Source organism: Bacillus sp. SB49, from assembly GCF_000469135.2.
In the GTDB taxonomy this organism is placed as follows: Bacteria; Bacillota; Bacilli; order Bacillales; family Halobacillaceae; genus Halobacillus.
Genome location: NZ_CP048117.1, coordinates 3,029,509 through 3,141,645 on the forward strand (window position 1 = coordinate 3,029,509; position 112,137 = coordinate 3,141,645).

Genomic DNA, 112,137 nt, shown 5'->3' on the forward strand with positions numbered 1-112,137 from the left:
CCGCTGAAACGCGGGACCGCTTTTCACTTCCGTCACATCGCCGCAACCGATGATCCCCCACCGGACTACATCCTTTATGTACGCACGTTTTTTATCAGACATCTTTGTCACCTTCCTATACTGGAATCTACCCTCTACCAATTATTTCAAATCCGGAAGTTTTCTACAACTCTCTCCGCTTTTTTCACAAGATTTCAGGAATAATAGATACATATAGGAAAGAAGCGTGCCTGCCTTTCTTTAATCCAACCGCTTCTTCATCAAATCCGCAATGGCGAGCTCGTTTTCCCGGCCGGACTGTTCAAGCTTTCGTACGACCCGCTCCCGGCAATCTTTCGAATGATTCTGGCTCAGTTTGGCTTTTCCTTCGATTCTATCTATCAGGATTCGAAAAGGGACAATGCCTTTCCTCATACCTTTGACAAATGCCGGATCTAATTCATTTAAACCGTAGCCGCTACCCGGTGCTTCGTAGGTAGTGACTAAATCATGAAGCGAGGCGAGTATCTGCTTCTCATCTTCTACTATTTCAAGCCTTCCGTAGACGTGAACGGCAACGTAATTCCAGGTCGGAACCGCTCGATTCGTTTCGTACCAGTCGGAAGATATGTAACAGTGAGGCCCTTGGAATACAGCCATCACCTGCTTTCCCTCCGCCTCTTTCCACTGGTCGTTCGGGAGGGCGAAATGGCCGTACAGTGCTTCTTCTTCTCTATTAATCTGCAGTGGAAGATGAGTAGCACACACTTCCCTTTCCCCCATAGAAACGAGGAGGGCGAACCCGTTATTTTCGATGACCTCAAGAGCAGCGGACTGTTCCATCTGGAAATGCTTCGGTATGTACATCATGTCTCCTCCTTCAGCGTCTTTGCCATAAGATAATCCGTCTGCTCATCCTCTCCCATGTAAAAGGAATGCTCCCCGATTCTTCTAAAGCCCAGCCGCTCATAAAAGACGAGTGCCGGTTCGTTCTTTTCCCAGACTCCGAGCCACACCTCGGACTTGTCCCATCTGCCTGCCAGATCAAGCGCATAAGTAAGCAGGCGGCGGCCAAGCCCCTGTCTGTGAAACGCCTTCCTTATGTATATCCGCTCGATTTCAAGCGCATCCTCCCCCATCGGCTCACTCTGGGAATCTCCGATGTTCACTTTCAAGTAACCAGCGAGTACGCCATCCACGAACATACAATAAAAGAAGGAATCATCCTCTGCCAGTTCCGCTTCCATCCGCTCGATCGTGTACGCCTGAGCCAAATAATCGTTCATGTTCTTCTCCGTATTCTGTGCGGCGAAGGTGTCGTAGAATGTTTCCTTTCCGATAGAAAGCAGAGTGTGCGCCTGCTCTTGTCCGCAAGCTTTGATATGAATGTCCATCGCTTTCTCCTCCTTTAATAATTCCGTTTGTTCCCTTTCTTTACGAACTCCCAATCCTGTTCGATGTTCTGCCTCATCCGCTCGACCAAGTCAAAAGCAGCTGCCTTCTCCTCTTCGGTGAAGCCGCGGAAGGCAACGTGCTCCGAGTAGTCGTTTTCCCGTTTGATATGGGGATAGACAGCCTGCCCCTTCTTCGTCGGATACAGCCGTTTGATTTTTTTGTTTTCATCATCGGGCTTTTTCTCGATAAAGCCGTTCCCTTCGAGTTTCTTAATCGCACGCGCCGCAGTCGTGCGGTCGACTTTGATCATCTCCGCCACCTTTTCCTGGATGATCCCGGGGTGCTCCACGATGCGGACCAGATATAAATACTGCCCTTTCGTAAGGTCATACTCCTTGAATTCTATGTTGCTGATCGAGTCAAGTGCCCTTGCGATCATACCTATTTCTCTCAATATCGCTTTCATCATCTGCTCCTTTTCTTTCGTTGCAAATACAGCCTGTTTAAGATATGCTCAGTATAACGACTTAATGTTGCATTTGCAACAAAAAGGAGGATATACATGACCTACCTGCTGTATGTCACCGGGATCGTCATCCTGGCACTGGGTATTTCGCTTACCATCCTTTCCGGACTAGGCGCCTCCCCGTTCGACGCGCTGCTCGTCGGACTTTCCGAAAGCATCGGACTCACCGTCGGAAGCTGGGAAATCATCATCGCCTTCATTCTGATCGGATGCAACGCACTCCTCGTCAAGCAGCGGCCGGAGCTCTTCGGGCTTCTTACCGCAATGATTACCGGCATAAGCATCGATACTTGGCTGTTTCTACTGGATGACTTCCTGTTGCCCATTGCCTGGTACAGCCAGGCTACCTGCTTCCTGTTCGGTTTAACGGGGATCGGCTTAGGTACAGCTCTTTACCTGCAGTCGAATTTTGCAGCGATACCGATTGACCGGCTCACATTAATTTTGAAGGAATGGCTGCGTTCCAGCATTACACTTGCCCGGTCGTTCCTCTATCTCTTGTTCCTGATTCTCGCCTATCTTTTCAACGGTCCGATCGGAATCGGCACGCTGTTGACGGTCATTCTGGGAGGCGTCGTGCTTCACTACTTCATAAACCGGGTAGAGCGCATGACGCGTCGTCCAGCCGGCAGTTCCTGAGGAAAGAAGGCTTTAGACAGCTTCCCAAGGAGGAAGCAACCCCCCTCAGACGTCCGGTTTTGACGTTAGATATAGGAACGGAATGGTTGAGAAAAACTGGGTGAATGGCAGTTGGACATATAGCGGCTATTCAAATAAAGGGAAACAATAGCTGAGGGGAAAACTTTTTATGTTAAAGAAACTAACGATCAGTTATATAGCCATTTTCCTTCTAAAGATGGCCGGATGCTCCGTAGCTGAAAGCGAAAAGAACAATCAGGAAGCCTATTATAAACTTCAGCACGAAAAAAGGATGACCGGATACGCTCCCGATCATCCTTTTTTCTGTAGAAATTCCAGCACCTCTTCCTGAAGCAGCATCTGGAACTGCCCGCGGTCAAATCCTTCCGGGTCTTGGGAAGGCGGGAAATCGGGGTGCTTGATGACATCCGGAAACGGGCTCAAAAAAGAAAAATGCCCGGCTTGTTCGATGACTTGATGCTCGACCCGTTCTGGGTGCGGCACTCCCTGAAGCAGGATATCGGCATGGAACGAAGGCGTGATATCATCCTTTTCGCCTGTCATCACGAGAATCGGAACGTCCACACGATCAAGAGCACCGGCGGACCGGAACCAGCCTAAGGCAGGTGCGAGGAGAATCATTCTCCTGATCCTCCGCTCGACCTCTACTGCGATCGTTTCCGGATTCCCGTCGTCCGTCTCCCATGGCAGCGTGGCCGGGACGCCTCCCGCTGCGGCGACGGCGGTGTATCCACCCATCGAATGTCCAATGATGGATATGTCTCCGGCATCCACATACTCCCGGAGCTGATCGTCCGTAAGCAGCCGATCGATCGTCTGTGTGATATGCATAGGCCGGCTTATCAGATTTTCCCGTGTGTTCTCCAGCCGATTGTCGTCTTTATTATTAAAGGGGTGCACCGGCATCGCCACGAAAAAGCCGTGACGTGCGAGATAACGGCCAAGCGTCCGATATACGAGCGGGGTGCCTCCTGTCCCGTGAGAGAGGACGACTAGAGGAGAACTTCCCTTACGCGGATCGGCCCCTTTTGCAATAGACATCTGGTATGGGCCGAGGTGCTCTTCTTTTTCCTCTGTTTCTGTAGGATAGAAAAGGTAAAGGGGGTAAGAAACGCCCAGGTGGTCCTCCTCCACCTCTATCTTCTGAAAGCCCGCATTTGCTTGTGTCTTTTGTTCCAATTCCCATACCTCCATGTTTATACAGGCTGTTTGTTAATGACGATTGAAAGCTTATAGTTCGCCTGTTTATTTAAATCCACGAGAAACGCATCCAGTTCTTCATAGGACGGAAAGCGGCATTCGAGAATGTAGCATCCGTCTCCGCTGATTTTATAATGATTCGAAACATACTCCTTGTTTGCGTCAACGAACTCTAAATACGGCCGGTGATGAATGCTTTCGGTGATGATTGTAAGGAAGGCATGAATCGTCCAGCCCACCTTCTGCTGGTTGAGGGTAATCGTATAGCCTTCGATGATGCCCTGATCCTCCAGCTTGGCGACCCGGGAAGCGGCGGCCTGACCGGTCAAATGGACCTTATCTCCAAGCTCCTTCATCTTGATTCTGCTGTTCTTCGTCAATTCTTTGATGATCTGCCAGTCTGTTTGGTCGAGCATCCAGCTACCATCCTTTCATAAATCAAGTAAAAACAGAGAAAGACTTGATTCTGTCTATGTATCCCCTTTTTTCTTAAGTATAGAATAGACCTGAGCCTAAAATAAAGGAGATGTTCTCATGAATATACAACTGATCCGCAACGCCACCCTTCTTGTCACCTATGCAGGGAAGAAGGTCCTCATCGATCCGATGCTCGCAGAAAAAGGAGCTTATCCCCCGTTTCCAGATTCGCCGAGACAAGAGGAACAGAATCCATTGGTGGATCTGCCGTTACCCGTGGAGATGATCCTTCAAGATGTCGACGCAGTCCTCCTCACCCATCTGCACCTCGACCACTTCGATGACGCAGCGAAGGACGCTTTGCCGAAAGACATGAAACTGTTTGTCCAGAACGATGCGGATGCAGAAACTGTGAAAGAATCCGGATTCCGTCATGTGGAAGTCCTGACAGCCCATACCGAATGGCAGGGAATCGGACTCGCCAAAACAAAAGGAGAACACGGGAGAGGGGACATCCTGACGCTCACCGGGGAAGTCTGCGGTGTCGTTTTCCGCCACCCGTCAGAAGAAACCCTGTATGTCGCAGGAGACACGGTCTGGTATGAAGGTGTGCAGGAGGAAATCGACCGGCACGCACCGGGCATCATCGTCGTCAACGGCGGCGACAACCAGTTCAACCAAGGCGGTTCTCTCGTCATGTCAAAAGAAGATATTCTTGAGGTGCACCGCGCTGCACCACATGCCACGATCCTGTCTGTTCATATGGAAGCGGTCAACCATTGGATGTTGTCGAGGGAGGAGCTGGCGCATTTCGCAGAGGAACGCGGATTTCATTCCCACCTTCTTGTACCGAAAGACGGAGAAAAGTACGACTTTTAAAAAAGGGAAGCCGTGGCAGGCTTCCCTTTTTTCATATAGAAGAAATTACGTAATATTCGGGTCCGTCACAGCCTGGCCAATATTGGCAGGTGCGACCGGCGCTTCGTCACTTTCACTGTCTGATACCGAGATCGGAGAGATATACAAGGAATCTCCGAAATTAACCACTCCGCCACACAAACTTCCAATTTCGATGTTGCCATAAATGATGCACGGCATATTGTTTCCCACCTTTACCTCATGCTTCTATCATCTTATGGAGCTTATCCCATGTTTGTATAGTCGAGCCGCCCTTGTAGAAGCTACTTCAGGCTTTTCCTTTTTTGTAGAAACAAAAGGCTTCGGTCCACCGTTATTCCGTCCATTCCTTAATCCCGGATAAATCGCTGTAAATGGAATCCGGCTGGATGTCTAGTTCTTCTTCCGGAAGCTCGTTCCGGTTGATCCAGGCCGTCCGGAAACCGAAGCTCTTCGCCCCGAGGATGTCCCATGGGTTCGAGGACATGAACAACACTTCCTCCCTCGACACGCCGAGTCTTTCCAGCGCATGGTTGTAGGCAGCCGGAGTCGGCTTGTACTGCTTGATCTCATCGGCACTGATGACCGAATCGATATACGGCTGAATCCGGGACTGATCGACGAGTGGAGCGATCATATTCTCGGAACCATTCGAGAAGACGACGAGCTGTTTGTCGGATAGATCCTTCAAGACTTCTTCCACTTCCTCGAACAATGCAAGCTCAAGATAAGCTTCCATCAGACGGCTCTCATCCTCTTTAGACAGCGTGACGCCGTTCTCCTTACAGGCATACCTCAACGAATCGCGCGTAATTTCATCAAACGGCTTATAGCGTTCGAACAACTGACGCAGGAAAAAATACTCCAACTGCTTGCTCCGCCACGTTTGACTGATCGCATCCCCTTTATCCGGAAACAGGTCGTTGCACGCTTTCCGAACGGAATAGACATCGAATAACGTTCCATATGCATCAAATACAAGTGCTTTAATCATGTTTACATACCTCCGACTCTTCTAATTAAATCCTACTGTATCTCTCCCTTCTGTTCATTGCCACATTTAAGACAAGGCAAACATAAACCTTCTTGTTATGAGCTGCCGAAAAGAGTAAATCCGAAGCGATCTGCAGAATATATCTATTGACTCCACGCCGGATCTATCGTATATTTTCATTGTTATCAAAAATGATAATAATGGAGGAGGAACATTTCATGAGTAAATCAAAAGCCGATGCCATTCTGCACCCGGTGCGGATGAAGATCATCCAATACTTGTCGAGAGGTCCCGCCACAGGCTATGCCATCGTCCAGGCTCTGCCGGACATTCCGCAGGCAACGCTGTACCGGCACCTTCATGTATTAGATAAAGAAAACGTGGTCCACGTCATCGAAGAGAAGAAAATCCGCGGTGCCGTTGAAAAGACCTATTCCTTAAAAAAGGACGGAGCCCGGATCCATGCCGGCGACTTCGCACAGATGAGCGAAGAGGAACAGATACAATTGTTCACCACTCTCTACTTTCAGCTGCTGGATCAAACCGAAGCCTATATCAAGAGCAACCCCACGATAGAAAAAGACCCGTTCGGCTTCAATCGGCTGGACGTGCAATTGACCGACGAAGAATTCTCCGACATGCGAAGCGAACTGGCACAGATTTACGAGAAGTACCATCAAAAGAGCAAGGAGAACAACGGGAGAAAAATCCAGCTCTATCAAATCTTTCTCCCGGAACAGGAGGATACGGAATGAAAAGAATCTGGATAATCAGCTTTCTTTTGAGCATCCTTGGTGCAGCAGGGGGGTACTTCATCGCGATAGAAACCTTCACCACCTCCGCGCTTCCTATTCCAGACCGGGACGTGTTCACGGTTGTATTGACCGTACAGGCTGCCGTCCTGACACTTTTATTCAGCTGGATCGGCCTGATTTTACAGAAGCGTACCGATTTAACGTTAATCAAGAAGGAGAAAAAACAGAAGGGACTTCTTCTTTCGCTGTGGTTCGGTGTGTTGACCGGCTTCCTCATTCAAGCAGGGGATGCATGGGTTTTCCCGCAGATCATTCCCGGGCTTGCCGACCACTCCCCGACCCCTTCTTTTGCCGGGCTTGCCGTCGGAGTTTTGTATGGAGGGATCGTGGAAGAAGTGATGCTCCGACTTTTCGGTATGACACTGTTTATCTATCTGGTCGGGAAGATCCGCAAGCAGCGGTCCGTCCCCGACAGCTATTACTGGGCAGCGATCATCCTGACCAGCATCCTCTTCGCTGTCGCGCACCTGCCGGCCAACGCGGCCTTATTCGGGGAACTCAGCCTTCCAGTTGTTTTTCGAGCGCTTCTCCTGAACAGCATTGGCGGTCTGTTTTTCGGATATCTTTACTGGAAGTACGGCTTCTGGTTCAGTGTATGGTCACATATGACGGCCCATATCAGCATGCAGCTTATCTTTATACCTATATTTTTCTAATTGGAGGCAAGGCAGATGACAAAAGCACAGGAAGCAGTCATAGAGCGAGAAGGAACAAAGCTTTACGGGACCCTTACCCTGCCCGATCCGCACAGCAAGAAAGCGGTCCTCCTCATTCCCGGGTCCGGAAAAGTCGACAGGGACGGCAATGGCGGCTGGATGCAGGCGGATATCTATAAAGAATTAGCCGGCCGCTTACACGAAGCAGGACTGATCACGCTGCGCTACGACAAACGGGGAGTAGGAAAAAGCGAAGGCAGTTATGTGGCAGCAGGCTTATGGGACTTTATCGAAGATGCCGGGGACTGGCTGGAATTTTTGAAAGGCCGTTCCGAGGTGGAGGAAGTCACGGTGATCGGCCACAGCGAAGGGGCGATTATCGGACCGGCCGTCATGAGAGACAGAAGCGCAGACCGGTTCATCTTCCTGTGCGGGTCCTTTGATAAAGGAGAGGAGCTCCTTGATTATCAGAATCGGATGATCAGACAGGAAATCGCCGAGGCTTCCGGCATGAAGGGGTTCTTTTTCCGGATGCTTAAAGTGAACAAAAAAATTGAAAAGCAGACCCGTAAGTTCTATGAGAAAATCGAGGCGGATCCTTCTGATGTCATCCAATACAAAGGAACGAAAATCAACGCCAAATGGGTGAGGGAAATGAGAGCCTTCGACACAGCTGACTACCTTTCCTACGTGCCTGCCCGTTCCCTCGCCATAGAAGGGGAAAAAGACGTCCAGGTGAAGCAAGGATCCGCCCGTGCATTCGCTTCTCATACCGGCGCGGAAGTGAAGGTTTATCCAGACATGAACCATCTGCTCCGGAAACGATCCGGCGATCATACACTTCTGAACGTAAAGAAAGAATATAAAGAAAGTATCAGGAAGGACGAAATGCACCCGGACATGCTGCGGGATCTGGTCCAGTTTCTCCAATCCTAAATGCTGTAAGCCAAGCATACAGACAAAAAAGGAGGGTCATCAGAATGACCCTCCTTTTCCTTCAGCGACCCTCATCGGCGTTCTGCTTCCTCAACTCCGCAAGAATCTCCTTCAAATACTCGTTCCTCTCTCTGGATCGATGCAGCATAGCCGCAACGAAATAAATAGCGAATCCGAGGATACCCAGATAGAAGATTACATTTAAAAATCCAAAAACCATAAAGGATTCCATACCTGTCCTCCTTCTTTTTTGACAGTCTCCCAACTGTCGTCTATACTTCGATATCCACCTGTAGAAAAGGAGACGATTACCTATGTACGACCATTCTGATTTAGTGGAAGCGAAACGGCAGCTCGATTCCACGGTCCACAAGCTGAAAGAGACAGTAAAAACGTTGCAAGCGAAAGAAAATCCGGCCCGCTACAAGGCACAGATCACCTTAGCCAAAAGGCGTATCCATGCATTTGAATTGTCCCTATCCCTCATCGAAAGAGAAATTTCCACATTAGAAACGGATGGTTAAAAGCCACTTATACCTAATAATAGAAAGGAGTTTTCCGTAAAGGGCGGAGGGAAATGGACAGGCTCCGGCCGCCCCGTGGAAAGCGTCCCATTTCCCGGAGCCCGGTGCTCCCAAAAACTTCTTCCTCAACAAGCTAAAAAACCTCCTTTTAAAAGAGGCTTTTCTTTAATCCAACCGTTCCGGATGCTCCACATACCACTCCAATATGTAACCACAGCTCGAACAGTAATGTGAAAGGACCGGCGAAGATGTGCTCCGCGGATTTCCTTTCGGCAACATATGTACAGCGCCGGCTGCGGAATGAACGACGCCCTCTTTCACTTTCTGCCCGCCGCATTTCGGACAGGAGTCAGTCTTTATCATCGGAATCCCCTCTTTCCACCTTATGGTATCTATACGTACGCGGTGGATTTCGGTTTCAACAATGGCGTTATTTTCCCGGAAGGTAGATGGACTTTCCATTGTTTAAAGGATGAAACAAGCCAATGGTATCCCGATCAGGTTCTTCCTCGTACAGATCGTGAACGAGGGGATGATCATGATCCTCGCTGTCTATATAAACGACTCCATCCTCATCCGGCTCCACCATGACCTCGTAAAGCCCCTTCCCCGTCAGCTCCTTCAGAATTTCGGATTGGCGGTCTTCCTCTTCCTGCAGGCGCTCGATCTCTGCCCACTTTTCTTCTTCTGACATGTTTTCCCTATCCATGTCTACATCCCCTCCTCTTTTTTCTTCCTTTTTATCCCATGAACTATTTCCTAATCCTATCATTCTTCCTATGCAAAAAAAAGAACTTCTCTGTAGAAGACAGCTTACTTCCTGATAAATAATACCTGGCATTTACAAAGCATATTCCACCTAAGAGAAACAGTAGGACGATGGCCCAGCTGGCAATTGCCCCATAATCCCCGTGAAAAATGTACTCGTTCGTCAACGTGATGATAACCATCGCAGTCATCACAACAAACATGCCGATGACGTACTTCATCCATCATCCCTCCTTCCTCTATCTTTCATTCCAGCTTCCGTCAAGTACATCAAGATCGGATAAGCTGCGAGCACTAGTGCGAGCGACAACACGACCGGCACATGTTTATGTAAGAACGGACTGACCGCAATGACGACCAGAATATAGAGAAAACGGACGATATCCTTAACCTTTTTCGCTCTTGACATCTTCTCCTCCTTTCCGGACTACCTTCGTGACCAGATTACCACTGGCAGGAGAACGAGTGATAATAGTCCACCACCGATGGACAGCGCAGCATATCCGGCGTGTGCGACCACCATTCCTGATAGGGCCCCGCCGGAAGCACCTGCGAGCGCAACGAACACATCAAGCGTCCCCTGTGTTTTCGCACGTGTGAACGGCGTCGTCGAGTCGATGATCTGGGCGGTACCGCTGATCAGTCCGAAGTTCCAGCCTAATCCAAGCAGCGATAAAGCAACGATTAAGAGCACAACCGAATCATCCGGAGCGAGCGCTGCCACCAGTCCTGCGAGCAGCAGTGTCACACCCGAAGCGATGCTCATCGCGGTACGGCCGAATTTGTCGACGAGGACACCGGTCACAAGCGACGGGAGATACATCGCTCCAATATGGAAACCGATGACCATGCCGATCTCCCGGAGTCCATGACCGTGATGCCCCATGTGAACAGGAGTCATCGTCATGATGGCAACCATCACCATCTGGGTGAGCACCATAACCACTGCTCCGACCGCAAGTCCGCGCTTGTTAACCGCTGCAGCTACTGCTCCATCCCTTTTGCAAACTTCCTCCTGAACCGCCAGCTTCTTCGCCATCGTCAACGGATCCGGCCGCAGCATAACGAACAGAAACAGACCAGCCAAAAGGAAAGCCGCCCCCGATAAGAGAAACGGCCCGGCGAGTGCCGGGATACCGATAGACAGAGCCGCATTTCCCATGACACCGACAAGATTCGGCCCAGCCACCGCTCCGAACGTCGTCATCACCATCGTGATGCTGACCGCGGTCGCCCGCTGCTTCCGATCCGCTAAATCCGTACCTGCGTAGCGTGCTTGGAGGTTCGTTGCTGTTCCAGCTCCGTAGATGAATAAAGCCGCAAATAAAAGGAAGACGCTGTTGAAAATGGCAGCGAGCACCACCCCGGCTGAACCGAGGCCTCCTACAGCGAAACCTGCCGCAAGCCCTGTCCTTCGCCCGTACCGCTGGGATAACCTTCCGACCGCCCACGCGGCGACCGCCGACCCCAATGTAAAGAGCGCCGCCGGCAACCCTGCGTATGCATCGGTGCCGAGCATCTGCTGAGCAAGCAGAGCACCGACGGTAATTCCGGCTGCAAGGCCAGCGCCGCCGAGAATCTGCGATATACTGACGACCACCAATACTTTGCGGTACAACGTTTTCCGCTGTTCCTTTGACACGTGTTCAGAAGCTGTTTCTACTTTCTCCATTCCCATCCAGGCACCTTCTCACTCGTTATTCTTTTTTTCTATGTATAGGATCATTCTATGAATCTATCGTTTTAATGTCCTTCTCCCAGCCAACTTTCCTCTTTCATCATATGTTAGTTAAAAGAGACGTCCTTTGTCTCTTTCATTCTATCGGAAAGGAGGAATGCTTATGTATGCATCCGACGGGCTCCTCAAATCCTACAACCACAAAGAAACACCACCATCCCTGCTTATCCCGCTCCAGACGACAGGGGTAGAAACGGGCCTGCAGGTTCCAGTGAGCTTGGAGCGTCTATGCTTGAGCAATCAGATAGAACTGATCGCAACCGCGAATTGGCTGATCACATTGGGTGGAGCGGCTGTCCTTACTGCCTACCTCCCCATCACAGCGGAGCCGTTAACGACTCTGGAATCGACGGTAAACGTAATGGTCGAAGCCCCTGTCACGTTTAACGTGTACCGCGATGAAGAACTGATCTTCACGACTACGGATTTCCGGACGCTTATGTTCCGGGCAAGGGTTCCCGGCGCCGTCACCTCCACGACGGAAAGTATAAGTCTCTCTCAGATCGACCTCACTCCCGTGTCTACAAGCAACGGACTGCCGTCTGCTGCGACGACCACCTTCCAGTATATCGACACAAATACCACCGCCGTAAAACACGTCTATACGATCACCGCGCAGCTGGGCAGGTATTCACCTGTGCCGATGGTCAACTCTCTGCGAACGACAGATACCACAACTCCGCTGATTCCGGTAAACTTCACCATCACCAGCTTTCAACCGATTGCGCTCATATCCTACACAAACTTCTCAGGGAAAGTCATCAGGAAACAAGATCCCTGCCGGAAAAGGAACGGACAGAACGAAAGGCTGTAAAACAAGTATATAGCCCGTGACAGCCCAACAACTATAAATATCCTAAAAATCAAGCCCTGCACACACCGACATGCAGGGCTTGATTTCTCTTATTTCCGAAGTATCTTCTCCATCGCTTTTCCCTTTGCCAGCTCGTCGATCAGCTTATCCATATACCGGATTTCCCGCATCGTCGGTTCTTCGATCTCTTCCACCCGCACTCCGCAGATGACGCCTTTGATCATCGTTCGGTTCGGGTTCAGCGCTGGAGCCTCCGCGAAAAAGGTCTGGAAGTCTGTCTGATTTTCCAGGACACCCTCCATTTGTTCCTGGCTGTAACCGGTGATCCAGCGGATGATTTCATCCACTTCCTCTTTCGTCCGCCCTTTTCTTTCCGCCTTGGCAACGTAAGCCGGATAAACCTTCGCAAAGCTCATCGAATAAATTTTGTGCTCAGGCATAAGATTCCCTCCTTCCACTGTCTATAGTTCCTGTATATCCAGCGTAACATAAAACACCTACCGCTATACTCAAAAAAAAGCGGTCCTTCCCAAAGAGAAGAACCGCTCCTGCGCCATCCTTTATGCATTTCTGCTTTTGTACAAAAGAAAAATGAAGTAAGGGGCACCGATGGCTGCTGTAAATACACCGGCCGGCACTTCCAACGGAAGGAACAGCGTCTTTCCCGCGAAATCTGCGAGCATGACGAGAATTCCCCCGAGCAGTGCCGCAACCGGAAGCAGCGGAGCAAAGCCCGTACCGACAAGCCTCCGTGCCATATGAGGGGCCATTAAACCGACGAACCCGATGCCGCCGGCGAAGGCTACCCCGACAGCCGTGAGCCCGATGCTCAACAACAGCAGCAAGAGACGGCTCAACTTGACGTTGCTTCCGACTCCCGTCGCAATGCCGTCTCCTAAGTCCAGGATGTCGAGCTGCTTCGTGACCATTGCCGTCACCAGCAGCAGGACGACCGCAGCAGGAAGCAGGATCGTCACCTGGTCCCAGTTGGCGGCGCTCACAGAACCCGTGATCCAGACGTTCGCCTGAGTCGCCTGATAGATCGGTCCTTTGATCATGAACAGCGTCGTCAAGGACTTCATGAACATCGACACTCCGATACCGATCAACACCAGCCTTAAAGCCGAAGTCGTCTTTTTCCTTGCGAGGAAGTACACGCTGAAGCCTGTGATGACCGCGCCGATGAAGGCGGCAAGCGGCATCCAGTGAATACTTACCATCAAGGAATTGTTCTGATCCGAGAACAGCATCAGGAAGACAACGACAGCCACTGACGCTCCACCCGTTATCCCGATGATGTCCGGTGATGCGAGCGGATTACGTACGAGACTCTGAAGGATGCCTCCCGCTACAGCCAGACAAGCACCGACGAGGAAGGAAACGATGATCCTCGGTAAGCGGAACGACTGGATGATCAATTCATGGTAGGCGGTACCGTTTCCGATCAATGTTTGAAAAACGTCAATCGGATTGATCATCGTCTCACCGACCCCGGTACTGATCAGGAATACGATCGCTGCCGTCAGTAGCAGGATCAGGCTGATACGCAAGGCTTTTTTATCAATAAGAAAGGAAATACGCCCGTTCTTCGAGCGGATCGTTTTGTATCTATTCATGCGTCCTCCCTCCCTTTTCTCGCAATGTAAATGAAGAAAGGAATGCCGAGCATCGCGGTCATGACACCGACAGGCACCTCACTCGGCATGACGATGTACCTTGCTGCGATATCCGCGTTCAGCAGGAGAATCGCACCGAGAACGGCACTGTACGGAAGAATCCAGCGGTAATCGTTGCCGACCAGGTACTTCGTAATATGCGGCACGACGACGCCTACGAAAATGATCGGACCTGCGATGGCGACTGAACCCCCGGATAACAGCACGACCGTAGCAATGCCGAAGAACCGGACAAGCGGCGTTTTCAGCCCGAGACCGTTCGCTACGTCATCCCCCATGACAAGGATATTGATCTTCCCGGCAAGGAAAATGCACAGGACGAAACCAACCGTCATATAAGGAAGCACCGTGATCAAGGATTCCAGCTTCCTTCCCTGCACCGATCCGGACAACCAGAAAAGCACTTCATCAAAGGCTGCCTCATTCACGACCAGCAGTCCCTGCGTCATCGAAGAAAAGAACGCCGCCATCGCCGCTCCGGCCAGCGTCAGTTTGACCGGCGTCAGTCCTTCCCTCCCGGCAGAGCCGAGTATGTAGACGATCGCCGCCGTCACGCCTGCTCCGAGGAAAGCGATCCAGGTAAAGGCTTGGATATTATTGATGGAAAAGAAAGAAAAAGCGACGACGATAAAGAAGCCTGCTCCGGCATTGATCCCGAATACGCTTGGAGATGCGAGCGGATTGTTCGTCAGCGCCTGAAGCAGGACACCGGAAACGGCAAGCCCCGCCCCGACAACCGTCGCAATCAGCGCCCGAGGAAGTCGGACATCCTGAATGATGATATGTTCATTGGAATTATCGAAATCCAGGAACGCCTGATAGGCCGTGTTCCAGCCCGTGTCGGCATAACCGTACACAATGCTTGCCCCCATCGACGCAAGCATAAGCAGGACACTGCCGATAAATACAAGTGTTTTTGCTCTATTGGAATGGATCAAGAGAATCTCCCCTACACCAAAGTGTTAAAAAGCGGAAGCCGCAAGCGTTCGCCACTTCCATACAACCATTGAAATTGTATCAAACATTCTTATTATTGAAAATGATTTTCAATATCGCCATTGACAAACGTATCATCTTTTTTTACTATATAGCTTAGGTAAATGATAATGAATATCATTCTTAGGAGGAGACTTATGCGTACATATAAGAAGAGTTTATGGGTATTCTTATCCGTTCTTGCGCTGTTGTTCATTACCGCTTGCGGAAGCGACTCGGATAAAGAGGCAGAAGACACCAACAGTGGCGACGGCGGGGAATCGTACACGGTGAAGCACGCGATGGGAGAAACGGAAATCCCGGAGAAGCCGAAGAAAGTCGTCGTACTGACTAACGAAGGAACAGAAGCCGTCCTGGCACTCGGCGTCCAACCGACCGGAGCCGTCCAATCGTGGCTTGGCGATCCTTGGTATAAGCATATCGAAGCAGACATGGATGGTGTCGAGGTCGTCGGTCTGGAGCAGGAAGTGAACGTAGAGAAGATCGCGGAACTGCAGCCGGATCTGATCATCGGAAACAAACAGCGTCAGGAAGCCGTCTATGACAAACTTAGCGCTATTGCACCGACCGTATTCTCCGAGCAGCTGCGCGGAGACTGGAAGGAGAACTTCAAGCTTTACGCAGAGGCACTCGGCCTTGAAGACAAAGGCGAAGAAGTACTTGCTGACTATGACGCGCACGTCGAAGAAGTGAAGACAGCCCTTGGAGATAAGACAGATCAGGAAGTTTCCGTCGTACGCTTCATGGCCGGAACATCCCGGATCTACTACAAGGATTCCTTCTCCGGAGTCATCCTTGACGAGCTTGGCTTCAAACGTACCGAAGCACAGACAGAGATGTTCGACGAAAGCAACAAAATGGGTGAACTTGCCATCGAAGTAGGAAAAGAAGCCATTCCGAAAATGGATGGAGATATCCTCTTCTACTTCACTTACGCCCCTCAGGACGACCCGGAAGCATTGAGCACAGAAGAAGAATGGACAAGCGATCCATTATGGAAGAACCTCAATGTAGTCCAGGAAGGAAACGCTCATAAAGTGAGCGATGCCGTCTGGAACACTGCCGGAGGCGTCATTGCAGCCAACCAGATGCTCGATGAACTGCAGGAAATCATGACAGAAGAATAATAATCTCTAATAAAGGAAAGAACGAACGGCCGGGGAGCTTCCCCGGCCGTTTTTTTCATGGTTATAAGCTCATCCCGATCCATATAAGTAATGCCGAACAGACGACAGCCAAGATGACAAGACTTTTGGACCCGTCTGCCTTCGCCTTTGCACCGGGAAAATCACGGAGAATGACCGCGGCCCAGCCTCCGATCACTAATAGAATGATGACGATGTTCCTTCCCATCTCCCCCATCAAAACCCTCCATATTCGGATGTAATAGACTCCATCCAATTGAAGTACCCTTCCACTCTCCCTTCAAACTACTGTTCACCATTGAGCAATTCGGCTCATTTCTATCAACAAAGGCGATGGTACAAGCGGGTAGGAGGTTTTTTCATAGATTATTAAAGTAAGAGACGTCTCCTACATTCCAGTAATGGAGGAGGGAAAATCATGAACTTCTTACGAAACTTAGTTGCGGTACTGATCGCTGTCCTGTTTTTGCTGGGTCTTTTGGTCGCTGTTCTACTAGGATCCAGTGAGCAACGCCAGATCGTCATTAACTGCATTAATGAGATCCTGCGAACCATCAACTAATCATAAGGGGCTATGGATAAAACCACAGCCCCTTCATTATTAGAGAAAGGGGAAATACCTATGAGTAAATTCGATCAAATCGATAAGAACAATTCAAAAGAAACGAAGAAAGATTCGTCCCAAGAATTGAATCTGGATTCTTTGATGAATCTCGCATCCAAACTGACGAAAGAGGATGCTTTATTCAACAACCTGCTGAAAAACGATGCTGCAGACGACTTGGACCTGTCCGGCATTTTCGGTGACATCACCGGAGCTGCATCGGACACGTTTGAAGGGGTAAAGAAGGAATTGGCGGAAATTAAGACGGAATTGGTGAAGCTGAATACGAATATCGAGGCTCTATTGAAAAAGTCTTAAAGAAAAGAGGTTGATCCAGGGATCAGCCTCTTTTTCTCATGCTTATATAGGTGTTCAGTCCATTGTATATCTCATTTGTAAAGTGTGAATGCGGCAGCCGGCGTTTCTATCAATCGTTTTCCTCCGGTCTCTTCCCATCCCCCTGCTCGCTTTCCTCCACCTCTTCGTCTTCCAAATTTTCTTCCTGGAACTCATGGACGACCTGGCCGGTAATATGATCGAACGGCGTATAATAATTGTGGATGGTTTCTTTCTTTATCAATAATTTATAGGCAACTAAAATAAGCAGCGACACAAAGGCAAGCGAGAAAACTGCCACGATATAAACCATACATTCCTCTCCCTTCCTTCATGAATCCTGCTTCTTCGCCCATTCCACCTGCCTGTCCTGCAGGTCTTCGATGATCTCTAAAGCAAGCGACTGGACTTCCTGCAGCTTCTCCTGACTGATCCAACTGATTGTGTCCTCCTTCGAGTGGAGCAGGTCGGAAACACCGGTGCAGCTGAACGGGATACTCGGGACGCCGCGCGCGAAAAAGGTGTAATGATTGCTTTCATACCACGGGGTCCGCCATTGCACCGCAGGGTGGGAGTGCTTCCGACGCTTCAACGCTTTCTCCAATGCCTCTGACCCGGCCATAAGCGTCATCGTATTCGTGCCGAGGGACTGACCAATTCCGTCGAAATTCATGGCGACAATTGCATCCTTCAAACCTGCTTCGTGCTCCTTCACGTAGTGATCGTCTCCGAGGCCGAGGTATTCTTCTGAGCTGAAGGCGATGCATTCAAATCCTGTACGCCAGTCCGTCCGCCTGGCGATTTCCTCGACAAGCGCGAGGAGGAGGGCGACACCCGACCCATTATCAAAGGCACCGGCTGTATCGAATACGGTGTCATAGTGGGCGGCAAGAATGATTTTCTCCCGACCTGCTCCTTGCCTGCGACCTATCACATTGCACGTTTTCCCCTGTCTTCTCTCCGACTGGATCACGACCGTTGCGGTACCCTTGACGGAAAGAGCCGTCTCCGGCGTTACCGTGAGCGACGGAATCCGGAAGTCCCAATCGTTGACGATCGGAACACGCTGCCCTTTCTCCATACTTACGAAGAGGATGGCAGAAGGCTCTTTATCCTCAAGTAATTGAATCGTCCGGCGGTGATGTTCCGGGTTATAGATGGAGAAGCCCTTTGGAACGTAGTTTTCCTTGGAAAGCTCCCCGTAGAGAAAAGCGATTTTCCCGTGGAGTTCCGGAGATGCGTCCAGTTCATCCATCGTGCAGAAAGGAACGATCTCCCCGGTAACGGCACACGACTCGGAAAAGTTATTCCCCGTTGCTTCCAATCTCCTCCCGTCTACCTCTATGTAAGCATCCGTGAGCTGCCAGTCCGGCACTTCAAATGTCTGGACCTCTACCTCCAGGCCACAGCCTGCGAAGCATTCCTCTATATACTGCGCCGCTTCGTGGTTGGCTTCACTTCCGACCGGGCGGCACCCAATCTCTTCGGCTAATTTTTTCAGATGAACCATCGACCTCTGTTCCATCCCACTCCCCCTTTTAGGCTCCCTGCACCTTAAGTGTCGTCCCCATCTCCACTCGAAATGTCGTCATCGAAAAACTCTCTATCATAAGAATGAAAAGAGCTATGGTTCCTGACATCCGGGCTCGCTAAAACCTCCCCCTTCCTCTGCTTGTGCGTCCGTTTCCAACGGAGGATAGAATAGACGATTCCGCAGACTAAGGCTGTGTAAATAAGAAAGTCCGCCTCATAAAAAAGGTAGATACACACTCCAGTGGCTGCCAGAATTAATAACAATACTTCCAATCCTTTCATCATTTCCACCTCTCTTACTTGTGTACGTTCTCTCTTCCTCTTCGTTTCAAATCATTTCCAGAATACAAAAAAGGCGACACGTTCGCCGCCTCCCTGCTAATCCAATTTTTTGATGATACGGGCCGGATTTCCTCCGACCACGACATTGTCCGGTACATCTTTTACAACGACCGCACCTGAGGCGATCACGGCATCATCACCGATGGTCACGCCCGGATTGATGACTGCCCGCCCTCCGATCCAGACACGGTTCCCGATCGTCACCGGCTTTGTGAATTCAATTCCGGACGTCCGCTCCCCGGCATCGGTCGGGTGGGTATTGGTATAAATGTGAACGCCGGGCGCAAGCATGCACTGGTCGCCGATCGTCACTTTCCCGCCGTCCAGTATCGTGCAGTCGAAGTTGGCATAAAAGTCTTCCCCGACATGAATGTTATAGCCGTAATCACAGCGGAAGGTCGATTCCACGTAAAGCTGCTCTCCTGTCGAACCGAAAAGCTCCTTCAACACTTCGGCACGTGCCGCTTCGTCCTCTTCTTCTATATCATTCAGCCTGCGGACCAGCCGTCTCGACCGGCGCCTGCCTTCGAGTAATTCTCTATCGGCCGGATCATAAAACTCACCGGCGATCATCTTTTCTTTTTCAGATTTCATTCCCATAGCCCCTCTGCAGATGAAGTTCTTTTCTCTTTATCTATTCTGGAAGAGAGCAGGGATTCCTTCTCTATCTCCTATAAAAAATAGCCTCTGAGAATAGAGGCTAAAAATAAAAAAATGCTTATGTGGAGAGCGGACTCCGGTAAATGGGACGCTTTCCACAGGGCGGCCGGTGAGCCCGTAGGAGTCTGCCCATTTACCTCCGCCCTTCAAGGTAACTATCCCTTTTCATTTGGGTGTCTTTTTGCGAAGTTTTTCTTAAGTCCCATGTGAGAATTCAGTAAAAGTCGTCTTTATTAAGGTGTTGTCCTACTTCCGATCTTCCGGCGTAAGTAAACCTATAATGGTTACAACCAAACCAAACCCACCGATCCACAAACCGTAGCGAAGCCCGGGCTCGTTTTGGAACAAGACGCCGACTAACAGAATCGCGATTCCAGCTAACATGATCTTGATAGGAACGTTCAAAAGAAACACTCCTTTCTATTTCCTAAAACTATGTACATTTTTTCGAAAATCAGTTTATCATACCTCATAGAAATAGAAAAAATAAAAAAGGGCGACGGTTCGCCCTTTTCCCTACGAATGCATCTTTCGGATGACGGCCATTTCTTTCCCGAACCGATCTCCGTTGTCGACAAAACCCAGACTCTCGTAAAGCTTGTGAGCTCCGGTATTCTTCGGATGGTACCCGACAACGATCTTCCCGGCCCCCGGTAACTTCTCCATTTCGGTAATCATCAAGCTCGTTGCCGCTCTGCCGATTCCCCGCCCCTGGAACTTTTTATCGACCATAATACGGTACACCCAGTAACCGTCCAATTCCTCCGGCACCGAATTATACATGAGGAAACCGACGACCTCCTCTTCCAAACAAACAGCATAAGGTTTCAGCGTAGGTTCGAACTTGGATTGGGCAATCGATACGGCGTTCGGCTCCATGAACTCACGCTGCTCCTCCGCCACTTCCAAGGTACAGCACGCATACCAGTTTTCTTCGTTGCATTCCACAATCGTTACGTTTCCTGTAGTCATTTTCGTATCTCCTCAGCGAATAGTATTTCCTCCAACCCTTTCGTCATCTCCAAAGGCCCGGACTCCTTATTGGACGGCACCACCACTTTGACATCAAGCCCGGGATAGACAGATGCGCGGAAGCTGACGCCCGGGTCGTACCCCATCACGTGATATTTATAGATGTCGCTCCCTTTCTTATTCATCCAGATCCCGTAGCCGTAATGAATCTCTTCGTTCACCGCTCGATGAGGATGAAGGAGTTTGTTCGTCGTCTCTTCCTCCAGCAGCTCATAACGGAACAGTGCCTCCCACAGCTTGATCATATCAGCGGCCGTCGTGTAGGCACCTCCGTCCGATCCGCCCTGTTTCGGAAGGGCGTAAATATTGGTCCGCCAAGTCCCTGCTTCCTCCTCATCGATGTACCCGAGAGCCGTATTCCGGGGGAGTCTGTCCATCGAGAAGTAGCCCGAATTCATCATACCGCAAGGCTTGAAAATTTCCGTTTCGATGTATTCCGTGAAGGTGCGCCCTGTTTGCTGCTCCAGGATAAGACCAAGGACGATATAGCCCGCATTATTGTAACGGAACCGTTCGCCGGGCGGGAATTTCATCTGTTCCTCCTGAAAAAGCGGCAGGAAATCATGAAGCGATTCGATCCGGTACACCGGATAGTCCTTCCACAGTTCTTCGTAATCGCTCTTCTCTTCGTCGAAGTAGTCCGGCATGCCTGACGTGTGGGTCAACAGCTGATGGATCGTAACCTGCGGGTCCACGTGAGGAAAAGCTATATCCAGACAGTCAGCCAGCGGCGTGTGGAAGTCTATCTTTCCCTGCTCGACCAACATGCAGATGCCGATGGCGGTGAACAACTTGCACCCCGATGCGATTCCGAAGCGGGTGTGAATATCATTCCGCCGTTCCTCCGACCTGTCCGCACAGCCGAAGGCCCGGTGCACCAATACTTCCTCTCCCTGTTTCACATGGACGACACCGGAAAAATCGATATCGCTGCTTATGTTCGTGATAATTCTGTTTAATTCCCTGCTTTCCAACCCCATCTAAACGCCTCCCCTTTTTCTTACATTTTATGCTATATGAATATATTTTTATATACCCTCATGGTAACTATATACATTGCTTGAAACTTTTCTACAAATATATTAAACTGGTTGCTCCTGCTGTTGCCTCACGAATCTTAGAGAGGAGGCAAAACTATGCAAACATACGAAGTCGGTAGCTTGATCAAGAACCACTGCACCCATTGCCACCATGACGAACAAAAAGTCATCAAGGTCGTACCTAACGAATTTTCCGAGAAAATCGTCACGACGCTGTGGACGCAATGTACGAAGTGTGGTCAAAACCATACCCGCTTAAATCAAGAATAATATACAAAAAACGTGCCGGAGTCTTGCTTGCTCCGGCACGTTTTTCGTTTACAGCATCCCTCGTAAAGGAACACACCTTTGTGGAGGGATATATATGAAAGTTGCGGTCGTCCTGCTGAAGATCATCGGCATTCCTGTCTACCTTTACCTGGTGATGCTGCTGCTCGATCAGATTTTTGATTTCGAAGCTGCAGAAAAGCCGGCGCTTCTTATTCCGGCAACACTTGTGACTTATTTGGATGTTTTTTTCTTTAGGAGAAAAGGCAGGAAACAGGATTAGCATCCGCTCGTAAACGCGTCCTGTCAGATGGCGGATGAGTCTTCCTTTTCCAACACGTTCTCGACGTAATCCTTCCCCCATTCATACATGGCATCCAAAATAGGCATGAGACTTTCCCCATGTTCCGTCAGCGAGTACTCGACTTTCGGGGGAACGACCGGGTAGACTTCCCGGTGCACGATCAAATGGGCTTCGAGCTCCCTCAGTTGTGTGACGAGCATCCGCTGCGTGATCCCAGGCATGAGCGCCTTCAATTCTCCGAATCGTTTCGTGCCTTCCTTACCTAAGTGCCATAAGATCAGCATCTTCCATTTCCCCCCAATTACAGACAGGGTCAATTCCTTTTCACAGTTAAACGATTTCTCTCCTAAGTTCGGCATCCCTCTCGCCACCCCTTCTATCATCCAATAGTATACTTTTTATCACTATATGCGATTAATGTGCGTACTTTTTATTCTGGAACGGCCTTAGTATACTATGGAACATGCCCGCGATAAAAGCATTCCACTTTATCCGGCACACGATACTCGAACCATAGAGAAGGAGAGAATATACATGAAATTACAATTAGCATTAGATCTCGTCAATATTCCAGAAGCGATTGAAGTAGTCAAAGAGGTGGAAGCATACATCGACGTTGTCGAAATCGGCACCCCTGTCGTGATCAACGAAGGACTGAAAGCAGTAAAAGAAATGAAAGCCGCCTTCCCGAACTTGACGGTTCTGGCCGACTTGAAAATCATGGACGCTGCCGGCTATGAAGTAAGCCAGGCATCGGCTGCGGGCGCAGACATCATTACCATTCTCGGAACAGCGGAAGACGAGTCTATCAAAGGTGCGGTGGCCGAAGCGAAAAACCAAGGAAAAGAAATCCTTGTCGATATGATTGCCGTAAAAGATATCGCTGCCCGCGCGGAAGAGTTGGATCAGCTTGGAGCCGATTATATCTGCGTACACACAGGCTACGATCTGCAAGCAGAAGGAAAAGACTCCTTCCAAGACCTGCACACGATCAAAAGCGTAGTAAAAAATGCCAAAACGGCCATTGCTGGTGGAATAAAACTGGAAACACTTCCGGAAGTCGTGAAGCAGAACCCTGATCTCGTCATCGTCGGCGGCGGCATCACAAGCAAAGAGGACAAGCAGGCGACCGCACGCGAGATGCAGACATTACTGAAACAAGGGTGAAGGAAATGAAAACGGCTGGTTACTTAGCGGAGATCATGGAAGAACTGTCTCAGACGGTCCAGCAGATCCCTGAGTCAAAAGCAGAGGAGCTTGTGAACCAAATTACAGCTTCCAAGAAAGTATTCGTTACAGGCGCAGGCCGATCCGGCTTCATGGGAAAATCCTTCGCCATGCGGATGATGCATATGGGAATCGATGCCTATGTCGTGGGGGAAACGGTAACAGCCAATCTCGAACCTGGTGATTTGTTGATCGTCGGATCCGGATCTGGAGAAACGAAAACCCTTGTCGCTATTGCAGAAAAAGCTAAACATTCTGGGGGAAAAGTGGCTGCGGTCACGATCTCTCCGGAATCGACGATTGGACAAATGGCCGACATTGTCATTCCCTTGCCAGGCATGACGAAAGACCAATCTGCCGGCAGTCACAGCTCTATCCAACCGATGGGAACGCTGTTCGAGCAGACGATGCTGCTGTTCTATGACGCCTTGATCCTTCGCTTTATGGAGAAAAAAGGACTGGATTCCGATAAGATGTATGGAAAGCATGCCAATCTTGAATAATCAGGAAAAGGACACAAATGAGCATTTGTGTCCTTTTTTGTATGATGGTTTCCTTATGGCTTTACAAAACAAAAGGCAGAATTTAAAGAATGGAATACAGCTCCTTAAAGTCATGGAGAGTATGGTCGGCATGGTCGCTTTCTTCCTTGTGCTCCGAAAAGTAGCAGGCGCTGATTCCTGCATTCTTTCCCGAGAGAAGATCCAGGTCCCTGTCACCGATCATGATCGTCTGTTCCGGCTTCATCCTATGTTTCTCTATCAAATGATGGATCGCATCAGGACTCGGCTTTCTCGCAAATCCTCGTTCCGCAGTGATGCATTCCGTAAAGCAGTCGGCTATCCCGGCCTTTTGTAGTAATTCGACGGCCGTGATTCCCTTATGGGTAAACAGGTAATTCTTTCTGCCTGATGCAGCTATGTAGGTACAGACGGCTTCGATCTCTTCATACGGCTTAGAGTGTTCCATCTCGGCTTCGCTTCTCTTCTTGTTATAAGCGGCCAGAAAATCTTCATCTATTCCATATTTCTGTTCATAATGCTTGTAGGCAGTGGATGCCGACACCCGCATATGCCCTTCAATGGTTTCTGCCGGCTCGTCAATTCCCCGGCTTTCCAGCGTTTCCTTGAACGCCCGCGCCATCCACGGATACGTATCGAACAGTGTGCCGTCAAAGTCCCAAATGATATGTTTATACACGTCCATTCCTCCTTATAAAGTTGCCAAGATTCAACCAGTCCTTCTAAAACCATTCATCGTCGGATCACAGAGTGCAGCTTCCACTCAAATATACAAGAAACACCAAGCATTTTCCATACATTGGATATACATGACCGGCCGACCTTTTAATGAAGCAAGTAACCTGTATTATGCTATGCTAGAAAATATATTCATATATTTTACTGATATAGAGGTGGAAAAATGTTGAAAGGTATAGAAGACATAAATTACCAGGAAGTAATGGAGTATTCTCTGGACCCGATCATTCTTCATACAGACTACAAAATCCTGTATATAAACAAGGCGGCGGAGGAATTCTTCCGGACGGATAAAGAAAGTGTGATCGGGATAAGCCCGTTAGATATATTTAAAGAGTCGTCCAAGGGTGCAATCAAGCGGAGGATTCAATCGGCTTACGATTCTCCAGCAGCTGTCATTGAAGAGACCATCTATCGAATGGACAAAACAACGGTGACCGTTGAATTATATTGCCATCCCGTTATGCTTGGGGAAAATAATAAAGCCATTCAATCCTATATCCGTGATATCACCATCCGGAAAGAAAGCGAAAAAAAGCAGGAGGATATGCTTCAGGAAATAAACGAGCTGTCAGCAACCATCGTGCCTATCATGAGTAATATTGCTATCCTTCCATTAACAGGGAACATATGTGAGGACAAAGCAGGAATGATCTTAGAAATCATCCCTGAAAAAGTAAAGGATCAAGCACTTAAATACCTCATTATAGATTTCTCCGGGGTGTACAGGTTAGATGATGTGGTGATTGATTCCCTGTTCAAAATCATCCACGTCTTATCTCTGCTCGGCGTACAGGCGGTGCTTACCGGCTTACGGCCTGAGATGGCGATCGAGGCAACAAAATTAGGGATAAATTTGTCTGATGTTCCTACTCTGGCCTCCGTTAAAGACGCCCTTGTTTATTTGGGCATTCATTGATGTTCACAGGTCATCCGCTGTAAAAAACGCAGCCATGGCCTGTGACCAATTGCATGCTCCACTAACCATTTATTTAATAAGCGCTTGTATTTCGTTATACTGAAGTAACTTTACATGGAAACACCTTTCATCATCACGCTATTGGTATATCAAGCGGAAAGGGAGATGCTTCATGAAAGAGCGAATGAAAAACGGGATGATTTCCGCTATCATGTTTGCTGTATTTGCTGTTCTCTTTGGGTACTTTGTCGGCGGAGAGATACGGTGGGAGAACGTTACAGGTCTAGCGATAGGCGGGTTTATTTCCTGGGCCTTCATTATTCCACGGATTCGGAAACTGAGAGGAAAAAAAGAGGAGTAACAGGTCACTTAGGCAAATATTCGTCCTCCTTTAAACCAGCTATTTTTATCAACCGATCTATAGAAACTTTCAACTGCTCTCGGCCTGTTTCCTCTTTATGATGGCCGGCTCTCCTGATTATCCTTTTTCTCTATGTAGGTGATACGCGGTTCATACGTGCAACGTATGTCAAACGTCGTTTCTGAAGTCGTTATGACGTGGTGTTGAATAGAATAGATTTCCCTCCCCGGCCCCGGCTGTTCATCATACCATTCAAGATATTCCGAATCCGTGCATTTATACAAGTACCACGGCCTGTCGTCTTTTCCAACATCACCCGCCCGCGCTTTGGAAGCATGTTCAACAAAAGAACCCATCTTCACTTCCCCCGCAATTCGGAAGGACAGAACGAAATTTCCCTCGTCATACGTATCCTAATGAAAGTGCATCATACCCTTTTCGTTTTCAAAGGTAAGGATAAGACCATCTTTTGTCTCCCCCCATTCCACCTTCTCCAAATATCTCCCATGTCTATAGGCCGTCGGATTCCAGACGTGCATCTCCATAGTAGTAATGAGGGGCACCCTTTCGAATTTAATTTTTCAGAGGTTGTCCGCGTCGCAGCTGATTCTTACACCTTCCATCCCTGTTGTTTCTCATTTCATAAACGTCTTCCGCAATCACTTCTATCCTTCTTTTCGTAACATGTATGGCTCCTCCGTCGGCAAGTGCGATAAAAGGAATATTTTCTTTGTTTAAATGATGGTAAATGAATTCATCATCTTCTTTGACATAATGACACCATAACCTAGTTCCATGCAGGAGCTGAAGTGGCCTGTATTGGTTGGTTTGTCTCTGTTTAGTCGTGTAGGAAATATCACTTCCGAACAGGATGGCCCCGGCACTTTGACCAAAGATAATTCCTCCATCGTTATAGTACTGTCTTATAACCTCATCGAATCCACTCTTCTTTAATACTTCCAGCAAGGTTACACTTCTCCCTCCACTGAAATAAACCGCAGAAAAACGGGTTAAGTCCTCCCGTTTCTTATCGGCAAGGTCTGTCCACATCACGAATTCTTTTACGCCTAATGGCATAAGGATACTCTTAATATAATCGAAGCTCCTTTGATAGGATCGATGCTCTGCATCACCAGCCAAAGGGATATAGAGGATGGGTTTATCTGCATCCACCTTATTTACGAGAAACTGATATACGTCGAGGTTTTGTTCATAGCTTCCGCCGCCGGACAGGATTAAGCTTCCCAATTAATCACTCCCTCTCTTATTATTAGTTAACTCCTTAACAAGCGAATTTCTATAAATAAAGTTTCTTTTCCTCTCTCATAGCAAATTAAATGGAGACCATCTTCCCGGTTAAATCCAAAACACGAAAAAAAGAGCTGCCGAAACAGCTCTTTTACTTCTTTAAAACCGGGATCCAGATCTCGCTCCGGAACGTCGGAGCGCTCACGTCCTTCGACTCATTCCAAAGAATTTCCGGCCCCTCCTTTTGTTCATAGTTCGATGCCGGGAACCATTCCGAGTAAATCCGTCCCCAGACATCCTGCAGCGTTTCCGGAAAAGGACCGGCGGCTTCGAACACCGCCCATGTCGAGGCTTCGACCTCAAGCTTTGCGAAGGCATCGGGACACGCTTCGGTGGTCGCGACCCCTATATAGTGGTCGAGTTCTCCCTCCTCCTGCATCCTCCCTTCGGAAAAGTTCGCCGATGCACTGAGCATGCCGGATGGTTCGATGTTCGACAGCTGCTTCAGCTCCCGGATCGATGATTCGTCCAACGCTTCCCACATGGCTGCGATTTCCGGGTTGACCCCTTCGAAAATAATGGGGACCCTCTTTTTCAAACCGATGATACGGAATGCTTCTTTTTCTTCGATACGGTAGTTCATTTCCACTCCTCCTTTGATGGATAACTGGAAGGACATCGGCGGATAGGCTTTCAAGGCTTTTCCGTCCCGCTTCCCTTCAGACGGTGTGATGCCGTGCATGTGTTGAAACGCCTTGGCAAAAGCGTCGGGGGAGCCGTACCCGTAGCGGAGAGCTACGTCGATGACCTTGGCACCGCCCTCCCTCAACTCAAAGGCTGCAAGCGTCAGCCGCCTGCGCCGGATATATTCCGAGAGTGGGATGCCTGCAAGGAAGGGAAACATTCTTCGGAAATGGTATTCCGAACATTGTGCTATTGCCGCCACTTCCTTCATGTCGATCTCCCCGGTCAGGTGTTCCTCGATATATTGGATTGCGTTGTTCATAGCGTTGAGCCTATCCACTGGCATGACCTCCTATAGACTTAGAATAACAGGTCGGGATGCGGAGTACCCGACTTTCGGTGCACGATTTGGACGGTACGCACCGATACTATTGATTGATTCATCAATCAATATAAGCTATAAATTACCTGCCTTCGCTTCTTCCTTCTCCTCCGTCCGAGTGAGATGCGTATCGACACGCAGAAACAGGACAAGCCCAACGGCACCGAGCACCAGATATTTCATCCCCATCACCCAGGCAGGCACGAATCCGCTTAACAGGACGCCGAGAGCGGCGACGAGCATGGCGATGTAGCCGGTGAACTGGAAAACCGCTAAGTACGAGCTTCGTTTATTATCCGGAGCCAGATCTGCAAGCATGCTCTGTTTGACGGGGATATATAACAGCTCCCCGAACGTTACGACAGCCATCAGTACGATCAGGATCCACGGAGAATCCACCACGGTAAACAGGGTGTAGCCGATCGTATAGGATATCAATCCTACCAACAGTATCGCTTTGTTCCTCCACTTTTTCACGAGCCACGTAAGGAAACCGGCAGCGAAGACGACGAGAAACGTGTTTTCCGAGCGCAGGATTCCAAGGATCAGGAACCCGTCGACCTCGACATTTATGGAAGAAAAGGAAAGCAGCGGCTGCGCTTCGATCGTTTGGACGAAGTGGATCGCCAGGAAGTTCGTCAGTTGTTCCTCGAGTGAGTATATACAGATCCCTGCAAAGAGGAGCATCAGGAATACCCGGTCCTGAAAGACGACTTTATAATTGTTCCATATCGTTGGTTGGACTTTTTGTACAGAAGGTTGCAGCTCTTGGTGAGGTTTGATGTAGGATTCTGTGATGAAGAGTTGTGTGATGACGGCAGAGAGCAGCGAGACACCGGCTATGCCGAGAAACAGCTGGAACAAGTACTGTTGAAAAAGGACGGCCCCGATCACGCCGGCAACCGCGGAGGAAATGTTCCCGACCCAGTACAACAGTGTGAATACATAGCGCCGGTGTTCACTGGAGGTCACATCGAGCACCATCGCTTGGGAGACCGGACCGATCAGCCCGCCGAAGAACATCCCGAAAATAAAGAAGCTGTAGGTGAGATACGGCGCGTCCAACCACGGGGAATTCAGCCAGGCAATGATAAAAAAAGTGAAAGCGGAGCCGATTTCTGCCCAAACCATCAAGCGCTTGCGCCCGATCCGGTCTGAGTAGAAGCCGCCGATGATGCCGCCGGCGATTCCTAAGAATACAAGGCTTGCGACCATCAGACCCGTCACCGTCTCGCCGACCTTCTGAGCGAAATATACCGTTAAGAAAGGAAGCACCATCATGTTGGAGAACTGGGTGATGAATTGCGTGAATACCCTGATCTTCACATTCGGGTGCAGCTGTTTAAAGGACATGCCCTCTCCCCTCTTCATAAGGATCTCGGCCCGAACAGCAGGTAGGCATGGCGGGTGAACATATCCCACGCCTTACGGTCGTCCGCTGTCTCCGTGAAAGTCAGGCGCGCACCGTTGACGTAGGCAAGGTATGTATCACTGACGTCATCCGGCTCCAGTTCCATCAACTCCCCAAGCTCCTGCCCTTTGACGATCAACGGACGAAGCGCATTCCGCAGCTGAACGGCAAATTGGTCGAGCTCCATGAATAAATCAGGAAATCGTTCCCGCTGGGCAATCACATACTGCAGCAGACGTACATAGACCGTTTGCTGAGCGAAGAAATTAACGTGCTGCTCGATCAGTTCGCGGATCTGCACGGTCGGCTCTTCCGACGGTTCCGGTGAAGCGAGCATCACCGCCTTCACTTCCTCCAACGGCTCCAGGACAGAAGCGTGGAAAAGCTCCTCCTTGTTTTCAAAATAAGTAAACACCGTACCGAAGCTTACCCCGGCAGCCTTTGCCACCTCTTTGATCGTCGCATTGGAGTACCCATTCATAGAGAACATCTGGATCGCAGCTTGAAGGATCCGTTCTCTCTTTTCTGCAGACTTCTGCATCGCCATAAGTGTCCACTCCTTTTTCCATAGTTATTAATGATTGATTGATTAATCATTATTGTATTGGATAAAATTGGAGTTGTAAAGCAGGAATACATATCATCCCTTAAAACAGCTCTTACACACCCTTATATTTTTCCAGGAGATTAACCGGTCACAGTAAACGTTTTCATATATTTCGATTTGAAGATGTTTATCTATATATATCAGGGGTATTACAGAACTAATACAATATACCTAAGGAGCCCTTGAATGAGATTGGAACAAGACCTTCTCCAGAGAATTGAAAACAAAGACAAAGATTCTTTAACCGAAATTTATGATTGCTACATCCAATACATATACAGATTACTTACCAGCAGAATCGATGACTCTTCCAGGGTAGAAAAGATTATAAAAGAATTATTTGAAGATATTTGGAACGATCCACAAAGCTATTCTCATGGTAAGTATTTCTCATCTACTTTAACTAAGAAATGTCTAATCCTAATCAGAGAGTAAATCATTTCCTTTCATTGAATAGCTATCTGACATAGATTCAAGGCTTGCCAATGTATATACCTATTGATATGTGCTAAAATTTAATTACCACATTCTGGTCGGGAGCAATTCTCCCGGCTTTTTTATGTATACCTATGAAAGGAGGACAGCCATGAGCGCGTGCATCTTACTTAAAGAGCGCATCGAGAAGAAAAGACGGAACATGTACAACGCCTACCTCAGCCACGCCGACTATCAAAGCATCGTCAAGATCTCGCAGGAATTGGACCACCTTCTGAACCTTTACCGGAAACATTGCCAGTAAGGACGAATACAACCACAGGCTCCGCGCATACTACATAATAAAAAGCAGATCGGAGAACAGCATGTTTAACTTTTTTCCCTATGATACGGCCGGATGGATCATGCTCGGTGCGATGGTTCTGAATTTTATTGGTATGCTTGTGCTGCTTTTTTTGGGACTGAAGGGTAAGTGAGGGTTTATGGAAGGAACGAAATGGAAAGGATGCAGATGGTGGCTCCCCAAATGAAGTGCTTTGACTGCATTCAAACCTTCATGGCGAGTCCCCCTCCAATCTTTAGTCAGAGCGCATGCTCTGGCTTTTTTTATCTGCTTCGAACGATTTACATGGTAAAATAAACCCATATTAACAGGAGGTGGTTTCCCATGAAGCCAAGAGTATCTGTCATTACGATCGGCGTCGATAACCTGGAGGAATCGCTGCAGTTCTACCGGGACGGCCTCGGCTTTCCGACGGAGGGAATTGTCGGGGAGGAGTTCGAGTATGGAGCGGTCGCATTCTTTGATTTGCAGCCTGGTCTGAAGCTTGCTTTATGGAATCGGGAAAGCATCGCTCATGAAACGAAAGTGAAAACAGGCAGCCCGAGCCCGACCGAGTTCACGCTCGGTCACAATGTCAACAGTAAAGCCGAGGTCGATGAAGTGATGGCTAAGGCGGAAAAAGCTGGTGCATCAATCACCGACCCGGCGCACGATACGTTCTGGGGTGGATACTCCGGACACTTCCAGGACCCGGACGGGCACTTATGGGAAGTCGTCTGGAACCCTGACTGGGGTGAAGTGGAATAATTGACTTCCTGTATTTAAAGAGACGACCATTTCTTTTACAGGATGGCAGGGGAAATGGGACGTTATCCAGAGCCCACTTCCGGGAAGCTCTAGTATTCCTTTGTAAGTATTCCCTCTTCCTCCTCTGCCTGGTACTGGACCATCACTTGGGCATGAGGAAGCTTAAGATCATTCTTCAAAATATCCAAAAGCTCATCGACGCTTCGCTCATCCACAGGTTTCCGCTCTCGATTGACCCATATGGACACGGAAGGAGCTGCGTCCAGCTCTTGAATAGCAGGCAGATCCGTTTCCCCTATATACTTATCCGTCACGGCCGGGTCCGCATAGCTTACCATCACCATTTCGATCTCGGTAAACCGTTTTTCCACATCCTCCATAATCAAATCAGAGAGCTCATCTTCAAAATAATTGACGGCATACGTATCCACCATTTCCTTACTGGCAGCATCCTCATAGACGGTGAAGTCGACGCCGTTCGTTGTATTCCTTACCTTGGCAGCATAATCGAATCCGTGGAAATTCCCCATGTTGTCGTACAACGTATCGTACATCTCCATCTGCCCGGAAAAATGAGCGTCCAGATACGCACCTGCCTTCTCCTTCACTTCCTCTTCTTTTCCTGCATCAGGAGTCATATCGACGATAAAAATAACGATGAGGAAACCGACGATAACTCCTGCACCTGCCATCGCAATGAGCGTCCATTTCCCTAACTTTCCCATAGAATCCTCCCCTCGCACATGTCAGAATCCTTATCGCTTATCCTTACTCTGCCTATAGTTATCGATCACCAACTTCGCCCAATCAACAACATTTGAAGGCAGTCCGTCTATCGGAAAATACCTCAGGTCGATGCTCTCTCCATCGGCCATCGCTAATTTCCCAAATGTATGCTGCGCTTCATAAATGCCGATCACGTTGTACACCTCATCGCCGTTCGGGTATTTGAAATAAAATTCCTTCCCGGACAGTTGGTCGATGAACGTGACTCTCTCCGCCCGCAGACCCGTTTCCTCAAAAAGCTCCCTCGCAGCGGTCTCTTCCAAACTTTCCCCGGGCTCCATGGCTCCGCCTGGTAATCCCCACTCCTCTGTATCAGAACGATGCTGCAGCAAAAGCTCTCCGGAATCGTTGAATACAAGCACGGTCGACCCAGGTACGATTAACGGTCTTGTTCCAATCAGCTTCCTCATCTGCATGACATAATCAGACATACCGATCACCTTTTCCTTTCCGAAATCATTCCTCTTTAAAAGCTAACCCTTTCTCTTTCAAAGCGCCCTTCAGCTTCGGTATCGACGACGGCCCCAGGCCGTGAAATTTCAAGATTTCCTCTTCCCTGTAAGCAGATAACGTCTCCAAAGACGTGATTCCATTGTTTTCAAGAGCCCTTCTGGCGGGAGCTGCCAGGATGGAGAGAAATCCGGTTTCCGGTTTTCGCTCGCTTTCACAAATCGGGCAAGTGGGACAATCGCTGCTTTTATAGTAACGATGGCCCTTCTCACAGGTTCTCTGTTCTTTATTTTCAGTCATCTTCCTGCCTCCTTTAGTTACCAGTGTACCTGCAGTTTATTGCCGTCCGGGTCATAGAAGTGGAAGTAAGCATGGCCGTTGTCTTCCCGTATCTCCTCCACCTTCACCTTGTGATCGGTCAAGTGTTGGTGAAGCTCAGCCAGCCTCGGACTTGTAAACCCGATGCTGAACGCCGCTTCCTTATTAATCGTGAAATGAGCAAACGTTTCATCATTGGTAGGCACCAAGATAAGTAGAAACGGACCATCCTCCACTTTGATGATCGCCACCGGTTCTTCCGTTATAGTCAAAAGCTCGAGCCCCAACGCGTCCGTGTACCACCGGGCGGAAGCCGTCAAATCCTTCACTGGAATCCTGACGTAGTGCACCTGTTCAATAAATGAATGACTCATCCTATCCCCTCCTTTTTTCATTTTTATTAGATTCCCACCATTCATGAAAAACTTAGGCAGAGCAATAGAAGTATCCATGGGGTTTCTTCCTTTCATGATACCATGAAAATTTTACCAAACGAACATCTTGATGGTGCTCACCAATACGATGGTATAAAAAGATGCCGGACCTCTCCATAGAGTTCCGGCATCTCCTTTCAAGCGTCAATCGAGCAATTTCCTATTGATGATCACATATACGATGGTAAGCAGCACGAGCATGGCGACTATAAGGACCGTACCTTCCCCGGCGTAGTGAACCACACTGTTGAAGATCGCAAGCAAACCTAAAGGCAGAAAAAAGCCAAGGCCCGTAACGGTGCCTAACAACGACTTATTCCGAATCATCTTCTCGTTAAAACCCGCCAGCAGCCACGTCTGTTTCTTTACTCCGACCAAAAAGGAAACCCCTAGAAGAACGATTCCGAGCAACAGCAATCCATAGTCCACGTTTTCTCCCGCCTTTCTGGGTCTATACCATATCTACGTTTTAAATCCATCCAGGTTCCAATATTTTACTTTGATGACTCAATACTTGCTTTTAGGAACAACAAAGAGGGCGATCATACCGACAAGCGAGAATAGGATAAACAAAAACGGATATCCTTCCATATCGACCAACCTTCCGGCAAGCGTCGATCCCATTACCTGCCCAAAGGCAAGCAGGACGAAAGGAACACCGATTCCGAGAGAAGGGTTGCTTTTGAATATGGAAATCCCCCATAGGATCAAAACCCCTGACATGAAAATATAGGAGCTGCCGAATAAAGCGGGGGAAAGCACACCTGCTAGTTTGTTTCCCGATAAAAACACCAATGCAAGAGACGATGCAGCTAACAGAATCACAGAAATCCGGTAGGCGCTTGCCATTCCGATTTTTTGGATGACGCCCCCGACGGTCCCGCCAAGCAGCCCCGCCGCTCCGATAATCACCCAAAACCACTCGCCCAGGTAAAGAGGGGCTGTGTCCAAATGCAGGATGTAGTCTCTGGAAAACGTCCAATAAGCAGAGCTTGCGATTCCCAATAAAGTCGCAGCAATGATCAATGGCAAGGAATGGTGCCAATTGGCTTTCTTAACTTGCACCGTCTTCTGCTTCCTCCCAATTCTCTGTTTCGGAAGTGACTTATAATTAAGGAAGCATACCAGCGCAGCGATTGCCATGAAGATGAGATAGCTGATTCTCCAATGGTCACTAAGGACAATCGCCGTCACGCCCGTAAGCGCTGTTCCGATGCTGGTGCCTGAGTTGATCCAGGAGTTCGTTTGACTCTGCTGCGTTTCTTCGATATGTTCCTGAACGATATCTGCGTATGGTGGAGAGGAAAAGCCTGTACTCAGCCCGGCTGTGAAAATACCCAGACCGAGGAGCAGGGGGTTGGCAGAAGCAGCGATCACTCCTAATCCTATGACGGACGTGAACCCGGCTGTCATCAAGATGAAGGTTGGTGTAAACCTTTGAGAGAATACCATCACTAGAACGATAGCGATACAGTAGGCTAAATAGGACAACGAAGAAATCAGACCGGAAGTGGAAGCGTTCATAGGTATCGATTCACTAATGTATGGAAGCATCAGCCCGTAACTGAAACGGGATAAGCCATACGTGACCGCTATCATCGGCAGACCGACGGATATCAGTTTATTGGCATTCATGTCGCACCTCCATTTATATAGAACGTTCATTCTAATTTAGGGTAAAAAGAAAAGGAAATAGCGACTATTTCCTTGTTTGAACTTTTATCGTATCTGCTAAATGTCCAGCACCGGCTTTCACTTTTTCTATATCAAGAATCTGAGCCATCGAAGTTATTCCTTCCAACAAAATGGAAATCTGTACACTAAGGGATTCGCCATTTTTGAAAAACCTCAAATCTTTTGCGATTTTGTCGATAAGCTTCTGCTTGTGCTCCTGCGTCAGCGACGAAATGTCTTCGTTCGCTCCGGCATACTCCTGCTTGGCCCGAAGGAACATGCAGCCATTCATCCCTTCCTCTTCCACCCATTTCAGATGGGCCTCTACGATGGAATCGATATACGCTTCCGCATCCCCATCCTTGTTGATGATAAGGTCCAGACGCATGAAATACTGCTTCTCCCTTTCCCGTAACACGGCAGCGATCAACTCTTCTTTCGATTTGAAATGATAATACATCGTCATCGTCGCTACGTCTGCCTGCTCCAGGATTTTCTTGACCCCGACAGAATGAAACCCGTGCTCATAAAATAGTGCTTCCGCTGTCTCCATGATTGCTTCTTTTTTGCTTGATTTTTTCATCGTATCATCCTTATATAGAACGTTCATTATAACTAAGGTAACACAGGCCCGACATTAACACAAACCGGGATTTATTATAAAACCCCCGATTTAAAGGTCCATCCAGATTCTTTGGCACCCTATGAACGACTCCCCTTCAAAAGAGAGTCTATACACATCAGGCATCGCAAGCTGTTTCCAGAACGAATACCCATACGCTTCGTCAAAATAATTCATGATCAGCACCATGATATTCCCGTGCGTCCCGATGACGACATTCATGTTTTCATAGTCTGCTAAGACGGTTTTCATGCCTCTGATCCCTCGTTGCTGTGCGTCCCTGTTCGACTCTCCGCCTTCCCAGCTGAAGTCCGGGTCCGCCCATACTTTTTCGATTGCCGCTTCAAAGTCAGGGGCTTTCCCTTCCGTCAACGTCCTTTCTTTAAAATCCTCGAGGAGATGCACCTCTTTCCCATGAGAAACAGCCGTTCCTTCCACGGTTTGAACCGCTCTTGCATAGGGGCTGGAAAGGACGGCATCGATTTTCTCTTTTTTTAAAAGCTCGGTCACTTTCTCTGCATCCTTGTATCCTCTTTCTGATAACGGTCGATTCCTTTCGTCTGATGTGTAGGTCGAATGGGCATGTCGTACGAGGTACAGGTTGGTCGCCATAGAAGCCTCCTTGAAATAAAAGTTTCGGCTAATAAAGTCGCTTTGTATAGCTTTCTTCTAATCTCTTTTGAATGGAATCCACATTGGATTGTGGTAACTTCGCATGGTCAAACAACATGGCAGCAGCTGATGGCAGATGGGATTTGTCCAGCCAGGAGTCAGGCTTCCACAAGCCCGAACGCAGGAAAGCTTTCGCACAATGAACAAAGCATTCTTCTACCTCCACCCCGATACCGAGGAGCGGCTTTTTCCCTTTATGGGACATGCTCTCCAGAAGCTCGTCATCTGTCACTAACGTCGCTTTCCCATTCACCCTTAACGTTTCTTCCATTCCGGGAATGAAAAAGAGAAGACCTGCGCTTGGATTGGACAGAATGTTCCGCATCGAATCGACACGTTTATTGCCGGGCCTCTCCGGTATGACAAGCTGCTTTTCATTCAGAACCCGTACAAATCCGGCCTCATCTCCCCTCGGGGAAACATCGCAGAAGCCGAATTCATCGGCAGTGGATATAACAAGGAATGGAGATTTGGAGATAAACGCAGCACAATGATGATCCAGATAGGTCAATACTTTGTTTTTAACTAAGTCACTGGGAATACCGATGATGGCCCGCAATTCTTCTTCCGTTTGAATCGTTTCTTTGAAGCGATCGTTCTCTTTCATCATTACTCCTCCCCATTGCCCGATCAGCCAAGGCGCTTTGATCGGACTCTCAATCCTTCATCAATGACGAAATAACCGAGAGCGACAGGCAAGGCAACATACATGGCGATCGTTATGTAATTGTTGGTAACGAATGCAGCGGTTAATAGGAGCGCTGTCCCGATTCCACTCTTAATCCTTTCGTTATTTTCCAATATAGAAAAACTCAAATGACTTAGTAATAATTACCAATAATTATTTCAGATTAACTACTGAAATTCAATTATTACCACAAGCTGATTCTCATATATTCCTTCATAGAGCAATCGATATCTTCATTCTCTGCTTACACATATTTACTTATCAAATACCTCTCACTTAAAAGGAAGCTGTCAGTAGCCCCCCCAAATAAAGACTAATTATACGTCACTATTCAGGGGATGGTTCTGTTTTTTTCCTTTGTGTTCTCATTCCTTAATAGAGTAAGCTAGAAGATAGATGGTATATCCATATATGTTAGGGATAGTGTTACTACATAAGGGCTTAATCAGGAACCCTAATAGGAACAACATCGAACTTGCAGAATATTTGATTTGACAGTAGAGCCTTCCGGGTAGCAGCAAACTAGTTTATCTATGAAAGATAAAGGAACTATAAACGTACAAATCTTTGATTTCCCGCAAAAATAATAAACACGAATCTTCGTGTTGAATCGGATTGAAACGGTATCAAGATCAGGGTTATCAGGATACAGTACACCTTGTTCAAGCACGGTTGAACGTGTTGACTCTTCCACCATCTCACACTCAACAGAAACCTTTCCGCCATTATTTCGGCATGCAATAATCTCTTCCATACAACCTGCCGGAATAGGAATATCCCTCTCCAACTCTTTACAAAACGAGACCCAATCCAATACACGCTGCGTTTTAATACACTCCACTTCATTTGTGAGCTCCGAATTACCCCCACGCGTCTGGACCCGGCCCTCCAACTTCAGCGTCACATCATCAACTACTTGCACCTCACCGCTCACAATAAGGCGAATCCGCGTCGTTTCCATAGAGCTTTGCTGAACAATGACCGCAAATCCACAAGATACGGTATTCCCCTCATTATCTACTGCTCTGCACGTTACTTGCGTCGTCCCTAATGAAAGAAAAGAACCCGAACTAGGAATGCATGATACAGTTACGGGACTGGTTCCTCCAGTAACTTGAGGATCTGGAAATGAAACAAAGGCACCAGTGACTCCGGTAGATACTTCTATTATTTGATTTTCCGGACATTGAATTCTGAATTCCGTGAAGGTTATTTCCACGAGGCCATCCCCATCACCAACACCAGTCAGGTTAACTTGGTTCGCGCCTGCATTGAAGGACCCTCCACCTCCTCCACTTCTTCCTTCGTCAGCACCTCCACCTCCTCCACTGAAACCTCCGCCTCCTCCACTACCAGAGGTAGGTACTTCATAGGCACCTCCACCTCCTCCGCCTCCGCCCAGACCACCATTATTTCCCGGATATGATAAAGGAGGACCCGCAGACCCACCTTCTCCTCCAGCTGCCCCGGAGATAATTGAAGTTCCCCCATCGCCTCCGCCAAGAGATCCTGGAATTGGTGCGCCTGCTCCACCATTACCGCTTATACCGCTGCCGCCTCCGCCGGCTCCATCGGAGATTCCTCCGCCACCACCTCCTCCGCCTCCGCCAAATCCATTACCTCCATTGCCCCCATAAATGCTGCCTGGTCCTCCAGAACCACCTGCAGAAAAAGATCCTCCTTCTCCTGAAGCAGAAGAGCCAATTCCAGACTGACCTGCACTTGCACTATTTGTTATGACAGCGTTTATACCGTTAGCGAGTAATGAAGCTCCACCACCACCTCCAGCTGCAATAAGTAAATTATCACTATTTAAATCATCATAGTCATCCCCACGCCAAACAAATGATCCACCGCCACCACCTCGACCTCCACCTTCTTTATCCCCTCCCGCCCCTCCTGCTAAAATGGACAGGATTTCTCCTGGAATTACATTAAATTCGCCTTGCATGGATACCCCTAAGCCACCTTGTCTCGAAGTGAAAGGATAATCCCCCCCTTTTGCACCAACAGCCTTGATTGTTAATGAATAAACATCCAAAGGAACTATAAAATGCTGCAGACTCCCCGTGTACGAAAAAACTTGTGTTACCATTCTTTTCTCTCCTCTGATCTCCTAATTAATTTCGGTCATATAAAAAATCCGCATTTAAATTACTGTATGCACCCCCGCTCTTTATGGTCAGGACGGTACTAAAGACCCAATATCGATGGTTCTTAAGTACGGAAAATAGCTATGGAAGCTCTTGTCGTTCAGGCATTCATTAAAGGATAAGGAAAGAGGAAAGCGGATCTCCGGCATGATACGGAGATCCGCTTTCCTCGTGCTGGGAGCACTTATTTTAAACGGTCGTGCAGGAACTGTTTGATTAAAGAAGCACTTGTATGCAAATCTTCTTCTAATGGAAAGTGCCCGGTATTTAGAAGGTGTACTTCACAGTCTTCGAGATCTCTTTGAAAAGCAAGTGCCCCTTCCGGCCCAAAGAATATATCGTTTTTCCCCCATACAGCCAGTGTAGGAGGCTGATACGTCCTGAAGAATTCCTGCCAACGTGGATATTGTTTAAGGTTGTTCCTGTAGTCGTATTGCAAAGCAAGCTGGATGTCGTCATTGCCGGGACGATCCAATGCCCATTGATCCATATTCCAGGCATCGGGACTGATGCGTTCGGGGTTTCGCGTTCCGTTCGTATATTGATACTTCGTAAACTCCGCAGATAAAAGAAATCGGATGTTATTCTTATTTTCCTCACTCGGATTTCCCCAATAGGTGCGGACAGGGTCCCAGGCAGGCAGGAGCCCTTCTTCATAAGCGTTCCCATTTTGAGTAATGATGGATTGAATTCGTTCCGGATGGTCGGCTGCCAACCGGAAGCCTACCGGAGCTCCATAATCATGAACGTAAATACTGAACTTCTCTAAGTTTAATTCTTCTACAAATTCATGGATCAAAAGAGCGATGGTATCGAATGTATAATCAAACTCTTCCAATTCAGGCTGGTCATTTCCGAACCCTGGATAATCAGGGGCCACAATATGATAATCCTCCATCAGCTCTGTAATTAAATTTCGGAACATATGAGAAGAGGAAGGAAAACCATGAAGCAAGAGAATCGTTGGATTTTCTTTATTTCCCGCTTCCCGGTAAAAAATCGATATGCCATTCACATTCACTGTTTTGTACGCCACTTCCATGTAATCACCTCATAAGTTTTAGTAGCCATGCTCCATCCAATCCTTGTAATACGACAACACTTTACATTCCCAACATTTTTATAACCTCTTAAAAATAATTTTAAAGGTTATAAACTTACGTTAAGGCACTTTTTATAACTTGTCAACATATCTTTTAACGGTTATATTTAAGGGGGAGGAGAAAGAGATGGATAAATCACTATTTGTTTTAGGTGGTCCTGCATGGATCAACCTTGTCAATACTACTTACAACGCCAATAAACAAGAGATTGATACCTTAGACGATAGATCTGCTACGTTTCAATGGCTGAAGGAAAACAACGTCGTGCGGCAGTCTGATCTTGACGCATTGGAAAACAAAGAAACCCTGCATGCGCTGATCCATGAGCTTCGTTCGCTTCGAAGCCTTTGCCAAATCGTCCTGTCTGATCTGGAACAAAATAAGGAAGTATCCCTCGATACAATCAAGCAGTTACAAAAGATGTCGGAAGAGCTGAACGTCCGTCTGACCGTTGCATCTGCTGAGGAAGCATTTAAATTGGTGTGTGAAGGAATGTCGGTGAAGGATCATGTCCTGTACCATATCATTCGATCTATTTTTCACACACTGGAAACAACTTCTGTCAGCCGGATACGAAATTGTGAGCATGAAGAATGCCGTCTCTACTTCGTGGATACCTCTAAACCAGGGAAGCGACGCTGGTGCAGCATGGAAATGTGCGGCAACCGTAAGAAGGCTGCTGAATTCTATGCAAAGAAAAAGAAAAAATAGTTACTAAACAAACTGGAATGGAAAGATGTTACTCCAAAGCGTTGGGTTCGTTCCGAAAGCAGACGAAGTTCCCCTGCAACATTTATCTAACGCCCCTTTCAGGTGAAAACTTGAATCCAGGGGTTCTTCATCATGTATTACATGTGCAGTAAGTTAAGCACCTGCACGCTCTCCTAATATGTAGCAAACAAAAAAACCCGCTGCCTAAGCAGCGGGTTTTTACTATAAGCGAATGTTCTTATCCCACGTTCTGACCGGGTACTGGAACATCCTCTTGTTTATCTTTTTTCATAAGCTTATCAGCAATGGCAGTAATTGCTCCATCGCCCGTAACGTTCGTTGCGGTACCGAAGCTGTCTTGAGCCAGGTAGAGAGCAATAATTAAAGAGACCATGGTGGAATTAAATCCTAACATCGATTCGAGAAGGCCGATGGCTGCCATGACCGCTCCGCCAGGTACACCCGGGGCGGCAATCATCGTAATTCCTACCATCAGTATGAACGGGAATACGTCTGCGAATGTGGTTGCTTGTCCTTGCATATACATAACCGCCATGGCACAGCTGGTAATCGTGATCGCACTTCCTGCCAAATGGACATTAGCAAGTAACGGCACAGCAAAGTCTGCTACACGTTCCCGTACCCCGATTTTCTTCACGTGCTTTAATGTGACGGGAATCGTAGCCGCAGAAGACTGCGTTCCAAGCGCTGTAAAGTAGGCAGGCGTCATTACTTTCAATAAGCGGAATGGATTCCTGCCATGCATACTGCCTGCAATACAATACATGACTACAAGATAAAGCAAGTGCAGCGATATGATCATCAAGAACACTTTCGCGAATACACTCAAGATTGTCCCTACTTGTCCTGCATACGTCATATTCGCGAAGATTCCGAATATATGAAACGGTAATAGAGGAATGATGATGTTCTTTATTACTTTCTGGATAATGGAGCGGAATTCATTCATGACTTGTAATAAATAATCCCCTTTAACAGCCGTCATTCCTACTCCTAACAGGAAAGATAATATAAGTGCGGCCATTACGCCCATAATGGGAGTCATTTCAACGGAAAAAGGTGCTTCCACCAGCGATTCTTCCGGATTAGCAAAGGATTCTCCACTTTGCCCTTGCAAAAAGGATGGGTACAGATTCTTAGCAAACAAAAAAGCCACCGTACCCGCCAGGACCGTAGAGGCATAGGCTAATCCAGTCGTCAGACCAAGCATCTTTCCTGCGCCTCTTCCCATGGACGCGATGCCGGGAGCAATAAAACCGAGAATGATTAACGGGATGACAAAGCTCAGAAAGTTACCGAATAAACCTGTAAATGTTGCAGCAATTTCAATAAGGATTTCTGGTGCAAATTGCCCTATCACGATACCTAGAGCGATCGCAAGAACAATCCTTAACAACAATGGTATTTTTTTCATCTCCCTCTTCCTTCCTCCTGTTGCTGAATTTTAACGAGTTCATGTGTAATAGAATAAAACCTGGTTTATACGATAACCTTTTTTTAATGGTTTGTGAAGTATAAAAAAACTGTAAAAACAGTGGATATTTATGAGTACAGCTCCTGTTTTGTGCTGCTGCTTCCCCATCGCCATCCCAGTGTTTTAAGCAGCTCATGGTTTCTAATCTTCTATTTCACAAAAGAGAGGGAGTGCATGTCACGATACTTAGAGACGGTGATCATTCCTGCAGCACGTTCTATTCACGATCTTCTCTCTAAATCACTGATTCTGTCTTCCAGCTCTTTCACTTTGTTGGTACTGATCGCGCCTGTCGTAAACGCAATCAGACCGAAAATGAATCCCATGATCCCAAATATGAACCCCATCATTCCGAAAACATCCATGTAATTCCCACCTTTCTCCTGGTATATTGTTCCCAATCTGTTCTCCTTCGTTTTATGTATATGCCTTGATTGGGAGTTTACCAAATTCCATTTCCTTTCACGTCCATTCGCATATGAATGATACGACTTTCCCCAACTATATCCAATTCATCATAACAGATCATCATTCCTTCCTCTTTTTTGGTTTAACCAATCGTATAATAAAAACCGACCCTTTATCAAAAAAGGTCGGTTTACATTCAGGATTCCATTCACGAAAGTATCTGTTCCAGTCGTGCCTCTATTTTCTCCGCGGTCATAACGCCCCCGCCAAGCCCGATTACTTCATCCCCTTTCTTCAAAAGCAGTGTGGGATAGCTGTGGATATCAAGCTGCTGAACCTTCGCAAAGTCCGCACGGGCGTCTGCGGTAGAATCTACACTTTCGAATCGTGCCTCTACCGCGTCTGGATCGAGTCGATTTTCTACAGCGATTTCCCGATAAGTTTCCGGGTCACGGAGACTCTTACCTTCGTAATAAAATTTATGCTGCATGGAAGCGGCCAGGTGGTATGCACGGTCTGGAGCGAAATGCCGCAAAGCTGCAAATCCTTCAGCCGCCGCTTCCGAGTCCAATAGGATACCTCCTTCTTCCAGCAATGTTTGGTAGGATTCCCCAAACTCGGCACCTGTCAACTGACTGATTCGCTTATTCGCTTCCGGTATGTGCGGGAAAGAGTCGATCGGCAGCTTTCTTTCACCTGCAAATAGACCTCCCGATAAAACAGTTAAGGAAAGTTCAGGGTGTTTCGCGTGAAATTCTCCCAGACTCCTGGAGAACCCGTAACACCAACCACAGTACGCATCCCATATATAGAGAAGGGACATGCCTTCCTTATTCATAGTAAAACCTCCTTCCTATTTTCAATGCAGACAGGACTTACTCTGCTTCGCCGACGACCGTAAACCGTTCATTCTTGTGCTGCGGGTTCTCTATTTCATCTAACACGGCAATCGCATAATCCGCATAACTGATGTAGCTTTCCCCTTTTGAATTGACGAGAAGATGGTCTTTTCCTTTTTTATAGGATCCGGTTCTTTTTCCTTCCGCATCAAATACGGCAGACGGACTGACAAATGTCCAAGTAATATCAGGTGTTGCCTGCAGCTCTTCCAAATTCCGCCCCTGCCCTTTTGCCGTCGGTTTAACTGCATCCGGAAATTCCGGGGTATCTATTAATTGCACCGTTTTTTGATCATCCATATAAAGACTTCCAGCCCCTCCGACGATCATCGCTCTTGTATTCGTCCCTTTCAAAGCTTCGATTAAAGCGTGGCCGGCATCCACATGTGCCTGCTCTTCTCCAAGTGGAGCACCGAAAGCATTCACGACTACTTCATACTTCTGAACGTCCTCCTGCGTAAGGTCTGATATATCTTTTTCAATCACATGAACATCCGTATCTTTGAGCTTCGACTTATCTCTTACGATAGCCGTCACGTGATGCCCCCGACGGACTGCTTCCTTCAAAATCAGGTTACCTGCTTTTCCACTTGCTCCAATAATTCCGATTTTCATTTCAATTCCTCCTCTATTGATTTCAACCTGTAACAACTACGGTTACATGTAACTAGTTTAATTACAACCGAGGTGGATGTCAACAAAAACAATTCCCTTTTGTTATAATGTACATGTAACTGCATGATTTACATGTACAAAAGTAAGGATGGTGACCAGATGTCCATCAGCAGCAGATTTTCCGTCGGCATTCATGTGCTGGCTCTGATTGAAATAAATAAAGATGGAATAAGTTCTTCTGAATATTTAGCTGGAAGTGTGAACACGAACCCAGCCGTAATCAGAAAAATCATGGGCATGCTTAGAAAAGCAGGATTAATAAAAGTACAGCCGGGTATTGCAGGAGCAGAACTGGCGAAAGATTTATCAGAGATCACCTTGCTGGATGTTTATAAAGCCGTAGATGTTGTCAAAGACAAGGAACTCTTCAGCATACACGGAAATCCAAGTCCTGATTGTACCGTCGGAAGGAATATCCAACATACTATCGAACCACTCTTCAGCAGTGCTCAACGTGCAATGGAGAAGGTGCTTGAAGCTGTCACCATTGAAGATGTGGTAAAGGATATTCAAGACAAAGAAAAAGGTAATGATGAAAACAAAATATAAAAAAGGACATTCCCTTTTCCAGGAATGTCCTTTTTTTCATTGCGACACCTTTATAGGAGTCATCTCTATAAATCTCTTACCCTATCTTATGCGATTTCTCCTCGGACTCCCCCTGCGAGGACGCTCTGATATTCGACAGCACCTCACGAGTGGAATCACTGATTTCCGCTTCAAAGTACGGCTCGTAAGCTTCCAAAGGAGCCCTTTTCGTCGAGTAAACCGCAATCAGTACACCAATGAGGGATGCTGCAACGGCGATGACAAAAGGCAGCTCGTATCCTAAGGCCTTCGCCGCGATATAAACGAGAGAGCCGATAATGATACCGGCATAAGCACCGGCCCGGTTCATCCGCTTCCAGTACAGACCTAAGAATACGACGAGGAAGAAGGCGGCGCCGAATCCTCCGTATACGTAGACAAAGCCCATTGCCAAAAACCACGGTGGATTGATCGCTAACAGAACAGCCACGGCGGCGATCCCGAATATACTCAGGCGGAGCCAGTTCTTGAACTTCTTCTCACTGATCTTCTTCGGAGCTATGTTCAAGTACACATCATAATAAAGAGACGTAGCGCAGTGCAGGAGCATAGAGTTGGCCGTCGATATAGCCGCTGCACAAATAGCTACCAGGGTAATGGCACCGATAATCGGCGGCGTGTACTCCTGAATGACCAAAGGAATGATATAATCGGTCGTCTTTCCGACCGGTATGCTGGGTACAAGAACTTTCGCCCCGAGACCGATGACGATCAGCGGCCCCATGATGAAGATCAACACGACGATCGTACCTACGACCTGCAAAATCGCCACTTTCACGTTTTGAGGCGCCAGCATCCTTGTGACCCAGTGCGGGGAAGAAGGCGTCCCTAAAGAGTTCGAAATAAAAATGGACAGCAGGGCCCCGATACCGAAGGTCCCGAACGGGGAAAGCAGGATACCCTCTTCAAGGTCCGGTCCGCCGACGTTTGTCGGAGCGGTTATCGTCGCAAGCGTGTCCAGGATACTGCCGATTCCACCCGTTAACGACCATACGACACCGCCCGCAAGCAGGACGCCGATCGTAATGAGGATCGTGTTCACCGTATCTGTCGCTGCCACCGACCAAAATCCACCTACACTGGTAATGATAATAAATAATAAGAATCCAAAGATTGCGAGTTTGTAATCAATGCCTGTAATACTGGAAAACACAATACCGAAACCAGTCACCTGAATATTGACGAGAAGCAAATAACCGATAAACATAAGAATGCCGACAATCGCCTGCAGAGCACTCTTGTTCTCAAACGGCTCGAACCGATGCCGGATGAATTCCGGAAACGTCCTGGCCGGCTTTTCCGGTCGTCTAATTTTGTACGCGACGATCGGGATCAAGGCACCGCCGAAGCACCAGCCCGCGACCCAGCCGATGACAGCTGCGACACCGGAGCTGTACAAATAACCAGGGACCCCGATGACAGAAGCCACACTGACCCACGTCGCTGCCGTGGTACCGATACCAAGAAGCAGCCCCATCCTATGCCCTCCGGTTGTATAATCATCGATCGACTCTGCTTTTTTCAAACTTTTTATATTCGCCCATACTAGAAAAAGCACATAAAAACTAAATACGACTACATACCATATCATTTGTCAGCAACTTCCTTCCCCACTTCATTTATACTTGAACAGTTTCCCTGTAGCTCCCCACCGTTTCACTCCTGATTTCTCCACTTTGTAACAGAGAAAGGTGCCTAACAGGAAGGAGAAAATCATCGTTCCCACCCACACCATCATCGCTATGAACATCGCCATCCTCCTCTTCATCCTTTTATGGAACCACTTGAAGCGATCATCAGCCCCTTTTTTGAAAAAAATAAAAAACCCTTCACTCACTAAGAGAAAAGGGTTTCGCACAACCGTATCGGGCTGCTGCTTGTCCTCTCATCTTCGGAATGACTTTCGCCTTCCACTGAAATTGGCACCGTGCATGCATCTGCCGGTTGCCGAGGCTTCACAGGGTCAGTCCCTCTGCCTCTCTCGATAAGAAAATTCAAAATATTCGATTGGTAATAGATTTCATTCTACCACATACCGCCGTTTCGTCAATTCCCTTCGTCACGAACCTCTCTAAGCTGGAGCCTTCAATTGGATACCAGTCGAATGATTTGAGTCAGGATATACATCAACAGCAGAATCCCGATCCCTAAAGCCCGAATGCCGTACACCTGCCGTTCGGATAAATCCCTTCCCTGCCTTTGTCTCCACGCAGGATAGAAGAATCCGACCACAGGAGCAAGAATGAGACCGATGGACATGAGTATGACAGAGATAGCTTCCATATGCCGGCTCCTTTTTTAAAGAATAAAAAGAGAGCCCGCTTTAGTGCAGATCGGCTCTCTTCGTTCAACGCTTGTCCTTTCACCACAACAGGACAGCCATGATAAGAAATGCTATCAGAAAAATACTGATACGTATGATTCTCGGGATAGAAAACCACCAGGCTGTCACTTTGAATGAAATGCTTTCTTGGTCTTTGCTATTTTTATTACCTTTGATACGAATTCCCCCTAAAAACCAACAGCTAGAAAAAGCCGTTTGAAGCATGTACTGCTTTTTGTTTTGTTCCAGAAAAGAGATCCTTCTCTTATTTTGTTCGACCTCGATGTCACTGGTAATCTTTATTAATTGCACCTCATTTATCGCTTTTTCAGAAAGCATAAAGAGTGGTTTAATCCTTTTCTTTATTATCCCGATAGCCGAGATCCAATTTATAAAAAATCAATTGACCTATATACACGAAGATAAGGAGTGTCCACAAACTATCTTCGACAGGATGAACGAATGTATCCACCAGGAACAGGATCAGGTACGAAACCAGTATTAAAATGGTTTGGATAACGAAGTTTTTTTTAAAACTCATCCAATCACCTCGGGGTCGTTTATAGATTACCCTGTTCTCCTCAGCCGTTCATGAAGTCCAATAACGCAGGCCCGTACAAGAGAGAAGCTAGACTGATGTAGACAAAGGATCTTCTTTGGCATATACCCTCTTAATTGGATTTAATTCCCATCTCAAGCGAAGATTAAGCCCGTGAAAGGATTTTCCCACCATTCATCAGGCGGTTTAGAAGTATGCGTGACCTTTATTACTTTTGCATGAACGATGCACGCCCGTTTATAAAATACCAGCCCCGAAAACATATAGTTGCCCTTACCTCAACCGTTGCTTCTCCCTGTCTCTGCCAAAGAAATGATAGAAGACTATTTCAAAAATGAGAAAGCCTGTAACGAGGGCACCTATATAGGGAGAGGGAGAGTCTGCCGCGTAGAAAATGACGAGGCAGAGCACAAAGGTAAGAAAGCCGGCAGCTATGGAAGACTTAACAAGTTTTGCACGCACTAAAAAAACTCCTTTACTGATGATGCTCCTTCATTACTCGAAAGACTCTGCCATCTTAATCATGTCTTCCTTCGACATCCCCTCAACCTTGCCTTTCCACTCATACGTAATCGATCCATTCGTCCAGATCAGCCGCTGCTCTCCGCCTTCTTTTCCAGCATAACGCGCCGTCTGATCACCGACCATCGCTTCTTCCATCTCTGCTTCTTCATAAGCAATTTCGCCGTCCTTGACGGTCGTCAGTTCCAGCTCTTCTCCCTTTTCACCATAAAAGGTGAAGGTCAGGCTCTCTTCCTGCTGTTTGCTCTCCGAATCGACTTGTACGCCGTCCACTTCATACGGCATGATCGTCGGATACATCGGCTGGTAAGCTTCGTCACCTGCGACGGCCTCCGCCTTAGATGAATCGTATTGGTAAAGGCCTTCTTCTATTTCTTCCGGTTTATCGAAGGCATGGAGCAGGGGTTGGCCGTCGCTGAAATGCACCCGGGTGACATTCCCCTCTTCGTCCGTATTCACTCTGCCCTTAATACCCGCCGTCTCCCCATTACTGATGTTGATCTGGATATCAAAGTCATACGCACCTTCCGCATCCCCGCTCTCTTCCACGTCCAGTTTCTTTATATCCATCTTTACATCATTGCTATAAGCTTTTTGGTGAAAGCTTGTAAACAAGTTGGTATTCATCGCATCTTCCATCCGCTCATCGGTCATGTATCCGCCGAACTGCTCCTCGTAATAGTTCATGAGGCCTTCGTGATCACTCTGATCAAAAAGCTTCGTTAATGCTTCATCCGGTCCGGAGAACATTTTCTCCAGCATCTCTGTCACCTTTTCTTTCGTCATCGGCTTCTCTTCTGTATCTTCTCCTGCAGACGGATCGGATGAACAGCCGACAGCCAGCAGCAGTACCACAGCAAGGGCGGTCATTTTTTTCCACATCGAAAAAACCTCCGTTTGTGTGTCTTCTTATATGTACGAATACCTACGGCCATTAGTTTCATAAAAATGGTAATGAAAGAAGAAACGCACCAGTCCCCGCTTAAGGTATGGCGCGTTTTCGTTCTTATTTCCTGCTGTTTTCCTTCCATCTTTTCCTGTTGAATACCCACAGGGAGAAGAAGATAATGACAGCTGTTCCCACGGATAGAACCGTAGTATTTTCTACTGCATTTACTAAAATAGTCGTTAATACGATCGATAAGAGGATGGATAGAGTTAGTCTCCGTCCATTGTCCATTTCCTGTCACCTCCAAGCCGGTTCCAGTGAAATGGTCTCATAAAATCAGGCATTGACTCAACAGGAGGAGGAAATCCAGTCAGCAGCAAAAGTCCAGGTGCAGTAATTCCCATTTCTGCACCTGGACTTTTTATATCCGGTTTTTTTCTGTAGCGCTTTTACCACAAAAACGGCATCTGGTTCACCATCCGGTCGACGATACTCATGCCGACGAGGAAGAAGAACAGCATCATGACGACGCTCGTGATCAGCAGTCCGTAGAAACTGTCGAGGCCGCCTTCGGTTTCCCTGTCCGCATCGATGGAGAAAACAAGAGTGACGCTTGCGAGCAGGAACGCGACGAGTGTGACGAGATAGACGAGAGCGCCGACGAAGTTCAGCGAGATCAGCTGCAGGAAGTTGGCAAGAACAAGACCGCAGCCCGGGATGATGGCGAGTGCACCGTAGCGGGCCAGGACGTTCTTGAAGCTGACGTCGTTATGCATCAGTTTGGCGACGCCGACGTTGATACCGGCGTAGACGGCGAGGAACAAGAGCATGTAGAGGAACGGCTCCAGGACGGTGGCGCCGAACGGGACCTCGACGAACCCTCCGAACCCACCGGCCGCTTCCCGTGCGACGAAGTAGGAATACAAAGGCATCAGAAGGGCGATCGCAACGAGGGTGAGGACGCCTTCAAGGAGCTGGTTTTCCCCTGTCGCCCTGCTCGCCTGCCACGGGCCTTTCAGCGCATCGCGGGCGAAGGTGACGAACGAGCTCCCTGTCCGGGCCGCCCGGTTCGTATAGGGACCGCCGACTGGAACCGGAAGCGCGGCTCTGCGCACGACCGCCTCCCCTTCCACGCTGGAAGAGGGCAGACCGCAGCCTCCACAGAAATTCGCATCGGCATCGATTGTCGTGCCGCATTGTTGACAGTACATAGAATCATCCCTTTCCATCTATTTGGTTGTTCTCTGGTGCCGCATGAAAAGAATCAGTTTCTATCGGTGTCCCGGATGGTGATTTCCTCGATCGCGAACGTGCCGTCGACAAGAACGATCCGGTACTCCTTCTTCCGGTCATAGTCGACGCTCGCACCGTCCGCTCCGTGGAAGACGAACGTCTCCCTTGTCGTCAGGAAAAAGGTGTCCTCATCCCGGGCATCGATCGCCGACACTTCATTCGTGAGGAACTCATAGGATGAGCCGTCCTCTTCAAGCCCGGCCATGAAGCTTTTCAAATCAGAGGCTGCAACGCTTCCCTCTTTCAAAAAAGGTTCAATCCTGCTGTAGTCGCGTGTGTTCAACGCTTCTTCATACGCCGTCCGGAATGCTTCCACGAATTCAGCCGCCTGTTCTTCCCCGCCCCCGGGAGACGCAGCTTCCACCGGCGTTTGTTCCTCCTCAAGGAAGGCATCTTCCTCCTCCATGCCGAACAGGAACGGGAGCGCACCGAACGAGACGTCTCCCGGACGGACGACCTCGGACTTCTCCACCCTGCCGTCTGCGCTCTTCCATTCGGCGTGCAGCTCAAGCTTCGCATCCTCAGGAACCGGCCCGATCTCCCCGACTTCGGCGAGCGTCTTCTTCGTACTCTTTCCGTTCACGAACAGGACGGCTTCCGGCTTGTTCGTATCGATGCCGTAGGTGGAATAGAGGAAGTCCGCATAGAAATCGTAGCCGTTCTCCCCGGAAAAAATATCGAGCACCCATGTCTCCTTCCAACCCCCGTAATCACCGTCCGCTTTTCCTTTTATCTCATACGTTCCCGGATAGGCGGACGCGAGCGTCTCGCTCTCGACCGGATCTTTGAAATCGTACGTCTCGTTCTCGACCTCAAAGGACGTATCGGAGAGCTCTGTCGTCACATGAACCGTCGTCGGCACCGCTTCGAACTCGAACCTGTCATAGAAAAGGAACGGTTTCTTCTTCACGATAAAAAACGGATTGCCGTAATCATCGCGCACGATCCGATCGAATTCCTGCTCCGCGTGGACAGCTCCGGTCAGCCGCTCACGAATCGTCTCCCAATCGCTCGTCTTGATGTAGCGCAGGTACTCCTCTTCTTTCAGCCAGGCGTCCTTCTTTACCTCAAGCTCATCAAGAAAACCTTCCGTATCCTCCTCCGTCACCGCCCGGTCCATCGCCTTGATCTTCGTGACCGGGTCAAGCAGCTGTGTCACGATGAAATGCCCGGCGACAAGCAGCACGATCGCCGCTCCTCCGATCAGGAACGTCAGCTTCTGCCTCTTCGAAAGCGGTGCCGTCTTCCGTTTCCCGGAAACGCGCGAGGCCCGCTTATTCCCACATCCTGTACAAAAGTTCTCCCCGTCCTTGAGCGCCTTTCCGCAATGCGTGCATGTTGCCATCGATGTGCCCCCCTCCTCTGCTGATCGGCCGTTATGTATCCAAGCTCTCCCCTTATTCAAGGACTATATTCACAAGGAAACAGGGTTATGACACGCGGCCTCTGTAGGGAAGACGGGAAGCATGTCCTCCTTTCGGTATGTTTATTTCTCTCTCCATCCGCTGCAGCCGGTTGATGGAGCATAAAACAGAGGGGATATAATTACCGCATAGGGCGGAGGGGAATGGGCAGACTCCGGCGGGATTAGCGGAACAGGTGAGACCCCGGAAGAGCGACGTGAAATGCCCCCTGAATATTGGACAATATTCAGGGGGCATTTCTATGAATAAATGGAGTAAAGAAGAAAAGTTAAGCATTGTGTTGAGATATCAAAACGAAAACATCAGTATACGAGGACTTTCCGAAGAACTCGATATCGATAATTCTTCGTTACGATATTGGGTCAAATTGTTTCAGTATCATGGGAATCAAGCTTTTCACTTTCCCTATACAAACTACCCTCCTGCCTTTAAACTGAAGGTAATTAACTATATTCAGGAAACAGGAGCCTCCATACGTGAAGCTTCCGCTCTCTTTCACATTCCAGACTTCTCCATGGTTCGCCGATGGATCGTGAAGTGGAAACAGGGCGGCCTGGCGGCCTTGGGTCCTGCACAGGAGGATCAACTACTTATGGCTAAGGACAAATCCAATAAACCGTCTCGTTCTTTCAAATCGATAGAAGAAGAAATCGAATACCTACGCATGGAGAACGCTTATCTAAAAAAATTAAATGCCTTAGTCGAAGAGGAAACCAAGAACCAACCGAAAGGCAAAAAGCCCAAACGGTCTTCGAACTAAGGCACGCCTTCCCTGTATATAAACTCGTCAAGGTAGCTGGTATCCCCCGTAGTACTTACTACTATCACGTGAAGCAGATGGGGAAAACAGATCCTGATCGTGAGCTGAAAGAAAAGATCACGGAAATCTTCCATCAATCTGATAGGAAATACGGGTATCGTCGGGTTCAAAATCAATTGGAGAATGAAGGTATTCATGTGAATCATAAAAAAGTTTACCGCCTGATGAAAGAGTTAGGCCTTCGATGCCAAGTTCGCATGAAGAAATACCATTCTTATAAAGGGAAAGTCGGTGAAGTAGCCGATAATCTCTTGAATAGGGAATTTACAGCTTCGAAACCGAATCAGAAATGGGTAACGGATATTACGGAGTTTAAATTGTTTGGTGAAAAACTCTATCTGTCTCCCATTCTGGACCTATTTAATGGTGAAATCATTACGTATACGATTGGATTGCGCCCTACGTACGCCTTGGTAGCGGAAATGTTGGAGAACGGCCTTCAGCGTTTGAACCCGAAAGACGAATTAATGATGCATTCCGACCAGGGATGGCATTATCAAATGCGTCCCTATCGAGAACGCCTTCAAGAGGCAGGCATCACCCAAAGTATGTCTAGAAAAGGGAACTGTCACGATAATGCCGTGATAGAAAACTTCTTCGGCATCATGAAATCAGAGCTTTTATACTACAAAGAATTTGAAAGTATCGAGCACTTCAAAGAGCAACTGACAGCGTTTATGGATAATTATAATCATCAAAGAATTAAGTCGAAACTCCGCATGAGTCCGATTCAATTTCGTGAGAAATTTAATAAAGCGTCATAAAAAACATTGTCCAAGTTCATGGGTTCATTTCAGACGCGATGAGGAGGCTCGCCGGCCGCCCCGCGGAAAGCGTCCCATTCCCCGGAGCCCGACCTCTCCACCCCAACACCCACGTTTTCCATCACGCATATTCCACATTCCGCCTTTTTACATATCATGCATAAAGAGGCTTCTCGCGGACTCTTGGAATCCATGAAGAAAGGAGCTGCCTACAGCCATGAAAGACCATTCCCATAAGAAAACCGTCTCGAGCAGTTACCTGCCGAACTTCAACCCTGTCTTCAACCAGAAGAACAGTGTCCATCATAAACGGTTCGTCCAGTTCAACTTCGACAATCAGGCGTTCTCCGGCCTGCCGATCCTGTTCGAAGAAGACCGGGCGATCTCGAAAGTGTCGCTCCATGCCGGGACGACCGGGAACCCTGTTTCCTTGAACGGGCTCATCCCCGTCACCAATACATCAGAAGAAGCGTGTGGCATCGTCGTCAGCCTTTACAAAAATTATTTCGATCCTGCAAGCATCGTCTACAGCAACGCGGTCGAAATCGCCGGCGGCCGGGAGGGGTTCGCCCAGCCGGTCCCGCTCCTGTACGTCGATACGCTGCAGCCCCGGGAGCGGAACGTCACGTACTATTTGACGATCCGCAAGCTCGACCAGGACCCTTCACTCGCCATTTTCGGATCGACGACTCTGACGGCGACAGAATACGGCAAATACTGACTTAAAAAGCGAACTTTATTTTTTAAATAAATAAAAATGTTCGCTTTTTATGGTTGTGGAACGGAAACCTATCTGGTATAGTGAACACCGTAATCAATTCCATAAGGTACTCGTATATTCTCAGTGATATGGTCTGAGCGTCTCTACCCGGTTCCCATCGAAAGAACCGGACTACGAGTTGAGAATGTCACGGGTTTCCTGATTGGAACGGCTTTTCCATCCAATTGTACATTTTTGACTTGGCGTCTGAGACAGCAGCTGATCTGCTGGTCCCGGGCGCTTTTTTTTATGCCGCGGCCCTTATGGAAAACCAAACATCGAAGGAGAGAGACAGATGAAGAAGACAGCCACAATCCGAACAATCGCACTTTTACTTATCGTATTATCCATGCTTGCCGGCTGTAACACCCAAACCGACACGACGAAAGCAGAGGCGGAGGAAGCCGATCCGCAGCAGCCGATCCTCATCCAGGGACCGATGCCGATCGAGGCGGAGGAATTCGCCGCTCGTCTGAAGGACGTCGAAGAGGAAACATCCGGCAGCTTCGTATTTTATAAAGGAACGGTCGATGATTATCCGGTCATCGTCATGAAGACAGGCAAAGGAATGGAAAACACCGCAGCAGCGACGGCGATCGCCATTGAAAAGTTCGATCCAGCCGCGATCATCAACCAGGGGACATCCGGCGGGCACGATCCGGAGTTGAACGTCTTTGATATCGTCCTCGGGGAACGAACGGTCAACCTCGGTTCTCTGAAAACGGGCCATTTGGAAGACGAAGAAGGCATCGAGCCGACCGAGTGGATCCCGATGGACCTGCTTGCCTCCGAAGGAAGTGCGGGCGAGGATGAAGACGCGGAGAAAGTCCGCTATTTCGAAGGGGACGAGGGTCTTCTGAAAGCGGCGAACGCCGTGAAGGATACGTATGAAGACGGCAAAGTCGTCGAAGGAACGATCGGATCAGCCGACGTCTGGAACAATGAAGTCGACCGCATCCAGTGGTTCCACGAGAACTTCGGCTCTTCTGTCGAGGAGATGGAAGGGGCGGCAGCGGCACAGATCGCCGGCGCCTATGATGTACCGTTCCTCGGCATCCGCATCCTTTCCAACAACAAGACGAACGGTGGAGCGTACAACCCGGACACGGCAGCATCGAACCAGGAGTATGTGTATGAGGTCGTTCAGGAATATATCAAGGAACAGGAATAAGAAAAAGTCCGGGAGCACTGAACTGTAACCTATAATTCGGACAGTTTATAAAAAGAACCTTAGGCGGCTAGGAGATGATCTCGGTATTGCACCGGGGTCATCTTATTTAAATTCCACTGATATCTTTTATTATTATATTTTGCTATATACTGGTTAATTTCTTCTTTAAGTTGGCTTAAGCTTTCACATGATTGGTGATCCACCATATCCTTTAAATGACCAAAGAATGATTCCATAGGTGCATTATCCCAACAGTTACCTTTTCGGGACATGGACTGACGAAGGCCAGCTTCTCTCACTCTAGATTGGAATTTGGGGTGAGTGTAATGAAACCCTTGATCCGAATGAATCATTGCTTCTGGATGGAAAGATTTTACGGTGTCTTGAAGTTTCTCTAACGTTCGGTAAACAATATCCATCCCTAGGGAAGTAGATATATGGTGAGCTACAATTTCCTTTGTTGTACTATCTTTCACGCAAGAAAGATATGCTTTTTGACCTTTCCCAAAATACGTGTAAGTGATATCAGTCAAAAAGACTTTTCCGGGTTCTAGTTGTGTGAACTCTCGGTTAAGATGGTTTGGGCACGTACGATGCTCTTGAGTGGCTTTCAACATTTGTTTGTATGGTTTAGCCTGTCTGATCTTTGCCGAAAGATCAAATTTCTTCATTAATCTTCGAATTTTTTTATGATTCATGATGACCCCATAATCATTTTCGAGAATCAACTTAATTTGCAGAGCTCCTACTTTCTCATGGTTTTGTGAGAAGATAACTTGAATAATTTGTATATCCTTTTCGTCTTTCTGATTTTTCACTTGTCTTTTGGAATCACTATTTATCCACGCATAATATCCACTTCGACTTACTCCTGTGAATTCACATAAATAAGAGACCATACTCCTTAAGGAGTAATTATGGATTGTTTCATAAATAAGCTGATAGACTTCTGATGGAGTTATTTTCGTTTCTTCTTCAACGCCTGCCTTTCGAGTTTGTCTAGCTTTTTTAAAAAATCATTTTCAGCCTCTAAGTACTTAATACGAGCTTCCGCTTTCTCAAGTTATTCTTCCGCAGACATCTTCTTTGAAGAAGGTCGACCTTTACTTCCTTTTCCACGACGGTCTCCCTCCAGACCAAGTTCTCCGTACTTTTCAAATGTGTTACGCCAGCGCTTTAAGCATCTTCTGGGTTGATCCTTCCCAATCACTACTAAATCAAATCCGTGCTCTTCAAATATTTGAGATGGAAAGTTTCCATTCTGATATTCCTGAATTGCAGCTTTCTTAAATAAAGGATGGTATGTGATAGAACGTTCCGATACCTTTACGACATTCGGATTGTCCTCTAATTGTTTCATTTCCGTATTTGAATAAAGATGTTTACTCATAGTCACACTCCGTTCATATATTTATTTTGATTATAAACGGGTTTCCTTCCTTGAAACAGAAATAACCCGAATAACGGGGCACTTTTTTATAAGTGTCCATTATTCGGGTTATAGTTCACACATCCCGGACTTTTTTCCGTCTGATCGAGGAAATTCAATTGTCTACGAGTGCATAAAAAAAGACCTCGATGGGAGTTCGAATTTATCACTTTCTATTCGAACTGCTGATGAAAAGCTTATCTACTGTGGTGTTCAATACAGAGGCTATGTCAAATGCTAATTGCAAGGTGGGGTCGTATTTATCATTTTCGATGGCATTGATCGTTTGTCTGGATACTTTACAGAGTTTAGCCAGTTCTTCCTGGGATAACTTAACCGATTTTCTTAATTCTCTAATGTGATTTTGCATTTAATCACCATATTTTTTTCTGTAAATTAGTAATGTCACTAAATAAATAACGGAAATGACGGTTAGAAACATTATGGGGGAAATCCCATTACCATTATAAGAAGCATTCCCATCGATAGTCAGGTAAAGGGACTGGGCCACTTCTAAAATAAGCACACCTATAACTACAATGAACGCATAGGATTGAGCTTTCGTGTGGATAAACTTCCTTCTTTCATCACCTCTTTGAAACATTGGTGCAACGAAAATCAAAATTCCGCTGATTAACAATAGGACGGAATACACGATTTTAACATAATCCATTTCCCAGCTCCCTCTCTCATTAAAATGTAAAATTCTTTTTACATTTCTTATCATAGCAGTAAATGTAAGAATGTCAAATTCTTTTTACATTTACTGCTATGATTCATCTAAAAAAAGAGCTAATAAGTTGAGAGGCCATCAAGAAACGGACCTTGTTTTATGTGGTTCTGTTTCGTTTATCGGAAAAAATGTTGTGCTTCTTGAAATAGGAATCCACAGCGGCGACTTCCTGTTCTGGAAGGGCGAGGGCGACATACCCGTCCGGCCGGATCAGGTAGAGCGCATCCTGCTTGCATCCCTTCTTCTCCATCCCCGCCTGCCAAGGGAAGGCATGAATCGGCAGGGCATGCTTCTCTGCAAAGGCGGAGAGTGCCGGCTCCGCCTCGCCGTAGATGTGGATCTGCCAGTCGAAGGATGCGAGCGGGGCGAAATTGTCCCCGGCAGCTGTCTCTATCCAGGGGAGCCTGTCCCCTGCCTCGATTTTTCCGGCTGTGCCTTGACTGATGCTGCTTTGTTTATAGTTGATCTCTGTCTGGGAAACGATGCGGAACGCTTTTTTCTTTATGCCGGAGAAGCCGAACAGAAGGGGAAGCATATGCGGAAAGAACACGTTCCGCAAGAAGCTGCCGCGCCTGTTGTCCCCGACGACGTTCTGGAAGACCTTATCCGTTGAGGCGATCAGTTTTCTCGCAAAGGCTATCCGCTCCGTTTCGTACGTATCGAGAAGTGCGTCGTCTCCCTCGCCTTTCAGGACAGCAGCAAGCTTCCACGATAAATTGACGGCATCGCCGATTCCTGTATTCATCCCCTGGCCTCCTGCCGGGCTGTGGATATGCCCGGCGTCACCGGCGATGAAGGCACGCCCTTTACGGAATTGCTCACTGACCCGGTGGTGGACGCGGTAGGTGGAGAACCAGTGGACGTTAGTCGCTGTGATGCCGACTTTCTCTTCCACGTAGCCGCTCACATCGGCATAAGAAAGGTCTTCCACACCGGTCAACTCGGGCGGCGCCATTCCGATTACACGGTACGACCCTTCCTCCCGGACAGGCATGAACAGAAGCAGCTTGTTGTCTTCCACGAAGATATTCATACTGCCGGGGACGACATCGATATCTGCTTCCACATCCGCAACGAAGAAGAGCTGTTCATACGTGCCGCCGGGAAAGCCCAGCCCGAGCCCCTTCCGGACGGTGCTGTGAGCGCCGTCACATCCGACCAGATAGGAAACAGACGTCCTCTCCTCTTCCCCCTTTTTCTCAAGGCGGGCGTCGATCCGGTCCCCGTGATCCGTGAAGGCCGATAACGATGTCTCCCATTCCACTTCCACTCCGGCTCGCTGCAGTTCCTTCACCAGAATTTCTTCATGCTCATCCTGAGGAAGGTTGAGAACGTAAGGGAACGGGCTCAATCCCTTTCCTAAATCCGGGAATTCCAGCTTCGCCTTCTCTTCTTTCCCTTCCCAGAATCGAAGGGATGACATCGGGAGCCCCCGCTCGACGATCTGCTCGGCAAGACCGAGCTGCGCGTAATGTTCAAGGATCCGGGCGTGGATGACGAGCGCCCGCGAAGCCTCCCCCGGTCCTTTGTTTTGATCAATGATCCGGAAGGGAACTCCGAGCTTTACGAGACTATGAGCGAGCGCGAGGCCCGTCGGACCCGCACCTACAATTAGTACCTGAGCTTTCATCGTGACATCCTCCTCTTTTTGATAAGCGAATTAATGAACACTGTGTTGATAAACAGCTTCTATCTCCATTATAATAAGCTGGAAGTAGATTACAATGAACAATCCGAGGCACAACTGCCGTATAATCAACAGTTTTCCAATGTAGTGTCGATTATATAAAAAAAGGGGGACAAAGATGATGACCCATGACCGACGCGTCATCCGGACGAAGAAGCTGATCCGGGAAGCACTTGCTGAGCTTATCGGGGAAAAAGGGTTCCATGCCGTCTCCGTAAGGGACATTACGACGAGAGCGGCGATCAACCGGGGTACCTTCTACCTGCATTATCAGGATAAGTTCGATCTCCTGGAGCAGTGTGAGAAAGAGGTGTTCGAGGAGATCGAAGCGGTGGCGGAGAAAGTGGACCTCCAGGAGATGAAGCATTTCCTCGCAACGAATAAACCACTCCCCTTCATCGTATCCCTCTTGGATTATATAAAGGAAAATGCAGCGTTCATGCATGCGGTCCTCGGTCCGAACGGCGACGTTTCCTTCCAGCTCGCGTTCAAAGATTTCTTGAAGACGAACGTCGGCAGGGAGGTGCTGCAGACCGCAAAGGAGGAAGATCGTCTGGTACCGTACGATTACCTGCTCTCCTATCTCGTATCCGCTCATCTCGGGGTGATCCAGGAGTGGCTGGAAACGGGAACGAAGGAATCACCGGAGGAGATCTCGGTCTATATCGCCCGGCTGTCGCTGCTCGGCCCATTCCAAGCAGCCGGACTTGCCAAGGGAAGGAAGTAACAGAGAGCCGGGCTCCCCATACAAAAAAAGCCTGCCGAAGGACATTCTTCGGCAGGCTTTCCTGTTTATTTCGGTAACGGTGCTTTTTCTGAAACGAAGCCTTTCTCCACGAGCTCTTCCCAGAACGCTTGAGGGATCTCCTTCTGGATCATGGCGATATCCTCTTTGATCCGGTCCGGACGCGTCGAGCCCGGAATGACGGACTTCACAGCAGGGTGCGCCGTCGAGAACTGGAGCGCAGCTGCTTTCAGCGGGACGCCGTGCTTGTCGCCGATCTCCTTCAGCTGATTAACGCGGCCGATGATGTCGGCTCCCGCCTTCTCGTAGTTGAAGTGATCGCCGCCGAGCAGCACACCGGAGTTGTACGGTCCACCGACGACGATGCCGACGCCGTTTTCCTCCGCGGTCTTCATCATGCGCTCGAGGGCGCGGTCGTGCTGCAGCAGCGTGTACTGGGTCGCAGACAGACATAAGTCCGGCTTGTTTTCCTTCAGCTCCATCGCAATCTCGATCGGTTCGGTCGTGTTCACGCCGAGACCCCACGAGCGGATGACGCCCTGTTCCCGGAGTTCAGACAAGACACGGAACGCACCGGTCCGCGCCTCTTCGAACTTCGCAATCCAGTCGTCGCCGTGGAAATCCGGAGAGACGTCATGGACGAACACGAAGTCGAGGCGGTCGGTCTTCAGACGATCGAGGCTCTGTTCGATCGAGCGCCGTGTCGCATCAGCCGAGTAATCGGTCACGACTTTATTGTTACGGGCGTACTGGAACAAGCCTTCCTTGTCCTCTTCTTCTTCCTCCAGCACGTACCGGCCGACCTTCGTACTGATCAAATAATCGTCGCGGTCATACTTGGACAGCACCTCGCCGAGACGCATCTCCGCAAGGCCTGCGCCGTAAAACGGTGCCGTATCGAAATAACGGACACCCTCATCCCAGGCGGTTTGGATCGTTTCTCTCGCTTCTTCCTCGGACACTTCGCGGAACATGTTCCCGAGCGGAGCCGTTCCGAGTCCGACTTTATGCTTTAACGCATGTTCGAATGTTTTCATCTTTCCAGATCCTCCTTTTTGCATTGCTTAAAGGTATATATCCGGAATGAGGAAAAGGGAAACACGAACACTTACAGCGGCTTCGGTTCGTTGACCTGCTCGTCCGGATTCCACTCTAAAAGCTGGCCCGCATGGACAAGGCCGGATCCGAAACCGTATAGAAGCACGCGGTCGCCGTTCTGGACTCTGCCTTCCCGGATACCGAGATCGAACGCCAAAGGAATGGATGCCGCCGACGTGTTCCCGAAGTTCTCCAGGCTGTACAGCGTCTGATCCATCGAGTAGTCCAGCTTCTCGCTGATCGGCTCGATCAAACGCAAATTCGCACTGTGCGGCACGAACCAGTCGACTTCTTTCATCTGCATTTCCGCACGCTCCAGCAGCGTCGTGATCGTCTTCGGAATATTACGGACGACCCAGCGGAACACTTCCCGGCCGTTCTGAACAAGATACGGCGTATCCTGAAGCTCGATGTCGTTCACATTCGATGATAACCCGAGACGATAGACGTGCTGGGCCGCACTTCCGTCACTGCCCACATACGCGCCGAGGAAGCTGTCGGATTCCGCATCCGCTTCCACCAGCACAGCGCCTGCGCCGTCACCGAACAGCACACACGTATTGCGGTCGGTATAGTCCGTGATCTTCGACAGGCTGTCCGCCCCGATAACCAATACTTTCTTATGAAGCCCAGAGGCGACGAAGCCGTGAGCGGTATGCAGGGCGGACACGAATCCGGCACACGCCGCGCTCAAGTCCATCGCTCCGGACGCTTTGATTCCTAATTTATTTTGAATGATGCTTGCGACGGATGGAAACGGAAAATCAGGCGTACTTGTCGCTACGAGAATCATATCCACATCTTCCACCTGTTTGTCATACCGGTGCATCAGATCCTCGACCGCAGCGATGCACAAATCACTCGTCTGCTCATCCGGACGGCCGATCCGGCGTTCCTTGATTCCGGTCCTCTTGACGATCCACTCGTCACTCGTATCGACCATCTGCTCCAAATCTGGGTTCGTCAGCCTCTTCTCCGGCACATACGTCCCAATCGCCGTCACTCTTGCCTTTCCCATTACATCCACCTCACACATAGTTTTTAGTACCTGGTACTAATGGTACCACTTTTCCATTATAAAGCAAATAGTCCGCTTGGCAGAAAAAAAGAACCTGGACGCCATTCGTCCAGGTCCCGTTTCTTATATACGCCGGGAAAGGCTGCCAATCAGCTCTTGCAGATGTTTCTCTGTAAAGGCGCCCATGCTGAAATTGACCAGTGCGCGCAGCGGCAGGTTTGCCATCATCGCATCCATCATGTCATCCATTTCGCCGTCTTCGGTTTCCATCCCGCCGAACGGGTTGTTTTCAGCGAGGAATTCCTTCATGACAGGGGCTGTATTCGGGTTCTTCAAAAGATCACCGACGAGCGTGTTGCGGTGGATCGGCATCGAAATCACGGTGGTCGATCGGACGTGGATCGTATCCTTGAGCACGATGTCCTTCGACGACTTGCCGATCAGGATATCGAAGTCCCCCGTCTCCACCTGCCAGTCGCCGAGCTCGACGTTGTAGTAAGCGAACGAGCGCCGGTCGAGGGTGAAGGAGATCGTCTTCACTTCCTGCGGCTCGAGGCTCACTTTGGCGAAACCCTTCAGCTCCTTCTCCGGACGGATCACGCTGCTTTCTGTATCGCGGACGTACAGCTGGACCGTCTCTTTCGCTTCGACCGATCCTGTGTTCATCACATCGACGCTCACTTCCACTTCTTCCGTATCGTCGATCTCGTGGGAATCGATCATGAGGCTGCTGTATTCGAACGTGCTGTAGCTGAGACCATGACCAAATGGAAACAGCGGCTCGATTTGTTTCGCATCATAGTGCCGGTAACCGACGAAGAGGCCTTCTTTATATTCGACGACATCCCCTTCACCCGGAAAGTTCAAATAAGAAGGATTATCGACGAGTCGGACCGGGAACGTCTCGGCAAGCTTTCCACTCGGACTCTTCTCCCCGAACAACAGATCGGCGACCGCGCCGCCGAACGCCTGCCCGCCGAGATAGCCCTCAAGGACCGCCGGAACTTCGTCAAGCCACGGCATTTCTACAGGCGCCCCGTTGCTTAGCACGACGATGACGTTCGGCTGGACCGTCGCCACCCGCTCGATCAACGCACGGTGATTTTCCGGCAGCTCAAGGTGCTTCCGGTCATAGCCTTCCGACTCATACCGGTCCGGCAGCCCGGCGAAAAGGACAGCGACATCGGCGGCCGCTGCCGTCGTGCATGCTTCTTCGATCATCGCTTCATCGATGGCATCGTTCTCAAGCGGATAGCCTTCCGCATAGGTGACCCTGTCGGTGCCGGTCGTCTTCTTCACTTCTTCCACCACATCATCGACTCTCGTCGGGTTAATGTGCGAGCTGCCACCGCCCTGGATGCGCGGCTGCTTCACGAACGAGCCGATCAGCGCGACCGAGGCTTTTTTATCTAGAGGAAGGATACGTCCTTCATTTTTCAAAAGGACCATCCCATCCGCTGCTGCTTCACGGGCAAGCCGGTGGTGGGCTTCTTTATCATAAGAGGTTTGCTGCTGATTCTTTACCGCTTTCTGGATCAAACCGAGGACCCGGCCGACCGCGGTGTCGATCGTCGCTTCCGTCAAATCGCCCTTCTTGACCGCTTCGACTATTTCTCTGTCGTGAATGCCGTTCGTCGACGGCATCTCCAGGTCCATACCGGCATTAAGTCCGTCGACTCGCTCGTTGACAGCGCCCCAGTCAGAGACGACGACGCCGTCCCAGCCCCACTCGTTGCGGAGAATTTCTGTCAGCAGCCGGTAGCTTTCCGATGCGTACTCCCCGTTTACTTGGTTATAAGAGCACATCACCGTCCACGGCGCCGCCTGTTTCACGGCATGCTCGAAGCTCGCCAGATAGATTTCGCGGAGCGTCCGCTCATCGACTCTCGCATCGACCGACATCCGCCGGTGCTCCTGGTTGTTCGCAGCGAAGTGCTTCAGGGAGGTACCGATTCCTTTGCTCTGCACCCCTTCGATATGACTCGCTGCCATCATCGACGACAAATAAGGGTCTTCCGAAAAGTATTCGAAATTTCGCCCGCACAACGGAGACCGCTTGATATTCGTCCCCGGCCCGAGCAGCACGGCGACCTCCTCCGTCTTCGCCTCTTCCCCGAGCGCTTCGCCGACGCGGCGTATCAAATCCTGATCCCACGTACTAGCAAGTCCTGCTGCCGACGGGAAACAGGTGGCCGGCACGCTGGCGTTCAAGCCCAGATGGTCCGCTCCCTGCGCCTGTTTCCGGAGACCGTGCGGACCGTCCGTCACCATCACAGACGGAATATTGAGTCGTTCAAGTCCTTTCAAATTCCAGAAGTCAAGGCCGCTCAAGAAGCCCGCCTTTTCTTCGAGAGTCATCTTTTTTATGAGTTCATCGATTGGTGCATCCATAGGTAACTCCTCCTAAAACCATTGGTTGACGTGCTTGTTCTGTAGGATGATTCTACCCAATATTTAGTAAATAATCTAAACAAACGACTCAGGTAATGTGCTCGAGCTCAAGAAAAGATTCAGAACAGGCTGGGAGCTGTATAGAAGTTGGATGGTGAGCCTTCGTTTTCTGATTGTCTCGACTGCATACATTTTTATATTAGTATGTTTTTCCAGTCAATATATTGCAAGAGCCTGGAGGTTGGTTGTGATAAACTGACCAACAGAACAAGCAAGGACGGTGGGTGTCATGAAAGAAGAAAGAACGGTCCATTATGATGCGGATCTTCAGATAGAAGCATACCGCTTTGAAGGGATCATGCAGAAATTCCCGAATCACTTCCACGACTATTACGTGATCGGGTTCATCGAAAGCGGGCAGAGACGATTGTCCTGTAAGAACAAAGAGTATGTCATCGGTACGGGCGACCTGATCTTTTTCAATCCGCTGGATAATCACGCCTGTGAGTCCGTAGACAACGAAACGCTCGATTACCGTTGTCTGAACATCGAGTCTGACGTCATGCGCAAGGTGGCAGAAGAGATAACAGGCAGGGACTACCTCCCTTCCTTCACGTCGCCTGTATCTTATGGCAGCCGCCATGCCAAGCTGCTTCATACCCTTCATCAGATGATCATGGATGAAATCGAGGATTTTGAAAAAGAAGAAACGTTTTATTTCCTTCTTCAGCAGCTGATCGAAGATTATACGACCACCCGGGAGCATACGGACAATAAAGCGACGAAGCAGGAGATCCAACAGGTCTGCAGCTACTTGGAGACTCACTACGCAGAGCCGGTGAATCTGGAGGACCTGGCCCGGATCGCCGGCATGAATAAATACTCGCTCCTGCGCTCGTTTACCCGCACCCTTGGGATCACGCCGTACCGTTATTTACAGACGGTACGAATCAGCGAAGCGAAGAAACGTCTGGAACAGGGCGCCAAACCACTCGATGCCGCCATGGAGACAGGCTTTATCGACCAAAGTCATTTCAGCAACTTCTTCAAGGAGTTTATCGGACTGACGCCCGGCCAGTATCGGGATATTTTTCTCCATGACCAATGACCAGACAATAGTTATATAGAAAGTAGGGATTCCTCTATGCACACAGAAGCGATCCGTTTCTCCAAAAGTCTCAAATCCATCGCCAGAGACCAGCATGTAAAAGCCTATATCCAGAACTCCAAAGAACTGTATCCTCTGCTTGTCAAAGGGGCGCAGCGCTTCGTAGCCGGAGAAACCCGCCCCGAAGGCATCGCACGCGTCAAACAGACCTTTCAGGCCGGGCATGAAGCGTCGATAGAATTCATCGGGGAGAATACGACCTCCGAAGAGGCATGTAAATCTGCTGTACAGGAATTCAGCGAACTGATCAAGGACCTTGGAAGCCATGACTTGCAAGCAACCGTATCCTTCGATCTTTCGCATATCGGAATGATGATTTCCGACGAGATGGCCTTCACTCATTTAGAAAGGTTAGCGAAAGAAGCCGACAAGAACGATGTCCAGCTCATGATCAGTATGGAGGAATCGCAGAAGACAGACGCCATCCTCTCCCTGTACAAAAGGGCGGCGGCATCCTTTTCCAATGTGGGCATCACCCTGCAGCTTCAATTGAAGCGTTCCGCGAGCGATTTAGAGGATCTTTTGCAATACCCCGGCAGAATCCGTTTGGTAAAAGGGGCGTACGAAGAGCCGGAAGACATCCATATTCCAAGATCCGAAGCGCTGAATGAGCGGTATATCGAATTTGCGGCTGCCTGCGTCGAGCGCGATCATCCGCTGTCGATCGCCACGCATGATGAGAATCTTCTCCTTGCCCTGAAATCGAAAAGGCTTCTCCATCAACCGAACGTGGAGGTCGAGATGCTGGATGGTGTCCGCCATGACTTGCTGAACGCGCTCCGAGAAGAGAAGATACGCACGAAAGTCTACACGACGTACGGTACGGAGTGGTACCTCTATGTCGTTCACCGGATAGCGGAGCACCCGCCGAATATTTACACATTCCTGTCGGATATTATTGATGGTGGTAACTGAATAAGAAAACTCCTGCCGATGGTTCAACGTGGAATCATCGGCTTCTTTCCCCTTTGATGGGCAAATCGCAGCTGATAGTATGCCGCCTTCTAGTTCATTTGTGACCAAAATATGACAACTCACCCTCACTTGTGAAAAACTTCACAAATAACCATTGTCATCATTCAAAATCTATTGCATACTATAATTGTGAAATGATTCACAAACAAACGCAACCATACGGGAGGAATCCATAATGACAAGAGAAAACGTGAACCGGGTAGCTTTGATCGGAGCAGGATCAGTAGGAAGCAGTTACGCTTTTGCGATGCTGAACCAGGCGATTGCAGAGGAATTCGTGATCATTGATTTGAACGAAGACAAGGCGATGGGTGATGCGATGGATTTGAACCACGGCAAAGTGTTCGCCCCGAATCCGACGAAGACGTGGTACGGCACGTATGCGGATTGTAAGGATGCCGATATCGTCTGCATCTGTGCCGGAGCGAACCAGAAGCCCGGCGAGACGCGGCTCGATTTGGTGAAGAAGAATCTCGCTATCTTCCAATCTATCGTCGATGACGTGATGGCGAGCGGCTTTGACGGCATCTTCCTCGTTGCGACGAACCCGGTCGACATTCTTACGTATGCGACCTGGAAGTTCAGCGGCCTGCCGCAGAACCGCGTGATCGGCAGCGGAACGATCCTCGATTCCGGCCGATTCCGTTATCTCTTGGGCGAATATTTCGACGTCACTCCGCAGAACGTCCACGCCAACATCATCGGCGAGCACGGCGACACCGAGCTTCCGGTCTGGAGCCATGCGACGATCGGGGGCGTGCCTGTGATGGAGTGGGTCGAACGCGATTCCCGTTACCATAAAGAAGACTTGGAGGAGATTTTCCTCAACGTCCGTGACGCGGCGTACCAGATCATCGAGAAAAAAGGCGCGACCTACTACGGCATCGCGATGGGACTGGCGCGGATTACGAAAGCGATCCTGAACAACGAGAACAGCATCCTTACCGTCAGCGCACCGCTTGCCGGAGAATACGGCCTGGAGGACGTCTACATCGGTGTACCTGCCGTCGTGAACCGGACCGGCATCCGAAACGTCGTTGAAATAAACCTGAACGAAACCGAACAGAAACAGCTTCACCACAGCGCCGGCGTCCTGAAAGAAATCCTCGGCGAACATTTCAAGGCGGCAACGAGACCATAAGGAAAGAAGGCTTCTGTCATGTGGTTACAACAGTACGATCCGTTCGGAAACACATGGGTGAGCGCGCTCATCGCCGCTCTCCCGATCCTTTTCTTCTTTCTCGGATTGACGATTTTCAAAATGAAAGGCGTGCTTGCGGCGTTTCTGACGCTTGCCCTCAGCATTATTCTGTCGGTCGTTTTCTTTGATATGCCCGTTTCCAACGCGGTCGCATCCGCCATTGCCGGCATAGCGAAGGGTTTGTGGCCGATCGGCTATATCGTCATCATGGCCGTCTGGCTGTATAAAATCGCCGTCGACACCGGGAAGTTCACCATCATCCGCGCAAGCATCGCGAGCATCTCGGAAGACCAGCGGCTCCAGCTCCTGTTGATCGGCTTCAGCTTCAATGCCTTTCTCGAAGGAGCCGCCGGATTCGGCGTACCGATTGCGATCAGTGCCGCCCTGCTCGTCGAGCTCGGTTTCCGTCCGCTGAAAGCAGCCGCGCTCTGTCTGGTCGCCAACGCCGCATCCGGTGCCTTCGGCGCCATCGGAATTCCCGTCATCGTCGGTGCCCAGATGGGGAACCTCGAGACGATGGAGCTGTCCCGGATGCTCGCTTACATATTGCCGTTGATTTCCTTTGCCATCCCGTTCCTGCTCGTTTTCCTTTTGAGCGGATTCAAGGGCATCAAGGAAACGCTGCCCGCCCTGTTCGTCGTGAGCGGCCTTTATACCGGCGTCCAGCTCTTCACGATCCTCTTCCTTGGGCCGGAGCTTGCGAACATTCTCGCCGCTCTCGCCAGCATGGCCGGACTTGCGTTGTTCTTGAGAAAATGGCAGCCGAAGACAATCCACCGCGAAGAAGGCGCTCCCGCCGTCGATGCCGGCACGACCTACCGGATCGGCGACATCATCCGGGCATGGTCCCCGTTCTACATTTTGACCGCGGCGATCACGCTCTGGAGCCTGCCTGCGTTCCAAAGCCTGTTTGAAAAAGGCGGACCGCTTGCTGCAACGACGCGGAGCCTCGAGATTCCTTTTCTTCACGAGGAAATTCTGCAAGCTCCACCGATCGTTCCGGAAACGAGCGCCCTTGCTGCCGTCTTCGAACTCGACCTGCTAGCTGCGACCGGAACGGCGATACTGGCCGCCGTCCTTGTCACCGGCTGGACGAGTACGACGATCACGCTCCCTGAAGGAATGCAGGCATTGAAACGGACGATCCGTGAACTGTGGCTTCCTGTACTGACGATCTGCTTCGTCATGGGATTCGCCAACGTCTCGAACTTCGCAGGACTGAGCTCCTCCATCGGGCTCGCCTTAGCGGAGACCGGCGGCTTCTTCCCGTTCGTGAGCCCCGTCCTCGGCTGGCTCGGCGTCTTCATCACCGGGTCCGTCGTCAGCAACAACGCCCTGTTCGGCAACCTCCAGGTCGTCACCGCCGGACAGATCATGACCGATCCCGGCCTCCTGCTTGCCGCGAATACCGCAGGCGGTGTCATGGCGAAGCTGATTTCTCCACAGTCGATCGCCATCGCGACCGCTGCCGTCAAAGAGACCGGTCAGGAATCCAACCTGTTCCGAATGACGCTGAAATACAGCCTTGCCCTGTTAGCCGTCGTCTGCGTCCTGACTTATGCACTATCGCTTTTATAAAAAAGAAGGGCTCCCTGTTATTCGGGGAGTCCTTCCTTTTTACTCAGAAACTATGTAATTAGCTAAGGGAAATTTCAGCACAGGGCGGAGGGACATGAGCCGCCCTCTCTCCAACTATAATTCTTACACATACCTCAAGATTCCCTATTAATCTGGGAGTCCCTCTTTCTTCTGTACCCCTTCCCCCGTCAACAGCACGATCACATTCAGAATCAACAGGTAAAAAGGATAGCCAAGCAGCCCGCCGATGACGAAGAAGCCCATGCCAGGGTTCGGCGCCTCCCCCGGGTCCGTAATCGGGAACGAAACCGAAAACAGATAGGCGAACAGCACGAAATAGGGAATCCAAGTGAGAGCCGTCCAAACATTTGCCTTCCTTCTCTCCATCCGCTTCCTCATGAACCAGTAGAGAAGAACCGTCCCGGCAAGCACCGTCACACCCATGGCCACACCAAGGACCAGCATCGTCCGGTCCAACCCCCATCCCGTCAACCGGCTGATCCGATAGACGTTCAGCATCAATTCAAGAGGAATCAGTGCGAGGAGAGCGGCGAAGATGCTTGCGGTATTCAGCTTCCAAAGATAATTCATGCCGATCGCCCCTACACAGGACTTTCGGCATTTTTATAGTAGACGAGGTGATCCGTCCACGCATCGTTTTCAAAGAGGAACCCTTTGCGGATGCACTCATACTCCATGCCGCAGCTCTCGGCAAGCTTCACAGATGCGGCATTGTCCAGGTTTATGTGGGCTTCGATCCGGTGGAAATCCAGCCGGCGGAAGGCGATCCGGAGCGCTTCCTTCACCGCTTCCCCGCCGTAGCCGTTCCGCCAGTACTGATTATGTATCGTGTAACCGATCCGCCCCCATTGGAAGGAGTCTCTTGCAAGCGTAGAGAAATCGACCATGCCAAGATGCGCACCGTCGGCTTTTCGGAACACAGCGAAAACAAACGCCGTATCCGTCCGTGCCAGCTCCTGATGTTTCTCTACCAATCGGCAGAACCACTCCCTCGTACATTCGCGCATGTCGAGTCTCCCCGGGTCATGGACATGCTTCGATGCGCCCCGGCTCTCAAACCCATCCAGCCAGTTCCCGTAATCCTCTTCCTCCAACGGCCGGATGACCAAACGCTCCGTTTCCGACCTGCACTCGAACTTCTCTGTTTCCAACAGCACAGCGACCTCTCCTTTTTCAGGAACTTTCTTACAGCACCCATTATCCCTCTTTTTGTTCCGTGCGAAAAGGTGTCAATCCGATTCGGTAGACAAACATTCCACGGTGGAAGACACGATTTGTTCTTCCCGTTTCCCGTACACCTCGTACTTGATCCGGATGTTCCTATCATCCTTTTCATGCACATCCACAAGTGTCACTTTCAAATGATCATCGAACAAATGCCGAGTAATTTTTTCATACTACTCCCCTCCATCATTTCGCCTGATTTTCCTCATCCATTTTGATCGCCCTTTTAAACTTGTCCACAGTGAACAGCCACATACAGTTGACGACGATCAAGTAGATGGCGATGATCGATAAAGTATCCGGGATCGACGCTCCCACCGAATTTCCACGCATGTACTGAATGAGGGAATAGCCAACGAAATAGAGCAGTGGAGTCCCCACATGAAAGACCGCAAAGATCAGCTTCATTGAATTCTTCAATGGACTCCCTCCCCTGTTACGGCGCGTGTTCAACGCCGTCTTCTACGTACGATTCCATCACCACTTTCCCATTACTTCTGTAATAATAATAGGTTTTCTCATCATCCTTCAGGCGGACACTGACCATCCAATTCTTATCGCCCCGTAGATTCGCCATAAACGGCTCACTGGAAACAATGTCGCTCTCTTTCAGATGCTTCTCTGTCGTCAAATACTCCACGACCCGCTGTTCCACGCCTGCCTTTTTGTATTGGACGTATCCGAACCCAATTCCTATGATAAGCAGTACACTGAACACGATCGCACCCATTTTTTTCATGGCAGCCTCCTAGAAAATTCCGCTATGAATATTTTACCAGATTATAAAAGGCTAATGATAGTGACAAAACAAAGGAAACAAGGGGAGATTCCTCAAACTTGCCTCCTCTCCCTAAATCTTCTACCATAGGGATAGAAGTCCCCGACAAGAGAAAACGACAACCGAGTGAGAAGGAGACGATTGGTTTGAAGCCGAAAATTCAAGATGTAGCCAAAGAAGCAGGTGTATCACCGACGACGGTATCACGAGTGCTGAACAACCGAGGATACATAAGTGAAGAAACAAAAGGAAAAGTATATGCAGCGATGGAGAAAATCAACTACATACCGAACGACCTGGCCCGTTCCCTCTTTACCAATCGGACGAACGTGATCGGCCTGATTGTACCCACCACGGAAAATCCTTTCTTCGGTGAAATCGCCGCTGCCATTGAAAGCGCTTGCTCTAAGAACGGTTACAAAGTGCTCCTCTGCAACAGCTTGAACGAACTGGAGAAGGAAAAGAATTATTGGGAAATGCTCCGCAGACACCAAGTGGACGGAGTCATTGTAGGCACATACAATCGCGGTCTGTTCCGGGAAGCGGAACATCCGCTTCCGATCGTCGCGATCGATCATTTCCTGTCCCCCGGCATTCCGGTCGTAGGCTCCGATAACTACGCTGGCGGAAAGCTTGCAACAGAAACCTTGATCGAGAAAGGATGCAGGAAGATCGTCCACATCCATGGACCGGTCACTTTGGAGACACCTGCCAACAAACGGAAACAGGCGTATGAAGATGTGATAGCTGCACATGGCCTGTCCTCGTACACGTTTGAAATTAAAGAGATTCTCGATGAAGCGGCGAAGACGAAGAGAATCGAGGAAGTTTTCGACCAGTATCCCGATGCAGATGGGGTTTTCGCGAGTGACGACTTGGTGGCTCTTACCATTCTTAACGAAGCACGTAAGCGAGGTATCCTTGTCCCTGAGGAGCTGAAAGTTGTCGGATATGATGGAACGAAGCTGATCCGGTCGGTAGCCCCCGGGTTGTCCACCATCTGCCAGCCTGTCGCGGCTATGGCTGAAAAGGCCGTCCGTATGCTCCAAGATCAAATAGAAAATGCCGATTTCCATGCAGGGGAAACTGCCTATTTAGATATCTCCTTCCACGAAGGTATGACGACATAACAGGAGGGAGCCGAGTATTTACCCGGCTCCCTCTTCGTTTTTGATACCGCTTTCAAATCAGGCCGATCCTTCCGCTTCCTGATACGTTGTCCGATAAGAGCGATTCTCCTCTTTCTTCCGGTGTTTCGATAGAAGGAAGATAGATAGAATGGTGAACCCATAAACGATGGTTCCCAAAACGAAATAAGTCGTTTCAAAGGATGTCGCATCCAGTAGACGCCCGATGAGGTTGGAAAAGACGATGACGCCGACCTCTCCAGAGACTTTGAACCCGATCAAATAGATGGTCGCAGACATCCGTGCATCGAAATTCAAGGCAATGTACTTGAAAACAGCAATGAGCATGATCGGAAGTTCGAAGGCATGCAGAAGCTTGACAAGTGAAATGGAAACCGGTCCGTCGGCCAGTCCTGATCCGATGATGCGTGATCCCATGACGAATCCTGCTAAAATCAGCGCCTGTTTCGCTCCAATCTTATTGACGATGAAGGGAGCAGCGAACAACATCGCCGATTCGATGAACACTTGGAAGGAATTTAAATATCCGTAGACCTGCTGACCGGTCGCGACATCGGTGAACTGTTCTGTGAAATAGACCGGAAACAGCTGCACGTCATACACCGTATAGATGCAGGCGGTTCCGAACAAATAGACGAGCAGCAGCCAGAATTTCTTCAACTTCAGTACAGACAAAATATCCTTTACAGAAAGCGAAGATGCCTTTTCTTTATCCTCCTCCGGCTCATCTACTTTGAACGTCCATGTAAGTAGGAAAAATCCGATACCTGCGACCGAAGCTGCCCAGAAATTCAGATGAGGGTTGATACTGAGAAGGATTCCAGCACTGAGTGTCGCCGCTGCGTAACCAATGGAACCCCACATACGCGTCTTTCCGAATTCGAAATGGTACTTCCGGCTGATCTTCTCCGTATACGATTCAAGAAATGCGACACCACCGATGAATCCAGCTCCGAAGAAAATGCCTCCGAGAACCGCCCCCATCAGGAAATTCGTCTGCAGTAACGGTTCGTACACATAAATCAAAAACGGTCCCGTCCCCATTAACAAGACACTCTGAAACCAGAGGATATACTTCTTCGTACCGATTTTATCCTGGATGATCCCATATAGGAACATGAAGGTGAGTGATGCGAATGAATTAATGGAGAAAATCGTTCCCGTTTGTGAACCAGTGAGTCCCAGATTCTGATTCAACCATATGGAATAGAACGACCACCAAACCGACCAAGTGATGAAGAACAAGAACAAAAATCCGGAAGAATACCAATATTTCACGTTGCGGAACACGTTCATCTATACCACTCCTTTTCCAAAAAAAACCTTTTATTAACCTTATAATAAAGCGGTTTCAAAATTATGTCAACCGGTTGACATATAACGTTGCAACCGGCTCGTCCTACTCTCTTAAATAGAGAAGCGGATAGAAAATAAAACCTTTTTCACCGAAAAAGCGCGCCCACCTGAAGATGGGGCGCCTTTTCATCTATCAAACAACTTACTCCCTGAGAATAGAATAAATATAAGTTTCGTAACGAAACCTTCCTGCATCACGCCTCCACCACTTCGATGTCTGCAAACATATGGTGTGCCAATTTATATACAAGATAAGTGTAGGGACTGACGAGGACGAAGATCGTTGCCGGCACCTGATAGACAATAAAGCCGGCGACAACGGTCAGACCAATTAGGAGCATCGTCGGCCCGAAATTCGAAACCATCAGCATGAGCGCATTTCGGATGGTGTGTTTCATTCCCGAGTCGATATGGACGATGACCGGAAACAAGTAGATCGTCGTCGCCAGAAAGACGCACAGCAGCAGGCCGAACGGGACATAAAGCAGCGTGCTCAAAAAGGAAGGATGCAGACTCAACAGTTGGAAATCCCAGTAGAGAAAAATGGCGAGTCCGGCCCATAAGACAGACAAGAGAAAGCTGCGCTTGAAGTTCTCCCGGAAACTCCGGAAGAACGGGCGGAACACCCCTTGGTATTCCTTCTCCATGATCAGGCGCCGCTGCACACTGAACATGGCCGTCGTCGCCGGAAACACGGTCACGACTGGAATACACAGCACGATCCACAAGAGATTCAAAAGCACGAAGTCAACAATTCTCTCCAGCGTTTTGTAAGCCCAACTGTCCAAGATCTTCAATTCCTTCCCCCTCCTTCATCCCTTACCTACATGGCCGAACGTATCCTGGCGACCTTCAGTTTCGAAACAGCAGCATGACCTTCCTCAGCAGTCAATTCCACACCTTGCACGACACCTTCCGAGAAAATCAAATCTGTCAGCACCACTTCCCCATCGTTTACGAATAACTCGACGGAAGAATGATCGACATAGACCTGCCACGTCATCGGCCGTCCCGTCGGAGGAACGTAAGCTGCATGGCAGCCGCTGAAGTCTTCATGAAAGCGATCCTCTCCGGATAAGGAGCGGTCGATATACACCCGGCTTGTATCCGATTCGTATCCAATCACGGTTTTCTCCCCGTTCGTCGTCGGAAGGACAAGCTGGAAATGCCGGCTGTCTGTCGGATCGACTGTGAGCTCGACTTTGAGCGTCCCCGTCTTTAAATCGTCCGCCAGACGGTAGTTCCCGGCGACAGACACATCCACTTTTTCTGAAATCGTTTCTTCCAAAGTACCGAGCTCCTTGACTGGAGATTGGAACAAGCGGATGCCTGATTGCGTCGTCCGAAGCGTCAGCTCTCTTGGAAGCGTCATGGCACTGCGGAATGATTCAGTCGGCAGCTGATTGGCATATCTCCAATTACTCATCCAGCCGAGCAGAATCCGGCGGCCGTCTTCTTCCGGAATGTCCGACCAGGTCACTCCGGCATAATTATCGCGGCCGTAATCCAGCCATCGCACCGCCTCCGGTTCATCGGCAACGAAGTGCTCCCCATCGAACTCTCCGATGAAATACTGCGTCCGTGATCCTTCCTCATACTGCGGATCGTCCCCGATGCTGACGATCATCACCCATTTTTTCTCATTAGAAGTGTCCACTTGTAAAGGAAAAAGATCCGGGCACTCCCATACCCCGAGATGCGCTCCTTCCTCTTTCCCGAAGCTCGACGCATATGACCACTCGATCAAGTTCGGAGACGTGTAAATATTGACCCAATCTCCGGCGGCAAGGACCATCACCCAGCGACGATCCGGGGCATGCCAAAATACTTTCGGGTCCCGGAAGTCTTTAAGGGATGCATCTTCCAGCACCGGATTCCCTGCATACTTCACCCACGTGCGCCCGTCATCCTTACTGTAGGCAAGACTTTGCTTCTGGATATGATTCCCGTCCGCAACTTCCTTCGCATGGGTGAAAATGGCGACCAGCCCTGCGTTTCCATCAAACAATCCAGATGTGTCTTCCCAATCGACGACACAGCTTCCAGAGAAGATCATGCCGTGCTCATCCGGTTCGAGTGCCACCGGCAAATGCTCCCACTCCACCATATCCTTACTGACGGCATGGCCCCAGTGCATCGGTCCCCAGGTCGTACCGAACGGATGATATTGATAGAACAAGTGGTATTCTCCGTGGAAGTACACCATGCCATTCGGGTCGTTCATCCAGTTCTCTTTCGGTGAGAAATGGTACTGCGGTCGGTACTTCTCCCGTGCGAAATCTTTCGGCGTCTCTTTTAATACAGTCATCTAATCTCCTCCTGGTCCTTTTCTACATAGAGAAGGTCTGCTGCCTCATCGGTGGCAAACCTCCCCTTATCCATTGTCTTCACTCTTTGAAATCATCGTATCCTTTCTGGTAAATGTCCATCAGCTCCGGCAGCCCCATTTCCTCAAGCTGCTTGATATAGGCATCCCATTCCTCTTCGATGCCGCCCTCCATGAGCCACTGGGCTTTCTTCTGATTCACGAATTCCATGATATTGACTTCCAGCTGATTGATCCGTTCCAACTCTTCTTCCTCGAAGAATACTTTCGGATAACTCTCTTCCACCATATGTGGTTTGTAATGTTCTTCCAAGATCGCGAGACGTTCTTTTGCACGCGGTTCCATATCGACAACCGTCCCGAAATCCTCTTCCAAGACGACGAACGGCCCGCCCGGAGCTACTTTTGGACGGAATTCACCCATCGGTACTCCTTCTGGAAGCTCCTTGTTCACGAGCATGCCATTGCTGTCTTCTTCATACACTTCACCAAGCGGTCCCCAGTTCACCTGTGCAGACATCTTCGGCGCATAGAATTGATCCATATAGCGTGCCGTCAGCTCCGGATACGGGTTCACTTCTGTCATGACAAACGCATCCCGGTGATACTCGGAATAGTTCGACTTACCGACAATTTTGCCTGCCGGCCCTTCAAGCGGAGGCATGACGACGTAATTATCGACGCGGTCCGTGCCCACGAGCTCCGTATCTTCCCACCAGAGGAAGGAACCGATCGTCATATCATCTGTCTTCCCTTTCGAGAACAGCTTCGCCATATCATGAGTCGTCGCTTCTTTATCAATCAAGCCTTCCTTTACCCAGCCGTGGTAATACTCGATCGCTTCCTTGAATTCCGGCTGCGCGGCGGAGAAGAGCACTTCTCCGTCTTTCACAATACGGTGTTCATTGTTATCCGGCACGCCGAACAGGGCAATCAAATCCCCCAGATTTCCCGACCAGCCGTGGTACATGAACGTCAGACCGATTTCATCCTTCTTGCCGTTTCCATTCGCATCCTCTTCGACGAACGTCTTCAGCGCATCATGGTATTCTTCCAACGTCGTCGGAACATCAAGTCCGAACTTATCCAACCACGTTTTGTTGATGTACTGGATGTTCGGCATCTCGACCAGGCCCATCTCCTCCGCTCTTGGAAGCGAATAGATATGTCCGTCCGGGGCCGTAATCGTTTTCTTCAGAGCCGGTCTTTCCTCCAGACGTTTGGAGAGGTTCGGCATATGCTCTTCAATCAAGTCCTCAAGCGGTACAATCGTCCCCCGCTTTCCGTATTTCATCAAATCAAGATCACTGAATCCGGAATTATAGAAAGCATCCGGCAAGTCTCCACTCGCAAGCAGCAAATTCTTCTTCTCCTGATATCCTTCATCCGGGTAGTTATCCCAGCTGATCTCGACATTCGTCTCCTTCTCCAATTCTTTAAAAATGGTCATCTCTTCGAATCCCGGAGCAAGCGGGGACTTCGGAGCAGTGAAATAAAGGGTCACTTTCTCATTGACGATCGGCAGTCCTTCCTCATTCAGGTCGATATCCTTCACTTCTCTCTTCTCTGTGGAAGAGGCATTGGAACAGCCCGTAAGAAACGCCGTCAAACCGAGGAACAGGACAACCATCAGCAGCATCGATCGCTTCATTCTCTTCATCCTTTCATAATAAGAATCCTCTTACAGGAGGGGGATCAACCCTTGATTCCCCCGATCATCACACCTTTGACGAAGTACTTCTGAACAAACGGATAAATGATGAGCAGGGGCAGGGCGGCGACGATGATCACTCCGTACTTGATCATTTCCCCGACACGTTGTTGAGCAGCAAAGTTGTCGATGCCTCCCATCATTTGGACACTCATCTCGTTCTGGGTCAGGATGTTGCGGAGAACGAGTTGAAGCGGATAGAGATTCTCATCGTTCAAATAGATGAGAGCGTCGAAATAGGAATTCCATTGCCCCACCGCATAGAACAGCACCATGACGGCAATAATTGGTTTCGATAGCGGCAGGACAATCCTTGTGAAGAATTTTGTGTTGGAACAGCCGTCCATCTTAGCGGCTTCAAGCAGCTCTCCTGGAATCGTCGACTGGAAGAACGCCCGCGCCACAATGACGTTCCAGACCGCAACCGCTTTCGGAAGGATCATTGCCCACATCGTATTGAGCAGTCCCAAGTCCTTCACGAGCAGGTACGTTGGAATCAACCCTCCGGAGAAGAACATCGTGAAGACGAACACGACGGTGATGAGCGTCCGACCACTCAAGTCTCTCCGGGATAAGGCGTACCCGGCAAGCAGCGTGCACGTCACCTGAATCACGGTTCCGACAACGGTGTACACCACCGTATTCTTATAGCCGTTCCAAATCGTACTGTCTTCGAAAATCCGTTTATATCCGTCCAACGTGACATCCTGCGGCCAGAACCATACCTCTCCGGCATAGATGGCATCGGGGTCACTTATGGAAGCGATGACGATGAAGTACAGCGGGTAAATAACCGATAAACAGACACCTGTAATCAAGAGCAGATTCAGTACATCGAAGATTTTATCTTCCCGGGACCTGCGGCCGAACTTCGCTTTCATGCTTTGAATCATCTTCTTTCCCCCTTCCTACCATAGACCTGTACCTGATAATTTCTTCGCCGCCCGGTTGACGGACCAGAGCAGGATTAAATTCAACACCGCGTTGAATAAACCGACCGCCGCAGCGAAGCTGTACTCCGCCTGCTGTAGACCGACTTTATACACATAGGTCGGAATAATCTCGGCCGACGGTTGGTTGAGAGGTGTCTGCAGCAAGAAGGCTTTCTCAAACCCGATGTTCATGATGTTCCCGACCGAAAGAATAAGCAGGATGGTTGCGACCGGCATAATTGCCGGTATATCCACATGGAGGATCCGTTGGAACTTATTCGCCCCATCCATCGTGGCCGCTTCGTGTGTCTCCGGACTGACTGCAGATAAAGCAGCAAGGTAGATAATGGCCGACCAGCCGGTTTCCTGCCAGACACCGGACCCGATATATAACGGCTTGAACCACTCCGGCTGTGACATGAACGCAATCGGTTCGACCCCGAATACGCCGAGGATACTGTTTACCAGCCCATCTTGAGAGAAGAATACGAACACCATTCCGGCAAGCACCACGACAGAGATGAAATGCGGAGCGTAAATGACCGTTTGAACGAACCGTTTGTACCGTTCGTTGATCATCTGGTTCAATAACAAGGCAACGATGATCGGCAGCGGAAACCCGATCACCAGTTGAAACACACTGAGCCAGATCGTATTACCGATTAAATCCCAGAAATTATAGGACTGGAAGAAGCGGGTGAAGTGCTCCAGACCGACCCATGGACTTCCAAGAATCCCTTCCGAAGGTATGTACTCCTTGAAAGCGATCAATACTCCGTACATCGGAACATAATGAAACAACAAAAAGTAGATGATGGCAGGCAGCAGAAAAAGATAAAGCTCGTAGTTTTGGAGAATCCCTCTCCATCGCCGCTTGGCCCTCGTCTTCTTTTCCGCCCGTTTCATGGCGGAAGTCCTGACGATGTTATCCATCCATTCACTCTCCTTTATTCAAGAATTCAACCGGTTAACTATTTTTGTAAGCGCCTACACAAATCATATGTCATCCGGTTTCATATGTCAACGGGTTGACATAAAATATTCTGAAAATTACAGAAGCGTAAAGCATTACCCTTTATAGTGAAAAATTTTCCTTTTGCAACACGTACTTATTTAATAGATGGAATTTTTAATATTCGCTATTTTGATACTTTTCATGGACCTATTGTTTATTCCGAAAACCTTTGCTAGAATTCAGAAATCAACTTCATACGATCCTTATATATCTATGGAAATATGGTCCATAAGTTTCTACCCGGCAGCCGTAAAATGCCGGACTATAAGGAAGGTTAGAACGCCCCATGTGACTTTTTACAATAATGGAGGTGCATTCTCTTCTTTCTTTATAGATGGAGAGGATGCGCCTTTTTTTGTTGTTTGAAAAGGTCAGACGTCTAACGATAGCAAGGGTCTATGAAGCCACTTTAAGGAGGCTCTCATGCATATTTTCTACGGCATTTTATCACTCATTGGATTACTGTTTCTGGCTTGGCTTCTGAGCACAAATAAAAAAGCCATCAAATGGCGCACGATCGTTACAGGTGTTGCGCTGGAAGGACTCTTCGTCTACTTCATGCTCAACGTTCCCCTCGGCAGCTGGATTTTGGAGAAAGCCGCTCAGGGCGTACAGCACGTACTGAACTACAGCCAGGAGGGAATCGATTTCCTATTCGGCGGTTTCTTTGCAGAAGGAACCTCTGTCGGATTTGTTTTTGCGATTCAGGTATTATCGGTCATCATTTTCATCTCGGCCCTTGTATCCGCTTTGTATTATTTACGGATCATCCCTTTCGTCGTCCGCGGACTCGGTTGGGTCGTCGGCAAAATCTTCGGTACGACGAGGGTGGAATCCTTTAACACCGTCGGCAATACCATGCTTGGGGTCGCCGAATCTCCCATACTCATCAAGCCTTATCTGGCCAAGCTTACCCGTTCGGAAATGTTTACGGTGATGGTGGGAGGAACGGCTTCCGCCAGTGGTGCCATCCTGTTGTCGTATGCCCAGATGGGGATCGATATCAAATATTTGCTCATATCCGTTTTCTCCGTACCTTTTGTTACGATTGTCATAGCTAAATTGATGGAACCGGAAACGGAAGAATCGATAACTAAAGAGGATGTCTCGATGGAAGAGGCGGGCCACACCAATATTTTCGAAGCCATTTCCGAGGGAGCGGTAAGCGGCGTGAAGCTTGCTGCGAATATCGGCGGTCTGCTGATTGCCTTCATCAGTATCCTGGCTCTCACCAACGGCATGCTCGGCATCATCGGACTCGATCTCGCTACCATATTCGGCTATGCCTTCTACCCTTTCGCGATCCTTGTCGGCATCCCGGTGGAGGATGCGTTCCGCGCTGCATCCATTATCGGAACAAAGCTTACGGCAAATGAATTGATCGCCTTCCAGGACGTCCTGAAAATCCAGGAGCAGCTGCAGCCGCAGACCGTCGCAATCCTGTCCGTTGCACTGTGCAACTTCGCAAACCTCTCTACGATCGGACAATTGATCGTCGGCCTGGGATCCATGGCTCCGTCCAAGAAAAAACAAATCGCATCGCTTAGTTTCAAAGCGATTATTGCCGGTACGATGGCAAGCTTTATCACAGCTATCTTTGTGAATATGTTTATTTAAAAAGTATGTAAGAGGATACATGTATAGAAAGAGCGCGCAAAATGATTCACACATTTTGCGCGCTCTTTTCCTTTATTCATTCACTTCCCCTGCCTGACCTTATACCAGCCCGACACGACGTCCCAAACCAATCCGACAGCCATGAAGACGACGATCCACATCGTCAGCTGTTCCCAAATGATTTCTACCGTGTCATAGGCCTCACTGCCGGCGACAAAATATTCCGTCTGCGCGAGCTGCTGCATGAAGTCCGGATTCCAGAAGGTCGGACCGTTGATCAGAAGCAGAAGCACCCCGAACGATAATACATTGACGACGGCGGTATAGATGACCAGCTGGACCGTCCACCTGCCGTAGATGAGCTTCAGGCATTCTTTGATGATGCCGAATCCGAAGATCAGGAAGAGAAACAGATACGCGTTCCAATTCCCGGTATTCAGAAACGGTACGACGCCGTTGAAGCCGTCGCCTTTAAAAATCCAAATGCCGAAGTATTCATTGGAGAAGGCGAAGAGGGCCAGCAGGAACATGTAGAAGGCGATGCTGAAAATCGTCTCCCCGCGCTTGATCTGCCTTTTCTTCTCCGGGACGGGCGGCAGCTTGGAAGGCTTCCAATCCTTCCCGCCGTAAAGATCGATCGAATCCGACGCTCCCGCATAGCCGACGATCGCAAACCCGATCGTCGTCCAGCCAAGGGCCGTCGGCAGTCCGGTGACGAGCGAGACGATACACCCGACGAAGTGGTCGATGACGCGGGTCGGATCGACGACTACCTGGCCGAGGAAAGAGATAATAATGGTCGCCGCCGTTGCGATCAGGGAAATTTTCAATACAAGAATATAAGAATCATAGAGCTCCGGACCAATCAAATAATTCTTCGTGCCTCTGTATTTCTGTGCCAACTCCCTTGGGCTCCCCATCTCGATCAGCACCGCTTCGATATCCTCTTCCGTGACATCCCTTTCTCCGGCGCGGTCCTCGAGCATATCCTCGATCAAGGTCCGAAGCTCAAGGGCGATATCCTCCCGCTGCGACTCGGGCAGCTTCTGGGTGACGGCATAAATGTACCGGTCCACCATCTCCATCCTTTTCTCCTCCTTCATTCTCCCATGACGTCTTTCATACTGGCGGCAATCGAGCGCCATTCCGCCTTGAGCAGCTCATACACCTCACTGCCGAGCGGACTCAGCAGGTAATACTTCCGCGGCCGTGCCTCGCCCGTGTCCCAGCGGCTCTCAAGCAAGCCCTGCTTCTCCAGCCGGCGCAGGAGCGGATACAGCGTCCCCGGCTCGACGTGGATGCCTCTTTCCCCGAGCATCGTAACGAGCGAATAGCCGTACTGCGGTTCAGAAAGCTGACTCATCACACCGATCGTAATCGTACCCCGTCGCAGCTCCTGCAGCAGCTTATCCAGGTGTTCTTTCGCCTTCGCATTGCTCATCTCATCAACTCCTGCTTTTATTATACTGTATGACGCACACTATTGTAAATTGCATCTTATTTTATTTTACACATCTTCATGAAAAAAGAGCCTGGACCATCAAGATCCAGGCTCTTCCGTTCACGTATGCATCAGCGTCCGCTCTTCTTCCTTCACATGATACCTGCCCTTCGGCACAATCAAGGGCGTCTGGGACACGGGGTCTGGAATCACCGAGCAGCGGAGGCCGAACACGTCCTCCACAAGCGAACTCGTAATAATCTCAGACGGTGCTCCTTCCGCAAGCAGTTCCCCGTCCCGCAGCGCGAAAATGTGATCGGCGTAGCGGGCGGCAAGATTGATGTCGTGCAGCACCATCACGATCGTCGTCCCGTGCTTCCGGTTCAGGTCCGTCAGCATATCGAGGATTTCCACCTGATAGGTAATATCGAGGAACGTCGTCGGCTCATCGAGAAAAAGGATGTCCGTTTCCTGCGTCAATGCCATTGCAATCCAGACGCGCTGGCGCTGACCGCCGGAGAGCTCGTCGATGTTCTGGTCGGCAAGCGCGGTGATGTTCATGATCTCCATTGCTTCCGCGACCGCCTCATAATCCTGCTTGGACCACCCCTTCAGGAACTTTTGATGTGGATAGCGGCCGCGGCCGACGAGGTCGGCGACGGTGATGCCTTCCGGAACGACCGGCGACTGCGGCAGGATGCCGAGCACGCGGGCGAGCTCCTTCGGTGGGATCTTGCTGATCGCCTTGCCGTCGAGCGTGATGTCACCTGCTTCCGGCTTGATCAGCTTCGCCATCGTCTTCAACAGCGTCGACTTGCCGCAGGCGTTCGCGCCGATGATGACATTGATTTTGTTCGACGGAATGGCAAGGTCGACGTCGTGGAGGATCGTACGCTCCTCGTAGCCGACGCGGATGTGATCGGTTCGGAATGTATGTGGCTTCATGACAAACTCCCCTTTCGATTCATACGGATAAGTAGATACAGGAGGAACGGAGCACCAAGGATCCCTGTGATGATGCCGACAGGGAAGCGGACGTCAAAGGCGAACTGCCCGATTAGGTCGGCTCCGAGCACGAGGTTGACGCCGACGAGCCCGGCCGGAATCACGTTCGAATAGCCGACCCCGACGAGCCGTTTCGCAATCGGTCCGGCAAGAAACGCGACGAACGAAATCGGTCCGGTCACCGACGTCGCAAGCGCCAGCATCGCGACCGAGCTAATGATCAGAAGGATCCTCGTCCGGTCCGTGTTCAATCCGAGCGACGACGCCGACTGTTCGCCGAGCTCGAGGATGCTCAGGTGCTTCCCGAGGAGGACGACGACCGGTACACAGATCAGCACCGTGATCGCAAGCGGCCCCAATTTATCCATCTGCGACCCGTTCAGGCTTCCGCTCAGCCACTGAATCGCCGTCGGTAAGTCCTGCCTGCCGCCCTTCATCAATAAATAGGAAATCGCTGAGCTCAGAATCGCCTGGATGCCGATTCCGATCAGAATCAGCCGGCCGATCGAGAACGTCCGGCCGCGGGAGAGCGCGTACATGACGACGACGGCAGTGAGACCACCGATGATCGCAGCAGCAGAAGCCGTACCCTCACTTGTCTGCAGAATCAGAATGCAGTAGACGGCAGCAACGCTCGATCCTGTCGTGATCCCGAGGATATCAGGATTGGCAAGCGGATTGCGGAGCATCGTCTGAAACGTATTGCCGGCGATCCCGAACGCAATCCCCGCAAGAAGTCCTGCAACCATCCGCGGCAGCCGGATCGTGTTCACGGCGAAATCCGCCCCGCCTGATGCGTCCCCGGACAGCGCTGCGATCACTTCCGGAATCGAGTAGACGGTATTCCCCATGACGAGCATCGTCCCGCTGAGTACCACCGCAAACAGGGCAAGGAGCCCGTTGACGATGATCCAGCGCCGGCGCCTCTTCCGCCGTCCACGTTTTATTTTTTCTATCGCTTCATTCATAGGGATCTGACCTTCATTCCTGTCGCTAAAAGGATTAAGAGCGGCGCCCCGATGAAGGCGGTAACGACACCGACTTCGAGTTCCCCGGGACTGCCGATCAGCCGTCCGCTCACGTCCGCGATCGTCAGGATGATCGCTCCTGCAACGGCGGAGAGCGGGATGATGAGCCGGAGGTCCGGCCCGAGCATCAGGCGGATGACGTGCGCCGACAACAGCCCGATGAACCCGATCGGTCCGGCAAGCGCCGTCGCTGCCCCGCATAACAGAACACCCGCGAAGGCGGCGACGATACGGAGCACGCCCGTCCGGACGCCCTGGCCGCTCGCCACCTCATCACCGAGGGCAAGAGCGTTCAGCGCCGGAGCATACAACACCGCAAGCAAGAGACCGATCAGTAAAAAAGGAAGAAATGTACCAAGCGCACTCCAGTTGCCGGCCCCGACGCTTCCGACCTGCCAGAACCGGAACTGATCGATGACGTCGGTGCGCGGCAGCATGATCGCACTGACGAGCGACGACAGTGCGGCCGTCGTCGCCGCCCCCGCAAGGACGAGCTTGAGCGGCGTCGCTCCGCCGCGTCCCATCGAGCCGATGCCGTAGACGAACACCGCCGTCAGCATCGCGCCGACAATGGCAAGCCAGATATACTCCGACGCCGTACTAATCTGGAAGAAAGCGATGCCGCTTACGACAAACAGCGCCGCCCCCGTATTGACACCGAGGATGCTCGGGTCTGCGATCGGATTGCGCGTGACCGCCTGCATGAGCGAGCCCGATACCCCGAGCGCCGCCCCGCAGCACAGGCTGAAAAGCGTCCGCGGAATCCGCTCCTGCACGACGATTGCATCATACGAATCCGCACCTGCCTCAAACAACCCCGTCATCAAGCCCTCCCAAGGCACGACCCGCGAACCGAACGCAAGCGAAGCAAGACTGCTTACGACAAGCAGAACGAGCGACAGGACGAGAACGAGCGGTAAATACTTCGGTTGATGTATCGCCACGCCTTTTCTCACGGTCCCTCGTTACTCCTCGCTTTTACGCGCCGCTTCTGCAAGCAGCTCTAAATAATCTTCGATCGTGTAAGAAATGGACAGCGGGCTCGGGGTCCCGGATGCCGCAAGCGGGGTCCCGTCGCCGATGAATGCGACCGCGCCGTTCTTAATGGCCTCGATTTCACCGAGACGCGGATCCGCCTTGACCGCTTCATACAGCTTCTCATCCCCGTAGCCAATGATGAAGTCCGCATCGTTCAACACGTCCGCATTCTCTGCACTGATCGTCAGGAAAAACTCCGAATCATCTTCGATCATGTCCTTCACACGATCCGGATACGTGAGCCCAAGCTCCTCTTCAAGGAAAGCGACCCGCGTATCTGCCGGCGTGTACAAATGAAGACTGGAGAGATCCTCCGCCGAGAAGTTCGCCCAAACGACTTTCTTCCCATCAAGCTCCGGATATCCCTTCGCCTTCTCCTCGATCAACGCTTCCGTATCCTCCACCAGCTGCTTTCCTTCCTCTTCCATACCCATCCCCTTCGCGTTCATCAGAATCTGATCACGCCAAGGCGTCGTCCACGGAGAAGACGGATACGCAACAACCGGTGCAATCTCACTCAACAAATCATAATCCTCCTGCGTGATGCCGGAGTAAGCGGCCAGAATCACATCCGGATTCGAATCCGAAATCGCCTCGAAATCAAGCCCGTCCGTATCCTGGAACACATTCGGATCCTCTACACCAAGCTCATCCAGCTTCTCCTTCGTCCATGGAAGCAGACCACTGTCATCCTGCACCCCGTAGTTCGCAGCCGAGAATCCTACCGGCTCGACACCAAGCGCAAGCGCCACGTCCTGGTTCCCCCACTGCACCGTCGCCACACGCTCCGGCTTCTCCTCGAGGACGGTTTCACCGAACGCATGCTCAATCACAATCTCCCCGTCCTTCGCATCCTCCGATCCGGAAGCCTCTGCCTCCTTCTCCTCTGAGGAAGAAGAATCACTCGCACAGCCCGCAAGCACAAACAGGAAACCCACAAACATCAACAGCAAAACATATGAAAAATTCCGTCTATTCGACATATTCGATCCCTACCTTTTCTTATAATGGTTCGATCATCGTGTAAGTTATGTATATTCGATAACGATAATCATTCTCATTTATAGTATAGGCATTTCGGAATCCTGTCAATGGACACCGGGACGAAAATCATGACGGAACAAAAAGAAACAAACACAAAAAAGCCGGGAATCCTCTGATCCCCGGGTCGATACGCCTATTTCGACGCGTTTATTTCTTTACACGGAACGACGTGAAACTCCCTGCGCCGCTTCGCCGCATCCTCTGCTCTTCTCTCTTCCAAAAACCGCCTGAACTCCGCTTTCGAGCAGGACGACTCCATCGCCAGCTCCACGAGCTCTTCCCACGAAGAACCCAAATCCTCTTTCACACGACCACCTCGTTCCTCGAATCGTTCCCATTCATCCTAGGGACATCTATCGCAAAAGCCCGCGACTGACCCCGTTTCCGGAGAGTTTCTGTCGATTCCTGTGCTCCTGTATCAACGTATTAAGTCTTTTATACTATTTTGACTCAAAGTATCTGACAAATCAAGTTAGTTTAGTTAGAAAATAACATTTTGTGAAGATAGTTTTTTCTTTATATTAAATGAGTAGTATTAGGATGGTATTTATTGGAGGTGTCATGAAAGGACTTCTAGATCCCAGTCTCTTTATAAGTAACTTGTTCGTGGTAGGAGTTCTTATCTTGTTCAAAAATTTTACAAAGAAAAACAAGCGGGCAGGCAATCTCCTAATGCTTCTATTATTACGACAGCAACGAACTCTATCACCATGCTTTCCTTTATTCGAGCATACTTGAGTGGAGATAATCTACTTACCTATAACGTTGTGCCAGCCATCGCCATCTTCCAATTGAAGAGGTCTGGAAGATAATATATTTAGTGAAACGAACTCCCAGACGTCTTCCAGTAAAGAAGGGAATTTTTCTATTTAGCAGGTAAAACGATGCACTTTTTCACCTTGCATTCACATAATCCCCCAATAAGGTGATCGATCGGAGCGGAAGTGGTTCATTTGTTTCGCTTTTATACGATACCGTTCCGTTTCTCAATTGATGGACTTTTTTTGCTATCGTTTCTTCATCCTTTTGTTCACCGGCAACTAAAATCTCTCGGACGACTTGTCTATTTATCGTTACTTTTCCACCTGTCTCTTTACTGAATTGCCAATTCAACCTCGGCATCGTAGCTGTTTTAACACCAACAGAACTGAAGATCGGTGTACTGCCATGTCTGAACAAACCGCTGCCCATACTAATTTTATTTACACTTACCTTTGTACCTTCCGCCACTTCTTCCGTGTCATTGTAGCGAATCAATGTATAACGAGGTGAGAAACATTCCGGAAGGCCTTCGTTGGAACTTATAGCTCCATTTGTCAAATACTTGATTCCTGCCGTGCTTCTTAATGAAGCATCCATAACGACATAAATATTCTTCACATTACTGCCTTCTTCTAAGTCCATTTGGACAAGTGCATCTTCTAATTTATTATTCCACCATTCTTTCATGGAATTACTTTGTTTCTTGTTCTTCATGGTTTCTGTGATCAGAAACTTGGACATGTCCCTGTAGTTCAACCAAGCGTCTTTTCCCATCACCTTATAGGCCGTTTCTGTCACTCCTTTTTTTCTGGAGACAACTAGATATCGTTTGTTATTAACCTTTAACAATTTCACCCCTACCCAAACTTCTGACAGAGGTAATTTGTCGTAGATACATTGAGGAAGATACCCAGCATGTTGTAACAAGTCACGGACACAGGCAGGTATTTTAAATGGGTCTTCCTTTTTCGAAATGTCGAGGCTATTAATGAATTGCACGAGTACACGTTCTTGCCTAAAGCCATCCCCGACGGCTTTCTTACTGTCCAAAGAAGCTGTCGCTGGGCTGAGATGATATCCAGGTATATGGACGATCGCTTTATCATGATGTTCTGTTTGTTGTATGATTCTTCTTACTTCATTCGCTTTGAACCTTTCTTCTTCAGATCCCTTTCCTGCTAAGGGCTCCACCATATGGATACGATCTTTAAACCAAAACCTCAGCTCGAGTAATGATTGCTTCTCGAATACACAGACTCTCTTTACTTTCTCAGACGAATGAAAAGCTATGAGTAGCTCCAGTTGCAGTTCCTTCCATACAGAAGGAAGGACTGCTATCAAATCGTCATATGCGTCTACATTGGAGAGCTCCAATAAACAACCTTTACCTTCTTTTTTCTGTAATATTCTTTCCAATGCATCATCCGCGGTAGAAAATCCTTCTTTCAGCACATCCAACTTTCCCCATCCGCTGAAGCCGTGAGGGATTTGGTGAAAGACTTTCTTTTCTTCGTTATCCCATACGTCTATATCAACAGGACCTGATACCACCGGAAAGCTGCTCTTATTCCGCATCTGTACTTTCACCTCCTTCGATAAGGTTTCCAGAGGCGCACAGCCGTTTTCTGTAAGGAATGCAACGGTCAAATTCCAGCGTTGCTTTAAATCAAGACCTGCTCCCACATTGACATGATGAGATAAGTAATAGTGATTGTTGAAAATAGGATAAAAAGAAAACGGATCTTCGGGACTTGTTTCCCTATTTGTTAAACGATCTTCCCAAGCAGAATGACCAAGGAAGCGCTCCATCATTTTCATATCAGATAAGTCAAGTTTCAACTTTCCTTTATCATTTTTTACTTTGAGCTCCATTCCTGTTCTTACACGACTATGATTGTACAGGCCCGTCCCATAGACGAGAATACTCCCACGCTTTCCCCACTGTAAAGATTTATGGATAGGGGCCTCGACGATTCTCTTTAAATTAGTGTTGATCTTCAGATACACCTTATCCGAGAAAGGCTTCGTCACTACTTTCGCCTGAATTTCATAGAGGACCGGGGAGGAATAAGAAGGATTTCTTTTATTCGAATGAAATATCCTTACAGGCTCACTCACACAGGATGTTTCTCCCGACTGGTACATCACAAGCCTGAAGGTGATTGGCTGCTCGAAGTTAACTCCTTCCACGTTTTTAGAAGTCTTGGAGAACTGATAATGATAGTAGGCAGCTAAGAAGCTGTATTTTTCGTCCGTTTGATAAACATCTGATACAGACCGTTCTACCCATTCCCATCCATCCAATGGATCTATTCCAAGATCGATTTCTAAGTCGTTGCTCCACTTTTCTATCGTAAATAACACGTCTTCCAAATCCAACTGTTTCTCCGTATAGAGGAACGGAAGGCTGTCCTCAAGGTAAGCAGGGTACGCATAGAATGACTTCAGCTCCACAAAGAAAACATCTGGATGCTCCATTACGAGGCGGTTCCTTAGATCAAAGGTTCGTTGTTTTTTCTCATACCGGCGAATTCTTGTCGATTGTTGAAAAGCTGCCACTACTTGCTTAGGCATCATAAGTGTATAGATCTTTTTATCTTCCAGCAGGTCCGCATCAATAGATCCCATGTGTAAATGAAGCCCATTTTCATCATAGTTCATTTTCGTACACACTCCCTGTTTCGTAGTATTCCTCCATTTCTTTCAATGCCGTATAAAATGGTCCATATAATGCCTGTAAGACTTCATTCTTTTCGTGACGCTTTAACAACCTTTTCCACACAGCGACCATGGAGGTGTCACGGCTCCATCTATCTTCCTCTTTTGTATAGTCAAACTTAGCATCAGCCAATATGACACGGGATGCTGTATCCCCTCTCTGCATGCGACCAGTCAGTTGAATCACCAACACGAGAGTATACCAGCAAAGCTGCTCCACCATTTTGTTTTTCTCCAAAACTTTGAAAGTCATGGGCATTGAAATGTACCGCCGTAATAAAGTATTCGTCTCTTTTCTCAGTTTCTTCGCGAAGGCTTCATAGCGCAGATCAGAATCATTTAATTTAATTACTATCTTATCCAACGCATCATGGAGCAACGTGTAGATGTTCACCATATCGCCTGGGTAGTAGTAAGGACGGACGAACAAGCATGCACTGCCAAAATAGGATTTGTGCTCCGAGCCTTTCTTCCTTTGGAGCATATTATGTCCTCGTGCGGTCACAGAAAGCGGCGCAATAACAACATCCAATCCATATTCAGGAATATCTTCTAACTGATTGGCTAAATATGCCTCCCCTTTACCTTCCTTAACTTCCAGCCCGTGCTTGGTAAGATATCCGAACCTCCCCTTCCAGTTCCTATGTTTGCGGAATTCTCCTGCAACCACGCGTGCTTCCTCGTAGCTGTTGACGACGACCAGAACCGCACGTTTGTCCCCTTCTCTCTTCCAATGATCCAGCTCTTTTGGGATCACGTGTTTAATATAGTGGTCGGCGACATCTTTTAAGTTCTCCTCCCTTTTGCCTCCACTTCCACTCACAGATATATAATCGAACCCCGCATCCTGTGTCGGTACAGGGCCATTGAGCAATTCTATGGAAGGCGGCTTATGTTCAGATAGCAGCTTCCATTTAGCTGGGATCGCCACATGGGAATGCGGAGATCCCTGGGCCCACGATGTACCCGACAACATCACGACACACGGACCTTCCTTCCTGACTTTCTTCCATTCCTTTTTCTGTTTTATCCGAATATATTCTTCCAAACGGTCCTGCCACTGGATAAGAAGATCTCGCGCTTTTCCGTGGTAGGTCAGTAGGGACAATTCATATCGTTGTTGCTTATACCGGAGTTGATAGCCGTACCGGACTGCGGTAACGACGGAATCAAGCAGAGTGAACAGCTTGGACCCTCTCCCGAATAATTGATCCACCTCAGGAGTCCGTTCCAGTTTAAGATCATCAACCACATCCCAATATTGATAGACGAGCCTTTTCAAGAGCGTCTCAAACTTGTCTAAATAGACGACGAATTTCAAATGATTCAGCAGCCAATAGCTTGTATCGAGTGAATAAAGCCTACTCTGCTTCCTATTGTTCAATGGCTTGTAATCAATGAAGTAATTCTCTAAAGTCCGCTGCCTCTCTTCATCTACTTCGTGTGGGTTTGTATTCAATATCGACCGGTATTCCTTGAGGTTCTTTACATAAACAGTCTCTCCCGCTGAAGGTCCCTTTTTGTCGGACGAGAAAAAGAAGCGCAGCAATTGATCTTTTTCTTCCCCCTTCTCTTCCTCGGATTCCCACAAATAAAAATCTGTGATTTCTGCAATAAGCTGATTGAGGTGCAGCTTCTTCCTCAGGTACCTTTCCGCAAACGCTTCTTGTTCATGGAGCAATCCATTCAGATTGGATAGTACAGCGGACATTTCCCATAAATTAATCGACCATCTCTTTACACTTGGTTTGCTCAGCTGTTTTTGATTCTCTCCATTTAACACAGACTGGGTCTGATTGTTCAACTTATAGATGAAGTGCTCGCGGCTTCCTGTAAGCGGCGTTTCATCCACGGAACTGTCATCATAGACCGCCTGGATACTATCGACCTCGTCCAGAAAAACATAGTCAGCCAGATCATGGACTGCCTGTTGTAGAATTCTTTTCAATGGGTCGACGAAGTGCGGAAGTTTTGTTTTAATAAGCGTTTGTGGAACGGTAATCCATACGCTGGCCTCCGCCATTTCCCGATAAGGCTTCATTTGGTTGCAGCTGCCCGCATAAGGACAGAGATCCAACTGATTGTTCAAACATGGGAATCCTTTCCCTTCCACCTGATGGTAACTCTTGATCAAACAATCATTGTCCATGGATTCCAATAATGCATTACTTTTCAAAATATCCGTTAAAGATGTAGCGGTTTTCATTTCTTTTTCCAGCAAACGGTGATAATGGCTGGCTTTATTGTGTACACCAGAGACGACAACCGAACGGATCCCCATCGTATCCAATAGCTTCTTTACTTGGTTTGCCCGGTCAATTGTATGGACAACTACGCAAGTCAGTCCATCCTGCCGCTCTTCTTTATAAATCCTGTATAAGGCTTCCTCGATCAAAGCATTCTTCCCGACTCCTACGCCGCCGGCCAAATGCAGCATCGATTCGTAAAAAGGCAGATAATCCGGTACCTTCCTCCCTTTCTTAATGAAAGTTCGCCGAGACTGCAGTAGCCATTTGGGAGACCCCGCAATCGTCATCATCTCTTCTGCGACTTTTATCCTTTCTGAACGATTGATCGGCATAAGATACCGGTTCTTTTTTCTCCATGGAGGAAGCTGGGGGATGCTTCCCGGCCGATGCTTGAATGAACCAGCCTGGATATACCCCTCAGCCATTCCTCCCGTCATTCGAACCGAAGTGGTCCCTTCATATGCATTTGCCCCTTTGAGGATACGATGATAAAAATAGACTCTTTTGTTCCGACGTTTCCAATTTCCCGGTACCTTTCGCTGATACACGGAGGAGAGAGAAGGAAGTTCCCTTCTGTCAGTACGTAACAATCCTTGCCGGATTAAGAAAGAGGTCCATGCTTCCGGTTGCCACTTGAACACTTCCTCCGGTTCATGCACGGGCTTTTTCATCCTCCAATAACTTCCACCGTTTATAAAAGAAAATAAACGGTATTCATAAGGCATCGCTTGGTATTGGCGCAACGATTCCTCCCAAGCTCTTTGAGAATCAAAAGGGTATTCCCTCACCAACCGTCGTAACTCCTGCCATTTTTCTTTAGAATAAATGGAACGACTGCGAGATTCCTCTTTCTGGTACCCTAGTAAGAATGTCCAGCATTCGTTGGCAGAAGGACGAGGAACTTCCTGATAAGCTAGAAAAAGCAACAATTCAACTGATAGCATCCTTTTACCTGCCGATCCGCTTCCTAACCCTGCTCCTCTAAAAAATTCATGATACATATCCATGACACCTTTCAACCTTCCACCTCCTCGGGACATAAAGAACGGACCAAGTTGTACCATTTCGCTTCGGAATAGATAGACAGATACGGTTTTAATGAAGGGTTGATATACGCTTCGACCCATTCCACATAGCCATTTGACTTCTTTCGGATAATATCTTGCGGGATCACAATATACACCATATTTAATCCACCCAGCTTTACGTTTAGATCGCTATACTGCTCATTCAAAAACTTGACCAAGCTCCATGGATTACTCACATCCTTCACATCTGCCTGAATCTTCCGTTCCCCACGCTCACATATGGCCAAGTCTACCCGGTCATAATCCGGGTGCACCTCTACGGTGTATCTACTAACTCCGTTCAAAATCGCTCTCGTTTTTTCTTCTATCCTCCGTTCCTCTATACCGGGCCTCCGAATAAAACGCATAGTCCAATCATTGACCATCCAATATCTCGTAAATTCCTCCAATTTAACCTTCGTCGGTGATTCGACATTGCACCTCTTACCAACACACGCCTCCATACTCCCGTCCCCGCGCACATTCAATACTTGACCGCACATCTGGCAAATTCCGACCTCCCGTATCGTTGCCGGTAATTCCATAAAGAAAGTTTCTATTGCAAAGGAACGAACAGGTAACGGCAGCTGTTCTACTAGACCTTCCACATTCCTTCGCTTTAATAAACACGAAAAGTCACCGGACCCCAATTGTTCACGAAAGCGGATAAAATCCTTTTCCCCACCATAGTCTTTACACTGTTCGTACACGTGTCTGTATAATTCCGTTCCCCTGTCCTCCGGAAGTTCTGCCACAGCATGCCGCCACTCGCTCCGAACCGTTCGTTTAAAAGAGTCATAGACAGGAACGTCTTCCCCACCGACTATCCTAAGAAGATTTGGTACACCATAGATACTAACAGGCTCATCAATAGCTGCTATGATTTCATGAGGACTCTGAAAAAAGGTGATATCCTGGTCTAACAGAGCATTACGAAACTCTTTAGCAGACCTATATACTTTCAGGTAAGCATCATTTGCAGAGGTTTCTCCCCCCAATCTGTCCATTGTTTCTATAAGAGTCAGATCGAGCTCGACCAAATGTTTTACAAAGTTCATCCAGACTTCTTCAACCGATTCACGCAAAGTTCATCCTCCTCTTTTATTGTTATTTTTTAGCAATAATAACATAATAACCTAAGAGGAGGCGCATTTTTTTGCATAGGTAATTTGCTTCATCAAATTTTAATTGTTAACAGCTATCCCTTTACTGCTTGTTTGATAAAATGGCAAACCTACCGATCCATTGCTAAATTTCCTATCCGAAGCACGGACGTCGTATAATGAAAGTACAGCTCGGCACCCCAGGATAAGCACAAAACCGCTGCAAGTCTTCCAAATTACAAGTCTCTCGCCATCCTTTCCAGCACACAAAAAACAGCCGATTTCCGTGTCTCTTTATTAAGGAAGAGGAACATTTCCGTTCGCTCTCCGAACACATGAAAGACTACTATTCCTCACCCGATCTGCCGTACGATTAGCCCCCCTATCCAAAATCATTCAGGAAATTACCGGAAACTACTTTATGCGAAGCTACGGCACCAAGGACGGATTTGGCTATCAACCTGTAGAAAAGAAGGGTCCCCAAAAAACACCCCACTGTTTTGGGGAGCGAAAAAAAGAACCGTGCGGGACGATTTGATAGTCCCGCACGGTTCTTTCCATTACTTTTATTCTCTTCCCAGCCTTATAAAGCTGTTACATCCCCCTTGTCGGATAGATGATCACCTTTCCGGTGCATAACTCTTTTCCAGAAGCACCTTCATATAATCAAGGCCCCCACTTGCAGTTCCGGACTTTCCATCGATCTTCATTCTTCGCCATGCAATGGCTTCCACTCCGCATGGACGGTTGTAAAATCTAGAAGGAAATTTGACCTTTAATCCTTCTCTCCTCCCGCAACCTTACCTGCCTTCCAATCTATGCATAGCTCTCCACCATTGCTTTATCCTTAATGATAGTTCCTTTGTCCAATGGTCACATCAGAATCCACGCGTGCACCCTTATGAATCAAAGGCGCATAACTCCATTTATACAAGACCCAATCTCTCAGCGAAAGCCTTTCTCTCCTAGTTGTCTTTTGCAGCAAGGAGAAATATGATGCCGAAAGTAACAAGTGGACACACTTCTATAAGGCCCGTAGATCATTACCCGCTCGATGAACTTATGACGCTTTTTTATCCAAATCTCGCTACAGATTTCACCTGCTCCGTCATCTGACGAGGACACATCTGCATATTAACATTTCTTTTTACCGTAATGAAATCTATGATTTTCTGAACTCAGAGATTCTATTTGACTTAGTAGACAAAATCTTTTCTCTACTAAATAAAAACCTCTTTGCAACAACAGTTATTTTCCCACTGCTCATTATTCTTGCAAAGTATTTTTGTCCTGACAATGACCTATAGGTGATGTGAATTTTATTAAATTTATCCATTATATCGTGAGTTCCATTTTGCACATTTGTGTTTGAAATAGGTATAATAAAAGACTTTTGTTTTTCGATTAAATATATCTGATACTTTTGCGTAAGTCTATCATTACTATAATGAACATCTACAAGGACATTAAGCATGGGTGGATCTGAAATATTGGTAAGTTTAAGAAATACTCCTTTACTTTGAAAATCGATTCGTACAATATCATCATTGTACATTAGATAGGTATCATCATTATTCAATTCAGTTGTATTTACCGTATATAATGTTGCTGTTGGTCTATACTGATAGTTTCTATCCCTTCTTTCTTTAAAAAGATTAAAGATTAAAGTCACCAGTAAAACTATAAGAGGGATAACAACGGACAAATTATTCCAATCAACCTCCAAAACTTCTCCCCCTCCTAAATTTAATTAAATAAATTAAAAAGAAACCTCTAAATTTATCAAAGGTTTCCATATATTTTAAGATTAACATAGAAGTTATAGAATTCCTTGTGGTTGCTAGTTTCGAGACCTTTTGATTTGAAAAATTATACCTTTAGCCAAGGTTTCATAAATGTTGGCATTTAAAATAGTTTTTCTTCTCTTCTTCTGAATTACGAGATTAATAGTCATACCTTTAGCCTTCAACTATATTTTCATTATTTACCATTCCTATTGGTATATACTTAACTGTCAGTATCACCACCTTCAAAGCCTAAAAAAGGCTCTAGTTTCACTAGAGCCTTCCAATTGATCAAAGAAATTAACGAAGAAGTTGTAGAACTCCCTGTGGCTGTTGGTTCGCTTGAGCAAGCATAGCTTGAGCAGCTTGTGAGAGAATAGAGTTTTTAGTCTGCTCCATCATTTCTTTAGCCATATCCACATCACGAATTCGAGATTCCGCTGCTGTTAAGTTTTCAGAAGATGTATCAAGATTATTAATAGTATGCTCTAAGCGATTTTGAGATGCCCCCAATTTAGAACGCTCAGCTGAAACGGTTTCAATAGCACTTTGTATAGTAGTAATCGCATCATTAGCACTGTCTCTATTTGATACATCAATATCACTAATACCTAATGCTTCCGCTCTCATATCGTTAATAGACAAATCCATCTGTTGATTAGTATTTGCACCAATTGCAAATTTTAACGAATTATTTGAATCTATAGTAATTGTATTGGCAGTTGTAGCCTTTGTTAGTTCAAAAGATAGACCCTTTGAATTCCCATCTTTTGTAATAGTGACTTTATTGCCTTCTACCACAAAATCTCCTGCCGCAGCATTTGTTCCATCAATTGTAAAGTCTGCGCCTGTTGCTAATGTCGCGTTAGATCCTTGTGCAGATATATTAGTGTTAACAGAAGCAGATGCCGCTGTGTCACTATCAAAAACGCCATCAAAGCGAACGTCTATCTTACTTGCAGATCCGGTAGATCCTTTTTGCGTTAATGTTAATTCATGAGTACTAGAGTCATAATTGGCAGTAACACCAAAATCATCCGAGCTCTCGTTAATAGTAGTAGCTAAATCTTCACCACTCGTGCCGGTAGCTACATCTAAGGTAGTTCCATTAATTGTAACCTTACCACCTGTTAAGACAGTATCGCTTGTAGCGTCTAAATCAATTGTGGCAGTGGCGGCAGTAGCTAGAGAAGTTACTCCAGCACCTGTAAATGCCACGACTCCAGTTGCTTGAGTGTCAGATGTTCCTTGAATCCCTTTGGCTACAGTAGCATCAGTTTGACTAGCTTGAACACCCGCTCCACCATTAAGCAAAGTTTTCGTGTTAAATTCTGTGTTGTTTCCAATTCTTGTAACTTCTTGTCTGAGTTGATCTACTTCTTTTTGAATTTCATTACGATCCACATCAGTATTAGTATCGTTGGATGCTTGAACTGCCAATTCCCTCATACGCTGAAGTATAGAGTGGGTCTCGTTTAGCCCACCTTCAGCAGTTTGAATTAAAGAAGTGGCATCTTGGGCGTTTTTAGAAGCCATATCCAATCCCCGAATCTGTCCACGCATCTTCTCAGAAATCGCAAGACCAGCCGCATCATCCGCTGCGTTATTGATACGTAGACCAGAAGAAAGCTTCTCCATTGATTTAGACTGAGCATTGTTCGCACTACCCAACTGACGATACGTGTTAAGCGCTGCGATGTTGTGATTAATTCTCATAATTTTGTTACCTCCATGTTTTTGTATTTATGAAGACACATCCTTGTGCCCCCATGATGTATAACCACTCTATGTAACTAGAGTCATTACCTGCTATCAATCTTTCTTCTTCCAACCATGACCTTCTCCCCCGGACGCGCCCAGGCATTCGTGCCATTCGGATCATCGACTTCGACGATCATTAGTAATATCGGTCACCCTCTCAGCTATGTTTAGCAGATTTTCTCATTTCTTCACAAAAATAATTACAGCACCTGCAGCCGCTCCCTCCTGTCCCTAAAGCGCCCGATTTCCTTATCGAAGTAGAGCTTCACATCCCCGACCGGACCGTTGCGCTGCTTGCTGATGATCAGTTCGATTTCGTTTCCGGTGCTTCTGCTGTAGTAGTCTTCGCGGTAGAGGAATCCGACGACGTCGGCGTCCTGTTCAATGTTGCCGGACTCCCTTAAATCCGAGAGCATCGGGCGTTTGTCTTTGCGCTGTTCGACGCTTCGGGAGAGCTGGGAAAGGAGAATGATCGGGACATCGAGTTCTTTAGCGAGCAGCTTGATGGCGCGGGTCATGGCGCCGATTTCGAGGTCGCGCCGTTCGTGGTAACCGGGGGCTTCGAGGAGCTGGAGGTAGTCGATGACGATGAGGGGACGGGTCAGCTGGTGTTTGCGGATCATCTGCCTGAGATGGGCACGGATTTCAGGGACGGTGTAGGCCTGCTCGCAGAGATAGAGCTTCCATTGTGACATCTCGCCGATGGCATCCAGACAGTTGCGCAGGTCGCTTTCGGAAAAGGTGCGCAGCTTCCACTTGTGGCCGTCCACTCCTGCTTTCGCTGACAGCATCCGCCTAACAAGCGCCTTCTGCGTCATCTCCAGCGTCAGAAAAATCGTTTCGCCGCCGCTTTCGCAGTGGCGGGCGGCGAGGTTCAAGGCGAAGGCGGTCTTGCCCATCGAGGGACGGCCGGCGAGGATGACAAGATCCCCGGGCTGCACGCCTCCGGTAATCTGATCGACCTCGTCGTACCCGGTCGAATAGCCGGTCATCGCGTCGTCCTCCAACGGCTCCAGTTCTTTGGATACTTCAATGAGGGTGTCATAGAGTGAAGGATCTTCGATGACTCGTTTCACTTGGCGGTATTTCTCCAATTCTTCGAGGAGAAGATCGAGGGCTTCTTCCGACGGTTTCTGCATGTAGCGCTGGGCCGCTTCCCTCGTTTTCCGGTTGCGGTAGGCGTCAATGACGAGGAGCTGATGATGCTTGAAGTCGACGGTCGTCGGAATCGAGGTCGCCATTTCCGTCATATAGCTGACGCCCCCGACTTCGCGTACCTTCTCACCAAGCTCCGTCGTCACCGTCACCATATCGACAGGCGCTCCTGACTCATCGACCTTCCTGATCGCCTGAAAAATCATCCGGTGGCGCCCGTCATAGAAATACTCCGGCAACAGGATCGTTTCCCCGGCAAGCATTCCGTCTACAAGCAAACTTCCGATCACCGACACTTCCGCTTCTTTGTTATACATCATCGTTCCCATCTCCTTAATAGTTCTTCGAATTTCTGAAAAAATTCCCGCTTCACCTCTGGCGGGACGGCCGCCGCTTCGCGCTTCCACTGCTCGACCTTCTCCATGAAATCGTCCTCTTCCTCCTCATAAGCGGCGATGTCCGAGATGACCGGCGAATAAGGATAACGCAGCGCGTGCTCCGTCACGTTCGCTTTCACCTTCTCGTAATCCATCCGCTCAAGCGCCGGGATCCACACATCCAGCTTCCTTTTTGTCACCTTAAACTTCGGTGCATACAGCTCCTCCAGCATATCGACAATTTCAAACGCCTTTTCGTATTTCATCCGACCGTCTCCTCTCGTTTCTCTTCATACATCGCCATCCATACCGACGCCCTGTCCGCTTCTTCCCGAGGACGCCTTTCCTCCCGCTCCACATCCGCAAGCGACCGGACACCGCGCGCCTGCCAGTTCTTCAGGATCGACTCGATATACCGGAACGACCGCTTGTTGTTCTCGACCGCCACCCCCATCGCCGACGTCACGACGTCATCCGGAAGCTCCTCCGCCCAAGCCGTGATCCGCTCCGCCACATGCGGCGACAGCGTTCCGACGTTCTGCTCGTAGAAAAGGTGCGGACGCCCCGGCTCTTCTTTTCCTCTCCTCTCTTTTCTTTTAATAAAGTCCCCCTCCCTACCCTCCCTGCTGTCCCCCCGCTTGTCCGCCCCGCCGGCCTCCTTCACACAGGAAATCATCGTGTACGAAGGCGACGAATGACGAGATCCGGACCGGAACGACAGGTAGCCCTTCTCCGCAAGCTCCTTCCGCGCCCGGAGGAACATCTTCTCACTCATCGCCGACTTCACCAGCACCGCAGCCGTCGGCACCGTAAACTCCTCCTTCCATCCCGTCTTGTTGTTGAACTGCATCAGCACATACCAGAGCAGCGACGCAGACGCCGACACCTCATTCAGCTCCACCTCATCGTGGAACGCATTGATCTCCTTCAAATAATTCACAGCCTCATCTCCTATTTTTTTAATTAATTTAGAAGGAAAAACTCCTTCGTATCTATAATCGAGAAAGAGAGGCATTTTGGTGTCAAAAAAATCAAAATTTCTTCAATTTTTTTTTCGAACTATAAAAAAGAGAGAATTTCCAACGCGCAAAACCCCGAAAATCCTCTATTCAGGTTTAACCGTTTGACGAGGAGGAATTAGTAGGTAGAAGAAAACCGTCAGGAAAAGAAAGCGCGGTTGGAAAGTGACGAGGTGGACGTACGTGCAGAAAGAATTTTTCTTTACCCATATCGAGAAGACCCCTGTGTTGATGGAAATATTGAGAGCCGACCGCTTCATCGTCCTCGCCGATTTCAAGGCGTCGACGTTTACAGTGGAAGGAAATGATAAGCGAGAGGCGATTATGGAGATGATCATGAAGCTGAAGTGGGAAGCTTAAGCTCTTTCATACAGCCGGAGTAAAAAAGCAGCAGACGGGATTTCCCGCCTGCTGCTTTTTCTCTTTTCAGATGACAAAATAAATCACACAAGGAATCGTAAGCGCACTTAACAAAGTTGTAGTGAGCGTGGCACTCGTGACCATCTGCGGATCGGTTTGGAACTGGATAGCATACATCGTCGTGTTCGCCGCTGTAGGAGTCGCAGCCATAATGATCATGATCTGCTTCACTAAGGGATCGACAGGCAGATACCATACGATGACAGCAGCGATCAAAGGTGCGGCAACCAATTTCAATAGAACGGCGGCCGACAATTTCCTCACGTCCATGATCTGCGGTTTCATTTTGGCCAGCTGCATTCCTAAGGTCACCATAATCACCGGAATCGCAGCATCCGCAATCAGGTTCACTCCGTTCAATAATGGGCCGATGGTGATATCGAAGCTGTTGCAGATGATTCCTGCTATCGCGCCGTAAACCATCGGCATTCTCCGGACCGAGCGGAGAGCCGCTCCCATTCCATCTGCTTCGTCGCTTCCCTTCGCCGCATAATACACGCCGAGGGTACTCATCAACAATTGCTGCAACACCATCAGGAGAATCGCCGTTTCCATCCCCGCTGCACCAAACAGGAATAAGACGAGCGGCGTGCCGTAGTTGCCATTATTCATGAAGGCACACGACAGGATCAACGCACATTTTTCTTTTTCGGTGTAGTGATAGACCTTCGATAGCAGCGTCACTGCAACGATGATGACCACGCACAATCCAACCATATAGATCGTGATATAGAAATAAGAGAAGGTGATCGATTCTTGATAGAACGTCCGGAAGACGAGAAACGGTACGAGAACATACAGGGCAAGCTTGGAGAAGTTGGTGATATCAAAGTCGAAGATCTTTTGAACAAAGTAACCCGTCGCAAAAACGAAAAAAATCGGCAATAAAATTGTGATGAATTCCATAGTCTGATTCTCCTGCCAAACGTTTGATAGGAAAAGGGAGCCCGCTTACGACTCCCCTCCTCTCAACTATTTAATACGATAATTTTCTCTTCCGTCATTTCTTCGATAGCATAACGAGGGCCCTCTTTACCAGTACCGCTCTTCTTCACTCCGCCGTAAGGCATGTGATCGACACGATAACCTGATGTATCGTTGACGATCAATCCACCGACATGAATCTCATCCATAGCCTTCATGACGAAGGACATATCATTCGTAAACAGTCCCGCCTGCAGGCCGTATTCGGAATCATTCACACGCGCAATGACTTCGTCTTCATCCCGGTAGGAATCGACTGCGACAACCGGACCGAACACTTCTTCGCGGCAGACTTTCATCGTATCCTTTACGTTCGTAAGTACAGTCGGGTGATAAAATACTCCATCTCTCACTCCGCCCGTCTCTACGTTTGCTCCTTCTGCAACAGCCTCCTTCACCCACTGTTCGACCCGGATCGCTTCTTCCTCCGCAATCATCGGTCCCATTTGGGTAGCCTCCTGCAACGGGTCGCCCAGTCTGATGCCGGCCGCAGCCTCTCGCGCTTTCGTCAGGAATTCGTCGTAGATATCTTCATGGACATAGACGCGCTGGACGGAAATGCACACCTGACCCGCATTATTGAAGCTTTTTTGAGCAACAAGAGAAGCTGATTCTTCGATATCGGCATCCTTGTGAACGATGGTCGCGGAATTATTTCCAAGTTCAAGCGCAACGTTTCTCAGCCCAGCCTGCTCGCGGATGATCCCTCCTACTTTAGGGCTTCCTGTGAAGGTGAACATGTTTATGTCCTGGTTGGATGTCAGTAATGGGCCGACCTCTTCCCCTTTGCCCGTCAATACGTTCAAACGGCCCTTCGGCAGTCCCGCTTCCTCAAACAGTTTGGTCAGTAGTAACGCGGAGACAGGTGTCTGCTCGGCCGGCTTCAAAATAACGCTGTTGCCTGCGGCGAGAGCTGGTCCGATTTTATGACAAACAAGGTTCAGCGGGACGTTGAATGGCGTGATGGCTGCCACAACGCCGACCGGATAGCGTCTTGTAAAGGCACGGCGGTTTTCTGACCCGGGAGCTGCCTCCACCGGAATTTCTTCGCCGTGAATCCGTTTCGCTTCTTCGGCGGAAATTTCAAGCGTCAAGGCAGATCGGCCTACTTCTCCCCTGGATTCTGTGATCGGTTTTCCGACCTCTTTGGCAATCGCCTGAGCGAATTCTTCCTCGTTATCCCGAAGCAAGTGCGCCACTTTCAGTAAAACCTCGTAACGCTCATACGGAGAGAAGGAGTTGGAAAGAGCTGCTCGCGCACTTTCCACAGCACGATCGACATCCTCTTTATCTGTTCGAGCCGTCTCCGCAACTACATCCTGTGAGTATTTATTAAAGACCGGATCTCTACCGTCTTTCTCGACCCATTCTCCGTCTATAAAAAGTCCAAACGAGTACGTTGTCATCGCTTCAAACATAGTAACAACCCCCTTATTTATTGTAACGTTACGACCTTTTCGCTTGTGCTGAACTCGCTTGCATATCCGGCACTGCCGAATACATCGATCTTCTCTTTTACTTTCTCTTTCATCTGCGCAAGGCCTGCTCCTAAGGAATTGGCAAGGACGATGTCTTCCGGCTGTTCGTTCATGTAGTTTTGTAAGCCTCGGGTAAACGCTTGACGGAGTTCTGTATCGACATTGATTTTGGCAATGCCCAAAGAGATGGCGCGTTTCACTTGTTCATCCGGAACGTCAGAACCTCCATGAAGAACAACCGGACGCTGTACCGCTTTCGAGATTTCTTCCAACCGATCGAAATGGAGATTCGGAGTCTGTTGGTAGATGCCATGGGCCGTTCCGATCGAGACTGCCAGATAATCGACATCCGTCGCCTCTACGAAATCCACCGCTTCCTGTGTTGTCGTAATGAGGGCGTCTTTCTCTGCTACCGTAATATCATCTTCCGTACCACCGATCTTTCCGATCTCACCTTCTGAGCCGATACCAAGAGCCCGGGCAGCTTCGACCACCTGCCTCGTTATCTTCGTATTCTCCTCGAAAGACAGGGCGGAGCCGTCGAACATCACCGATTGAAATCCAAGCTGGATCGCTTCCATCGTTTGTTCGAATTGGCGGCTGTGATCCAAGTGGATACAAAGCGGCACATCATAATGCTCTGCGAAGCTGTCGAGCATCTCTTTCATAGGCTTCAAACCGAGTGTCTGAATGACCTTTTGGCCGATTTGAATCATGACCGGCGATTGCTTTTCTTTTGCTGCTTCCAATATGGCTACGATCGTTTCCGCATTATGTGCACTGAAAGCACCTACTCCGTACCCGTTCTCCCGTGCATGATTCAACATCGTTTTCCCATCAATGAATGGCATTGTCATTTCTCCTTTTTATCGTTTTAATTCAAAACTATAATGGTATTGATCATGACGATATTTAGTTCTTGTATATTCAATAGGACGATCATGGACGCCGAAGCTCAGTCGTGTCATTTCGAGTAGCGCTTCCCCGGCACGGATACCAAGTTCGTCTGCCTCGTTGATCGTTGCGTTAATCGCACTGATCTTCTCTTTGGCCCGGTTCAAATAGATGTTATATTTTTCGAGGATTTCATAATACCTCGCTTCATCCAGGTCATGCTTCATCAAGATTTCCCCGACATCCTTCGGCCAGCATGTCCGCTCGATTGCGACGGGCATGTCGTCCGCGAACCGGATACGCTCGATCAAGAGAATCGGTTGATCGTCTTTGATATCCAGCATCGACTTTTCATGGTGTAGGTTGTCTTTGAATTCGGCTCGGATCAAACGACTGCGCGGCGTTTGGCCTCTTTCCAACACTTCTTCTGCGAAACCCTTCAATTGACTGAGGTTTCCGCTCAGCTTTCTAGGCTTAACGATCGTTCCCCGACCCTGCTTCTTCTCGACAAGACCCTCCTGAACGAGAATCGAGACGGCTTGCCGAATCGTCGTTCTGCTGACGTTGAATTCTTTCATCAATTCCTGTTCGGTCGGAATCAATGTATCAGGCTTCCACTGGCCGTTCTGGATACGTTCGATAAACACTTCTTTCAGCTGTATATATAAGGCAAGATCTTTATTCAGACCATTATTAATATCCGTACTCACTTATTTCCACTCTCCTCTTCGTAACTGGAGGGTAAGAAGGGGGATCACCTCCCAACAACGGACTCAGCCAACGGTAGTAAGCTTGATAGTCCTCGATGAAAGCAGGCGGCAGCAACCTTTCTTCCTCCGCAATGACATCCTCTAATTTAACTGGTTTTAATTCTATTGTATAACAATCCGTCGGCTTACGCTCGATCGCCACCATGCAGCCATCGTACCCTTTCTGCAGCCACCGGCCACCGGCCCAGCCGATCTGATAGGCTTCGTCTGCATCTAGTCGGGATGTAGAACAAGAGCGCTGGTTCATTCCTAAGAGCTCTGCTCTTGTCGTCACGTTACATTCCTGTTTAATGAAATTCGCGATTTCCGTGGAGATCCCTCCTAAGATGGACCGTCCATTCACCTCATCCAGCGTCGTTTGCTCTCCCTGCTCCCACTGCACACCTTCGCTGACGACGAGGAGGGCGTACCCATAGGAATCCAATGCTTTCCGGACAGCATCCATCAGCAGCTGCTTATCGATTGGCTTCTCCGGTATCGCGATAAAATGCGGGCCTTCTTCTTCGTACTCCCGGAAGGCACCGGAAGCGGCCGCCAACCAGCCTGCATTCCTTCCCATCGTTTCCAGAACCCTCACCTGCTCGAAGTTGTTCATCGCATATAAATCCCGGCTCATATCCTTCGTCGTCTGGGCAATGTATTTCGCCGCACTGGCAAATCCGGGTGCATGATCGGTCGCACCCAAATCATTGTCCACCGTTTTCGGAAGCCCTAATACTTTGAGCTCGACACCCTGCTTCTCTGCTTCCTGCTTCACTTTGTACAGGGCTTCCATCGTTCCGTTCCCTCCGATGAAAACTAAGATATCAATGTGATGCTTAGCAAGGTTTACCACCGATTTCCGGATGGCTTCATCGTCGAAGGCATAGCGCCCTGACCGAAGGCAGGCTCCCGGGACATCCTTGTTATCTACCACCCACTGCAGCATGGTGGAATCCCCGGGACGGAACCTTTCTTCAACAAGACCCTCATAACCATCCTCGACAAAGGTCACGTCATAGGTATCTTTTACACTTTCTACAAAACCGGCTAATGTGGCATTGATCACAGCGGTCGGCCCTCCTGCTTGCCCAATTGCTATTTTCATCATCGGGCGTGCCTCCTTTAATCTTTAGTATAGACCACCGTTTCCACACCAAGCTGGCGGCCGAGTTCTACCAATTCATCAGCAACATCTTCATAAACAAGGGCATAGTGAGGCTCGAACCCTTCTTCCATCAAGCCGTATAACGTATCGTTGATGTCTGTTTCCAGTTCCACTTCCACCGAAGTCCCATTGAAGCGTTGAGGTGTATCGAGAGCATTGCCGCGCATCACTAACAGTCGGTACCCTTCCGGCGTGTATCCTACACGGAACATGGTCACCTGCCCCGGCTTCAAGCCGAATTCCATCGTAAAACCGAGCTTGCGGTTCGGGTGTACGCCTGGACGTGCTCCTTGATCCGGATGGGCAAGAGAGTAGGCTCCCGCTCCGCAGTGCCAGAAGACGACAGAATTGCTTGCTTCATTCACGTGGACCATATCTCCAAGGTAAGGTGCCTTCCCGCCGCTCAGCTGCTGCAGAATGAACATCGATACAGCGCCGTGAATGTCCGATTCACAAGACGATACAATACCGTCCTCCGTGAATTGGGACAACGTCGAACAGGCGGCAGCACCCAGTTCATTAAAGAAATCAGGCCAGCAGCGGATGGCGAGACCGGAGAGTCCCTCTTCCTCTATGATGGATTCCACATGTGTCGTGAACTGGGCAAACCTCTGGACCGTCTCTTCGTTTCGGTTCAGACCGATCACCTGTTGTTCCGCTCGGTCGATCGCGTGCTCCCATGCTTCCTGTGGCAGTTTCTTAGATTCTTCGAAAGCCTTCATCAAATCTACTTTCTTGATCTCTACACCGAATTGCTTATGTAGAAGCTCCTCATCCGTCCCTGAGAAAAAGAATCCGGGCGGGTGCTCTCCGACGACGCCGATTTTGAATTGCTTGAGTTCATGAATGACATATTGGACTTTCAGGAACTTGAGCAGGCGGCTTTTGATTTGTGCTTCTTCCGGGTTCCCGAACAAGAAAGAATACGGATGATTCGCACATTTCAGCATATGGCTCGTGCTGTTTCCGCCTGTGAGGGAATTCAACCGGAGCCGGCCGTTGATGCTCGGCTCCCTGATGGACCAAACCATGACAGGAGCCTGCACCTGCTTGATCAACACCTCCACAAATTCTCCATCTGCGAAAGTGACACTTTGATAAATCGATGCGACGATGCGGTCCTTTTCTATGCCATTTAAGAACTCCTCTAATTCATCCGGTGACGTCACGATTTCTTCCGGTTCAATCACTTCAACCCCAAGACTGTTCAGCATGGTTGAACTGTTCTTCCGCTGTATTTCTCCTGCTTCCAAGTCAAATGTCTTTCTGCCGATTGGGACGTAAAGAATGGTCATGCTCATTGCCAGGTAGCCTCCTTCGTGTTCTTAAGACAAATATAACATACATAGTTACCTTTTAGTAAAGGTAACTATGTTTATTTTCATTTTTTCCATGCGTAATGCTGGCGAATGGATTCAAAGGTATCTTTAAAGGCAGAACCTTTTCTATAGAACACAGGCGGTTCGCCAATGCCGGCTGCCACTTCAACCGTACCGCCGCTGTAGGATTCTCCACTCCATAAGTGCACCCATTCATCCTCAGGCAAGTACACCGACCAGAATGTCGCGGATTCCTCATAGACAGGAGCGACTAAAACGTCTTCCCCCAACATGTATTGGTATTGCAGCTCATACGTTCTTTCATCCTCTTCGTATTCCATGAAGAGCGGACGCTGCACAGGAATCCCTTCCGCCGCATTCTCCTTGACGAGCGTTCTCAAATAGGGAGCCAGCGCTACATGGACGTCTGTCATGCGGGCGAAATGCTGCATCGTTTCTTCCTCTTGATCATATTGGTAATTATCATTCGGGCGGTTCCCCTCGTGGCTTCTCATCACTGGTGTGAAAGCAGCCATCTCCAGCCATCGGAGCAGCAATTCCTTCGTCCTTTTATTACCGTGAAGCGATGTGTATCCTCCGATATCGCTGTGATGCAGACCGTTCCCGCATAAGCCTGCGGACAGTGCTGCCGGTATAACCGAGGCGATCCCGTCATCCAGATCCCAGTTCACACTCTGGTCACCTGCCCATAATAAGTGGCAGTACTTCTGGCTGCCGGTATGACCAGCCCTCATGAAGTAAACCAGATCATCCGGACGCTCCGACTCTGCCACAGCTTCGAAGTTGACTTTCGCCCACAGCATCGGCCACGCATTGTGCATCAATTTGGCGGAGACTTGAGTGTGCAGTTTGGCATCTGTCGGCAGATACTCTCCGAAGTCTGCCATCCAGCCGTCCAGTCCAAAATCAATCAAATTGGCCTGTATCACTTCTTTATACCACTGGAATGCCTCCGGATGAGTCAGATCCACAATCCCGCAGTCAAACTCTCCGAAGTCGACCAAGTACACCTCATCTGCTTGGTTCCGAACGAGATAACCCAGTTCAACCGCTTCTTTATACAAGGTACCGTCGTTTACGAGATAAGGATTGATATAGCCGAGAAGGCGGATCCCCTCTGCCTTCCATTCCTTCAATTTCACATCTAAATCCGGATATTCGTTCTCATCCCATTTCCAGTCCCAATTCAACCGTCTTCCAAAAGAAGTGACGCGCTTGCCCTGCCAGTCCTGGGCCCAGACTGCTCCTACTTTTATTCCCTTCTCCCGCGCCTCGTCTATTTTCTGCTGGACCTTCTCCGTTCCACCCTGCATACCGAGCCATATCCCGTCATACGTCCACTCCGGAAGCTCAGGCTGGCGCCCCAGATGAGAGGTCAGGCTGCCAACGAGATCCTTGTAAGTTTCTCCACTCTCGAACAGGACGGATTCCGGTATTTCCCACACCTGCAGCTCGTGGAAATCATCATTACGAAAATCAAAATCCGCATAGGCCGTCGTCTCGACATGACAGAAATACTTTCTCGTAGATAGATAGGTAGGCTGAGGATAGTTCGTATGATAGTAATCCCCTCCTGCCTTGTCATGCACATCTGCCTGCCAGGTCGTATAGGTTGATTTGTTCCGGCCGACTCCTGGCTCGGATGTCCAAAGTGGGAAGTGCTTCCCTCTAAGATTCAAATGGGACATTTGTTGGCCGCATCCATACACTCGTTCGCTGTTATCTGCATGTATACGAATCCAGAAACGGTTATACATCTCCCTGTCCCCATCGAATTGAATACGAAGACTCTCCTTCTCATAAACTACCTGCATCACCAGGATGGATTCGTCTTTTGGAGCGCGCTTTAATTCAATTTCATACCCTGTTTGGTTTTCCGTAACCTGCGCGTATCTCAACCCGCTTCGTTCTATGACATAATCATCGATGTGAAAGTTCCCTCTATACATATCCATCGTTTCTTCGCCTTGTCCTACATAGACACATGGTGATTGTGGAGAATGCTTCAGCAGGGTACGGCCATCCAGTTCGATGGTAAATTGATCTCCTTGAGTGTGTAACTTTAGTCCATGCTTTTGTTCTGATACCGTCTTCATGAAAGAGACCTCCGATTCGAATTATAAATTTCCCGCTTCTTTCAACTGCTCTTCTTGTGATCGTACGTATTTATTTTCCCATTTCTTCTTAGCCACCATAAGAATGACTGCGGTCACTCCCGCTAATAAAGCTGTCGCCATCCAGAACCAGTTCGAAACGATCGCATCCGGATAAGCAAGGCCGATCGGAGAGAACACGATATAGGCGAAAACCATCAAGCTTAGTAATACGACAGCTGTAGGCAGTGCATATTTCCAAGGGACCATGTCCACTTTCGGGCTGTACTTGACGGAATAAGGAGTAGCAAGCGGCTTCATATAACCGACGACAAGCATAATCGCTACTTCTATAACAAACAGAATGCCGGAAATATGGACGAAGCTCATCGTGATTTCGATGCCGAACAACTGTCCGAGACCCCATACCAGCATGTAATAGGTGACGACGTGGAAGACCACGACGATCTTCGCTGCCACCGGTGGAACGAACTTAGATGCGATTCCAACGAGAACAATCGCAATGATCGGAATGTTGAAGAATCCCGTGAACTGGCGGATGATATTCCAAAGCCCTTCCGGTGCATTCATCAGTAACGGCGCGATGAAGAAAGAGATCAGCGCCAGGATCGTTCCGAAATACTTACTGACCCTTACCAGCTGCTCATCATTGGCATTCGGTTTAAAGCTCGGCTTATAAATATCCAGCGCGAACATCGTTGCTGCACTGTTCAACAAGGAGTTGAAGCTTGAGAACACCGCTCCAAGAAGGACAGCAAGGAACAAACCGGACAAGATCGTAGGCATCAGGTTCGTCACCATCGTCGGATAAGCCAAATCCATCGTCTGCATCCCGCTTCCGTACAGATGGAAGGCGATGACCCCCGGGATCATCATCAGGATAGGAACGATCAGCTTGTAGAATCCTGAAAACAGAACCCCTTTCTGCCCCTCTGCCAAGTTCTTCGCACCGAGCGCACGCTGGATCACATACTGGTTCGTTCCCCAATAGAACATGTTCATGAAGATCATGCCCGTGAAGATGGTGGAGAACGGAATAGAATCATCCTTCGACCCTATCGCATTCAGCTTCTCCGCATGATCGGTCGTCATCGTCTTGAACCCTTGAAAAAGGTTTCCATCACCTAAAGCCAGTAGCCCCAGAACAGGAATCAAAAGACCGATGAACAGCAATCCGATCCCATTTAACGTATCCGAAATCGCAACCGCT

General features: G+C 48.9%; 127 protein-coding genes, 2 pseudogenes and 3 riboswitches (2 of these 132 cut by a window edge). Of the genes and pseudogenes, 31 read left to right on the plus strand and 98 right to left on the minus strand.

All coding sequences use genetic code 11. The features are described from left to right. The 4 genes from M662_RS15840 to M662_RS15855 all read right to left on the minus strand — a co-directional run. On the minus strand, positions 1-102 hold the 5' portion of the coding sequence (locus M662_RS15840; protein ID WP_008633345.1) for a Gfo/Idh/MocA family protein. The gene continues 903 nt to the left of window position 1, outside the view; only the first 102 of its 1,005 coding nucleotides appear in the window; the start codon lies at positions 100-102; its stop codon lies off the left edge, out of view. A 138-nt stretch (positions 103-240) separates the two neighbouring features. Next, a complete protein-coding gene (locus tag M662_RS15845; RefSeq protein ID WP_026578068.1) occupies positions 241-846 on the minus strand; it encodes an FMN-binding negative transcriptional regulator in 606 nt (201 codons plus the stop codon). Further along, complete coding sequence (locus M662_RS15850; protein WP_026578067.1) at positions 846-1,373, minus strand: GNAT family N-acetyltransferase; 528 nt, start codon at positions 1,371-1,373, stop codon at positions 846-848. The genes M662_RS15845 and M662_RS15850 overlap by 1 nt, the downstream gene beginning before the upstream one ends. A 14-nt stretch (positions 1,374-1,387) precedes the next feature. Next, entirely contained in the window at positions 1,388-1,840 is a 453-nt protein-coding gene (locus M662_RS15855) for a MarR family transcriptional regulator (RefSeq protein WP_026578066.1), read from the minus strand. A gap of 96 nt (positions 1,841-1,936) precedes the next feature. On the opposite strand from M662_RS15855, the gene M662_RS15860 reads away from it, so the two are divergent. Continuing rightward, positions 1,937-2,539, plus strand: coding sequence for a YczE/YyaS/YitT family protein (locus tag M662_RS15860; RefSeq protein WP_026578065.1), 603 nt, complete (start codon positions 1,937-1,939; stop codon positions 2,537-2,539). Between the two features lie 312 nt (positions 2,540-2,851). Here M662_RS15860 and M662_RS15865 read toward each other — a convergent pair whose 3' ends face one another. Next, the gene (locus M662_RS15865) at positions 2,852-3,739 is read right to left on the minus strand and encodes an alpha/beta hydrolase family protein (RefSeq protein WP_026578064.1); all 888 of its coding nucleotides are present in this window, start codon (positions 3,737-3,739) and stop codon (positions 2,852-2,854) included. A 17-nt stretch (positions 3,740-3,756) separates the two neighbouring features. Further along, positions 3,757-4,176: an Lrp/AsnC family transcriptional regulator gene (locus M662_RS15870; RefSeq protein WP_026578063.1), complete on the minus strand. Its 420-nt coding sequence runs from the start codon at positions 4,174-4,176 to the stop codon at positions 3,757-3,759. A gap of 118 nt (positions 4,177-4,294) precedes the next feature. Here M662_RS15870 and M662_RS15875 point away from each other — a divergent pair, with 118 nt between their 5' ends. After that, the gene (locus M662_RS15875; RefSeq protein WP_026578062.1) at positions 4,295-5,056 is read left to right on the plus strand and encodes an MBL fold metallo-hydrolase; all 762 of its coding nucleotides are present in this window, start codon (positions 4,295-4,297) and stop codon (positions 5,054-5,056) included. Positions 5,057-5,101: 45 nt separating this feature from the next. On the opposite strand, the gene M662_RS15880 is transcribed toward M662_RS15875, so the two are convergent. Together M662_RS15880 and M662_RS15885 are read right to left on the minus strand one after the other, a co-directional pair. Next, positions 5,102-5,275: a spore germination protein gene (locus tag M662_RS15880; protein WP_008633359.1), complete on the minus strand. Its 174-nt coding sequence runs from the start codon at positions 5,273-5,275 to the stop codon at positions 5,102-5,104. Between the two features lie 133 nt (positions 5,276-5,408). After that, the gene (locus tag M662_RS15885; protein ID WP_026578061.1) at positions 5,409-6,068 is read right to left on the minus strand and encodes a haloacid dehalogenase type II; all 660 of its coding nucleotides are present in this window, start codon (positions 6,066-6,068) and stop codon (positions 5,409-5,411) included. A 218-nt stretch (positions 6,069-6,286) separates the two neighbouring features. Here M662_RS15885 and M662_RS15890 point away from each other — a divergent pair, with 218 nt between their 5' ends. From M662_RS15890 to M662_RS15900, 3 genes are read left to right on the plus strand one after another with little or no spacing between them, the layout of a single operon-like run. Continuing rightward, entirely contained in the window at positions 6,287-6,823 is a 537-nt protein-coding gene (locus M662_RS15890) for a helix-turn-helix domain-containing protein (RefSeq protein ID WP_026578060.1), read from the plus strand. After that, positions 6,820-7,539 (plus strand): CPBP family intramembrane glutamic endopeptidase, encoded by a 720-nt coding sequence (locus M662_RS15895; protein WP_051348915.1) that lies wholly within the window; start codon positions 6,820-6,822, stop codon positions 7,537-7,539. The genes M662_RS15890 and M662_RS15895 overlap by 4 nt, the downstream gene beginning before the upstream one ends. 15 nt (positions 7,540-7,554) lie before the next feature. After that, on the plus strand, positions 7,555-8,475 hold the full coding sequence (locus M662_RS15900; RefSeq protein WP_051348914.1) for an alpha/beta hydrolase: 921 nt from the start codon (positions 7,555-7,557) through the stop codon (positions 8,473-8,475). Positions 8,476-8,536: 61 nt separating this feature from the next. Here the strand turns inward: M662_RS15900 and M662_RS15905 are convergent, their stop codons facing one another. Further along, complete coding sequence (locus tag M662_RS15905) at positions 8,537-8,707, minus strand: hypothetical protein (RefSeq protein ID WP_008633367.1); 171 nt, start codon at positions 8,705-8,707, stop codon at positions 8,537-8,539. Between the two features lie 82 nt (positions 8,708-8,789). Between M662_RS15905 and M662_RS15910 the strand changes: the two genes are divergently transcribed. Beyond that, complete coding sequence (locus tag M662_RS15910; protein ID WP_008633369.1) at positions 8,790-8,999, plus strand: hypothetical protein; 210 nt, start codon at positions 8,790-8,792, stop codon at positions 8,997-8,999. Between the two features lie 165 nt (positions 9,000-9,164). Here M662_RS15910 and M662_RS15915 read toward each other — a convergent pair whose 3' ends face one another. From M662_RS15915 to M662_RS15935, 5 genes are all read right to left on the minus strand, one after another. Further along, positions 9,165-9,362 (minus strand): hypothetical protein, encoded by a 198-nt coding sequence (locus tag M662_RS15915; RefSeq protein WP_026578059.1) that lies wholly within the window; start codon positions 9,360-9,362, stop codon positions 9,165-9,167. A gap of 67 nt (positions 9,363-9,429) precedes the next feature. After that, positions 9,430-9,708 (minus strand): hypothetical protein, encoded by a 279-nt coding sequence (locus tag M662_RS15920; RefSeq protein ID WP_008633372.1) that lies wholly within the window; start codon positions 9,706-9,708, stop codon positions 9,430-9,432. A 43-nt stretch (positions 9,709-9,751) separates the two neighbouring features. Then, a complete protein-coding gene (locus M662_RS15925) occupies positions 9,752-9,988 on the minus strand; it encodes a hypothetical protein (RefSeq protein ID WP_026578058.1) in 237 nt (78 codons plus the stop codon). Then, on the minus strand, positions 9,985-10,176 hold the full coding sequence (locus M662_RS15930) for a hypothetical protein (protein WP_026578057.1): 192 nt from the start codon (positions 10,174-10,176) through the stop codon (positions 9,985-9,987). Before M662_RS15930 ends, M662_RS15925 begins: the two co-directional genes overlap by 4 nt. 18 nt (positions 10,177-10,194) lie before the next feature. Beyond that, entirely contained in the window at positions 10,195-11,445 is a 1,251-nt protein-coding gene (locus M662_RS15935; protein ID WP_051348913.1) for an MFS transporter, read from the minus strand. A gap of 163 nt (positions 11,446-11,608) precedes the next feature. Between M662_RS15935 and M662_RS15940 the strand changes: the two genes are divergently transcribed. After that, a complete protein-coding gene (locus M662_RS15940; RefSeq protein ID WP_026578055.1) occupies positions 11,609-12,319 on the plus strand; it encodes a hypothetical protein in 711 nt (236 codons plus the stop codon). 89 nt (positions 12,320-12,408) lie between these two features. Here the strand turns inward: M662_RS15940 and M662_RS15945 are convergent, their stop codons facing one another. The 3 genes from M662_RS15945 to M662_RS15955 form a co-directional block, all read right to left on the minus strand. Next, entirely contained in the window at positions 12,409-12,759 is a 351-nt protein-coding gene (locus M662_RS15945; protein WP_008633377.1) for a DUF2200 domain-containing protein, read from the minus strand. A 120-nt stretch (positions 12,760-12,879) separates the two neighbouring features. Continuing rightward, the gene (locus M662_RS15950) at positions 12,880-13,935 is read right to left on the minus strand and encodes a FecCD family ABC transporter permease (protein WP_008633378.1); all 1,056 of its coding nucleotides are present in this window, start codon (positions 13,933-13,935) and stop codon (positions 12,880-12,882) included. Beyond that, the gene (locus tag M662_RS15955) at positions 13,932-14,879 is read right to left on the minus strand and encodes a FecCD family ABC transporter permease (protein ID WP_051348938.1); all 948 of its coding nucleotides are present in this window, start codon (positions 14,877-14,879) and stop codon (positions 13,932-13,934) included. Before M662_RS15955 ends, M662_RS15950 begins: the two co-directional genes overlap by 4 nt. A 249-nt stretch (positions 14,880-15,128) precedes the next feature. On the opposite strand from M662_RS15955, the gene M662_RS15960 reads away from it, so the two are divergent. Further along, complete coding sequence (locus tag M662_RS15960; RefSeq protein ID WP_026578054.1) at positions 15,129-16,118, plus strand: ABC transporter substrate-binding protein; 990 nt, start codon at positions 15,129-15,131, stop codon at positions 16,116-16,118. Positions 16,119-16,179: 61 nt separating this feature from the next. Here M662_RS15960 and M662_RS15965 read toward each other — a convergent pair whose 3' ends face one another. Then, positions 16,180-16,353, minus strand: a complete 174-nt coding sequence (locus M662_RS15965) for a hypothetical protein (RefSeq protein ID WP_162129307.1) — start codon at positions 16,351-16,353, stop codon at positions 16,180-16,182. A 201-nt stretch (positions 16,354-16,554) separates the two neighbouring features. Between M662_RS15965 and M662_RS19490 the strand changes: the two genes are divergently transcribed. Further along, positions 16,555-16,698, plus strand: a complete 144-nt coding sequence (locus tag M662_RS19490) for a hypothetical protein (protein ID WP_008633385.1) — start codon at positions 16,555-16,557, stop codon at positions 16,696-16,698. Positions 16,699-16,758: 60 nt separating this feature from the next. Next, positions 16,759-17,058 (plus strand): hypothetical protein, encoded by a 300-nt coding sequence (locus M662_RS15970; protein ID WP_026578053.1) that lies wholly within the window; start codon positions 16,759-16,761, stop codon positions 17,056-17,058. A gap of 109 nt (positions 17,059-17,167) precedes the next feature. Here M662_RS15970 and M662_RS15975 read toward each other — a convergent pair whose 3' ends face one another. The 7 genes from M662_RS15975 to M662_RS16005 all read right to left on the minus strand — a co-directional run bounded on the left by M662_RS15975 (position 17,168) and on the right by M662_RS16005 (position 21,623). Beyond that, positions 17,168-17,389: a DUF3951 domain-containing protein gene (locus M662_RS15975; protein WP_051348912.1), complete on the minus strand. Its 222-nt coding sequence runs from the start codon at positions 17,387-17,389 to the stop codon at positions 17,168-17,170. Positions 17,390-17,407: 18 nt separating this feature from the next. Then, the gene (locus M662_RS15980) at positions 17,408-18,601 is read right to left on the minus strand and encodes a M28 family peptidase (protein ID WP_026578051.1); all 1,194 of its coding nucleotides are present in this window, start codon (positions 18,599-18,601) and stop codon (positions 17,408-17,410) included. A 29-nt stretch (positions 18,602-18,630) separates the two neighbouring features. Further along, the gene (locus M662_RS15985; protein ID WP_026578050.1) at positions 18,631-18,894 is read right to left on the minus strand and encodes a hypothetical protein; all 264 of its coding nucleotides are present in this window, start codon (positions 18,892-18,894) and stop codon (positions 18,631-18,633) included. 93 nt (positions 18,895-18,987) lie between these two features. Next, entirely contained in the window at positions 18,988-19,545 is a 558-nt protein-coding gene (locus M662_RS15990; protein ID WP_026578049.1) for a maltose acetyltransferase domain-containing protein, read from the minus strand. A 312-nt stretch (positions 19,546-19,857) separates the two neighbouring features. Continuing rightward, on the minus strand, positions 19,858-20,016 hold the full coding sequence (locus M662_RS15995; RefSeq protein ID WP_161484915.1) for a DUF2964 family protein: 159 nt from the start codon (positions 20,014-20,016) through the stop codon (positions 19,858-19,860). Positions 20,017-20,127: 111 nt separating this feature from the next. Then, a complete protein-coding gene (locus M662_RS16000; protein ID WP_026578048.1) occupies positions 20,128-20,583 on the minus strand; it encodes a GNAT family N-acetyltransferase in 456 nt (151 codons plus the stop codon). Continuing rightward, on the minus strand, positions 20,580-21,623 hold the full coding sequence (locus tag M662_RS16005) for a serine hydrolase domain-containing protein (protein ID WP_026578047.1): 1,044 nt from the start codon (positions 21,621-21,623) through the stop codon (positions 20,580-20,582). Before M662_RS16005 ends, M662_RS16000 begins: the two co-directional genes overlap by 4 nt. 156 nt (positions 21,624-21,779) lie before the next feature. On the opposite strand from M662_RS16005, the gene M662_RS16010 reads away from it, so the two are divergent. Continuing rightward, entirely contained in the window at positions 21,780-21,953 is a 174-nt protein-coding gene (locus M662_RS16010) for a hypothetical protein (RefSeq protein ID WP_161484916.1), read from the plus strand. A gap of 94 nt (positions 21,954-22,047) precedes the next feature. Further along, positions 22,048-22,233 carry a hypothetical protein gene (locus M662_RS16015; RefSeq protein ID WP_026578046.1) on the plus strand — a complete coding sequence of 62 codons (186 nt, stop codon included), beginning with the start codon at positions 22,048-22,050 and terminating at the stop codon, positions 22,231-22,233. Positions 22,234-22,256: 23 nt separating this feature from the next. Here M662_RS16015 and M662_RS16020 read toward each other — a convergent pair whose 3' ends face one another. Next, on the minus strand, positions 22,257-22,613 hold the full coding sequence (locus tag M662_RS16020; protein ID WP_008633405.1) for a winged helix-turn-helix transcriptional regulator: 357 nt from the start codon (positions 22,611-22,613) through the stop codon (positions 22,257-22,259). A 175-nt stretch (positions 22,614-22,788) separates the two neighbouring features. On the opposite strand from M662_RS16020, the gene hxlA reads away from it, so the two are divergent. Together hxlA and hxlB are read left to right on the plus strand one after the other, a co-directional pair. Beyond that, the gene (gene hxlA / locus M662_RS16025) at positions 22,789-23,421 is read left to right on the plus strand and encodes a 3-hexulose-6-phosphate synthase (RefSeq protein WP_008633406.1); all 633 of its coding nucleotides are present in this window, start codon (positions 22,789-22,791) and stop codon (positions 23,419-23,421) included. 5 nt (positions 23,422-23,426) lie between these two features. Beyond that, positions 23,427-23,984 (plus strand): 6-phospho-3-hexuloisomerase, encoded by a 558-nt coding sequence (gene hxlB / locus M662_RS16030; RefSeq protein WP_026578045.1) that lies wholly within the window; start codon positions 23,427-23,429, stop codon positions 23,982-23,984. A gap of 82 nt (positions 23,985-24,066) precedes the next feature. Here hxlB and M662_RS16035 read toward each other — a convergent pair whose 3' ends face one another. Further along, entirely contained in the window at positions 24,067-24,681 is a 615-nt protein-coding gene (locus M662_RS16035) for an HAD-IA family hydrolase (RefSeq protein ID WP_026578044.1), read from the minus strand. A gap of 222 nt (positions 24,682-24,903) precedes the next feature. Here M662_RS16035 and M662_RS16040 point away from each other — a divergent pair, with 222 nt between their 5' ends. Together M662_RS16040 and M662_RS16045 are read left to right on the plus strand one after the other, a co-directional pair. Continuing rightward, a complete protein-coding gene (locus M662_RS16040) occupies positions 24,904-25,659 on the plus strand; it encodes a PAS domain S-box protein (RefSeq protein ID WP_026578043.1) in 756 nt (251 codons plus the stop codon). 172 nt (positions 25,660-25,831) lie between these two features. After that, entirely contained in the window at positions 25,832-26,020 is a 189-nt protein-coding gene (locus M662_RS16045; protein ID WP_026578042.1) for a hypothetical protein, read from the plus strand. 95 nt (positions 26,021-26,115) lie between these two features. Here the strand turns inward: M662_RS16045 and M662_RS16050 are convergent, their stop codons facing one another. The 5 genes from M662_RS16050 to M662_RS16070 form a co-directional block, all read right to left on the minus strand. After that, positions 26,116-26,376, minus strand: a complete 261-nt coding sequence (locus tag M662_RS16050) for a hypothetical protein (protein ID WP_026578041.1) — start codon at positions 26,374-26,376, stop codon at positions 26,116-26,118. Between the two features lie 217 nt (positions 26,377-26,593). Next, a complete protein-coding gene (locus M662_RS16055; RefSeq protein WP_051348911.1) occupies positions 26,594-27,268 on the minus strand; it encodes a Type 1 glutamine amidotransferase-like domain-containing protein in 675 nt (224 codons plus the stop codon). Between the two features lie 151 nt (positions 27,269-27,419). Continuing rightward, positions 27,420-28,292: an AraC family transcriptional regulator gene (locus M662_RS16060; protein WP_026578040.1), complete on the minus strand. Its 873-nt coding sequence runs from the start codon at positions 28,290-28,292 to the stop codon at positions 27,420-27,422. Between the two features lie 117 nt (positions 28,293-28,409). Next, positions 28,410-29,687 (minus strand): MFS transporter, encoded by a 1,278-nt coding sequence (locus tag M662_RS16065; RefSeq protein WP_026578039.1) that lies wholly within the window; start codon positions 29,685-29,687, stop codon positions 28,410-28,412. 14 nt (positions 29,688-29,701) lie between these two features. Continuing rightward, complete coding sequence (locus M662_RS16070) at positions 29,702-30,292, minus strand: TetR/AcrR family transcriptional regulator (RefSeq protein ID WP_035388284.1); 591 nt, start codon at positions 30,290-30,292, stop codon at positions 29,702-29,704. Positions 30,293-30,938: 646 nt separating this feature from the next. On the opposite strand from M662_RS16070, the gene M662_RS16075 reads away from it, so the two are divergent. Together M662_RS16075 and M662_RS16080 are read left to right on the plus strand one after the other, a co-directional pair. Further along, a complete protein-coding gene (locus tag M662_RS16075; RefSeq protein WP_081694904.1) occupies positions 30,939-31,091 on the plus strand; it encodes an aspartyl-phosphate phosphatase Spo0E family protein in 153 nt (50 codons plus the stop codon). A gap of 363 nt (positions 31,092-31,454) precedes the next feature. Next, on the plus strand, positions 31,455-31,877 hold the full coding sequence (locus M662_RS16080; protein ID WP_026578038.1) for a VOC family protein: 423 nt from the start codon (positions 31,455-31,457) through the stop codon (positions 31,875-31,877). A gap of 89 nt (positions 31,878-31,966) precedes the next feature. Here the strand turns inward: M662_RS16080 and M662_RS16085 are convergent, their stop codons facing one another. The 12 genes from M662_RS16085 to M662_RS16140 form a co-directional block, all read right to left on the minus strand. Further along, positions 31,967-32,602 (minus strand): hypothetical protein, encoded by a 636-nt coding sequence (locus tag M662_RS16085; protein WP_051348910.1) that lies wholly within the window; start codon positions 32,600-32,602, stop codon positions 31,967-31,969. Positions 32,603-32,632: 30 nt separating this feature from the next. After that, on the minus strand, positions 32,633-33,094 hold the full coding sequence (locus M662_RS16090; protein WP_035388282.1) for an NUDIX hydrolase: 462 nt from the start codon (positions 33,092-33,094) through the stop codon (positions 32,633-32,635). A gap of 25 nt (positions 33,095-33,119) precedes the next feature. After that, entirely contained in the window at positions 33,120-33,413 is a 294-nt protein-coding gene (locus tag M662_RS16095; protein WP_026578036.1) for an RNA polymerase alpha subunit C-terminal domain-containing protein, read from the minus strand. A 17-nt stretch (positions 33,414-33,430) separates the two neighbouring features. Then, positions 33,431-33,805 carry a VOC family protein gene (locus tag M662_RS16100; protein WP_026578035.1) on the minus strand — a complete coding sequence of 125 codons (375 nt, stop codon included), beginning with the start codon at positions 33,803-33,805 and terminating at the stop codon, positions 33,431-33,433. Between the two features lie 204 nt (positions 33,806-34,009). Continuing rightward, entirely contained in the window at positions 34,010-34,294 is a 285-nt protein-coding gene (locus tag M662_RS16105) for a DUF3784 domain-containing protein (RefSeq protein ID WP_008637735.1), read from the minus strand. Positions 34,295-34,372: 78 nt separating this feature from the next. Beyond that, a complete protein-coding gene (locus tag M662_RS16110; protein WP_026578034.1) occupies positions 34,373-35,500 on the minus strand; it encodes an MFS transporter in 1,128 nt (375 codons plus the stop codon). 64 nt (positions 35,501-35,564) lie between these two features. Beyond that, entirely contained in the window at positions 35,565-36,122 is a 558-nt protein-coding gene (locus M662_RS16115) for a TetR/AcrR family transcriptional regulator (RefSeq protein WP_026578033.1), read from the minus strand. Between the two features lie 90 nt (positions 36,123-36,212). Continuing rightward, positions 36,213-36,773 (minus strand): histidine phosphatase family protein, encoded by a 561-nt coding sequence (locus M662_RS16120; protein ID WP_026578032.1) that lies wholly within the window; start codon positions 36,771-36,773, stop codon positions 36,213-36,215. Between the two features lie 28 nt (positions 36,774-36,801). Further along, the gene (locus M662_RS16125) at positions 36,802-37,443 is read right to left on the minus strand and encodes a pyridoxamine 5'-phosphate oxidase family protein (RefSeq protein ID WP_026578031.1); all 642 of its coding nucleotides are present in this window, start codon (positions 37,441-37,443) and stop codon (positions 36,802-36,804) included. A 20-nt stretch (positions 37,444-37,463) separates the two neighbouring features. Then, the gene (locus M662_RS16130) at positions 37,464-37,634 is read right to left on the minus strand and encodes a hypothetical protein (protein WP_162129308.1); all 171 of its coding nucleotides are present in this window, start codon (positions 37,632-37,634) and stop codon (positions 37,464-37,466) included. A gap of 341 nt (positions 37,635-37,975) precedes the next feature. Continuing rightward, entirely contained in the window at positions 37,976-39,616 is a 1,641-nt protein-coding gene (locus M662_RS19660; RefSeq protein WP_051348909.1) for an HYR domain-containing protein, read from the minus strand. Positions 39,617-39,858: 242 nt separating this feature from the next. Then, positions 39,859-40,716: an alpha/beta fold hydrolase gene (locus tag M662_RS16140; protein ID WP_026578030.1), complete on the minus strand. Its 858-nt coding sequence runs from the start codon at positions 40,714-40,716 to the stop codon at positions 39,859-39,861. 187 nt (positions 40,717-40,903) lie between these two features. Here M662_RS16140 and M662_RS16145 point away from each other — a divergent pair, with 187 nt between their 5' ends. Further along, complete coding sequence (locus M662_RS16145; protein ID WP_008637763.1) at positions 40,904-41,488, plus strand: CGNR zinc finger domain-containing protein; 585 nt, start codon at positions 40,904-40,906, stop codon at positions 41,486-41,488. Positions 41,489-41,726: 238 nt separating this feature from the next. Here M662_RS16145 and M662_RS16150 read toward each other — a convergent pair whose 3' ends face one another. The 4 genes from M662_RS16150 to M662_RS16160 form a co-directional block, all read right to left on the minus strand. After that, positions 41,727-42,923 carry a dicarboxylate/amino acid:cation symporter gene (locus M662_RS16150; RefSeq protein WP_026578029.1) on the minus strand — a complete coding sequence of 399 codons (1,197 nt, stop codon included), beginning with the start codon at positions 42,921-42,923 and terminating at the stop codon, positions 41,727-41,729. A 281-nt stretch (positions 42,924-43,204) separates the two neighbouring features. Continuing rightward, the gene (locus M662_RS19505) at positions 43,205-43,348 is read right to left on the minus strand and encodes a hypothetical protein (RefSeq protein WP_008637765.1); all 144 of its coding nucleotides are present in this window, start codon (positions 43,346-43,348) and stop codon (positions 43,205-43,207) included. 251 nt (positions 43,349-43,599) lie between these two features. Next, positions 43,600-44,229 (minus strand): DsbA family protein, encoded by a 630-nt coding sequence (locus tag M662_RS16155; RefSeq protein WP_026578028.1) that lies wholly within the window; start codon positions 44,227-44,229, stop codon positions 43,600-43,602. A gap of 37 nt (positions 44,230-44,266) precedes the next feature. Then, complete coding sequence (locus M662_RS16160; RefSeq protein WP_026578027.1) at positions 44,267-44,905, minus strand: NAD(P)-dependent oxidoreductase; 639 nt, start codon at positions 44,903-44,905, stop codon at positions 44,267-44,269. A 159-nt stretch (positions 44,906-45,064) separates the two neighbouring features. Here M662_RS16160 and M662_RS16165 point away from each other — a divergent pair, with 159 nt between their 5' ends. After that, entirely contained in the window at positions 45,065-45,514 is a 450-nt protein-coding gene (locus M662_RS16165; RefSeq protein WP_008637771.1) for an Rrf2 family transcriptional regulator, read from the plus strand. Between the two features lie 76 nt (positions 45,515-45,590). Here M662_RS16165 and M662_RS16170 read toward each other — a convergent pair whose 3' ends face one another. From M662_RS16170 to M662_RS16205, 9 genes are all read right to left on the minus strand, one after another. Next, positions 45,591-47,144, minus strand: coding sequence for a sodium:solute symporter family protein (locus M662_RS16170; RefSeq protein WP_026578026.1), 1,554 nt, complete (start codon positions 47,142-47,144; stop codon positions 45,591-45,593). Positions 47,145-47,168: 24 nt separating this feature from the next. Beyond that, positions 47,169-47,303 carry a hypothetical protein gene (locus M662_RS19665; RefSeq protein WP_008637776.1) on the minus strand — a complete coding sequence of 45 codons (135 nt, stop codon included), beginning with the start codon at positions 47,301-47,303 and terminating at the stop codon, positions 47,169-47,171. A gap of 132 nt (positions 47,304-47,435) precedes the next feature. Then, positions 47,436-47,544, minus strand: a riboswitch (SAM riboswitch). A 94-nt stretch (positions 47,545-47,638) separates the two neighbouring features. Then, a complete protein-coding gene (locus tag M662_RS16175) occupies positions 47,639-47,836 on the minus strand; it encodes a hypothetical protein (RefSeq protein ID WP_026578025.1) in 198 nt (65 codons plus the stop codon). 389 nt (positions 47,837-48,225) lie between these two features. Then, positions 48,226-48,417, minus strand: a complete 192-nt coding sequence (locus M662_RS16180; RefSeq protein ID WP_008637782.1) for a hypothetical protein — start codon at positions 48,415-48,417, stop codon at positions 48,226-48,228. Positions 48,418-48,708: 291 nt separating this feature from the next. Then, positions 48,709-48,897, minus strand: coding sequence for a hypothetical protein (locus M662_RS16185; RefSeq protein WP_026578023.1), 189 nt, complete (start codon positions 48,895-48,897; stop codon positions 48,709-48,711). A 33-nt stretch (positions 48,898-48,930) separates the two neighbouring features. Further along, on the minus strand, positions 48,931-49,839 hold the full coding sequence (locus tag M662_RS16190) for a DUF4367 domain-containing protein (protein WP_026578022.1): 909 nt from the start codon (positions 49,837-49,839) through the stop codon (positions 48,931-48,933). A gap of 124 nt (positions 49,840-49,963) precedes the next feature. After that, complete coding sequence (locus tag M662_RS16195) at positions 49,964-50,137, minus strand: hypothetical protein (RefSeq protein WP_162129309.1); 174 nt, start codon at positions 50,135-50,137, stop codon at positions 49,964-49,966. Between the two features lie 158 nt (positions 50,138-50,295). Beyond that, positions 50,296-51,057: a zinc ribbon domain-containing protein gene (locus M662_RS16200; protein ID WP_026578021.1), complete on the minus strand. Its 762-nt coding sequence runs from the start codon at positions 51,055-51,057 to the stop codon at positions 50,296-50,298. A 53-nt stretch (positions 51,058-51,110) separates the two neighbouring features. Next, complete coding sequence (locus M662_RS16205; RefSeq protein WP_026578020.1) at positions 51,111-52,484, minus strand: TcaA NTF2-like domain-containing protein; 1,374 nt, start codon at positions 52,482-52,484, stop codon at positions 51,111-51,113. A 320-nt stretch (positions 52,485-52,804) separates the two neighbouring features. On the opposite strand from M662_RS16205, the gene M662_RS16210 reads away from it, so the two are divergent. The 3 genes from M662_RS16210 to M662_RS16220 all read left to right on the plus strand — a co-directional run bounded on the left by M662_RS16210 (position 52,805) and on the right by M662_RS16220 (position 56,078). Then, a protein-coding gene (locus tag M662_RS16210) for an IS3 family transposase (RefSeq protein ID WP_162129310.1) occupies positions 52,805-54,147 on the plus strand; the annotation gives its coding sequence in 2 pieces (ribosomal slippage) (positions 52,805-53,275 and positions 53,278-54,147; 1,341 coding nt in all). Positions 54,148-54,364: 217 nt separating this feature from the next. Continuing rightward, positions 54,365-54,868, plus strand: a complete 504-nt coding sequence (locus M662_RS16215; RefSeq protein WP_008637787.1) for a hypothetical protein — start codon at positions 54,365-54,367, stop codon at positions 54,866-54,868. A 90-nt stretch (positions 54,869-54,958) separates the two neighbouring features. Beyond that, positions 54,959-55,062, plus strand: a riboswitch (purine riboswitch). 140 nt (positions 55,063-55,202) lie between these two features. Further along, entirely contained in the window at positions 55,203-56,078 is an 876-nt protein-coding gene (locus tag M662_RS16220; RefSeq protein WP_026578018.1) for a 5'-methylthioadenosine/S-adenosylhomocysteine nucleosidase, read from the plus strand. 59 nt (positions 56,079-56,137) lie between these two features. Here the strand turns inward: M662_RS16220 and M662_RS16225 are convergent. From M662_RS16225 to M662_RS16240, 4 genes and pseudogenes are all read right to left on the minus strand, one after another. Beyond that, positions 56,138-57,468 (minus strand): annotated as a pseudogene (locus M662_RS16225) (IS3 family transposase). Between the two features lie 205 nt (positions 57,469-57,673). Beyond that, on the minus strand, positions 57,674-57,877 hold the full coding sequence (locus M662_RS16230; protein WP_026578017.1) for a helix-turn-helix transcriptional regulator: 204 nt from the start codon (positions 57,875-57,877) through the stop codon (positions 57,674-57,676). After that, positions 57,878-58,180, minus strand: a complete 303-nt coding sequence (locus M662_RS16235; protein WP_026578016.1) for a hypothetical protein — start codon at positions 58,178-58,180, stop codon at positions 57,878-57,880. Positions 58,181-58,337: 157 nt separating this feature from the next. Continuing rightward, the gene (locus tag M662_RS16240; protein ID WP_026578015.1) at positions 58,338-59,870 is read right to left on the minus strand and encodes an FAD-dependent monooxygenase; all 1,533 of its coding nucleotides are present in this window, start codon (positions 59,868-59,870) and stop codon (positions 58,338-58,340) included. Between the two features lie 178 nt (positions 59,871-60,048). On the opposite strand from M662_RS16240, the gene M662_RS16245 reads away from it, so the two are divergent. After that, positions 60,049-60,654 carry a TetR/AcrR family transcriptional regulator gene (locus M662_RS16245; RefSeq protein WP_026578014.1) on the plus strand — a complete coding sequence of 202 codons (606 nt, stop codon included), beginning with the start codon at positions 60,049-60,051 and terminating at the stop codon, positions 60,652-60,654. Positions 60,655-60,719: 65 nt separating this feature from the next. Here M662_RS16245 and M662_RS16250 read toward each other — a convergent pair whose 3' ends face one another. The 3 genes from M662_RS16250 to M662_RS16260 all read right to left on the minus strand — a co-directional run bounded on the left by M662_RS16250 (position 60,720) and on the right by M662_RS16260 (position 65,179). Then, the gene (locus tag M662_RS16250; protein ID WP_026578013.1) at positions 60,720-61,709 is read right to left on the minus strand and encodes an aldo/keto reductase; all 990 of its coding nucleotides are present in this window, start codon (positions 61,707-61,709) and stop codon (positions 60,720-60,722) included. A 71-nt stretch (positions 61,710-61,780) separates the two neighbouring features. Beyond that, positions 61,781-62,788: a ketoacyl-ACP synthase III gene (locus tag M662_RS16255; RefSeq protein ID WP_026578012.1), complete on the minus strand. Its 1,008-nt coding sequence runs from the start codon at positions 62,786-62,788 to the stop codon at positions 61,781-61,783. A gap of 123 nt (positions 62,789-62,911) precedes the next feature. Next, complete coding sequence (locus tag M662_RS16260; RefSeq protein WP_026578011.1) at positions 62,912-65,179, minus strand: glycoside hydrolase family 3 C-terminal domain-containing protein; 2,268 nt, start codon at positions 65,177-65,179, stop codon at positions 62,912-62,914. A 289-nt stretch (positions 65,180-65,468) separates the two neighbouring features. Here M662_RS16260 and M662_RS16265 point away from each other — a divergent pair, with 289 nt between their 5' ends. From M662_RS16265 to M662_RS16280, 4 genes are all read left to right on the plus strand, one after another. After that, on the plus strand, positions 65,469-66,287 hold the full coding sequence (locus M662_RS16265; RefSeq protein WP_026578010.1) for an AraC family ligand binding domain-containing protein: 819 nt from the start codon (positions 65,469-65,471) through the stop codon (positions 66,285-66,287). A 36-nt stretch (positions 66,288-66,323) separates the two neighbouring features. After that, positions 66,324-67,262 (plus strand): proline dehydrogenase family protein, encoded by a 939-nt coding sequence (locus M662_RS16270; RefSeq protein WP_026578009.1) that lies wholly within the window; start codon positions 66,324-66,326, stop codon positions 67,260-67,262. Positions 67,263-67,497: 235 nt separating this feature from the next. Further along, positions 67,498-68,463, plus strand: a complete 966-nt coding sequence (locus M662_RS16275; RefSeq protein ID WP_026578008.1) for an L-lactate dehydrogenase — start codon at positions 67,498-67,500, stop codon at positions 68,461-68,463. Between the two features lie 18 nt (positions 68,464-68,481). After that, positions 68,482-70,101: an L-lactate permease gene (locus tag M662_RS16280; protein ID WP_162129311.1), complete on the plus strand. Its 1,620-nt coding sequence runs from the start codon at positions 68,482-68,484 to the stop codon at positions 70,099-70,101. A 147-nt stretch (positions 70,102-70,248) separates the two neighbouring features. Here M662_RS16280 and M662_RS16285 read toward each other — a convergent pair whose 3' ends face one another. The 4 genes from M662_RS16285 to M662_RS16300 all read right to left on the minus strand — a co-directional run bounded on the left by M662_RS16285 (position 70,249) and on the right by M662_RS16300 (position 72,085). Then, entirely contained in the window at positions 70,249-70,692 is a 444-nt protein-coding gene (locus M662_RS16285; RefSeq protein WP_026578006.1) for a hypothetical protein, read from the minus strand. An 11-nt stretch (positions 70,693-70,703) separates the two neighbouring features. After that, positions 70,704-71,279 carry a GNAT family N-acetyltransferase gene (locus tag M662_RS16290; RefSeq protein ID WP_051348908.1) on the minus strand — a complete coding sequence of 192 codons (576 nt, stop codon included), beginning with the start codon at positions 71,277-71,279 and terminating at the stop codon, positions 70,704-70,706. 253 nt (positions 71,280-71,532) lie between these two features. Then, positions 71,533-71,766: a hypothetical protein gene (locus M662_RS16295; RefSeq protein WP_026578004.1), complete on the minus strand. Its 234-nt coding sequence runs from the start codon at positions 71,764-71,766 to the stop codon at positions 71,533-71,535. Between the two features lie 16 nt (positions 71,767-71,782). Further along, positions 71,783-72,085 carry a DUF3139 domain-containing protein gene (locus M662_RS16300; RefSeq protein ID WP_026578003.1) on the minus strand — a complete coding sequence of 101 codons (303 nt, stop codon included), beginning with the start codon at positions 72,083-72,085 and terminating at the stop codon, positions 71,783-71,785. Positions 72,086-72,270: 185 nt separating this feature from the next. Between M662_RS16300 and M662_RS16305 the strand changes: the two genes are divergently transcribed. Then, positions 72,271-73,254, plus strand: coding sequence for a LacI family DNA-binding transcriptional regulator (locus M662_RS16305; RefSeq protein WP_035388275.1), 984 nt, complete (start codon positions 72,271-72,273; stop codon positions 73,252-73,254). A gap of 57 nt (positions 73,255-73,311) precedes the next feature. Here the strand turns inward: M662_RS16305 and M662_RS16310 are convergent, their stop codons facing one another. From M662_RS16310 to M662_RS16335, 6 genes are all read right to left on the minus strand, one after another. Further along, a complete protein-coding gene (locus M662_RS16310; RefSeq protein WP_026578002.1) occupies positions 73,312-74,568 on the minus strand; it encodes an MFS transporter in 1,257 nt (418 codons plus the stop codon). Positions 74,569-74,822: 254 nt separating this feature from the next. Then, positions 74,823-75,425 (minus strand): YesL family protein, encoded by a 603-nt coding sequence (locus tag M662_RS16315; protein ID WP_026578001.1) that lies wholly within the window; start codon positions 75,423-75,425, stop codon positions 74,823-74,825. 26 nt (positions 75,426-75,451) lie between these two features. Further along, entirely contained in the window at positions 75,452-76,936 is a 1,485-nt protein-coding gene (locus tag M662_RS16320) for a glycoside hydrolase family 32 protein (RefSeq protein ID WP_051348907.1), read from the minus strand. A gap of 79 nt (positions 76,937-77,015) precedes the next feature. Beyond that, positions 77,016-78,605: an ABC transporter substrate-binding protein gene (locus tag M662_RS16325; RefSeq protein ID WP_328700164.1), complete on the minus strand. Its 1,590-nt coding sequence runs from the start codon at positions 78,603-78,605 to the stop codon at positions 77,016-77,018. A gap of 44 nt (positions 78,606-78,649) precedes the next feature. After that, positions 78,650-79,546, minus strand: a complete 897-nt coding sequence (locus M662_RS16330) for a carbohydrate ABC transporter permease (protein WP_026577999.1) — start codon at positions 79,544-79,546, stop codon at positions 78,650-78,652. A gap of 27 nt (positions 79,547-79,573) precedes the next feature. Then, entirely contained in the window at positions 79,574-80,530 is a 957-nt protein-coding gene (locus M662_RS16335; RefSeq protein ID WP_026577998.1) for an ABC transporter permease, read from the minus strand. A gap of 265 nt (positions 80,531-80,795) precedes the next feature. Continuing rightward, a riboswitch (purine riboswitch) is annotated at positions 80,796-80,897 on the plus strand. 138 nt (positions 80,898-81,035) lie between these two features. On the opposite strand from M662_RS16335, the gene M662_RS16340 reads away from it, so the two are divergent. Further along, positions 81,036-82,229: a NupC/NupG family nucleoside CNT transporter gene (locus M662_RS16340; RefSeq protein ID WP_026577997.1), complete on the plus strand. Its 1,194-nt coding sequence runs from the start codon at positions 81,036-81,038 to the stop codon at positions 82,227-82,229. 80 nt (positions 82,230-82,309) lie between these two features. Here the strand turns inward: M662_RS16340 and M662_RS16345 are convergent, their stop codons facing one another. The 16 genes and pseudogenes from M662_RS16345 to M662_RS16415 form a co-directional block, all read right to left on the minus strand. Further along, complete coding sequence (locus M662_RS16345) at positions 82,310-83,314, minus strand: HAAS signaling domain-containing protein (RefSeq protein WP_026577996.1); 1,005 nt, start codon at positions 83,312-83,314, stop codon at positions 82,310-82,312. Between the two features lie 14 nt (positions 83,315-83,328). Then, positions 83,329-83,670 (minus strand): PadR family transcriptional regulator, encoded by a 342-nt coding sequence (locus M662_RS16350; protein ID WP_026577995.1) that lies wholly within the window; start codon positions 83,668-83,670, stop codon positions 83,329-83,331. A gap of 120 nt (positions 83,671-83,790) precedes the next feature. Then, the gene (locus tag M662_RS16355) at positions 83,791-84,615 is read right to left on the minus strand and encodes an ABC transporter ATP-binding protein (RefSeq protein ID WP_026577994.1); all 825 of its coding nucleotides are present in this window, start codon (positions 84,613-84,615) and stop codon (positions 83,791-83,793) included. Next, complete coding sequence (locus M662_RS16360) at positions 84,612-85,643, minus strand: FecCD family ABC transporter permease (RefSeq protein ID WP_026577993.1); 1,032 nt, start codon at positions 85,641-85,643, stop codon at positions 84,612-84,614. Before M662_RS16360 ends, M662_RS16355 begins: the two co-directional genes overlap by 4 nt. Further along, positions 85,640-86,659 carry a FecCD family ABC transporter permease gene (locus M662_RS16365; protein ID WP_051348906.1) on the minus strand — a complete coding sequence of 340 codons (1,020 nt, stop codon included), beginning with the start codon at positions 86,657-86,659 and terminating at the stop codon, positions 85,640-85,642. The genes M662_RS16360 and M662_RS16365 overlap by 4 nt, the downstream gene beginning before the upstream one ends. Positions 86,660-86,668: 9 nt before the next feature. Then, entirely contained in the window at positions 86,669-87,724 is a 1,056-nt protein-coding gene (locus M662_RS16370; protein ID WP_026577991.1) for an iron-siderophore ABC transporter substrate-binding protein, read from the minus strand. A 194-nt stretch (positions 87,725-87,918) separates the two neighbouring features. Next, positions 87,919-88,092: a hypothetical protein gene (locus tag M662_RS16375; RefSeq protein ID WP_162129312.1), complete on the minus strand. Its 174-nt coding sequence runs from the start codon at positions 88,090-88,092 to the stop codon at positions 87,919-87,921. A gap of 587 nt (positions 88,093-88,679) precedes the next feature. Further along, positions 88,680-91,208, minus strand: coding sequence for a pPIWI_RE module domain-containing protein (locus M662_RS16380; protein ID WP_026577990.1), 2,529 nt, complete (start codon positions 91,206-91,208; stop codon positions 88,680-88,682). Beyond that, positions 91,198-93,939, minus strand: a complete 2,742-nt coding sequence (locus M662_RS16385; protein ID WP_152522214.1) for a hypothetical protein — start codon at positions 93,937-93,939, stop codon at positions 91,198-91,200. Before M662_RS16385 ends, M662_RS16380 begins: the two co-directional genes overlap by 11 nt. A 312-nt stretch (positions 93,940-94,251) precedes the next feature. Beyond that, positions 94,252-94,641, minus strand: a pseudogene (locus M662_RS19780) (hypothetical protein); the annotation flags it as partial. Further along, complete coding sequence (locus tag M662_RS16390) at positions 94,530-95,666, minus strand: restriction endonuclease-related protein (RefSeq protein ID WP_026577988.1); 1,137 nt, start codon at positions 95,664-95,666, stop codon at positions 94,530-94,532. The gene M662_RS16390 and the pseudogene M662_RS19780, both read right to left, overlap by 112 nt. Before the next feature lie 1,180 nt (positions 95,667-96,846). Further along, positions 96,847-97,410 (minus strand): hypothetical protein, encoded by a 564-nt coding sequence (locus tag M662_RS16395; protein WP_026577987.1) that lies wholly within the window; start codon positions 97,408-97,410, stop codon positions 96,847-96,849. A 358-nt stretch (positions 97,411-97,768) separates the two neighbouring features. Next, positions 97,769-99,184, minus strand: coding sequence for a flagellin N-terminal helical domain-containing protein (locus M662_RS16400; RefSeq protein ID WP_026577986.1), 1,416 nt, complete (start codon positions 99,182-99,184; stop codon positions 97,769-97,771). 245 nt (positions 99,185-99,429) lie between these two features. Continuing rightward, on the minus strand, positions 99,430-100,704 hold the full coding sequence (gene dnaB, locus M662_RS16405) for a replicative DNA helicase (RefSeq protein WP_051348905.1): 1,275 nt from the start codon (positions 100,702-100,704) through the stop codon (positions 99,430-99,432). Beyond that, entirely contained in the window at positions 100,701-101,027 is a 327-nt protein-coding gene (locus M662_RS16410) for a hypothetical protein (protein ID WP_008636877.1), read from the minus strand. The genes dnaB and M662_RS16410 overlap by 4 nt, the downstream gene beginning before the upstream one ends. Beyond that, a complete protein-coding gene (locus M662_RS16415) occupies positions 101,024-101,647 on the minus strand; it encodes a DnaD domain protein (protein ID WP_162129313.1) in 624 nt (207 codons plus the stop codon). The genes M662_RS16410 and M662_RS16415 overlap by 4 nt, the downstream gene beginning before the upstream one ends. 316 nt (positions 101,648-101,963) lie before the next feature. On the opposite strand from M662_RS16415, the gene M662_RS16420 reads away from it, so the two are divergent. Then, positions 101,964-102,140, plus strand: a complete 177-nt coding sequence (locus M662_RS16420; RefSeq protein WP_161484925.1) for a hypothetical protein — start codon at positions 101,964-101,966, stop codon at positions 102,138-102,140. 66 nt (positions 102,141-102,206) lie between these two features. Here the strand turns inward: M662_RS16420 and M662_RS16425 are convergent, their stop codons facing one another. From M662_RS16425 to M662_RS16460, 8 genes are all read right to left on the minus strand, one after another. Continuing rightward, a complete protein-coding gene (locus M662_RS16425) occupies positions 102,207-103,106 on the minus strand; it encodes an AEC family transporter (RefSeq protein ID WP_026577983.1) in 900 nt (299 codons plus the stop codon). A 62-nt stretch (positions 103,107-103,168) separates the two neighbouring features. Continuing rightward, on the minus strand, positions 103,169-104,602 hold the full coding sequence (locus M662_RS16430; RefSeq protein WP_026577982.1) for an aldehyde dehydrogenase family protein: 1,434 nt from the start codon (positions 104,600-104,602) through the stop codon (positions 103,169-103,171). Between the two features lie 17 nt (positions 104,603-104,619). Continuing rightward, positions 104,620-105,513 (minus strand): class II fructose-bisphosphate aldolase, encoded by an 894-nt coding sequence (locus tag M662_RS16435; protein ID WP_026577981.1) that lies wholly within the window; start codon positions 105,511-105,513, stop codon positions 104,620-104,622. Positions 105,514-105,528: 15 nt separating this feature from the next. Further along, positions 105,529-106,266 carry a GntR family transcriptional regulator gene (locus tag M662_RS16440; RefSeq protein WP_236096522.1) on the minus strand — a complete coding sequence of 246 codons (738 nt, stop codon included), beginning with the start codon at positions 106,264-106,266 and terminating at the stop codon, positions 105,529-105,531. Next, on the minus strand, positions 106,250-107,416 hold the full coding sequence (locus M662_RS16445) for a diphosphate--fructose-6-phosphate 1-phosphotransferase (RefSeq protein ID WP_026577979.1): 1,167 nt from the start codon (positions 107,414-107,416) through the stop codon (positions 106,250-106,252). Before M662_RS16445 ends, M662_RS16440 begins: the two co-directional genes overlap by 17 nt. Before the next feature lie 14 nt (positions 107,417-107,430). Next, positions 107,431-108,774 carry a sulfoquinovose isomerase gene (gene sftI, locus M662_RS16450; protein WP_026577978.1) on the minus strand — a complete coding sequence of 448 codons (1,344 nt, stop codon included), beginning with the start codon at positions 108,772-108,774 and terminating at the stop codon, positions 107,431-107,433. Between the two features lie 80 nt (positions 108,775-108,854). Further along, complete coding sequence (locus M662_RS16455) at positions 108,855-110,909, minus strand: alpha-glucosidase (protein WP_035388274.1); 2,055 nt, start codon at positions 110,907-110,909, stop codon at positions 108,855-108,857. A gap of 21 nt (positions 110,910-110,930) precedes the next feature. Next, positions 110,931-112,137, minus strand: the 3' portion of a protein-coding gene (locus M662_RS16460; RefSeq protein WP_035388273.1) for a solute:sodium symporter family transporter. Its footprint extends 554 nt past the window's final position; the window shows 1,207 of its 1,761 coding nt (coding positions 555-1,761); its start codon lies off the right edge, out of view; it ends in the stop codon at positions 110,931-110,933.

What these genes read in the sequence shown, in the direction of transcription:
- M662_RS15845 (WP_026578068.1), bottom strand. Translation starts at nt 846, where the DNA reads ATGTACATACCGAAGCATTTCCAGATGGAACAGTCCGCTGCTCTTGAG.
- M662_RS15850 (WP_026578067.1), bottom strand. Translation starts at nt 1,373, where the DNA reads ATGGACATTCATATCAAAGCTTGCGGACAAGAGCAGGCGCACACTCTG.
- M662_RS15855 (WP_026578066.1), bottom strand. Translation starts at nt 1,840, where the DNA reads ATGAAAGCGATATTGAGAGAAATAGGTATGATCGCAAGGGCACTTGAC.
- M662_RS15860 (WP_026578065.1), top strand. Translation starts at nt 1,937, where the DNA reads ATGACCTACCTGCTGTATGTCACCGGGATCGTCATCCTGGCACTGGGT.
- M662_RS15870 (WP_026578063.1), bottom strand. Translation starts at nt 4,176, where the DNA reads ATGCTCGACCAAACAGACTGGCAGATCATCAAAGAATTGACGAAGAAC.
- M662_RS15875 (WP_026578062.1), top strand. Translation starts at nt 4,295, where the DNA reads ATGAATATACAACTGATCCGCAACGCCACCCTTCTTGTCACCTATGCA.
- M662_RS15880 (WP_008633359.1), bottom strand. Translation starts at nt 5,275, where the DNA reads ATGCCGTGCATCATTTATGGCAACATCGAAATTGGAAGTTTGTGTGGC.
- M662_RS15885 (WP_026578061.1), bottom strand. Translation starts at nt 6,068, where the DNA reads ATGATTAAAGCACTTGTATTTGATGCATATGGAACGTTATTCGATGTC.
- M662_RS15890 (WP_026578060.1), top strand. Translation starts at nt 6,287, where the DNA reads ATGAGTAAATCAAAAGCCGATGCCATTCTGCACCCGGTGCGGATGAAG.
- M662_RS15895 (WP_051348915.1), top strand. Translation starts at nt 6,820, where the DNA reads ATGAAAAGAATCTGGATAATCAGCTTTCTTTTGAGCATCCTTGGTGCA.
- M662_RS15900 (WP_051348914.1), top strand. Translation starts at nt 7,555, where the DNA reads ATGACAAAAGCACAGGAAGCAGTCATAGAGCGAGAAGGAACAAAGCTT.
- M662_RS15905 (WP_008633367.1), bottom strand. Translation starts at nt 8,707, where the DNA reads ATGGAATCCTTTATGGTTTTTGGATTTTTAAATGTAATCTTCTATCTG.
- M662_RS15910 (WP_008633369.1), top strand. Translation starts at nt 8,790, where the DNA reads ATGTACGACCATTCTGATTTAGTGGAAGCGAAACGGCAGCTCGATTCC.
- M662_RS15915 (WP_026578059.1), bottom strand. Translation starts at nt 9,362, where the DNA reads ATGATAAAGACTGACTCCTGTCCGAAATGCGGCGGGCAGAAAGTGAAA.
- M662_RS15920 (WP_008633372.1), bottom strand. Translation starts at nt 9,708, where the DNA reads ATGGATAGGGAAAACATGTCAGAAGAAGAAAAGTGGGCAGAGATCGAG.
- M662_RS15925 (WP_026578058.1), bottom strand. Translation starts at nt 9,988, where the DNA reads ATGAAGTACGTCATCGGCATGTTTGTTGTGATGACTGCGATGGTTATC.
- M662_RS15930 (WP_026578057.1), bottom strand. Translation starts at nt 10,176, where the DNA reads ATGTCAAGAGCGAAAAAGGTTAAGGATATCGTCCGTTTTCTCTATATT.
- M662_RS15935 (WP_051348913.1), bottom strand. Translation starts at nt 11,445, where the DNA reads ATGGGAATGGAGAAAGTAGAAACAGCTTCTGAACACGTGTCAAAGGAA.
- M662_RS15940 (WP_026578055.1), top strand. Translation starts at nt 11,609, where the DNA reads ATGTATGCATCCGACGGGCTCCTCAAATCCTACAACCACAAAGAAACA.
- M662_RS15945 (WP_008633377.1), bottom strand. Translation starts at nt 12,759, where the DNA reads ATGCCTGAGCACAAAATTTATTCGATGAGCTTTGCGAAGGTTTATCCG.
- M662_RS15950 (WP_008633378.1), bottom strand. Translation starts at nt 13,935, where the DNA reads ATGAATAGATACAAAACGATCCGCTCGAAGAACGGGCGTATTTCCTTT.
- M662_RS15955 (WP_051348938.1), bottom strand. Translation starts at nt 14,879, where the DNA reads ATGCTTGCGTCGATGGGGGCAAGCATTGTGTACGGTTATGCCGACACG.
- M662_RS15960 (WP_026578054.1), top strand. Translation starts at nt 15,129, where the DNA reads ATGCGTACATATAAGAAGAGTTTATGGGTATTCTTATCCGTTCTTGCG.
- M662_RS15965 (WP_162129307.1), bottom strand. Translation starts at nt 16,353, where the DNA reads ATGGGGGAGATGGGAAGGAACATCGTCATCATTCTATTAGTGATCGGA.
- M662_RS19490 (WP_008633385.1), top strand. Translation starts at nt 16,555, where the DNA reads ATGAACTTCTTACGAAACTTAGTTGCGGTACTGATCGCTGTCCTGTTT.
- M662_RS15970 (WP_026578053.1), top strand. Translation starts at nt 16,759, where the DNA reads ATGAGTAAATTCGATCAAATCGATAAGAACAATTCAAAAGAAACGAAG.
- M662_RS15975 (WP_051348912.1), bottom strand. Translation starts at nt 17,389, where the DNA reads ATGGTTTATATCGTGGCAGTTTTCTCGCTTGCCTTTGTGTCGCTGCTT.
- M662_RS15980 (WP_026578051.1), bottom strand. Translation starts at nt 18,601, where the DNA reads ATGGAACAGAGGTCGATGGTTCATCTGAAAAAATTAGCCGAAGAGATT.
- M662_RS15985 (WP_026578050.1), bottom strand. Translation starts at nt 18,894, where the DNA reads ATGATGAAAGGATTGGAAGTATTGTTATTAATTCTGGCAGCCACTGGA.
- M662_RS15990 (WP_026578049.1), bottom strand. Translation starts at nt 19,545, where the DNA reads ATGAAATCTGAAAAAGAAAAGATGATCGCCGGTGAGTTTTATGATCCG.
- M662_RS16000 (WP_026578048.1), bottom strand. Translation starts at nt 20,583, where the DNA reads ATGACTACAGGAAACGTAACGATTGTGGAATGCAACGAAGAAAACTGG.
- M662_RS16005 (WP_026578047.1), bottom strand. Translation starts at nt 21,623, where the DNA reads ATGGGGTTGGAAAGCAGGGAATTAAACAGAATTATCACGAACATAAGC.
- M662_RS16010 (WP_161484916.1), top strand. Translation starts at nt 21,780, where the DNA reads ATGCAAACATACGAAGTCGGTAGCTTGATCAAGAACCACTGCACCCAT.
- M662_RS16015 (WP_026578046.1), top strand. Translation starts at nt 22,048, where the DNA reads ATGAAAGTTGCGGTCGTCCTGCTGAAGATCATCGGCATTCCTGTCTAC.
- M662_RS16020 (WP_008633405.1), bottom strand. Translation starts at nt 22,613, where the DNA reads ATGCCGAACTTAGGAGAGAAATCGTTTAACTGTGAAAAGGAATTGACC.
- hxlA (WP_008633406.1), top strand. Translation starts at nt 22,789, where the DNA reads ATGAAATTACAATTAGCATTAGATCTCGTCAATATTCCAGAAGCGATT.
- hxlB (WP_026578045.1), top strand. Translation starts at nt 23,427, where the DNA reads ATGAAAACGGCTGGTTACTTAGCGGAGATCATGGAAGAACTGTCTCAG.
- M662_RS16040 (WP_026578043.1), top strand. Translation starts at nt 24,904, where the DNA reads ATGTTGAAAGGTATAGAAGACATAAATTACCAGGAAGTAATGGAGTAT.
- M662_RS16045 (WP_026578042.1), top strand. Translation starts at nt 25,832, where the DNA reads ATGAAAGAGCGAATGAAAAACGGGATGATTTCCGCTATCATGTTTGCT.
- M662_RS16050 (WP_026578041.1), bottom strand. Translation starts at nt 26,376, where the DNA reads ATGGGTTCTTTTGTTGAACATGCTTCCAAAGCGCGGGCGGGTGATGTT.
- M662_RS16065 (WP_026578039.1), bottom strand. Translation starts at nt 29,687, where the DNA reads ATGTCCTTTAAACAGCTGCACCCGAATGTGAAGATCAGGGTATTCACG.
- M662_RS16070 (WP_035388284.1), bottom strand. Translation starts at nt 30,292, where the DNA reads ATGGCGATGCAGAAGTCTGCAGAAAAGAGAGAACGGATCCTTCAAGCT.
- M662_RS16075 (WP_081694904.1), top strand. Translation starts at nt 30,939, where the DNA reads ATGAGCGCGTGCATCTTACTTAAAGAGCGCATCGAGAAGAAAAGACGG.
- M662_RS16080 (WP_026578038.1), top strand. Translation starts at nt 31,455, where the DNA reads ATGAAGCCAAGAGTATCTGTCATTACGATCGGCGTCGATAACCTGGAG.
- M662_RS16085 (WP_051348910.1), bottom strand. Translation starts at nt 32,602, where the DNA reads ATGGGAAAGTTAGGGAAATGGACGCTCATTGCGATGGCAGGTGCAGGA.
- M662_RS16090 (WP_035388282.1), bottom strand. Translation starts at nt 33,094, where the DNA reads ATGTCTGATTATGTCATGCAGATGAGGAAGCTGATTGGAACAAGACCG.
- M662_RS16095 (WP_026578036.1), bottom strand. Translation starts at nt 33,413, where the DNA reads ATGACTGAAAATAAAGAACAGAGAACCTGTGAGAAGGGCCATCGTTAC.
- M662_RS16100 (WP_026578035.1), bottom strand. Translation starts at nt 33,805, where the DNA reads ATGAGTCATTCATTTATTGAACAGGTGCACTACGTCAGGATTCCAGTG.
- M662_RS16110 (WP_026578034.1), bottom strand. Translation starts at nt 35,500, where the DNA reads ATGAATGCCAATAAACTGATATCCGTCGGTCTGCCGATGATAGCGGTC.
- M662_RS16115 (WP_026578033.1), bottom strand. Translation starts at nt 36,122, where the DNA reads ATGAAAAAATCAAGCAAAAAAGAAGCAATCATGGAGACAGCGGAAGCA.
- M662_RS16120 (WP_026578032.1), bottom strand. Translation starts at nt 36,773, where the DNA reads ATGGCGACCAACCTGTACCTCGTACGACATGCCCATTCGACCTACACA.
- M662_RS16125 (WP_026578031.1), bottom strand. Translation starts at nt 37,443, where the DNA reads ATGATGAAAGAGAACGATCGCTTCAAAGAAACGATTCAAACGGAAGAA.
- M662_RS19660 (WP_051348909.1), bottom strand. Translation starts at nt 39,616, where the DNA reads ATGGTAACACAAGTTTTTTCGTACACGGGGAGTCTGCAGCATTTTATA.
- M662_RS16140 (WP_026578030.1), bottom strand. Translation starts at nt 40,716, where the DNA reads ATGGAAGTGGCGTACAAAACAGTGAATGTGAATGGCATATCGATTTTT.
- M662_RS16145 (WP_008637763.1), top strand. Translation starts at nt 40,904, where the DNA reads ATGGATAAATCACTATTTGTTTTAGGTGGTCCTGCATGGATCAACCTT.
- M662_RS16150 (WP_026578029.1), bottom strand. Translation starts at nt 42,923, where the DNA reads ATGAAAAAAATACCATTGTTGTTAAGGATTGTTCTTGCGATCGCTCTA.
- M662_RS19505 (WP_008637765.1), bottom strand. Translation starts at nt 43,348, where the DNA reads ATGGATGTTTTCGGAATGATGGGGTTCATATTTGGGATCATGGGATTC.
- M662_RS16155 (WP_026578028.1), bottom strand. Translation starts at nt 44,229, where the DNA reads ATGAATAAGGAAGGCATGTCCCTTCTCTATATATGGGATGCGTACTGT.
- M662_RS16160 (WP_026578027.1), bottom strand. Translation starts at nt 44,905, where the DNA reads ATGAAAATCGGAATTATTGGAGCAAGTGGAAAAGCAGGTAACCTGATT.
- M662_RS16165 (WP_008637771.1), top strand. Translation starts at nt 45,065, where the DNA reads ATGTCCATCAGCAGCAGATTTTCCGTCGGCATTCATGTGCTGGCTCTG.
- M662_RS16170 (WP_026578026.1), bottom strand. Translation starts at nt 47,144, where the DNA reads ATGATATGGTATGTAGTCGTATTTAGTTTTTATGTGCTTTTTCTAGTA.
- M662_RS19665 (WP_008637776.1), bottom strand. Translation starts at nt 47,303, where the DNA reads ATGTTCATAGCGATGATGGTGTGGGTGGGAACGATGATTTTCTCCTTC.
- M662_RS16175 (WP_026578025.1), bottom strand. Translation starts at nt 47,836, where the DNA reads ATGGAAGCTATCTCTGTCATACTCATGTCCATCGGTCTCATTCTTGCT.
- M662_RS16180 (WP_008637782.1), bottom strand. Translation starts at nt 48,417, where the DNA reads ATGAGTTTTAAAAAAAACTTCGTTATCCAAACCATTTTAATACTGGTT.
- M662_RS16190 (WP_026578022.1), bottom strand. Translation starts at nt 49,839, where the DNA reads ATGTGGAAAAAAATGACCGCCCTTGCTGTGGTACTGCTGCTGGCTGTC.
- M662_RS16195 (WP_162129309.1), bottom strand. Translation starts at nt 50,137, where the DNA reads ATGGACAATGGACGGAGACTAACTCTATCCATCCTCTTATCGATCGTA.
- M662_RS16200 (WP_026578021.1), bottom strand. Translation starts at nt 51,057, where the DNA reads ATGTACTGTCAACAATGCGGCACGACAATCGATGCCGATGCGAATTTC.
- M662_RS16205 (WP_026578020.1), bottom strand. Translation starts at nt 52,484, where the DNA reads ATGGCAACATGCACGCATTGCGGAAAGGCGCTCAAGGACGGGGAGAAC.
- M662_RS16215 (WP_008637787.1), top strand. Translation starts at nt 54,365, where the DNA reads ATGAAAGACCATTCCCATAAGAAAACCGTCTCGAGCAGTTACCTGCCG.
- M662_RS16220 (WP_026578018.1), top strand. Translation starts at nt 55,203, where the DNA reads ATGAAGAAGACAGCCACAATCCGAACAATCGCACTTTTACTTATCGTA.
- M662_RS16230 (WP_026578017.1), bottom strand. Translation starts at nt 57,877, where the DNA reads ATGCAAAATCACATTAGAGAATTAAGAAAATCGGTTAAGTTATCCCAG.
- M662_RS16235 (WP_026578016.1), bottom strand. Translation starts at nt 58,180, where the DNA reads ATGGATTATGTTAAAATCGTGTATTCCGTCCTATTGTTAATCAGCGGA.
- M662_RS16240 (WP_026578015.1), bottom strand. Translation starts at nt 59,870, where the DNA reads ATGAAAGCTCAGGTACTAATTGTAGGTGCGGGTCCGACGGGCCTCGCG.
- M662_RS16245 (WP_026578014.1), top strand. Translation starts at nt 60,049, where the DNA reads ATGACCCATGACCGACGCGTCATCCGGACGAAGAAGCTGATCCGGGAA.
- M662_RS16250 (WP_026578013.1), bottom strand. Translation starts at nt 61,709, where the DNA reads ATGAAAACATTCGAACATGCGTTAAAGCATAAAGTCGGACTCGGAACG.
- M662_RS16255 (WP_026578012.1), bottom strand. Translation starts at nt 62,788, where the DNA reads ATGGGAAAGGCAAGAGTGACGGCGATTGGGACGTATGTGCCGGAGAAG.
- M662_RS16260 (WP_026578011.1), bottom strand. Translation starts at nt 65,179, where the DNA reads ATGGATGCACCAATCGATGAACTCATAAAAAAGATGACTCTCGAAGAA.
- M662_RS16265 (WP_026578010.1), top strand. Translation starts at nt 65,469, where the DNA reads ATGAAAGAAGAAAGAACGGTCCATTATGATGCGGATCTTCAGATAGAA.
- M662_RS16270 (WP_026578009.1), top strand. Translation starts at nt 66,324, where the DNA reads ATGCACACAGAAGCGATCCGTTTCTCCAAAAGTCTCAAATCCATCGCC.
- M662_RS16275 (WP_026578008.1), top strand. Translation starts at nt 67,498, where the DNA reads ATGACAAGAGAAAACGTGAACCGGGTAGCTTTGATCGGAGCAGGATCA.
- M662_RS16280 (WP_162129311.1), top strand. Translation starts at nt 68,482, where the DNA reads ATGTGGTTACAACAGTACGATCCGTTCGGAAACACATGGGTGAGCGCG.
- M662_RS16285 (WP_026578006.1), bottom strand. Translation starts at nt 70,692, where the DNA reads ATGAATTATCTTTGGAAGCTGAATACCGCAAGCATCTTCGCCGCTCTC.
- M662_RS16300 (WP_026578003.1), bottom strand. Translation starts at nt 72,085, where the DNA reads ATGAAAAAAATGGGTGCGATCGTGTTCAGTGTACTGCTTATCATAGGA.
- M662_RS16310 (WP_026578002.1), bottom strand. Translation starts at nt 74,568, where the DNA reads ATGAACGTGTTCCGCAACGTGAAATATTGGTATTCTTCCGGATTTTTG.
- M662_RS16320 (WP_051348907.1), bottom strand. Translation starts at nt 76,936, where the DNA reads ATGACTGTATTAAAAGAGACGCCGAAAGATTTCGCACGGGAGAAGTAC.
- M662_RS16325 (WP_328700164.1), bottom strand. Translation starts at nt 78,605, where the DNA reads ATGAAGCGATCGATGCTGCTGATGGTTGTCCTGTTCCTCGGTTTGACG.
- M662_RS16330 (WP_026577999.1), bottom strand. Translation starts at nt 79,546, where the DNA reads ATGAAAGCGAAGTTCGGCCGCAGGTCCCGGGAAGATAAAATCTTCGAT.
- M662_RS16335 (WP_026577998.1), bottom strand. Translation starts at nt 80,530, where the DNA reads ATGGATAACATCGTCAGGACTTCCGCCATGAAACGGGCGGAAAAGAAG.
- M662_RS16340 (WP_026577997.1), top strand. Translation starts at nt 81,036, where the DNA reads ATGCATATTTTCTACGGCATTTTATCACTCATTGGATTACTGTTTCTG.
- M662_RS16345 (WP_026577996.1), bottom strand. Translation starts at nt 83,314, where the DNA reads ATGGAGATGGTGGACCGGTACATTTATGCCGTCACCCAGAAGCTGCCC.
- M662_RS16350 (WP_026577995.1), bottom strand. Translation starts at nt 83,670, where the DNA reads ATGAGCAATGCGAAGGCGAAAGAACACCTGGATAAGCTGCTGCAGGAG.
- M662_RS16355 (WP_026577994.1), bottom strand. Translation starts at nt 84,615, where the DNA reads ATGAAGCCACATACATTCCGAACCGATCACATCCGCGTCGGCTACGAG.
- M662_RS16360 (WP_026577993.1), bottom strand. Translation starts at nt 85,643, where the DNA reads ATGAATGAAGCGATAGAAAAAATAAAACGTGGACGGCGGAAGAGGCGC.
- M662_RS16370 (WP_026577991.1), bottom strand. Translation starts at nt 87,724, where the DNA reads ATGTCGAATAGACGGAATTTTTCATATGTTTTGCTGTTGATGTTTGTG.
- M662_RS16380 (WP_026577990.1), bottom strand. Translation starts at nt 91,208, where the DNA reads ATGAACTATGATGAAAATGGGCTTCATTTACACATGGGATCTATTGAT.
- M662_RS16385 (WP_152522214.1), bottom strand. Translation starts at nt 93,939, where the DNA reads ATGGCTGAGGGGTATATCCAGGCTGGTTCATTCAAGCATCGGCCGGGA.
- M662_RS16400 (WP_026577986.1), bottom strand. Translation starts at nt 99,184, where the DNA reads ATGAGAATTAATCACAACATCGCAGCGCTTAACACGTATCGTCAGTTG.
- dnaB (WP_051348905.1), bottom strand. Translation starts at nt 100,704, where the DNA reads ATGATGTATAACAAAGAAGCGGAAGTGTCGGTGATCGGAAGTTTGCTT.
- M662_RS16410 (WP_008636877.1), bottom strand. Translation starts at nt 101,027, where the DNA reads ATGAAATACGAAAAGGCGTTTGAAATTGTCGATATGCTGGAGGAGCTG.
- M662_RS16425 (WP_026577983.1), bottom strand. Translation starts at nt 103,106, where the DNA reads ATGGAATTCATCACAATTTTATTGCCGATTTTTTTCGTTTTTGCGACG.
- M662_RS16430 (WP_026577982.1), bottom strand. Translation starts at nt 104,602, where the DNA reads ATGTTTGAAGCGATGACAACGTACTCGTTTGGACTTTTTATAGACGGA.
- M662_RS16435 (WP_026577981.1), bottom strand. Translation starts at nt 105,513, where the DNA reads ATGCCATTCATTGATGGGAAAACGATGTTGAATCATGCACGGGAGAAC.
- M662_RS16445 (WP_026577979.1), bottom strand. Translation starts at nt 107,416, where the DNA reads ATGATGAAAATAGCAATTGGGCAAGCAGGAGGGCCGACCGCTGTGATC.
- sftI (WP_026577978.1), bottom strand. Translation starts at nt 108,774, where the DNA reads ATGAGCATGACCATTCTTTACGTCCCAATCGGCAGAAAGACATTTGAC.
- M662_RS16455 (WP_035388274.1), bottom strand. Translation starts at nt 110,909, where the DNA reads ATGAAGACGGTATCAGAACAAAAGCATGGACTAAAGTTACACACTCAA.